Source organism: Methylophaga sp. F-2 (genome assembly GCF_056859315.1).
In genome coordinates this window covers 172,701-288,043 of record NZ_JBSXOF010000016.1, presented here as the reverse complement: position 1 = coordinate 288,043, position 115,343 = coordinate 172,701, and the positions used below count along the sequence as shown (strand labels likewise).

General features: G+C 43.4%; 123 protein-coding genes, 2 tRNA genes, 1 other RNA gene and 1 pseudogene (2 of these 127 cut by a window edge). 65 read left to right on the top strand and 62 right to left on the bottom strand.

Features of this window, described 5'->3' with window-relative positions:
- The 11 genes from AC13DA_RS05715 to rimP all read right to left on the bottom strand — a co-directional run.
- Positions 1-102, bottom strand: partial view of an energy transducer TonB gene (locus AC13DA_RS05715; protein ID WP_284451761.1) — the 5' portion only. It extends 711 nt beyond the left edge of the window; 102 of the gene's 813 nt are visible here — the first part of the coding sequence; its start codon is at positions 100-102; the stop codon falls past the left edge of the window.
- Positions 99-527, bottom strand: a complete 429-nt coding sequence (locus AC13DA_RS05710) for an ExbD/TolR family protein (RefSeq protein ID WP_273182281.1) — start codon at positions 525-527, stop codon at positions 99-101. Before AC13DA_RS05710 ends, AC13DA_RS05715 begins: the two co-directional genes overlap by 4 nt.
- Entirely contained in the window at positions 527-919 is a 393-nt protein-coding gene (locus tag AC13DA_RS05705) for an ExbD/TolR family protein (protein WP_007145763.1), read from the bottom strand. Before AC13DA_RS05705 ends, AC13DA_RS05710 begins: the two co-directional genes overlap by 1 nt.
- The gene (locus AC13DA_RS05700) at positions 909-1,745 is read right to left on the bottom strand and encodes a MotA/TolQ/ExbB proton channel family protein (protein WP_007145764.1); all 837 of its coding nucleotides are present in this window, start codon (positions 1,743-1,745) and stop codon (positions 909-911) included. Before AC13DA_RS05700 ends, AC13DA_RS05705 begins: the two co-directional genes overlap by 11 nt.
- 185 nt (positions 1,746-1,930) lie before the next feature.
- Positions 1,931-4,030 (bottom strand): polyribonucleotide nucleotidyltransferase, encoded by a 2,100-nt coding sequence (pnp, locus tag AC13DA_RS05695; protein ID WP_284451762.1) that lies wholly within the window; start codon positions 4,028-4,030, stop codon positions 1,931-1,933.
- A gap of 188 nt (positions 4,031-4,218) precedes the next feature.
- Positions 4,219-4,488, bottom strand: coding sequence for a 30S ribosomal protein S15 (gene rpsO / locus AC13DA_RS05690; RefSeq protein ID WP_007145766.1), 270 nt, complete (start codon positions 4,486-4,488; stop codon positions 4,219-4,221).
- A gap of 133 nt (positions 4,489-4,621) precedes the next feature.
- On the bottom strand, positions 4,622-5,548 hold the full coding sequence (truB, locus tag AC13DA_RS05685) for a tRNA pseudouridine(55) synthase TruB (protein WP_007145767.1): 927 nt from the start codon (positions 5,546-5,548) through the stop codon (positions 4,622-4,624).
- An 11-nt stretch (positions 5,549-5,559) separates the two neighbouring features.
- Entirely contained in the window at positions 5,560-5,940 is a 381-nt protein-coding gene (gene rbfA / locus AC13DA_RS05680) for a 30S ribosome-binding factor RbfA (RefSeq protein WP_273182289.1), read from the bottom strand.
- Positions 5,940-8,747: a translation initiation factor IF-2 gene (infB, locus tag AC13DA_RS05675; protein ID WP_284451763.1), complete on the bottom strand. Its 2,808-nt coding sequence runs from the start codon at positions 8,745-8,747 to the stop codon at positions 5,940-5,942. Before infB ends, rbfA begins: the two co-directional genes overlap by 1 nt.
- 3 nt (positions 8,748-8,750) lie before the next feature.
- Positions 8,751-10,259, bottom strand: a complete 1,509-nt coding sequence (gene nusA / locus AC13DA_RS05670) for a transcription termination factor NusA (RefSeq protein WP_007145770.1) — start codon at positions 10,257-10,259, stop codon at positions 8,751-8,753.
- A 75-nt stretch (positions 10,260-10,334) separates the two neighbouring features.
- Positions 10,335-10,781, bottom strand: coding sequence for a ribosome maturation factor RimP (rimP, locus tag AC13DA_RS05665; protein ID WP_284451764.1), 447 nt, complete (start codon positions 10,779-10,781; stop codon positions 10,335-10,337).
- A gap of 367 nt (positions 10,782-11,148) precedes the next feature.
- On the opposite strand from rimP, the gene AC13DA_RS05660 reads away from it, so the two are divergent.
- Complete coding sequence (locus AC13DA_RS05660; RefSeq protein WP_284451765.1) at positions 11,149-11,535, top strand: hypothetical protein; 387 nt, start codon at positions 11,149-11,151, stop codon at positions 11,533-11,535.
- Between the two features lie 55 nt (positions 11,536-11,590).
- Here AC13DA_RS05660 and AC13DA_RS05655 read toward each other — a convergent pair.
- From AC13DA_RS05655 to AC13DA_RS05540, 24 genes are all read right to left on the bottom strand, one after another.
- Positions 11,591-11,667 (bottom strand) — tRNA-Met (locus AC13DA_RS05655).
- Positions 11,668-11,720: 53 nt separating this feature from the next.
- On the bottom strand, positions 11,721-13,130 hold the full coding sequence (gene ntrC, locus AC13DA_RS05650; RefSeq protein WP_007145773.1) for a nitrogen regulation protein NR(I): 1,410 nt from the start codon (positions 13,128-13,130) through the stop codon (positions 11,721-11,723).
- A complete protein-coding gene (glnL, locus tag AC13DA_RS05645) occupies positions 13,120-14,193 on the bottom strand; it encodes a nitrogen regulation protein NR(II) (protein WP_139031856.1) in 1,074 nt (357 codons plus the stop codon). Before glnL ends, ntrC begins: the two co-directional genes overlap by 11 nt.
- 202 nt (positions 14,194-14,395) lie before the next feature.
- Positions 14,396-14,908: a DUF4124 domain-containing protein gene (locus AC13DA_RS05640; protein ID WP_273182297.1), complete on the bottom strand. Its 513-nt coding sequence runs from the start codon at positions 14,906-14,908 to the stop codon at positions 14,396-14,398.
- Positions 14,909-15,004: 96 nt separating this feature from the next.
- Positions 15,005-16,414, bottom strand: coding sequence for a glutamate--ammonia ligase (gene glnA, locus AC13DA_RS05635; RefSeq protein ID WP_007145776.1), 1,410 nt, complete (start codon positions 16,412-16,414; stop codon positions 15,005-15,007).
- A 178-nt stretch (positions 16,415-16,592) separates the two neighbouring features.
- A complete protein-coding gene (locus AC13DA_RS05630) occupies positions 16,593-16,820 on the bottom strand; it encodes a sulfurtransferase TusA family protein (RefSeq protein WP_007145777.1) in 228 nt (75 codons plus the stop codon).
- Entirely contained in the window at positions 16,817-17,869 is a 1,053-nt protein-coding gene (locus AC13DA_RS05625) for a tRNA (5-methylaminomethyl-2-thiouridylate)-methyltransferase (protein WP_040576499.1), read from the bottom strand. The genes AC13DA_RS05630 and AC13DA_RS05625 overlap by 4 nt, the downstream gene beginning before the upstream one ends.
- A 13-nt stretch (positions 17,870-17,882) precedes the next feature.
- Complete coding sequence (gene tldD, locus AC13DA_RS05620; RefSeq protein ID WP_284451766.1) at positions 17,883-19,325, bottom strand: metalloprotease TldD; 1,443 nt, start codon at positions 19,323-19,325, stop codon at positions 17,883-17,885.
- A gap of 47 nt (positions 19,326-19,372) precedes the next feature.
- Positions 19,373-23,185, bottom strand: a complete 3,813-nt coding sequence (locus AC13DA_RS05615; protein WP_284451767.1) for a YhdP family protein — start codon at positions 23,183-23,185, stop codon at positions 19,373-19,375.
- A 7-nt stretch (positions 23,186-23,192) separates the two neighbouring features.
- Positions 23,193-24,665: a ribonuclease G gene (rng, locus tag AC13DA_RS05610; protein WP_007145781.1), complete on the bottom strand. Its 1,473-nt coding sequence runs from the start codon at positions 24,663-24,665 to the stop codon at positions 23,193-23,195.
- Positions 24,662-25,240: a Maf family protein gene (locus AC13DA_RS05605; RefSeq protein ID WP_007145782.1), complete on the bottom strand. Its 579-nt coding sequence runs from the start codon at positions 25,238-25,240 to the stop codon at positions 24,662-24,664. The genes rng and AC13DA_RS05605 overlap by 4 nt, the downstream gene beginning before the upstream one ends.
- Positions 25,237-25,707 (bottom strand): 23S rRNA (pseudouridine(1915)-N(3))-methyltransferase RlmH, encoded by a 471-nt coding sequence (rlmH, locus tag AC13DA_RS05600; RefSeq protein WP_007145783.1) that lies wholly within the window; start codon positions 25,705-25,707, stop codon positions 25,237-25,239. Before rlmH ends, AC13DA_RS05605 begins: the two co-directional genes overlap by 4 nt.
- Entirely contained in the window at positions 25,704-26,060 is a 357-nt protein-coding gene (gene rsfS, locus AC13DA_RS05595; protein WP_007145784.1) for a ribosome silencing factor, read from the bottom strand. The genes rlmH and rsfS overlap by 4 nt, the downstream gene beginning before the upstream one ends.
- A gap of 75 nt (positions 26,061-26,135) precedes the next feature.
- Positions 26,136-26,960 (bottom strand): YdcF family protein, encoded by an 825-nt coding sequence (locus AC13DA_RS05590; protein ID WP_284451768.1) that lies wholly within the window; start codon positions 26,958-26,960, stop codon positions 26,136-26,138.
- A complete protein-coding gene (gene nadD, locus AC13DA_RS05585; RefSeq protein ID WP_284451769.1) occupies positions 26,953-27,627 on the bottom strand; it encodes a nicotinate-nucleotide adenylyltransferase in 675 nt (224 codons plus the stop codon). The genes AC13DA_RS05590 and nadD overlap by 8 nt, the downstream gene beginning before the upstream one ends.
- Positions 27,608-28,864, bottom strand: a complete 1,257-nt coding sequence (locus AC13DA_RS05580; protein WP_284451770.1) for a glutamate-5-semialdehyde dehydrogenase — start codon at positions 28,862-28,864, stop codon at positions 27,608-27,610. The genes nadD and AC13DA_RS05580 overlap by 20 nt, the downstream gene beginning before the upstream one ends.
- Entirely contained in the window at positions 28,865-29,908 is a 1,044-nt protein-coding gene (gene holA / locus AC13DA_RS05575) for a DNA polymerase III subunit delta (protein WP_007145788.1), read from the bottom strand.
- Between the two features lie 3 nt (positions 29,909-29,911).
- On the bottom strand, positions 29,912-30,409 hold the full coding sequence (locus tag AC13DA_RS05570) for an LPS-assembly lipoprotein LptE (protein WP_284451771.1): 498 nt from the start codon (positions 30,407-30,409) through the stop codon (positions 29,912-29,914).
- Between the two features lie 16 nt (positions 30,410-30,425).
- A complete protein-coding gene (gene leuS / locus AC13DA_RS05565; protein WP_284451772.1) occupies positions 30,426-32,882 on the bottom strand; it encodes a leucine--tRNA ligase in 2,457 nt (818 codons plus the stop codon).
- A gap of 149 nt (positions 32,883-33,031) precedes the next feature.
- On the bottom strand, positions 33,032-33,286 hold the full coding sequence (locus tag AC13DA_RS05560; RefSeq protein ID WP_007145791.1) for a YfhL family 4Fe-4S dicluster ferredoxin: 255 nt from the start codon (positions 33,284-33,286) through the stop codon (positions 33,032-33,034).
- 39 nt (positions 33,287-33,325) lie between these two features.
- On the bottom strand, positions 33,326-33,814 hold the full coding sequence (gene coaD / locus AC13DA_RS05555; RefSeq protein WP_007145792.1) for a pantetheine-phosphate adenylyltransferase: 489 nt from the start codon (positions 33,812-33,814) through the stop codon (positions 33,326-33,328).
- Positions 33,811-34,407, bottom strand: coding sequence for a 16S rRNA (guanine(966)-N(2))-methyltransferase RsmD (rsmD, locus tag AC13DA_RS05550; protein WP_284451773.1), 597 nt, complete (start codon positions 34,405-34,407; stop codon positions 33,811-33,813). Before rsmD ends, coaD begins: the two co-directional genes overlap by 4 nt.
- Positions 34,391-35,695, bottom strand: a complete 1,305-nt coding sequence (locus AC13DA_RS05545; protein WP_284451774.1) for a M16 family metallopeptidase — start codon at positions 35,693-35,695, stop codon at positions 34,391-34,393. The genes rsmD and AC13DA_RS05545 overlap by 17 nt, the downstream gene beginning before the upstream one ends.
- A complete protein-coding gene (locus AC13DA_RS05540; protein WP_284451775.1) occupies positions 35,685-37,052 on the bottom strand; it encodes a M16 family metallopeptidase in 1,368 nt (455 codons plus the stop codon). Before AC13DA_RS05540 ends, AC13DA_RS05545 begins: the two co-directional genes overlap by 11 nt.
- Before the next feature lie 65 nt (positions 37,053-37,117).
- On the opposite strand from AC13DA_RS05540, the gene ftsY reads away from it, so the two are divergent.
- The 4 genes from ftsY to rpoH all read left to right on the top strand — a co-directional run bounded on the left by ftsY (position 37,118) and on the right by rpoH (position 40,724).
- On the top strand, positions 37,118-38,188 hold the full coding sequence (gene ftsY / locus AC13DA_RS05535; protein ID WP_284451776.1) for a signal recognition particle-docking protein FtsY: 1,071 nt from the start codon (positions 37,118-37,120) through the stop codon (positions 38,186-38,188).
- A complete protein-coding gene (gene ftsE / locus AC13DA_RS05530) occupies positions 38,185-38,835 on the top strand; it encodes a cell division ATP-binding protein FtsE (RefSeq protein WP_007145797.1) in 651 nt (216 codons plus the stop codon). The genes ftsY and ftsE overlap by 4 nt, the downstream gene beginning before the upstream one ends.
- Before the next feature lies 1 nt (position 38,836).
- Positions 38,837-39,763, top strand: a complete 927-nt coding sequence (gene ftsX, locus AC13DA_RS05525) for a permease-like cell division protein FtsX (protein WP_284451777.1) — start codon at positions 38,837-38,839, stop codon at positions 39,761-39,763.
- A 100-nt stretch (positions 39,764-39,863) separates the two neighbouring features.
- On the top strand, positions 39,864-40,724 hold the full coding sequence (rpoH, locus tag AC13DA_RS05520) for an RNA polymerase sigma factor RpoH (protein ID WP_007145799.1): 861 nt from the start codon (positions 39,864-39,866) through the stop codon (positions 40,722-40,724).
- Between the two features lie 52 nt (positions 40,725-40,776).
- Here the strand turns inward: rpoH and fdxA are convergent, their stop codons facing one another.
- Positions 40,777-41,100 (bottom strand): ferredoxin FdxA, encoded by a 324-nt coding sequence (fdxA, locus tag AC13DA_RS05515; protein WP_007145800.1) that lies wholly within the window; start codon positions 41,098-41,100, stop codon positions 40,777-40,779.
- Positions 41,101-41,265: 165 nt separating this feature from the next.
- Between fdxA and AC13DA_RS05510 the strand changes: the two genes are divergently transcribed.
- The 9 genes from AC13DA_RS05510 (at position 41,266) to AC13DA_RS05470 (ending at position 46,349) form a co-directional block, all read left to right on the top strand.
- Positions 41,266-41,559 (top strand): LapA family protein, encoded by a 294-nt coding sequence (locus AC13DA_RS05510; RefSeq protein ID WP_007145801.1) that lies wholly within the window; start codon positions 41,266-41,268, stop codon positions 41,557-41,559.
- Between the two features lie 3 nt (positions 41,560-41,562).
- On the top strand, positions 41,563-42,744 hold the full coding sequence (gene lapB, locus AC13DA_RS05505; RefSeq protein ID WP_284451880.1) for a lipopolysaccharide assembly protein LapB: 1,182 nt from the start codon (positions 41,563-41,565) through the stop codon (positions 42,742-42,744).
- Positions 42,741-43,091, top strand: coding sequence for an arsenate reductase (glutaredoxin) (gene arsC, locus AC13DA_RS05500; protein WP_284451778.1), 351 nt, complete (start codon positions 42,741-42,743; stop codon positions 43,089-43,091). The genes lapB and arsC overlap by 4 nt, the downstream gene beginning before the upstream one ends.
- 6 nt (positions 43,092-43,097) lie before the next feature.
- Positions 43,098-43,694, top strand: a complete 597-nt coding sequence (gene wrbA / locus AC13DA_RS05495; protein ID WP_040576265.1) for an NAD(P)H:quinone oxidoreductase — start codon at positions 43,098-43,100, stop codon at positions 43,692-43,694.
- A complete protein-coding gene (locus AC13DA_RS05490; RefSeq protein WP_007145805.1) occupies positions 43,684-44,055 on the top strand; it encodes a DUF2069 domain-containing protein in 372 nt (123 codons plus the stop codon). Before wrbA ends, AC13DA_RS05490 begins: the two co-directional genes overlap by 11 nt.
- Before the next feature lie 44 nt (positions 44,056-44,099).
- Positions 44,100-44,327, top strand: a complete 228-nt coding sequence (locus AC13DA_RS05485) for a hypothetical protein (protein ID WP_007145806.1) — start codon at positions 44,100-44,102, stop codon at positions 44,325-44,327.
- A 90-nt stretch (positions 44,328-44,417) separates the two neighbouring features.
- The gene (locus tag AC13DA_RS05480) at positions 44,418-45,221 is read left to right on the top strand and encodes a biotin--[acetyl-CoA-carboxylase] ligase (protein WP_284451779.1); all 804 of its coding nucleotides are present in this window, start codon (positions 44,418-44,420) and stop codon (positions 45,219-45,221) included.
- Entirely contained in the window at positions 45,218-46,237 is a 1,020-nt protein-coding gene (locus AC13DA_RS05475) for a type III pantothenate kinase (RefSeq protein WP_284451780.1), read from the top strand. Before AC13DA_RS05480 ends, AC13DA_RS05475 begins: the two co-directional genes overlap by 4 nt.
- A gap of 21 nt (positions 46,238-46,258) precedes the next feature.
- A tRNA-Ser gene (locus tag AC13DA_RS05470) sits at positions 46,259-46,349 on the top strand.
- A gap of 23 nt (positions 46,350-46,372) precedes the next feature.
- On the opposite strand, the gene AC13DA_RS05465 is transcribed toward AC13DA_RS05470, so the two are convergent.
- Entirely contained in the window at positions 46,373-49,711 is a 3,339-nt protein-coding gene (locus AC13DA_RS05465; RefSeq protein WP_284451781.1) for an EAL domain-containing protein, read from the bottom strand.
- Between the two features lie 277 nt (positions 49,712-49,988).
- On the opposite strand from AC13DA_RS05465, the gene ffs reads away from it, so the two are divergent.
- The 8 genes from ffs to infA all read left to right on the top strand — a co-directional run bounded on the left by ffs (position 49,989) and on the right by infA (position 55,815).
- An RNA gene (gene ffs, locus AC13DA_RS05460) (signal recognition particle sRNA small type) lies at positions 49,989-50,085 on the top strand.
- Between the two features lie 45 nt (positions 50,086-50,130).
- Positions 50,131-51,960 (top strand): DNA polymerase III subunit gamma/tau, encoded by a 1,830-nt coding sequence (gene dnaX / locus AC13DA_RS05455; protein WP_284451782.1) that lies wholly within the window; start codon positions 50,131-50,133, stop codon positions 51,958-51,960.
- A gap of 16 nt (positions 51,961-51,976) precedes the next feature.
- A complete protein-coding gene (locus AC13DA_RS05450; RefSeq protein WP_007145811.1) occupies positions 51,977-52,285 on the top strand; it encodes a YbaB/EbfC family nucleoid-associated protein in 309 nt (102 codons plus the stop codon).
- 9 nt (positions 52,286-52,294) lie between these two features.
- A complete protein-coding gene (gene recR, locus AC13DA_RS05445) occupies positions 52,295-52,894 on the top strand; it encodes a recombination mediator RecR (RefSeq protein ID WP_284451783.1) in 600 nt (199 codons plus the stop codon).
- Positions 52,895-52,926: 32 nt separating this feature from the next.
- Positions 52,927-54,117 (top strand): EAL and HDOD domain-containing protein, encoded by a 1,191-nt coding sequence (locus AC13DA_RS05440; RefSeq protein WP_273182348.1) that lies wholly within the window; start codon positions 52,927-52,929, stop codon positions 54,115-54,117.
- 3 nt (positions 54,118-54,120) lie between these two features.
- A complete protein-coding gene (aat, locus tag AC13DA_RS05435; protein ID WP_284451784.1) occupies positions 54,121-54,843 on the top strand; it encodes a leucyl/phenylalanyl-tRNA--protein transferase in 723 nt (240 codons plus the stop codon).
- On the top strand, positions 54,840-55,541 hold the full coding sequence (locus AC13DA_RS05430; protein ID WP_007145815.1) for an arginyltransferase: 702 nt from the start codon (positions 54,840-54,842) through the stop codon (positions 55,539-55,541). Before aat ends, AC13DA_RS05430 begins: the two co-directional genes overlap by 4 nt.
- 55 nt (positions 55,542-55,596) lie before the next feature.
- Positions 55,597-55,815 (top strand): translation initiation factor IF-1, encoded by a 219-nt coding sequence (infA, locus tag AC13DA_RS05425; protein ID WP_007145816.1) that lies wholly within the window; start codon positions 55,597-55,599, stop codon positions 55,813-55,815.
- A gap of 88 nt (positions 55,816-55,903) precedes the next feature.
- Here the strand turns inward: infA and AC13DA_RS05420 are convergent, their stop codons facing one another.
- On the bottom strand, positions 55,904-56,407 hold the full coding sequence (locus AC13DA_RS05420; protein ID WP_007145817.1) for a disulfide bond formation protein B: 504 nt from the start codon (positions 56,405-56,407) through the stop codon (positions 55,904-55,906).
- A 71-nt stretch (positions 56,408-56,478) separates the two neighbouring features.
- On the opposite strand from AC13DA_RS05420, the gene AC13DA_RS05415 reads away from it, so the two are divergent.
- Positions 56,479-56,994, top strand: a complete 516-nt coding sequence (locus AC13DA_RS05415; protein WP_273182358.1) for a zinc ribbon-containing protein — start codon at positions 56,479-56,481, stop codon at positions 56,992-56,994.
- Here AC13DA_RS05415 and AC13DA_RS05410 read toward each other — a convergent pair.
- Genes AC13DA_RS05410 through AC13DA_RS05395 form a run of 4 tightly spaced genes read right to left on the bottom strand, consistent with a single transcriptional unit; the run spans position 56,991 to position 60,130 of the window.
- Positions 56,991-58,163 (bottom strand): cupin domain-containing protein, encoded by a 1,173-nt coding sequence (locus AC13DA_RS05410; protein ID WP_284451785.1) that lies wholly within the window; start codon positions 58,161-58,163, stop codon positions 56,991-56,993. The genes AC13DA_RS05415 and AC13DA_RS05410 overlap by 4 nt on opposite strands.
- A complete protein-coding gene (locus AC13DA_RS05405; protein WP_284451786.1) occupies positions 58,160-58,762 on the bottom strand; it encodes a histidine phosphatase family protein in 603 nt (200 codons plus the stop codon). The genes AC13DA_RS05410 and AC13DA_RS05405 overlap by 4 nt, the downstream gene beginning before the upstream one ends.
- A gap of 1 nt (position 58,763) precedes the next feature.
- Positions 58,764-59,204, bottom strand: coding sequence for an NfeD family protein (locus tag AC13DA_RS05400; protein ID WP_284451787.1), 441 nt, complete (start codon positions 59,202-59,204; stop codon positions 58,764-58,766).
- 2 nt (positions 59,205-59,206) lie between these two features.
- A complete protein-coding gene (locus tag AC13DA_RS05395) occupies positions 59,207-60,130 on the bottom strand; it encodes an SPFH domain-containing protein (RefSeq protein WP_007145822.1) in 924 nt (307 codons plus the stop codon).
- Between the two features lie 142 nt (positions 60,131-60,272).
- Between AC13DA_RS05395 and AC13DA_RS05390 the strand changes: the two genes are divergently transcribed.
- The gene (locus AC13DA_RS05390; RefSeq protein ID WP_284451788.1) at positions 60,273-60,908 is read left to right on the top strand and encodes a CsiV family protein; all 636 of its coding nucleotides are present in this window, start codon (positions 60,273-60,275) and stop codon (positions 60,906-60,908) included.
- On the opposite strand, the gene AC13DA_RS05385 is transcribed toward AC13DA_RS05390, so the two are convergent.
- Together AC13DA_RS05385 and AC13DA_RS05380 are read right to left on the bottom strand one after the other, a co-directional pair.
- A complete protein-coding gene (locus AC13DA_RS05385) occupies positions 60,905-61,651 on the bottom strand; it encodes an S-methyl-5'-thioinosine phosphorylase (protein ID WP_273182369.1) in 747 nt (248 codons plus the stop codon). The two genes, AC13DA_RS05390 and AC13DA_RS05385, sit on opposite strands and share 4 nt — an antisense overlap.
- Positions 61,652-62,191 carry a hypoxanthine-guanine phosphoribosyltransferase gene (locus AC13DA_RS05380; RefSeq protein WP_273182372.1) on the bottom strand — a complete coding sequence of 180 codons (540 nt, stop codon included), beginning with the start codon at positions 62,189-62,191 and terminating at the stop codon, positions 61,652-61,654.
- 59 nt (positions 62,192-62,250) lie between these two features.
- Here AC13DA_RS05380 and AC13DA_RS05375 point away from each other — a divergent pair, with 59 nt between their 5' ends.
- Genes AC13DA_RS05375 through mepK form a run of 4 tightly spaced genes read left to right on the top strand, consistent with a single transcriptional unit; the run spans position 62,251 to position 65,475 of the window.
- Complete coding sequence (locus AC13DA_RS05375) at positions 62,251-63,165, top strand: ABC transporter substrate-binding protein (RefSeq protein WP_284451789.1); 915 nt, start codon at positions 62,251-62,253, stop codon at positions 63,163-63,165.
- Positions 63,158-63,931 (top strand): ABC transporter ATP-binding protein, encoded by a 774-nt coding sequence (locus AC13DA_RS05370; RefSeq protein ID WP_284451790.1) that lies wholly within the window; start codon positions 63,158-63,160, stop codon positions 63,929-63,931. The genes AC13DA_RS05375 and AC13DA_RS05370 overlap by 8 nt, the downstream gene beginning before the upstream one ends.
- Positions 63,928-64,887 carry a FecCD family ABC transporter permease gene (locus AC13DA_RS05365; RefSeq protein WP_284451791.1) on the top strand — a complete coding sequence of 320 codons (960 nt, stop codon included), beginning with the start codon at positions 63,928-63,930 and terminating at the stop codon, positions 64,885-64,887. The genes AC13DA_RS05370 and AC13DA_RS05365 overlap by 4 nt, the downstream gene beginning before the upstream one ends.
- Before the next feature lie 45 nt (positions 64,888-64,932).
- Positions 64,933-65,475 (top strand): peptidoglycan L,D-endopeptidase MepK, encoded by a 543-nt coding sequence (mepK, locus tag AC13DA_RS05360; protein ID WP_284451792.1) that lies wholly within the window; start codon positions 64,933-64,935, stop codon positions 65,473-65,475.
- On the opposite strand, the gene AC13DA_RS05355 is transcribed toward mepK, so the two are convergent.
- Positions 65,472-65,879: a hypothetical protein gene (locus AC13DA_RS05355; protein WP_284451793.1), complete on the bottom strand. Its 408-nt coding sequence runs from the start codon at positions 65,877-65,879 to the stop codon at positions 65,472-65,474. The genes mepK and AC13DA_RS05355 overlap by 4 nt on opposite strands.
- Before the next feature lie 184 nt (positions 65,880-66,063).
- Here AC13DA_RS05355 and trhO point away from each other — a divergent pair, with 184 nt between their 5' ends.
- Both trhO and ggt read left to right on the top strand, forming a co-directional pair.
- Positions 66,064-67,056 (top strand): oxygen-dependent tRNA uridine(34) hydroxylase TrhO, encoded by a 993-nt coding sequence (gene trhO / locus AC13DA_RS05350; protein ID WP_273182387.1) that lies wholly within the window; start codon positions 66,064-66,066, stop codon positions 67,054-67,056.
- Between the two features lies 1 nt (position 67,057).
- Positions 67,058-68,722 (top strand): gamma-glutamyltransferase, encoded by a 1,665-nt coding sequence (gene ggt, locus AC13DA_RS05345; RefSeq protein ID WP_284451794.1) that lies wholly within the window; start codon positions 67,058-67,060, stop codon positions 68,720-68,722.
- On the opposite strand, the gene AC13DA_RS05340 is transcribed toward ggt, so the two are convergent.
- Positions 68,723-69,193 carry a hypothetical protein gene (locus AC13DA_RS05340; RefSeq protein WP_284451795.1) on the bottom strand — a complete coding sequence of 157 codons (471 nt, stop codon included), beginning with the start codon at positions 69,191-69,193 and terminating at the stop codon, positions 68,723-68,725.
- Positions 69,194-69,213: 20 nt separating this feature from the next.
- Positions 69,214-69,654: a hypothetical protein gene (locus AC13DA_RS05335; protein WP_284451796.1), complete on the bottom strand. Its 441-nt coding sequence runs from the start codon at positions 69,652-69,654 to the stop codon at positions 69,214-69,216.
- 34 nt (positions 69,655-69,688) lie between these two features.
- Between AC13DA_RS05335 and AC13DA_RS05330 the strand changes: the two genes are divergently transcribed.
- The gene (locus tag AC13DA_RS05330) at positions 69,689-70,456 is read left to right on the top strand and encodes a TatD family hydrolase (RefSeq protein WP_284451797.1); all 768 of its coding nucleotides are present in this window, start codon (positions 69,689-69,691) and stop codon (positions 70,454-70,456) included.
- Here the strand turns inward: AC13DA_RS05330 and AC13DA_RS05325 are convergent.
- On the bottom strand, positions 70,453-70,749 hold the full coding sequence (locus tag AC13DA_RS05325) for an encapsulin-associated ferritin-like protein (protein ID WP_284451798.1): 297 nt from the start codon (positions 70,747-70,749) through the stop codon (positions 70,453-70,455). The two genes, AC13DA_RS05330 and AC13DA_RS05325, sit on opposite strands and share 4 nt — an antisense overlap.
- A gap of 117 nt (positions 70,750-70,866) precedes the next feature.
- On the opposite strand from AC13DA_RS05325, the gene AC13DA_RS05320 reads away from it, so the two are divergent.
- The 8 genes and pseudogenes from AC13DA_RS05320 (at position 70,867) to AC13DA_RS05285 (ending at position 77,420) form a co-directional block, all read left to right on the top strand.
- Positions 70,867-71,778, top strand: coding sequence for an AAA family ATPase (locus AC13DA_RS05320; RefSeq protein ID WP_284451799.1), 912 nt, complete (start codon positions 70,867-70,869; stop codon positions 71,776-71,778).
- 14 nt (positions 71,779-71,792) lie between these two features.
- The gene (locus AC13DA_RS05315; RefSeq protein WP_284451800.1) at positions 71,793-72,749 is read left to right on the top strand and encodes a DUF58 domain-containing protein; all 957 of its coding nucleotides are present in this window, start codon (positions 71,793-71,795) and stop codon (positions 72,747-72,749) included.
- Positions 72,736-74,784: a transglutaminase TgpA family protein gene (locus AC13DA_RS05310; RefSeq protein ID WP_284451801.1), complete on the top strand. Its 2,049-nt coding sequence runs from the start codon at positions 72,736-72,738 to the stop codon at positions 74,782-74,784. The genes AC13DA_RS05315 and AC13DA_RS05310 overlap by 14 nt, the downstream gene beginning before the upstream one ends.
- A gap of 70 nt (positions 74,785-74,854) precedes the next feature.
- Positions 74,855-75,592: a tRNA threonylcarbamoyladenosine dehydratase gene (locus AC13DA_RS05305; protein ID WP_284451802.1), complete on the top strand. Its 738-nt coding sequence runs from the start codon at positions 74,855-74,857 to the stop codon at positions 75,590-75,592.
- Positions 75,585-76,088 (top strand): hypothetical protein, encoded by a 504-nt coding sequence (locus tag AC13DA_RS05300; protein WP_284451803.1) that lies wholly within the window; start codon positions 75,585-75,587, stop codon positions 76,086-76,088. The genes AC13DA_RS05305 and AC13DA_RS05300 overlap by 8 nt, the downstream gene beginning before the upstream one ends.
- A gap of 131 nt (positions 76,089-76,219) precedes the next feature.
- Positions 76,220-76,474, top strand: coding sequence for a type II toxin-antitoxin system Phd/YefM family antitoxin (locus AC13DA_RS05295; protein WP_284451804.1), 255 nt, complete (start codon positions 76,220-76,222; stop codon positions 76,472-76,474).
- A pseudogene (locus tag AC13DA_RS05290) lies at positions 76,467-76,730 on the top strand (Txe/YoeB family addiction module toxin). The gene AC13DA_RS05295 and the pseudogene AC13DA_RS05290 overlap by 8 nt, the downstream one beginning before the upstream one ends.
- A 195-nt stretch (positions 76,731-76,925) precedes the next feature.
- Positions 76,926-77,420, top strand: a complete 495-nt coding sequence (locus AC13DA_RS05285) for an aminoacyl-tRNA deacylase (protein WP_007145843.1) — start codon at positions 76,926-76,928, stop codon at positions 77,418-77,420.
- A 73-nt stretch (positions 77,421-77,493) separates the two neighbouring features.
- Here AC13DA_RS05285 and AC13DA_RS05280 read toward each other — a convergent pair whose 3' ends face one another.
- Positions 77,494-79,881: a mechanosensitive ion channel domain-containing protein gene (locus AC13DA_RS05280; protein WP_284451805.1), complete on the bottom strand. Its 2,388-nt coding sequence runs from the start codon at positions 79,879-79,881 to the stop codon at positions 77,494-77,496.
- A 207-nt stretch (positions 79,882-80,088) separates the two neighbouring features.
- Here AC13DA_RS05280 and AC13DA_RS05275 point away from each other — a divergent pair, with 207 nt between their 5' ends.
- Positions 80,089-81,306, top strand: coding sequence for an MFS transporter (locus AC13DA_RS05275; protein ID WP_284451806.1), 1,218 nt, complete (start codon positions 80,089-80,091; stop codon positions 81,304-81,306).
- Positions 81,307-81,360: 54 nt separating this feature from the next.
- Here the strand turns inward: AC13DA_RS05275 and AC13DA_RS05270 are convergent, their stop codons facing one another.
- Together AC13DA_RS05270 and AC13DA_RS05265 are read right to left on the bottom strand one after the other, a co-directional pair.
- Entirely contained in the window at positions 81,361-82,155 is a 795-nt protein-coding gene (locus tag AC13DA_RS05270) for an SDR family NAD(P)-dependent oxidoreductase (protein ID WP_284451807.1), read from the bottom strand.
- 195 nt (positions 82,156-82,350) lie between these two features.
- Complete coding sequence (locus tag AC13DA_RS05265; protein ID WP_007145848.1) at positions 82,351-83,151, bottom strand: response regulator; 801 nt, start codon at positions 83,149-83,151, stop codon at positions 82,351-82,353.
- A gap of 260 nt (positions 83,152-83,411) precedes the next feature.
- On the opposite strand from AC13DA_RS05265, the gene AC13DA_RS05260 reads away from it, so the two are divergent.
- The 6 genes from AC13DA_RS05260 (at position 83,412) to AC13DA_RS05235 (ending at position 89,869) form a co-directional block, all read left to right on the top strand.
- Positions 83,412-85,382 carry a methyl-accepting chemotaxis protein gene (locus AC13DA_RS05260; protein WP_284451808.1) on the top strand — a complete coding sequence of 657 codons (1,971 nt, stop codon included), beginning with the start codon at positions 83,412-83,414 and terminating at the stop codon, positions 85,380-85,382.
- A 149-nt stretch (positions 85,383-85,531) separates the two neighbouring features.
- Positions 85,532-87,064, top strand: a complete 1,533-nt coding sequence (locus tag AC13DA_RS05255) for a bifunctional GNAT family N-acetyltransferase/carbon-nitrogen hydrolase family protein (RefSeq protein WP_007145850.1) — start codon at positions 85,532-85,534, stop codon at positions 87,062-87,064.
- Positions 87,061-87,447: a YybH family protein gene (locus tag AC13DA_RS05250; RefSeq protein WP_284451809.1), complete on the top strand. Its 387-nt coding sequence runs from the start codon at positions 87,061-87,063 to the stop codon at positions 87,445-87,447. The genes AC13DA_RS05255 and AC13DA_RS05250 overlap by 4 nt, the downstream gene beginning before the upstream one ends.
- A 31-nt stretch (positions 87,448-87,478) precedes the next feature.
- Positions 87,479-88,066 carry a hypothetical protein gene (locus AC13DA_RS05245; protein ID WP_284451810.1) on the top strand — a complete coding sequence of 196 codons (588 nt, stop codon included), beginning with the start codon at positions 87,479-87,481 and terminating at the stop codon, positions 88,064-88,066.
- Positions 88,067-88,079: 13 nt separating this feature from the next.
- A complete protein-coding gene (locus AC13DA_RS05240; protein ID WP_284451811.1) occupies positions 88,080-88,502 on the top strand; it encodes an MAPEG family protein in 423 nt (140 codons plus the stop codon).
- Positions 88,503-88,630: 128 nt separating this feature from the next.
- Positions 88,631-89,869 (top strand): EAL domain-containing protein, encoded by a 1,239-nt coding sequence (locus tag AC13DA_RS05235; RefSeq protein ID WP_284451812.1) that lies wholly within the window; start codon positions 88,631-88,633, stop codon positions 89,867-89,869.
- Between the two features lie 64 nt (positions 89,870-89,933).
- On the opposite strand, the gene arsB is transcribed toward AC13DA_RS05235, so the two are convergent.
- From arsB to AC13DA_RS05220, 3 genes are read right to left on the bottom strand one after another with little or no spacing between them, the layout of a single operon-like run.
- Positions 89,934-90,983 carry an ACR3 family arsenite efflux transporter gene (gene arsB, locus AC13DA_RS05230; protein ID WP_284451813.1) on the bottom strand — a complete coding sequence of 350 codons (1,050 nt, stop codon included), beginning with the start codon at positions 90,981-90,983 and terminating at the stop codon, positions 89,934-89,936.
- Positions 90,980-91,390: an arsenate reductase ArsC gene (locus AC13DA_RS05225; RefSeq protein WP_284451814.1), complete on the bottom strand. Its 411-nt coding sequence runs from the start codon at positions 91,388-91,390 to the stop codon at positions 90,980-90,982. The genes arsB and AC13DA_RS05225 overlap by 4 nt, the downstream gene beginning before the upstream one ends.
- A gap of 1 nt (position 91,391) precedes the next feature.
- Positions 91,392-91,769 (bottom strand): ArsR/SmtB family transcription factor, encoded by a 378-nt coding sequence (locus tag AC13DA_RS05220; protein WP_284451815.1) that lies wholly within the window; start codon positions 91,767-91,769, stop codon positions 91,392-91,394.
- Between the two features lie 116 nt (positions 91,770-91,885).
- Here AC13DA_RS05220 and AC13DA_RS05215 point away from each other — a divergent pair, with 116 nt between their 5' ends.
- Positions 91,886-92,548, top strand: a complete 663-nt coding sequence (locus AC13DA_RS05215; RefSeq protein WP_284451816.1) for an SDR family oxidoreductase — start codon at positions 91,886-91,888, stop codon at positions 92,546-92,548.
- A 2-nt stretch (positions 92,549-92,550) separates the two neighbouring features.
- Here the strand turns inward: AC13DA_RS05215 and AC13DA_RS05210 are convergent, their stop codons facing one another.
- From AC13DA_RS05210 to AC13DA_RS05195, 4 genes are all read right to left on the bottom strand, one after another.
- Positions 92,551-93,606, bottom strand: a complete 1,056-nt coding sequence (locus AC13DA_RS05210; protein ID WP_284451817.1) for an acyltransferase family protein — start codon at positions 93,604-93,606, stop codon at positions 92,551-92,553.
- Positions 93,607-93,705: 99 nt separating this feature from the next.
- Positions 93,706-96,558 carry a bifunctional diguanylate cyclase/phosphodiesterase gene (locus tag AC13DA_RS05205; RefSeq protein ID WP_284451818.1) on the bottom strand — a complete coding sequence of 951 codons (2,853 nt, stop codon included), beginning with the start codon at positions 96,556-96,558 and terminating at the stop codon, positions 93,706-93,708.
- Between the two features lie 3 nt (positions 96,559-96,561).
- A complete protein-coding gene (locus AC13DA_RS05200; protein WP_482945855.1) occupies positions 96,562-97,128 on the bottom strand; it encodes a type IV pilin protein in 567 nt (188 codons plus the stop codon).
- A 121-nt stretch (positions 97,129-97,249) separates the two neighbouring features.
- Entirely contained in the window at positions 97,250-97,996 is a 747-nt protein-coding gene (locus AC13DA_RS05195; RefSeq protein WP_284451820.1) for a ferredoxin--NADP reductase, read from the bottom strand.
- Between the two features lie 120 nt (positions 97,997-98,116).
- Here AC13DA_RS05195 and AC13DA_RS05190 point away from each other — a divergent pair, with 120 nt between their 5' ends.
- From AC13DA_RS05190 to AC13DA_RS05180, 3 genes are read left to right on the top strand one after another with little or no spacing between them, the layout of a single operon-like run.
- Positions 98,117-98,575 (top strand): GNAT family N-acetyltransferase, encoded by a 459-nt coding sequence (locus AC13DA_RS05190; protein ID WP_007145862.1) that lies wholly within the window; start codon positions 98,117-98,119, stop codon positions 98,573-98,575.
- Positions 98,576-98,586: 11 nt separating this feature from the next.
- Entirely contained in the window at positions 98,587-98,991 is a 405-nt protein-coding gene (locus AC13DA_RS05185) for a hypothetical protein (protein ID WP_284451821.1), read from the top strand.
- 3 nt (positions 98,992-98,994) lie between these two features.
- On the top strand, positions 98,995-99,357 hold the full coding sequence (locus tag AC13DA_RS05180) for a lysozyme inhibitor LprI family protein (protein WP_284451822.1): 363 nt from the start codon (positions 98,995-98,997) through the stop codon (positions 99,355-99,357).
- A gap of 7 nt (positions 99,358-99,364) precedes the next feature.
- On the opposite strand, the gene ribF is transcribed toward AC13DA_RS05180, so the two are convergent.
- Positions 99,365-100,297, bottom strand: coding sequence for a bifunctional riboflavin kinase/FAD synthetase (ribF, locus tag AC13DA_RS05175; protein WP_284451823.1), 933 nt, complete (start codon positions 100,295-100,297; stop codon positions 99,365-99,367).
- Between the two features lie 127 nt (positions 100,298-100,424).
- Between ribF and AC13DA_RS05170 the strand changes: the two genes are divergently transcribed.
- From AC13DA_RS05170 to folE2, 5 genes are read left to right on the top strand one after another with little or no spacing between them, the layout of a single operon-like run.
- Positions 100,425-100,670: an exodeoxyribonuclease VII small subunit gene (locus tag AC13DA_RS05170; protein WP_284451824.1), complete on the top strand. Its 246-nt coding sequence runs from the start codon at positions 100,425-100,427 to the stop codon at positions 100,668-100,670.
- 26 nt (positions 100,671-100,696) lie between these two features.
- Entirely contained in the window at positions 100,697-101,563 is an 867-nt protein-coding gene (ispA, locus tag AC13DA_RS05165; RefSeq protein WP_284451881.1) for a (2E,6E)-farnesyl diphosphate synthase, read from the top strand.
- Positions 101,564-101,575: 12 nt separating this feature from the next.
- A complete protein-coding gene (gene dxs / locus AC13DA_RS05160) occupies positions 101,576-103,399 on the top strand; it encodes a 1-deoxy-D-xylulose-5-phosphate synthase (RefSeq protein ID WP_284451825.1) in 1,824 nt (607 codons plus the stop codon).
- A gap of 44 nt (positions 103,400-103,443) precedes the next feature.
- Entirely contained in the window at positions 103,444-103,827 is a 384-nt protein-coding gene (gene queD / locus AC13DA_RS05155) for a 6-carboxytetrahydropterin synthase QueD (RefSeq protein ID WP_040576268.1), read from the top strand.
- Positions 103,828-104,640 carry a GTP cyclohydrolase FolE2 gene (folE2, locus tag AC13DA_RS05150; RefSeq protein ID WP_007145870.1) on the top strand — a complete coding sequence of 271 codons (813 nt, stop codon included), beginning with the start codon at positions 103,828-103,830 and terminating at the stop codon, positions 104,638-104,640.
- Between the two features lie 53 nt (positions 104,641-104,693).
- Here the strand turns inward: folE2 and AC13DA_RS05145 are convergent, their stop codons facing one another.
- The gene (locus AC13DA_RS05145; RefSeq protein ID WP_007145871.1) at positions 104,694-105,338 is read right to left on the bottom strand and encodes a retropepsin-like aspartic protease family protein; all 645 of its coding nucleotides are present in this window, start codon (positions 105,336-105,338) and stop codon (positions 104,694-104,696) included.
- A 38-nt stretch (positions 105,339-105,376) separates the two neighbouring features.
- Here AC13DA_RS05145 and mobA point away from each other — a divergent pair, with 38 nt between their 5' ends.
- Genes mobA through ttcA form a run of 3 tightly spaced genes read left to right on the top strand, consistent with a single transcriptional unit; the run spans position 105,377 to position 108,629 of the window.
- On the top strand, positions 105,377-106,492 hold the full coding sequence (gene mobA / locus AC13DA_RS05140; RefSeq protein WP_284451826.1) for a molybdenum cofactor guanylyltransferase MobA: 1,116 nt from the start codon (positions 105,377-105,379) through the stop codon (positions 106,490-106,492).
- Between the two features lie 2 nt (positions 106,493-106,494).
- Positions 106,495-107,754, top strand: a complete 1,260-nt coding sequence (gene moeA / locus AC13DA_RS05135) for a molybdopterin molybdotransferase MoeA (RefSeq protein ID WP_284451827.1) — start codon at positions 106,495-106,497, stop codon at positions 107,752-107,754.
- Entirely contained in the window at positions 107,751-108,629 is an 879-nt protein-coding gene (gene ttcA, locus AC13DA_RS05130; protein WP_284451828.1) for a tRNA 2-thiocytidine(32) synthetase TtcA, read from the top strand. The genes moeA and ttcA overlap by 4 nt, the downstream gene beginning before the upstream one ends.
- Positions 108,630-108,879: 250 nt before the next feature.
- On the opposite strand, the gene AC13DA_RS05125 is transcribed toward ttcA, so the two are convergent.
- Complete coding sequence (locus AC13DA_RS05125) at positions 108,880-109,275, bottom strand: VOC family protein (RefSeq protein ID WP_284451829.1); 396 nt, start codon at positions 109,273-109,275, stop codon at positions 108,880-108,882.
- A 74-nt stretch (positions 109,276-109,349) separates the two neighbouring features.
- Positions 109,350-110,231: a DMT family transporter gene (locus AC13DA_RS05120; RefSeq protein WP_284451830.1), complete on the bottom strand. Its 882-nt coding sequence runs from the start codon at positions 110,229-110,231 to the stop codon at positions 109,350-109,352.
- 72 nt (positions 110,232-110,303) lie between these two features.
- On the opposite strand from AC13DA_RS05120, the gene dapC reads away from it, so the two are divergent.
- From dapC to AC13DA_RS05085, 7 genes are all read left to right on the top strand, one after another.
- Positions 110,304-111,497: a succinyldiaminopimelate transaminase gene (gene dapC / locus AC13DA_RS05115; RefSeq protein ID WP_284451831.1), complete on the top strand. Its 1,194-nt coding sequence runs from the start codon at positions 110,304-110,306 to the stop codon at positions 111,495-111,497.
- Between the two features lie 23 nt (positions 111,498-111,520).
- Positions 111,521-112,342, top strand: coding sequence for a 2,3,4,5-tetrahydropyridine-2,6-dicarboxylate N-succinyltransferase (gene dapD / locus AC13DA_RS05110; protein ID WP_007145878.1), 822 nt, complete (start codon positions 111,521-111,523; stop codon positions 112,340-112,342).
- Positions 112,343-112,427: 85 nt separating this feature from the next.
- The gene (locus AC13DA_RS05105; protein WP_348530014.1) at positions 112,428-112,769 is read left to right on the top strand and encodes an ArsC family reductase; all 342 of its coding nucleotides are present in this window, start codon (positions 112,428-112,430) and stop codon (positions 112,767-112,769) included.
- A gap of 49 nt (positions 112,770-112,818) precedes the next feature.
- On the top strand, positions 112,819-113,259 hold the full coding sequence (locus AC13DA_RS05100; RefSeq protein ID WP_284451832.1) for a hypothetical protein: 441 nt from the start codon (positions 112,819-112,821) through the stop codon (positions 113,257-113,259).
- Between the two features lie 20 nt (positions 113,260-113,279).
- A complete protein-coding gene (gene dapE, locus AC13DA_RS05095; RefSeq protein ID WP_007145881.1) occupies positions 113,280-114,410 on the top strand; it encodes a succinyl-diaminopimelate desuccinylase in 1,131 nt (376 codons plus the stop codon).
- Positions 114,411-114,420: 10 nt separating this feature from the next.
- A complete protein-coding gene (locus AC13DA_RS05090; protein WP_284451833.1) occupies positions 114,421-114,711 on the top strand; it encodes a hypothetical protein in 291 nt (96 codons plus the stop codon).
- Between the two features lie 91 nt (positions 114,712-114,802).
- A protein-coding gene (locus tag AC13DA_RS05085) for an outer membrane beta-barrel protein (protein WP_284451834.1) crosses the window boundary here: on the top strand, positions 114,803-115,343 show its 5' end (the start). The gene runs 827 nt beyond the window's last position; the window shows 541 of its 1,368 coding nt (coding positions 1-541); it begins with the start codon at positions 114,803-114,805; its stop codon lies beyond the right edge, outside the window.

The following is a 115,343-nucleotide window of genomic DNA, read 5'->3' as shown; positions in this document are numbered from 1 at the left end:
GCCATCATCTTCTTCAGCATGATAAGTAAAGAAAGCAAAGCCTGCGGCGTGAATAGCAACCGCTATAAACAGCGCAAATATCCAATAACGATGTCTTGTCATGACACTTCCGCTTGTTTTTGTGTGGCTAGTGAAACACGTTTAATACCTGACTGTTTGATAATCGATAATACGTGCTGTAAGCGTTCGACAGGCAAACTGCCATCCACTTTGACTAAAATACGAAACTTGTCTTTATCTGCTGCAGCCTCAAATTGCTTGTTGATAGCGGGTAATAATGCATTATCGTCCACAATGTCCTGCTCAATTGCTACTTGACCATTGTCAGATACCACAATAACCAGAGGCTGCTCTATCTGCTTTGTCTCACTAGACGATAAAGGCGGTTGGACTTTAATTGGATCGGATTGACTGATATGGCCTGCTACCATAAAAAAGATAAGCATTAAAAAAACAATATTTATCAGTGGTACCAGACTATCATCCTGATCTGGTTTTTTATGTTGAATGGTTTGCCCGACTTTCATCAGTTCACTCCAGCCAGACTGACTGATTTGGCACCAGCTTGTTTAAATGCATCCAGTAAATCAATCATTGTTTGCGTTTCAATACCTGATTTCACATCAATGACATACACGGCTTCAGGATCCTGTTTAACGACTGTCATAACAGAATCCATATCTTTAAGAGATAAGGTCATATTGCCGATTTTATATTTGCCGTCGTTAGATATCAGCGTTACCACACGCTGATCACGTGATTCAGACTGTGATTCACTCGGGGCCGATACGTCAATTTGGCGCCACTGAATAAAGGTGGACGAGAGCATAAAAAATAATAGCAGAATGAACACAACATCAATCAGTGGTGTCAGGCTAATCGCTCTTTTATGTCTTGGCTGTTCAGTATTAAGCAGCATGGCGCATGGTTTTATTATCTGCAGAAACAGGCTGAGCACGTTCAACAGTAAAGATTTGTGTGACGGTGTCGTTCATTAATGCAGCGACACGTTCAACCTTACGTTCCATCCAGTTATGTACAGTCACCACAGGAATAGCGACAGCAAGACCGACAGCAGTGGTCAACAATGCCTGCCAGATACCACCTGATAACACAGAAGGATCAACCTGATTTCCCGCTGCTTCCATTTGCTGAAAAGCTACGATCATTCCTAGTACAGTACCTAACAAACCTAATAATGGACTTAATGTGGCAATCACTTCCAATGGTCGTAAATACGCACGTAATTGATTGAGACGAAGCGTTGCAACACGATCCAGCTCTTCTTTTAACGTGGCCAAATCCATTTTATGTTGTGTTAAACCACGAATAGAGATTAAGACTAACTCATCTACCGGACGTTTTGGATTGAGTCTCACCATGGCTTCAGCCGCATCACCTTTTTGCCAGTCACGAATCACAGACTTGAGGTGTTTTGCAGACTCTGGACGCGTAGACATAAACTGCCAAAGTTTGATTAACACAATCGCTAAAGCGATAACCGAAAATCCCGTTAGAATCCAGACAACCGGACCGCCAACATGCATGAATTCAGCAAATTGAGACATAAGCGCATCAGGTTGCTGCTGAGTTAATGTACTGACATCCGTACCATTCAATGCATCAGTTATCCCTGTAGTAACTGCACTTGGATCAGCATTGGCAGCAGAATCTACATTCGTTGCTGTGTCTGCACTATTGCCAATATTCTCTGCTGCACTTACTGCGTCATTTTCTTGAGCCATAAATCCTCCTTATCAATTTATCAATGATAATCGTTATCATTTAGCTTATCAAGAGGAACTCTTTCCTATTTATATAAGGTCTGCTCAGGTCTGTGATTGTCTGAATGGTGATAAAAATTTATATTTATTTTGATAAAAAAAAGCCCCGCATTGCGGGGCTTTTTCAGAACACATTAAAGAAAAATTTATTCTTCTTCTTTTGTTTCTTCATTAACCGCTTTCATACTTAAACGAATACGGCCTTGGCGATCAACTTCCAGAACTTTCACCTGGATTAAATCCCCTTCAGAGAGTTTATCCGACACATTTTCAACTCGTTCTTCAGAAATTTGAGAAATGTGTACCAGACCATCTTTACCAGGCAGAATGGTGACAAACGCACCAAAGTCCATTAATTTAGCGACGCGACCTTCATAGATCTTGCCAACTTCAACTTCAGCGGTAATATCTTCTACTCGGCGTAATGCCTGTTGTCCGGCATTGTAATCAGAAGAGAAGATCATCACGGTACCGTCGTCCTGGATATCGATTGTAGCGCCTGTTTCTTCGGTAATTGCACGGATAGTAGCACCACCTTTACCAATAACATCGCGAATTTTATCTGCATTGATTTTAATGGTGATGATGCGAGGTGCAAACTCAGACATTTCAGTACGATGTGAAGAAATGACCGCATTCATTTTTGTCAGGATATGCATACGACCATCACGTGCCTGTGCTAATGCAGTGCGCATGATTTCTTCATTGATACCTTCGATCTTGATATCCATTTGCAGCGCTGTAACACCTTTTTCAGTACCAGCCACTTTAAAGTCCATATCGCCCAAGTGATCTTCATCACCCAAGATATCTGTCAGAACAGCATAACCATTTTCTTCTTTGATTAACCCCATCGCGATACCAGCAACAGGCGCTTTGATAGGTACACCAGCATCCATCAATGCCAAGCTAGTACCACAAACAGAGGCCATTGAGCTTGAACCGTTTGATTCAGTGATTTCAGAGACCACACGAACCACATAGGGGAACTCAGCTGCAGTTGGCATAACCGCTTGCACGCCACGTTTCGCCAATTTACCGTGACCAATTTCACGACGTTTTGGCGAACCCACCATACCGGTTTCACCTACACAGTAAGGAGGAAAGTTGTAATGCAACATAAAGCGATCACGGTATTCACCTTCAACCGCATCAATCGTTTGAGCATCACGCTCTGCACCTAATGTCGCGATGACAATAGCCTGCGTTTCACCACGAGTGAATAATGCAGAACCATGAACACGTGGAACCAGGCCTGTTTCGACAAAGATAGGACGAACGCTGGCAGTATCACGTCCATCAATACGTGGTTCACCAGCAATAATTCTGCCGCGAACTAATTCTTTTTCAAGCTTGGAGAAAACACCTTTCACCTCTTCATCATCATATTCAGACTCATCAGAGACCAGTGCTTCAACAGCCGCGTTTCTAACTTTGCTCAGTTCATCCAGACGAGCCAGTTTGTCGCTAATCGCATATGCCGCTTGAATACCAGCATAGGCTTGTTCTTTAACCATGTTGTACAAGGTTTCGTCTTTCTCTGGTGCCGTCCAGTCCCATGCAGGTTTGCCTGCTTCAGCTTGCAATGCTTTAATCAAGTCCATCGCTGTTTGCATTTGCTGATGACCGAACATAACCGAACCCAGCATCACTTCTTCAGGCAGTTCAGAGGCTTCAGATTCAACCATTAATACGGCTGACTCAGTACCCGCAACAACCAAATCCAACGCGCTGTTATCAAGTTGTGATTTATTTGGATTTAAAACATAAGCGCCATCAATATAACCTACGCGCGCAGCACCTAATGGACCGTTAAATGGGATACCAGAAATAGCTAAGGCAGCAGATGCACCAATCATTGCAGGAATATCAGGATCAATTTCTGGATCCAGACCAATCACTGTGGCTACGACCTGAACTTCATTGATAAAGCCATTTGGGAATAATGGGCGAAGAGGACGGTCAATCAGACGTGAAGTCAGTGTTTCTTTTTCTGTTGGACGTCCTTCACGTTTGAAAAAGCCACCAGGGATTTTACCAGCTGAATAAGCACGTTCTTGATAATTAACTGTTAATGGAAAAAAGTCCTGGCCTGGTTTAACCTCTTTTTTACCGACAACGGTGACTAAAACTGCTGTTTCACCAAGACTTGCGATAACTGCACCACCCGCTTGGCGTGCAATTTTCCCCGTTTCTAAACTTAATGTGTGCTGGCCGTATTGAACTGTCTTTTTTACTGAGTTCACTCTTTTTTCCTTCTCTTCTCTGTTGTCAGTTATGGACCCGTTCCACAACTGATATGAATTCATAAATCTAAAAATGAATATGCCCCTGAAACCGTTATAGCTTCAGGGGCATATTTTATATATCCTGCCTTGAGGTCGCCGAATTGACCGGCCACATTGGCTGCATATTCTGAGTCACCAAAATCAACTTAGCGACGTAAACCTAATTCAGCAATCAGTGCACGGTAACGTTCGATATCTGTCTTTTTCAGATAGTCCAACATTTTACGACGGCTGCTAACCATTTTTAACAGACCTTGACGTGAATGATGATCGTGAATGTTTGTTTTAAAATGTTCTGACAAGTTTGTAATACGTGCTGTTAATAAAGCAACTTGTACTTCAGCAGAACCAGTATCACCTTCTGAACGAGCAAATTTAGTGATAAGTTCTTTCTTTTGTTGTGCAGAAATAGACATTAAATACTCCAACTTTATATAGCTTTCGCTACTAGTTAAATTCTGAACTGCCCCAGCTACTTCACACCAGAACAGCCAACCTTTTTGAAGGTAGGAATTCTACCGACTTTCTTAATACGAAACAAGGCGTAAGTTAAGACACCGCATTCGCGAATAATCGCTTCGGTGCTACTACTCCCTCTGCTGACATCTCACCTAGGCCAAGAAATTGATTATTCATATTAAATAATCTGACATTTGCGCTTTTAAAGGGTGTTTGCACAGTGACCGATTGCCCAAAACCGATACTTTTTGTGCCCTCTTCATCAAGCACAATTGCAGGCCAGTCAGGTAAAGCATCTTCAGCCTGCTGCAAGCTGGCATCTAATGTTACAAAACCATCTTTGTCGGCCATTTCCTGCAAGGTTTCAACGGTTATCGCTTCTGATAAATCATAGCCTGCTACCGCTGTTCTTCTTAACATGATGACATGCCCACCGGTTCCTAAAGCATGGCTAATATCTTCAACTAAGGTACGAATATAAGTACCTTTGCTACAGCGTACGGATAAGGTGAAGCGATCAGACTGGCAATCGATTATATCGATAGCATAGATAAAAATGCGGCGCGCTTTTCGCTCAACATCAATACCTTGTCTTGCCAACTTGTATAACGGCTGGCCCTGATGTTTTAGAGCAGAAAACATGGGCGGAACCTGTTCGATTTCGCCTAGAAATTGCTGGGTGACCTGGCTTAATGTGTCTTCGTTAAATTCTGGCACAGGCATTTCATTGATGACATTGCCATCCGAATCACCACTGTCAGTGACAATGCCTAATTGGCAAGTCACCAGATACTGCTTATCAGCATCTAATAAATAACTGGATAATTTGGTAGCGTCGCCCAGGCAGACCGGCAAAACACCTGTTGCTAGCGGATCAAGACTCCCTGTATGACCTGCTTTTTTTGCATCAAACAGTCGTTTAACGCGTTGAAGAATATGGTTTGAACTGTGACCAGTAGGTTTATCAATGATCACAATACCGGTGATATCCCGGCCTTTTTTATGTCGTCTTGCCATTGCTGAATAAATTAGTCTTCGTCTTCCCGACGAATATCAGCATTTGCTTTGGCAATGAGATCATCCATATGAAAACCATGTTCTAAGGTTTTATCGTAGAAAAACTGAAGTTCAGGCATATTCCTGAGTTTAACGCGACCCGCCAGACCTCTGCGCAGATAACCAGATGCACTATTTAATCCTGCCAGACATTCTTTAATATCTTGCTCGTCTTCGAAACCATTAAAACGCGTTACATAGACTTTGGCATATTTCAGATCTGAAGTGACATCGACATGTGAGACGGTGACCATACCCACACGTGGATCAGAAATCTCGCGTTGAAGCATCAACGCGAGTTCTCTCATTATGACTTCGCTAAAGCGATTTGTACGACTAAATTCTCTTGCCATTACAGGGTCGGTTTCATCAATACACGTTCATAGACTTCAATCTGGTCGCCAGGTTTAACGTCTTTGTAGTTTTTCACACCAATACCACATTCGGTACCCGCATTCACTTCGTTAACATCATCCTTGAAACGACGTAATGATTCGAGTTCACCTTCGTAAACAACGACATTGTCACGTAGTACACGAATTGGGTTATTACGTTTAACCGTACCTTCAACAACCAAACAACCGGCAATGTCACCAAACTTAGGCGATCTGAATACATCATCAACTCGAGCCAGACCAATTATCTCATCTCTATATACAGGTTCAAGCATACCTGTCATTGCTTTAGTCACGACATCAAGCAAGTCGTAAATAATGCTGAAGTACTGAACGTCCAGACCTTTTTCAGCAATCACTTTTCGCGCTGCATTATCGGCACGAACGTTAAAGCCAATCAGAATCGCATCAGATGCGGCCGCAAGTTGAGCATCGGTTTCATTAATACCACCAACACCTGAGCCAACCACTCTGACTTTAACCATATCAGTAGACAGTTTTTGTAGTCCCTGACTAACCGCTTCAACAGAACCGTGCACGTCACCTTTAATAACCACATTGAGGGTTTTAACGTCACCTTCTTCCATCTTATTGAACATTTCGTCCAATTTAGCCGCCTGCTGTTGAGCCATTTTTTGCTCTCTGGCTTTGGTTTGACGGAAGTTAGCAATTTCACGTGCGGTACGATCATCTGGTGCAGCCTGAAGTTCGTCACCCGCAGCAGGCGTACCCGATAAACCAAGTAACTCTACTGGTGTTGATGGACCAGCATGATTCAGCTGTTCACCTGTTTCGTTAAACATAGCACGGACACGACCATACTCCTGACCTACGACAACGATATCGCCTTTATTCAACGTACCTTGCTGTACCAGAACAGTTACGACCGTACCACGACCTTTATCTAGACGAGCCTCAATAACCGTACCGTGTGCAGGACCTTCTTCAGGTGCTTTCAGTTCCATCACTTCAGCCTGAATAGAAATTGCTTCCAGTAGGTCTTCAATTCCCTGGCCTGTCAATGCAGAGACAGGAATAAATTGCACATCACCACCCCAGTCTTCAGGAATGACTTCATGATTAGCCAGCTCCTGTTTAACACGTTCTGGATTAGCGTCTTGCTTATCGATCTTATTCACAGCAACAATGATCATTGATTCAGCCGCTTTCGCATGCTGAATAGCTTCAATTGTTTGCGGCATAACACCATCGTCAGCGGCAACAACCAGGATAACGATATCCGTCACTTTAGCACCGCGAGAACGCATTTCAGTGAAAGCAGCATGGCCAGGCGTGTCAAGGAAAGCAATTTGTCCACGGCTGGTTTCGACTTTATAAGCACCGATATGTTGTGTAATACCACCAGCTTCGCCAGAAGTCACTTTAGTGCGACGAATATAGTCCAGCAATGACGTTTTACCATGGTCAACATGACCCATAACGGTAACAACCGGTGCTCTTGGAACAGCTTCGCCCTGATTCTCATCGGAAACTTGAAGCGCTTGTTCAACTTCATTTTCCAGAATCGGTTTCGCAATATGCCCCATTTCTTCAACAACGATAATCGCCGTATCCTGATCCAGGACCTGATTAATCGTCGCCATCGTACCAAGCCCCATAAGGGTTTTAATCACTTCAGCGGCTTTAACTGACATTCGTAGAGCCAAGTCAGAAACGCTAATTGTTTCAGGTACATTCACTTCACGAACGACAGGCGCCGTTGGTTTAGAAAAACCATGTTCCTGATCTTTACTGACAGAAACTTTAGATGCACCGCCGCCTTTTTTCTTCTTACGACGACCACCTTTACCTTCGGTCACATGGAGCTCTTTACGCTCGAAATCATCATCGTTACGACCACCTTTACGGCCAGACTTATCACGATTATGTTTCGCTTCGGCATCTTTAGTTTTACGCACACCGGCTTTCTGCTCTTTGGCTTGTGCTTCAGCGGCTGCGGCTCGGGCTTTTTCTTTTTCTTTTTCTAAAGCCTCTTCTTCTTCGCGCGCTTTTTTCTTGGCCTCAAGTGCCTTTTCAGCTTCTATTCGAGCTAGGTTAGCAGCACGGCGTTTCGCATCGGCTTCTTCAAGCTTTTTATGAGCAAGCTGTGAGGCGGATAACGTTTTTTCTGTTGTTTGCTTTGGTTTAGGATTCACTTTTTCTTCAATTGCTTTTTCAGCTTTCTTAGATTTAGCTTCTTCTTCCAGGGCTTTTCTCTCTTCTTCTGCTGCTAGTTTAGCTTCTTCTGAAGCTTTATTTTCTGCTTCAATAGCAGCAGCCACTGCAGCGGCTTCTTCCTCTGACTCTCGTAAACGCCGCGCTTCGTCTTCTTGCTGACGACGCTTAGCTTCTTCTAAGCGAAGAGCCTCAAGCCTCGCTACCTCTGCTGCTTGTTGTTCAGCCACACTCAATTGAGGTGTTTGTTCAGCGTTATTGGCTGTATCTTCAACTTCATCACGTTTTACGTAGGTTCGCTTTTTGCGAACTTCTACACTGACACTTTTACCGCCACGAGCAGCACCACCTAATTTAATTTCACTGACAGACTTACGCTTCAGTGTAATTTTCTTCGGTGTGGTAGTTTCACCATCGCCAGATTTACCATGACGCTGTTGCAAGAATTGTAATAACGTCTGTTTTTGATCTTCGGTGATGAAATCATCAGGCTTTGAGACGTTAATCCCTGCTTCGTTCAGCTGTTCGACCAAGCGTTCAGCTGTAATTCCGACTGTGCCAGCTAGGTCCTTAACCCTCATGTCACTCATTGGTTACTCCCCTGCATCTGTTTGTTCGTCAGCAAACCACGATTCTCTGGCTTTCATGATAAGTGCAGCAGCTTGCTTTTCATCCATATCACCTATTTCAACTAGCTCATCAACAGCAAGCTCAGCTAAATCATCAAGATCAGTGATACCTTTACTTCCTAAGGTTAACGCGAGATCTCGTGTCATACCTTCCATATCAATCAACTCTTGTGTGGGTTCGGCCGATTCAAGTTGTTCTTCACTAGCAATCGCTCGAGTTAATAGAACATCTCTAGCTCTTGAACGCAGTTCAGCGACGATATCTGCATCAAACTCTTCAATATCTAGCATTTCATGTTCAGGCACATAAGCCACTTCTTCAAGCGAAGAGAAACCTTCCTGAGCCAGGATTAACGCGACATCTTCATCGACATCCAAATCCGCCATAAATGTTTTGATCAGAGCACCGATTTCTGATTCTGCTTTTTTATCAGCATCAGATGCTGACATCACATTGAGTTCCCAACCGGTTAACTGACTAGCTAAACGTACATTTTGACCACCACGGCCAATTGCTTGTGATAATTGTGCATCTTCAACTGCAATATCCATGCTATGTGCATCTTCATCTACAACGATAGATAACACTTCTGCAGGAGCCATTGCATTAATCGCAAAACGAGCAACATCTTGGTCCCAGAGAATAATATCAACACGTTCGCCAGCCAACTCATTGGTCACAGCCTGTACACGTGAGCCACGCATACCAACACAGGCACCAACCGGGTCAATGCGAGACTCTTTCGCTAATACAGCTATTTTAGCTCTCAAACCGGCATCACGAGCAGCACCTTTGATTTCAATCATGCCATCGCTGATTTCAGGGACTTCCAAACGGAAAAGTTCAATTAACAACTCAGGTGCAACACGACTTACAATAAGTTGAGGGCCACGACCTTCTGGTCTGATTTCTTTTAAATAACCACGAATGCGGTCACCGGTCCGGAAACTTTCACGTGGAATCATTTCTTCACGAGGTAAGAATGCTTCAGCATTGCCACCTAGATCCAAGGTGACATTACCGCGTTCTACACGCTTAACTGTACCGTGGATCATCTGACCGACTTTTTCACGATACTGATCGACCACTTGTGCACGCTCAGCTTCACGTACTTTTTGAACAATAACTTGTTTTGCAGTTTGCGCCGCAATACGACCAAACTCTACAGACTCCATCGGCTCACGAATGTAATCGCCAACAACTGCATCTGCTTTTTTCTCTTGAGCATCTTCTATGGTAATTTCTGTTTCTGGTGATTGGTAGTCTTCATCTTCTACAATCAGCCATTGACGGAAAGTTTCGTAATTACCTGTGACACGATCAATTTGCACATGTGCATCCAATGCCATGTCATAGCGTTTACGCGTAGCCATTGCTAACGCCGCTTCAATTGCCTGAAAAATGACTTCCTTACCCACGCCTTTTTCATTAGACATGGCATCGACAACCAATAAAATTTCTTTGTTATTCATCACGCCCCCAGTGGATTACGTAGCAGACCAATCCAGCTCAGTATTCAATTATTAACCGCTAATAATACGCTTTTTTTAGGCAACAAGTCTTGCTTTTGCTAACTTTGCCAAAGGTAAGGCATACACCTCACCATCCACTTCTATTAAGATGTCACCATCACTAAAGCCTTCTAAAATACCTTTAAAATTGCGTCGGCCATCGACCGGTAATTTCATGGATATTTTCGCTTCAGCACCTTTAAATCTTTCAAAGTCCCGAGCCTTAAATAAAGGTCGATCAAATCCTGGCGAGGATATTTCCAGCAAATAGGCGCTACGGATAGGTTCTTCAACATCAAGAATACCGCTCACTTGATGGCTAACCCTTTCACAGTCCTCTATACCAATCCCCTGTTCAGCATCGATGTAGATACGCAAGATCGGATCAGGGCCGCCTTGAATATATTCAACGCCTACCAATTCGTATCCGAGCGTCTCTATCGACGACTCAACAAGTTGTTCAATCTGATCAGTAATGGCCATAAAGTTATGTATTAAGCCTCTCGGCCTAAATCAATTCTCCAGAAAAACAAAAACCCCATACAGGGGCCCGGAATCCAAAATATTGTCATGCGGCTGATGTTCACCGCTCTGCCATAAGTATCTGCGCCGGAATACACATGTCCCCAGTACTGATTACTCTCCAGAAAGCACAGAATATTAACAGATACCTACCCAGCACAGCAACTTAAACTGCTTTCTCTCACTTTTAGCTCAATAGCTTGTCATTTTTAGATCATGAAAAAAAGGATTCAATCAATATGAAATATACCTTTTATTTTCAATCACAAAACTATCCATAACCGAGTGAGTCAACTTCCAATTGAAAAAAACAGCAGGAAAACGCTTTATGAAATCATTAACATCAATTTTCATTTTATTTTTCTCATCTATCAATGTCGCCGGTCAAGTCGCTCTAGCCGATGACAACGCTGCTGCTGATTTTATTGTCTTTAAAACGCTTGAAGACAAAGATACCAGTAGTGATTGTACACAACGAGGAGGACTGCGAATTTATGTTGAAAACACCCACCCCGAAAAAACGATTGACCTGAGTTTAGACCGCTACTTCTCCACTGTCCGACAAGCTGGTCGGTCAATGTTTGCTTTGGAAAATGGCCACAGCCAAGCACTCGGCTGCAATATCGTTATGGATAGCGAACAACATTGGGAATTGATTAGTGCTGAATTCATCAGCAAAGAAGATGCTCTGCAACGCTATGGGACGTTGTATTAATGACCCAATAAAAAAGCTCAAAACAATAAATTGTTTTGAGCTTCCATATTCAGTTTGGTAGCGGGGGCTGGATTTGAACCAACGACCTTCGGGTTATGAGCCCGACGAGCTACCAGGCTGCTCCACCCCGCACCTGATTAAGCAATGCATTATACATACCACTTCATAGGCACGCAAGTCTTATTCTAATTTTCTTTTAATTTACGCGTTAAGGTATTTCTACCCCAACCTAATAATTTGGCTGCTTCCTGGCGTTTTCCAGCCGTCTTTTCCAGAGCCACTTCCATCAAAAGTTGCTCTATCAAAGGAACGACATCAGCTAAAGCCCCTTCCTGCCCGGTCAAGGCTTTATTAGCAGCCCATTGTCTGAATAATTGCTGCCAGTCTCCACCTTGTCTGCCACTATGAGCATCTATGGTTTCTGTAGAAAGCTCTACTGGCAGGTCGTCCATCTGAACAACTTGCCCGGGCGACATCACCGTTAACCAGCGGCAAGTATTTTCTAATTGGCGTACATTACCAGGCCAGGGTAATTGGGATAAATACATTTCGACATCCGAGGCTACAGACTTGGTCGACATATTTAATTCTTTGGCTGCTTTATTTAAAAAGTACGCAACCAGGGCAGGAATATCTTCTCGTCTTTCACGAAGTGAAGGAATATGAATACGAATCACATTGAGGCGATGAAATAAGTCCTCACGAAAATCGCCACGTTCAACCAATTTTTCTAAATTCTGGTGTGTTGCCGCAATGATACGTACATCGACTTTGACGGCACTATGCCCACCTACTCGGAAAAATTCACCATCCGATAACACACGTAACAGGCGCGTTTGTAACTCAATGGGCATGTCACCAATTTCATCTAAAAACAACGTACCGCCATTAGCCTGTTCAAAGCGCCCTTTTCGCTGTACATGTGCACCAGTAAAAGCTCCTTTTTCATGACCAAATAATTCTGACTCCAATAATTCTTTGGGAATAGCGGCCATATTTAAAGCGATGAAAGGGCCATGTTTGCGTGGACTATGGCGATGTAAAGCCTGTGCAACTAACTCTTTACCTGTGCCTGACTCGCCATTCACCATGACCGTTATATTCGAGCGGGCAAGACGACCTATGGCTCTGAAGACTTCTTGCATAGCTGGTGCTTCACCGACTATCTCTGTGCTGATATTTACATCTTCAACAGGCTTATTATTCTGTTCACGGCTATGACTTATTGCTCTTTGAACCAGTTCAACCGCTTCATCAACATCAAATGGTTTTGGCAGATACTCAAAAGCACCACCTTCATAGACAGAAACAGCACTATCGAGATCGGAATATGCCGTCATGATAATAACCGGTAGTTCAGGATAACGTTCTTTGATCTCGGATAATAATTCCAAGCCATCAATACCAGGCATTCTGATATCACTGATCAAGACATCTGGTCTTTGTTCACGTCCCTGTTTTAGCTCATTTAATGCAATATCACCGGTTTCAAAAGCACGAACAGTAATGTCAACAACTTCCAGGGCCTTTTGTAAGACCCATCGAATTGATCGGTCATCATCTACAATCCAAGCTATCGCTCTACTAGCGTTCACGTGCAAACTCCAAAGGAAATGTTACTGAAAAAATAGTTTGTCCAGGTTTACTGCAACAGCAAACTGTTCCTCCATTGCGTTGGACTAAGTTTTGAACTAGATACAGACCAAGTCCTGTTCCATCAGCCCTACCCGTGACCAGTGGATAAAACAAACTATCTTGTAATGATTCGGGAATACCTGGGCCGTTATCTTCAATCTCAACTAAAACGCCCAATTTGTAATACTGTTTTTCTATGGTGATATTTCGCTGAATTCTGGTGCGGAGAATAATCAAGCCTACCCCGTGCATGGCTTGAACAGCATTTCTTACAATATTAAGAAAAATCTGAATAAGCTGGTCAAAGTCAGCATACAGTTCAGGAATACTGGGATCATAATCAATTTTAAATCGAAGACGCTCGTCTACTTCAATATCAACTAATTGACGAACATGTTGCAAAATCTCATGAATATTTGTGTGGCGTTTTTCAGGTTGCTGATTTGGTCCCAGCATTCTATTCATCAAGTTCTGTAAGCGGTCTGCCTCGGTAATAATAATTCGTGTGTATTCTTTTAAATCTTCAGAGTCCAGTTGCCTTTCAAGTAATTGTGCGGCACCACGTAATCCCCCCAACGGGTTTTTTATTTCATGAGCCAAGCCCCGAACGACTTGCTGTTGAGTGTGGAGATTTTCATCCCGCGTTATTCTCTGTTGATAATCAAGAAGTGCAAGCTCAAGGATGACGTAAGAATCATCCACATCCAACATTTTCATAGAGCAGTCCACCAAGACTTCGCCACTTGCAGGCAAAAATAAATGTACTTCACGTTCAATCAGTGCTTGTCCGCTAGAGACGACACGCTCAAGCGATTTAAATAATTTTCTCTCACCAGGTAACAAGGTTTGTAGTGGAATGTTTTCAGCCTGACGCTGACTGATCTCAAATAAAATTTCTGTGGCTGTATTGATGTAACAAACGCGTAAAGCGGAGTCCAGAATCAGTATAGAAGTAGATAAACTTTCTAATACATCATTGCTGGCGAAAGCATTGTGGCTCATAGTGGTAACACTCATATTCATGCTCAGTTGGTAGCAAAAAACGCTCCACATTTGAGCACTGTCAAAGGGGTTATAGTTAAGCTATTGATTGATATAACAACACCATTAAATTCTTCTCAGATTTACTCAGTGGTGTAATGAAAAATAATACAGACTACCACTACCTATGCACCATAACTGTGCATTGGATATTCGTGCTTTTTCTCATTAATCGGTGCGTTAGCTAATTTAGCTTAGATGCTCGGTGTAAATGAAATACGATGTTATCAGAGGCTAATTCTTTATCATCGGCACTGATAATTTTTGCCGTGATTTCGTGTGAACCTCGACTAAGGTTAGTAAATTGATAAGAGGTTGATGCCTGGGGCTCACCGACAGCCTGCCCGTCAAGATACACCTGAATCGCATCCCCTCTGTCAGGATTCAGTGCTGGCTCTATACTCAATGTGACTTTCACATCACCATTATTTACCCAAATACTTTCATTTGCTGCTGGAGCGGTAATTGAAATCTGATAATCAGGTACTGGCGAGGAATCTGTTTCTGACTCTGTTTGGCTTATTTGTTGAACTTCTGGTGGAGAATACGTGGCTGAAGGTGGCAATTCAATCAGTTCAGCACCGGGCCTTTCTTCATCAGAAAAAACAACTGTACCGTCTGGTTCTACCCAGCGGTATATAGCTGCCAGAACCTGACTGCTGAATAATAACAAGAAAATCAGATATATAACTCTCATTGGCTAAGCATATTCCACCATGTCTCTCACCGCAACTCACAGCCATAAAAAAAGCGCCCCGAAAGGCGCTTTTTGTTAGCTTCATCACATAAGTGATTACACGCTGTAGTACAAGTCATACTCAACTGGGTGTGTTTCCATACGGATACGTGTGACTTCTTCCATTTTCAATGCAATGTATGCATCGATCATGTCATCAGTAAATACACCACCTTCAGTCAAGAAAGCGCGATCTTCATTCAAACAATCAAGTGCTTGATCTAGTGAATGACATACTGTTGGAATTTCTGCTGCTTCTTCAGCTGGTAAGTCATACAGATCCTTATCCATTGCATCACCAGGATGGATTTTGTTTTTAATACCATCTAAACCAGCCATTAACATCGCTGAGAATGCTAAGTATGGATTCGCGGTTGGATCAGGGAAACGTACTTCAATACGGCGACCTTTTGGATTACTAACAAAAGGAATACGGATTGAAGCTGAACGGTTACGTGCTGAGTAAGCCAACATAACGGGCGCTTCAAAACCAGGCACAAGACGCTTGTAGCTGTTTGTTGAAGAGTTAGTAAACGCATTCAGAGCACGCGCATGTTTGATGATACCACCGATGTAGTAAAGCGCAGTTTCAGATAAACCACCGTATTTATTACCAGTGAATTGGTTTTCGCCATCTTTAGAGAAAGATTGGTGAACGTGCATACCACTACCATTATCACCTACGATAGGTTTAGGCATGAATGTCGCTGTTTTGCCATAAGCATGAGCAACATTATGAACAACGTATTTCAGGATTTGTACTTCGTCAGCTTTTTTAACCAGTGTGTTGAATTTAACACCGATTTCGCACTGACCTGCAGTTGCTACTTCATGGTGATGAACTTCAACAGGTAAGCCCATTTCTTCCATGGTTAAGCACATTGCAGCACGGATATCGTTGAGTGAGTCAACAGGAGGAACAGGGAAATATCCTCCTTTCACTTTTGGACGGTGACCTTTATTACCATCAGCGAATACTTTTTCTGTATTCCATGCTGATTCATCAGAGTCGACTTTAAAGAATGAACCAGACATATCGCTGCCCCAGCGAACATCATCTAAGATGAAAAATTCTGGTTCAGGACCGAAGAAAGCAGTATCACCAAGGCCAGTAGATTGCAGGTAAGCTTCAGCACGCTTAGCAACACTACGTGGGTCACGTTCATAACCCTGCATGGTTGCAGGTTCGACGATATCGCAACGAATAATCAGTGTGTTGTCGTCCATAAATGGATCCATCACAGCTGTTTCAGGATCTGGCATTAAAATCATGTCTGATTCATTAATACCTTTCCATCCTGCAACAGAAGAGCCATCGAACATTGCGCCTTCTGTGAAGGTATCTTCATCAATTGTGTGTGCAGGGTAAGAAACATGCTGTTCTTTACCACGCGTATCGGTGAAACGGAAGTCAACAAATTTGACATCCTCATCTTTGATCATTTGAAGCACATTTTCGACTGACATTTAACTTCTCCAATTTTTATAAACTGCACTTTCTGTAGTGCAAACTAAACACGCGACACAATACAGCAGAAATCACGCCAACTTTTACTACATAAAAAAATCAACTATTTAGGTGCATTTGCACCAACACTAAGCACCAATAAAGTGCATAAAAACCCATAAACGCACTATATTAGTGCTACGCACCAACTCGAACCGTAATGACAAGTTCATCATCATTTTGTTGCGTGGCTATTACTTCATGGCCATTGATGCGAGCCCATGCAGGAATATCATGTAAAGCACCAGGATCCGTGCATATTACATCCAGCTCATCGCCCTTAGTCATCTGCTTAATTTGATTTTGAGCTTTTATTACTGGTAAAGGGCATAACATCTTTCGAGCATCTAAAGTTTGCTTACTCACACATACCACTCCTGTAAAACTTGCTCCGCAGAAAGTGGGGGAGTTTTTACCTGCAAACTACCTTGTTTTGGTAATGCAATATCCAACTCAACTTCATCCGCCATTCTACCCTGCCCAAAGCGAGCGACAATAGCTGCGGCGAGTTCATATTGTTCCTCATCAAGCTCACCGTCAACCAGCGCCATCGGACCACTGTGACTTAAGGCGTGAATACTAATAAACTCTTTTCGATAGCCTTCTAAAAACTTACTTTCACCGGCATCACGCGCGATAATCAACTTAAATTCTGCCTTTGGACGAATATGTCTGCCCACTTTCAGCAGCATGATATCGTCCATCTCATACTCTCTGCTATTACGCGCTTGCCATAAATCGACAAGCTTGTCAGAGTAACTTTTGTCGGTGAGAAAACAACAACCACCCGCTGGAGTCGCAAAATCAGTTAAGCCAAACTGTTTGGCCAAAGCAATTTGTGGTTTACGGTTACGACCATGAAAATCGTACAATTTACTACGATCTACCCAGCCTTCACGCTCTGGTAATGTTTCAGGAAGATTTTTAGCACACAACGGTCTGAGTAATAAATCCTCAGCACCAGACTCTTCAGAGATAATCGGCATGGTCGCTTTACGTTGCGACATTGGGCGTTGACCAATCACTTCGCCAGTAATAATAAAGTCAAAACCATCGTGATGATTTTCTTTTATCCACTCAACTGCTTTGCTGACCATGAAAATCTTACAATCCAGGCAGGGATTCATATTCGCCCCGTAACCATGTTTAGGATTCAGTAATACTTCTTTGTATTCTTCAATAACATCAACGATATGTAATTTAATGCCTAGTTGCTCCGCCACCCAGAGTGCATTATTTCGTTTTTGTTTATTCTTATCTTGATTACGAATGGCATGGGTGTGCCCTTCAACACAAAAACCGGTATAAAAATTAATCCCTTCTACTTCAATACCTTGTTCTTGCATGACCCGGACGGCCAGCATTGAATCCAGACCGCCTGAAATCAAGGCGACTGCTTTATGTTTTTTTTCCATCATTATTTTAAATCTAAGCTGTTCCACCAACAGTTAGTGCATCAATTTTCAGAGTAGGCTGTCCCACCCCTACAGGTACACTCTGTCCTTCTTTACCACAGTTACCCACACCGGTATCAAGTTCCAAATCGTCAGCAACCATTGATATACGTTGCATGACTTCTGGTCCGTTACCAATGAGTGTTGCCCCTTTTACAGGTGTGGTGACTTTACCGTTTTCAATGAGATAGGCTTCACTTGTCGAGAAAACAAATTTGCCAGAGGTAATATCGACTTGGCCACCGCCAAAATTAACGGCGTAAATGCCTTTCTCGACAGAAGCAATAATCTCTTCTGCTTTATGCTCACCAGGCAGCATGTAGGTATTCGTCATGCGAGGCATCGGCAAGTGCGCGTATGACTCTCTGCGTCCATTACCCGTACTCGTGCTGCCCATAAGCCGTGAATTATGCTTATCCTGCATGTAACCTGTTAGTTTGCCCTTTTCGATCAAGGTAGTGAATTGGGTTTCCACTCCTTCATCATCCACATTCAATGAACCTCTTCGTGACGGCATGGTGCCATCATCGACGACCGTACATAAAGGTGAGGCCACCTGCTCCCCCATTTTCCCTGAGAACGTGGATGTACCTCGTCGATTAAAGTCACCTTCTAAACCATGACCAACGGCTTCGTGTAATAAAACTCCTGGCCAACCATTACCGAGTACGACGGGCATTGTCCCCGCTGGAGCAGCAACGGCTTCTAAGTTAACTAAAGCCAATCTGACCGCTTCTTTTGCATAATTAACAGCCAGACTATTTTGTTGGAAGTAACGATAATCCATTCGACGTCCACCACCAGCACTGCCACGCTCACGGCGTCCATTTTGCTCAACAATCACACTGACATTCATACGAACAAGAGGTCTGATATCCGTGGCATATGTGCCATCACTTGCGGCGATCAACACTGTATCAATACCACCTGCCAGACTCACACTCACTTGTTTAACACGAGGATCAGCGGCTCTTGCTGCAGCATCTGCTTCTCGTAATAAGTTGAGCTTTTCAGTCACGGTCAACGCGAGGATAGGATCATCCGGGTTATACAGTACGGGAGATTGCTGTTTTGTCCAGACGGCGACAGATTGTTGAGAACCTTGTCTGGAAATTGCCTGAGCCGCCTTAGCTGCCTTTTGTAAAGCAGGCAAAACCAGGTCATCTGAATAAGCAAACCCCGTCTTCTCACCACTACAGGCTCGGACGCCAACACCTTGTTCAAGATGATAACCACCGTCTTTAATAATGCCGTCTTCTAACACCCAGTTTTCTTGTCTGGACTGTTGAAAATACAGATCGGCGTAATCGACACCAGCGGTCATTGTCGTTGCTAATGCATTTTCCAAATCAGTGTCTGTTAAACCAACAGGAACTAAGAGTTGCTGTTGAACTTTTTCGGGAATCGAGGCGCTCATCAATAAAGAATCATCGTTTGTTTAGGATGGGCACATGATATCAGATTCTACTGCTGAGCTGGATTCATAACGTTGAGTTTAGGGTCACTCCAAGGTCCAGTTAGCTTGTAACTATAGCTGATTAGGTTAATCACATCCCTATCCAATACACTGCCTGCGATTTTATCAAACAGCAAGATGGCGGTACCTACGCCAAGCCCCACTGGACCACCGGCGACAGCCCCAGCGATAGGCAAGGTCGACGACACTTTAGGTGTGACTTTCACGACTTGATTATAGGTCTGATTAACCATATCAATAGGGCCTTTCATTTCAATCACAGCCGAATCCCCTTGCATGGTCAGATCATCGGTTGAAGCGATACCATTGTCAAACTGAAAATGGCCTTTGATACTGCTGAAATCAAAGCCGCCACCGAACAGGTCACTAAAATCCAGAGATAATCGCCGTGGGATAGCGGCAATGCTAAGTAATCCAAAAATTCTGCCCGCAGCACCAGGTTCGACTTCTAGCAAACTTCCCCGACCTACAGACAAATCCAATTTGCCATTTAGACTCTGACGAGAAAATGACAAAGGATCATGGCTCCAACTCAGGTCAGCATTCACTTTGACCTGCTTAGCTGCAATCACTTTCTGATAATTAAAATGGTCGAGTAATGCTTTTAAGTCATCACTTTCAATACCCAGCACAAAATGACTTTGATCACCAGACTCCGTTTTTTGCCATTCTCCAGTCGCAGATGCCTTCATGGCCGCTGATGATAATGATGCAGTTTTTATTATCCATTGATTTGGTGTTGTCTGTGCTTCCAGGTCTAACTGCCCCAAATCAAGATTGTTAATGGTCAATGAGTTAATTGCCAACTTAATAGGCGGCCATAAATCAGCCGGCTGCTTATTCTTCTCTTGCTCGTTCTCATCCTCGTCATTTACGTTTAGCTTAAGATACTCAAGACTCACATCAAGTGGTGCCGAATTATTGATATCCTCCGGCACACTCACAACGCCTTTTACTTGAGGTGAGCTTAAATCTAGTAACCATTTAGAATCGGTTTGTTTACCTTTAATAAGTAAATTATCAAGCGACTGATCTTTCAGTTGAAGTTTAGCCAGCCGGATGTCAAGACTATCAATTTTATCGAGCAATGATGGTCCAGTTGTTTCAGGTAAGCTGTCTTGCCAGTCTAACCATGGCTGAATATCCAGATTATTAATTACTCCGGCGACTTGTAAACCGCTAAGCGATTCGTTAGCGGCCTGACCGCCCAGCATAATTTGCCCAGAAATTTCACTATTTTTATCAGCATAGATGGCAGCCTTTAACCAGTCTGCATAATGGATGTTATACATCAGGCCATCACTTTTCTCATGCATCACAGCCTGAAGTCGGACAGGCTCTGAGACCGTTTTTCCCAATGGCTTGGGTGCATCAATCTGAATACCTTGTAAATCACTGGTGACTGTGACATTGAGTTCAAAATTACCCGGTTTTGGTTCACTAATGGCAATTCCTGTTGAATAATCACTTTCTCCACGGACAAATGCAGGCACGGCACCTGGCCATGTGTTATTGAGTGCTGCAACAGCTACTCTGCCATTGATATCAACATAGGTTTTTGCTTGTTCAGTTTTCGCATTAATGACTATGGGCTCATTAAAGGCTGTCGCCGTGATTTTTTCTGCTAATACACCGTCATTACTGAACAGAAGACGACCGTTAATATTACCTATTTCCAGCCCTGCTATGGCTTTGGTCATTAAAGCACTTTGATTAAAACTGACATAACCTTTGGCCTGGGTATTATCAGGGTCCACTAATGGCACGGTTAAATCTAATTGAATATTGCTTTGTCCCTTGGCCTGGAGCCAGTCATCAACACTGCCAAAGCGTGACTTTAATGGACTCTTTTTCAAAAAAGCTAAGGCATTACTGGTCGAACCATTTAGTATGCCACTGACTTTCAGAATCGGATTGCTCCTAACGAGATTACTGATAGTGGTGGTAACTTTATTAAAGTTAAAACCCGCTATCTGTCCGGACTCACTCTGAATGAGCAAATTATTACCCTGACCTTCCACTGTGCCATTAACATGCATTAAATCAGGCCAACCAGGGCCATAATGCAACTGAACATCTTCGACGTTCAGTTGCATATCAAACTTACCTTGATCAGGTTCAGTATCAAAAGGAAAGGCTGCCGGGTCACCTTTAATCACAATCGTGCCAGAACGAATAATACCCTGCTGAAAAGCATCAGCTGACCACTTTTCAAAGTCGTCGGGCAAAATTCTTTTAGGCACATACTGTCGCCACTTATTTGCGGCAATATCCTGCAATGTCAAGGTTAAGTCGGTATCGGTGACACCCTTTATCTGTTCAACTTCGCCACTAAGCAGAATATTTAAATCATCGTTCCAGATTTGTAATGCATCTGTATTCACCGCCCACTCATTGTCTTGTTTATGCCAACGTATTTTGCCTTTGATCGAATCAAACAACACAGAATCTGGCAGCCAGGTATCAGCGTAAATGGCGCTTGCTCGGCTATCCAGCTCAAGTGTGCCTTTATTTTTATCCTTATCAATGGAAAAACTTAGATCATTAGCACCTGGGTAGTCCTGCCAAGGTAAGAAAGAAACACCACTGGCTTTCATGGCAAGCTTATCCAATCCTGACTGCTCAGAATAAGCAAAAGAGACATTTTGCAAATCACCTGCGGGTTTTGTATTCACCAAAACAGCCGGCATGTCATTCATCAATAACGCTAGGGAAGTAATGTCACTCAAACGAATAAATGAGGCCTTTCCTGACAATTCACCATTTGTTTCTTGTTTTATATCAAAAAAAGTCGTGGGCCATTCTTCACCCGCCATTTTAATTTGAACTTGTTTACCCTGTAATTGCCACTGCTTATGAGCATAATCAAGTTGAAAATGCCCCATCAGCTGTTCAAGGCTCACCTCTGTGAACTCATCATCAGGTTTGGACGAAGACAAGGTAGCATCAGTCAGCTCCAACTCAAGTCCCGCCAGCAAAGCTTGTTGGCTTGCTTTCTGTACGTTTAATGTGGCGGTTAATAGTCCGTCATCTAATTTAGCCCCTCTGTATGCGCGTTTTTTCAGTAATTTGCCCAGAGAAACCTCATCAAGACGTAACAGCCCCTGCCAGGAAGTAATATTTAGTGCATCATTAATTTGGGCGGTTGCTGATAACTCAAGACTATTCCCCAAAGTCTCAGGGAGTGCTAACGTGGCTTCAGAAATGAATTGTTGGTTATTAAATCGTAGTGATGCCTGTTCGATAATGTACTGACCAGACAGTGCAGGTTCATTATCATCTTTGTACTGGACCTGCACATTCGCTAAACGTGAATGCTTGAGTCTGGTTAACCAGTTAAAAACCGTTTGGATATTATCGTCAGAAAGCGGTTGCTGTGATTGATGCTGATAGCCTTTTACCCGGAATTGACCATCCGCTGTATGTTCTACCTTTAGTTGGGCATTACGGATACTGGCATCCGCTATCATCAACTCGCCACTGCGAACAGATGAAAAGACGTCTACCGCCAGATAAACTTGGCCAGCCTGGAAAATGGGCGTCCCCCCTTGTTTCGTCAATACCTTTAGCTGACGAATTTCAAGTTTGGGGATGAGGTCCAGCCAATACAGGCCAGCTTCTTCAATTTCTACAGGGTAACCACTTTGCTGAGACGCCCAGCTGGCAATTTCATCTTTTCGCTCGGCAACCTGATCTGACAGCCAGATAGCGGTTATCAGTAATAAAAGCCCCAACGTGATCGAAATCGCGGTGAGATAAAATAATTGCCGTCCGGCAATATGCAGGCTGCGCTTTAGCATCAAATACCTACATCAGAACCACGTTGAACTGCTCACGGCCATATTGCGGTTCACACTGGAATAATATGGGCTTACCTATATGGTGTTCTAAGTCAGCTACTTTCGTAGAGTCCTCATCATTCAGACGGTCAATCACGTCCTGTGAAGCCAGAATAAGAAACTGTTTGGTCTCATACTGTTTAGACTCACGCACAATCTCACGGAATATTTCATAACATACCGTTTCAACATTTTTGGTGTAGCCTTTACCTTCACAGCAAGGACAGGCTTCGCACAGAATATGACCTAAACTTTCACGAGTTCTTTTTCGTGTCATCTCCACCAGACCAAGCTCTGATACCGCACTGATGTTATGACGTGCCCGATCTAACTGCATGGCTTTTTCTAAGGCACGTAAGACTTGCTCACGGTGGCCAATTTCATCCATATCAATAAAGTCGATAATGATGATTCCGCCCAGATTGCGTACCCGTAACTGGCGGGCAATGGCATGCGCAGCTTCGAGATTTGTTTTGAAAATGGTTTCTTCCAGATTTTTATGCCCAACAAAACCGCCGGTATTTACATCCACCGTTGTCATAGCTTCCGTTTGATCAAAAATAAGATAGCCGCCAGATTTCAACGGTACCTTACGCTGCAATGCTTTCTGGATTTCATCTTCCACGCTGAACAAATCAAATAGCGGTAAATCGCCTTTGTAATGCTCAAGCCGAGCGGCACACTCAGGCATAAACCCCTCAGCAAAATGCACGGCTTTATGAAATGTTTCTTCAGAATCAATACGAATTCGGTCAATATCTGCAGAAAATAAATCACGTAATGCGCGCATTGCAAGCGATAGATCTTCATGTAGAGGCTCGCCGCACTTGACGAGTTGTTTGCGTTCTTGCAGTTTCGCCCATAATCGGTAAAGAAATTTGAGATCAGCCTTTAATTCAGCTTCTGATACACCTTCTGCTGCAGTCCGCAGAATATATCCACCGGCACCTTCTTCTAGCAGGTCAATCAAACAGGTTTTTAGTCGTTCACGTTCCTGCTCTGTTTCAATTTTTAATGAAACGCCAATGCCTTCCGTTTCCGGCATATACACTAAATAACGTGATGAAACAGAGAGTTGCGTGGTAAGACGCGCCCCTTTTGTGCCCATTGGGTCTTTAATGACCTGAACCAGGATCTCCTGACCTTCACGTAACAAACTACTGATAGTCGGCTCAACACTGGGGGCTTCTTTCAGATCACCGGTCTGGCCTTTAGGTATTGAAATGTCTGATACATGTAAAAACGCCGCTCTTGAAAGGCCAATTTCAACAAAAGCCGCTTGCATGCCAGGTAAAACGCGACACACCTTTCCTTTGTAAATATTCCCTACTAAACCACGATATTCATTACGCTCAATAAATACTTCTTGAAGTAGTCCATTCTCAACTACAGCTGCACGGGTTTCACTCGGCGTCACGTTGATCAATATTTCACTACTCATTGGTCATCCATTGTTAATAAAAGTTGTCCCGTTTCCCTGATGGGTAATCCCATAATGCCAGAATAACTGCCTTCTATATGCTCGATAAACAAAGCAGCCAGGCCTTGTACCGCATAACCACCGGCTTTATCGACACCTTCTTTAGTGTTGACGTACCAGAGAATATCCTTTTCTTTCATCTCAGTGAAGCGAACATCATTTACAGAAACTAAGCTTGATATCGAATTTTCTTTTGCTAATGCAATCGCCGTCATTACCTGATGCGTTTTACCCGATAACATTTTTAACATGCTTATCGCCTGCTCATCATTCTCGGGTTTACCCAAAATAGTGTTATCAACGACAACGGCAGTATCAGCAGCCAGCACAGGCTTTTTATCAGCGGCTAATAACAAACCTCGTCCCGTTTGTGCCTTTAACTTAGCAATACGACTCACATAATCAAGCGGGAGTTCGTTGTCAAAGACAGATTCATCGACATCTGGATTGATGACAGAAAAGTCCACGCCCATCTGTAATAACAGCTCACGTCGTCGTGGTGAACGTGAAGCAAGATAAATTGACGGAAAATTCATGATCGATGATAGGGATGATTCTGCAGGATAGTCCAGGCTCGATAGAGTTGTTCAGCTAATACAATACGCACCAGTGGATGAGGCAAAGTCATTGCAGATAAAGACCATTTCTGATTAGCGCGCTGTAAACAACTCTGATCCAGTCCATCTGGCCCACCAATCATTAAAGCAACATCACGTCCATCTGTCAGCCATTGCTGCATTTGTGATGATAAGACTTCGGTACTCCAACTTTGACCGGTCACTTCCAATGCCACCACGTGCTGATTATCTGGAATCGCAGCCAGAATTCGCTGGCCTTCTTCTTTCTTCCACTGTTCTGGCTGCGCATTTTTCGTTCGGCGTGCAGGCGTGATTTCTGTCAGTTGTAACCCACATTCCCGAGGCATTCGTTTGCTGTATTCTTCATAGCCCTCAGTCACCCAGCCTGGCATTTTATTGCCAACAGCGACGAGATTTATTTTCATTCCCGCTCAGCCGATGCCTGTTCACTCTGTGCTGGTACAGTCCATAGTTTTTCGAGGTTGTAGGTCAGACGCGTTTGCGGAGTCATGATATGTGTAATCACATCCCCTAAATCTACCAGCGCCCATTCGCCTACTGTTTCCCCTTCAACCCCTAGAGGTTGTACACCTGCTGCTTTTGCTTGCATGACGACTTCATTTGCTAAGGCTTTCACCTGACGACTTGATTTACCTGTGGCAATAATCATGATGTCTGTCACATCAGTCATTTCTTTTACGTCCAGTACCTGGATATCTTCTGCTTTAATGTCTTCAAGAGCATCGATGACCAGTAATTTTAGTTGTTCTGCCTGCATTGGGCACTCCATTTAATCTATCTGTTTCATAGTGTAACGTAAGGGCTTATTAATATCCCGATTATTACGTATCAATTAGTCTTTTTTATCAACGCTTACAGTTGCTTGCGGAAACCAGCTTTGTGTTTTTCCGGTGGCGTAATAAACCACCAGGCCAAGCCATTCATGGCAGGCTGTTTCCAACACCGCCAGATGTGCTGATAAATCAAAATCCCAATAGCGATTATTGGGTTTGTCACTCCGGTAATCCACTGGGTATGGAATCACATTGATATGCTGTTGCTTAGCGACACCTACCGCTCTGGGCATATGAAAAGCTGATGTGACCAGTATGTATCTGCCAGCGGGTTTCGGAAGTAATGGTTTTATTTTTTGGAAATTCTCATAGGTATTACGCGCCTGCGTTTCAATAATTAGTCGTGCTGGCTCCACCCCCGCCTGCGAAAGCAGCTTCTTAGCAACTTGTCCTTCGCTATCCAGATGTTGCATCTGTACCAAATTACTACCACCAGTCACAATTATCGGCAATGTTGGATACTGTTGTGCTAACTCAGCTGTTTGTAAAATTCGTTCCGCACCATCGCCAACCTGTGGCGCTTGCCAACTGTCCGATAATTTTAATTGTTCTGCACCACCCAGCATAATAATGCCTGCTAAGGGTTCAGGCATTTGTTCTGGTACCGAAAAACGGGTTTCCAAAGGGTGTATTAAATAATCACCGACCGGATAGCCCATCACGATAAACGACACAATACTCATCAAGAGTAGTAATTTTTTAGCCTGTCGAACGTAATTGAGCCAGAGCAGCAACGTGACAAAAACAAGCAGCCAGACCATTAAGCTTGTCGGGCTGAGTAATCCCCACACCAGTTTCGATAAAACAAAAAACAGATTATCCATCTGTTACTGAAGCTGATGATATTTGAGAGTAAAGACCTAATTGCTCAATCAGGCTGATCACGGCATCCGGTAAAAGATAACGTACATCCCGACCTTGTTCTAATGCCTCACGAATCGCGGTAGCGGAAATCGACATTTGTGTCACAGGCACCGACCAAATTTTGCCCGCGTTTAATTCAATATCCGCCGGTTCAGCCTGATGTTTATCATAAAAAGCCTGAAGTTCATCGCTTAATAAGAACGCCTCATCGGCCCGCTGCATCACGACAATATGTGCTAAATCAATGATTTCCTGCCACCGTGACCAACTGGGTAAGCTACAAAACGCATCGGTTCCCATTAATAAAAATAGTGGCGTGTCAGGGAAATCTTCTCGCAGACTTAACAAGGTATCAACCGTATAGGAAGGCCCTTCCCTGCTCAGTTCACGATCATCAACAAGCAGTTTGGGATGATTCTTGATCGCCAGTTCCAACATCATACGGCGCTGTTTTGCATTGGCAACGGGTTCGATACGATGCGGCGGTATGGCACACGGGATTAGGCGTAGCTGATCCAGGCTTAACTGCTCAACGACATCTAACCCAGTACGTAAATGACCAAAGTGAACAGGATCAAAAGTGCCGCCTAAAATCCCAATTGCTGGTTTATTTTCTGATCTGACCACTGCCCAATACTATCCATTTTTGTGACGTCAAACCTTCAAGCCCTACTGGACCGCGAGCATGAATTTTATCTGTGGAAATACCGATTTCAGCACCAAGTCCATACTCAAATCCATCAGCAAATCGTGTCGATGCATTCACCATCACCGAGCTGGAATCCACCTCTGCCAGGAATTGTCTTGAACGCTGATAGTCCTGAGTGATAATGGACTCAGTATGACCCGAACTATGCCTGTTGATATGCGCTATTGCTTCATCAATATCATCGACAATTTTAATTGATAAGATAGGGGCCAAGTACTCAGTATCCCAATCTTCGGCTGTTGCTTTATTGATATCAGTCAAAATCTGTAAAGTGCGCTCACAGCCTCTTAACTCAACACCTTCTTCAGCGTATTTCACGGCTAAACGAGGCAAAATGGCATTCGCTTCATCAGCCGCTACAAGCAATGTTTCCATCGCATTACACACGCCATAACGATGGCATTTTGCGTTGATCGCTATGGTTTCAGCCATATCCAGATCAGCACCTTTGTCGATATAGACATGACAAATACCATCCAGATGTTTAATAACAGGCACCCTGGCATCTTGGCTGATACGTTCGATCAAGCCTTTACCACCTCTTGGTACGATAACGTCCACATACTCTGACATGGTAATCAAGGCGCCTACAGCGTCACGGTCAGTGGTTTCAACGACTTGAATAACGGTCTCAGGTAAACCAACCAGGTTCAAACCTCGTTTAATGCATGCAGCAATCGCTTGATTAGAATGAATCGCTTCACTACCACCACGTAAAATAGTGGCATTACCTGATTTCAGACATAATGCAGCGGCATCAGCGGTTACATTCGGACGTGACTCATAAATAATGCCAACGACTCCGAGAGGCACGCGCATTTTGCCTAATTGAATGCCTGAAGGGCGATAAGTCATGTCGCTCACCTCACCGACAGGGTCGGCTAAAGCAGCAATTTGCTCCAAGCCTTCAGCCATGGATTCGATGCGAGCATCCGTTAATGTCAGGCGGTCTAATAAAGCAGCGTCCAGTCCTTTCTCTTGCCCTGACTTCAAGTCACGGGCATTTTCCTGCTTTAATAGTTCGGCATGAGCACGAATATCTGTCGCTATCGCCAGCAGTGCTCGGTTTTTAATATCTGTACCCGTGCTCGCGAGCTTGCGACTGGCTAGCCGAGCCTGCTGACCTAATGTGTGCATGTACTCAACAACGTTCAATTAAGCACTCCTTTCCAATATATTGGTTTTTATGTCTATGCCAGAAGCACTCAAACAAAGTGTTTCCAAAAGACGCCAAGGACAGTTTTTTGTTATCCCTTTCGCAGCCTGGTCGATATCAGACATTTGCTGTAAGAAGAACTGCCAGCGACTGTGGTTATAGCGTTCGATAGCTTGTCGCATTACCGCTTTGTTTTTATCCCAAACAGGAGGCTTTTGAGAAGCAAAGACACGTTCAATCTGTTCGCCTGCAGCCACTTGAGCAGCCATATCAACCACACGCTGTAATGACCAATTTACCGCAGAAAAAACAGCCAGAATATCAACACCTTCGGCGCGTAAACGGGCTATTATACGTGGGATTCTTGCATACTGTCCTGCAAATACAGCATCCATAAGTCCAAAAGCCTCAAACTTGGCATTGTCAGCGACTGATGCCAACACCAAAGCTTCATCAATTTGACCATCAAGACTCAGCAAGGAAAGCTTTTCAATTTCTTGTGCTGCAGCAAACAAGTTACCTTCCACTCGTTCTGCAATAAGTGTAGCAATTTTAAGATCAGCCTTCAGTCCCTTTGCCTGCATTCGTTGTGCGACCCACTGTGGAAGTTGAGCCAGAGCAACAGGCCATATCGGCAGTGTCACTCCAAGATTATCCAGCTCAGTAAACCATTTTGCTTTTTGTGATCGGGCATCAATTTTGCCACTGATAATTAACAGTGTTGTATCTTGTGGTGGGTTGGCTGCAAATTTCCGTAAAGCCTCTCCCCCTTCTTTGCCAGGGCTTCCGGAAGGCAGACGGATTTCGATCAAACGCTGACTAGCAAATAAAGATAAGCTTTGTTCCTGCCATTTAATTTGTGCCCAATCAAAGCGACCTTCAACGCTCCATACTTCACGTTCATTGGCCCCAGCCTGACGAATATGTTGACGGATAATATCCGCCGACTCTTCGATCAGAAGCGCTTCTTCCCCAAATAATAAATAAACAGGTTTTAATGAAGCCGATAAATGATTGCTTAACTGTTCCAGTCTTATCCGCATGGTTTACTTCAGTGCTGATAAGCGTCTCAGTACATTCTGAACCATCTGTTTATTCAAATCATCGCGAATAACTTGCTGTTGTTCACTCATGGCTAATAACTGATTACGATCAAACTGATAGTCACGTCTGGCCTGAACTGTAATCACATCACTCATCGGTTCACCGCTAGGTGAAGAGACTTTGAAAGAAAAACGGGTTTCCAATTCATACTCTGTGACTTTGGCATCTGAACCAACAGACAGTACATTCTGATCAAACACATTTTCAACAACGGTCATCACAGCAGCACCTTCTTTATAAGTATCCAGTACCTGGATACCATTGCGCGTCAAGGCACGTTTTAGCTGCAAGCCAAATGAATCTTGTCGTATGTTCAGACCTTGTATATAGATGGTTTTTAACGATTCGGGCACATTAGCTTCACCTCGTAGATGAAAACCACAGGCTGTCAGTGTCAGCATCAAAATACCGGTCATCAAACTCATCAATACACGATTCATTTTCATATCCTTAAATTTAGCCGGCAACCACAATATTTAATAAACGGCCTGGCACCAGAATCACTTTACGTACTTCTTTGCCATCCGTGAACCGCTGTACATTTTCATCAGCAAAAGCCAGCGCCTCGACATCTTTTTGTTCAGCATCAGCCGCCACAGATATTTTGGCCCGCAATTTACCATTCACCTGAACCATTAGCTCAATTTTGTCTTGCTTTAAAGCTGTCTCATCTATCGTCGGCCACGGGACGTTCACAATGGCTTCGTTATGCCCCAAAGTTTGCCATAAATGATGACAAATGTGCGGGGTAATCGGCGATAACATCAGTACCACCAGCTCAAGTGCTTCCTGCATTACGGCACGCGCTTTTTCACTATCATCATTTAATTTAGTGAGACTATTCATCAACTCCATCACGGCCGCAATTGCCGTGTTGAAAGTATGGCGACGGCCAATATCATCACTCACCTTTGCCAATGTCTGATGTGCCTGACGGCGTAAAGCCTGTAATGATTCAGATAAATCGCTCAAATCACCTGCTTTAACCACGCCCTGTTTAGCATGTTCAATCACCGCTCGCCACAGACGTCTTAGGAAACGATTAGCACCATCTACCCCTTGGTCTGACCATTCCAGCGACATTTCAGGTGGTGCGGCAAACATCATAAATAAACGCGATGTATCAGCACCATACTGATCGATTAAGGCTTGTGGATCGACGGTATTGCCTTTCGATTTCGACATTTTGGCACCATCTTTCAGTACCATGCCCTGTGTTAACAGGTTCTTAAATGGCTCATCTCCAGAAATCAGCCCTTCATCTCTCATCAGTTTGTGGAAAAAGCGCGCATACAATAAATGTAAAACCGCATGCTCAATACCGCCGATATATTGATCCACAGGTAACCAATAATCTGCCCTTTCATCCAGCATCGCTTCGCTATTGTCAGGACAAGCGAAACGGGCGAAATACCAGGAGGATTCAAAGAAGGTATCAAAGGTGTCGGTTTCACGCTGAGCAGGCTTGCCACATTTAGGACAGCTGCACTCATAAAACTCAGGCATGGATTTAATTGGTGAACCTGAACCATCCACGATCACATCTTCAGGTAAAACGACCGGTAAATCCTGTTCAGGTACGGCAACAGCCCCACAATCATCACAATTGATAATCGGAATCGGCGTTCCCCAATAACGCTGACGAGACACACCCCAGTCACGAAGTCTGTAATTAACTTGACGCTCACCTTTATTCTGACTCACTAGGAAATCAGCAATCGCATCAAAGGCTTCTTGCTCTTTTAAGCCATCAAATTGTTTAGAGTTGATCAACTCACCTTTGTCAGTGAATGCGGCTTTTGTTAAGTCAATTTCTTGCTGGTTTACTGGCTTAATGACTTGTTTTATCGGCAACTGATATTTTTGTGCGAACTCAAAGTCACGCTGATCATGAGCGGGTACAGACATTACTGCGCCAGTACCATAGCCCATCAATACAAAATTAGCCGCCCAAACAGGTACTTGTTCTCCCGTTACGGGATGAATAGCCAGTAATCCCGTATCCACGCCTTTTTTCTCAGCGGTTTCCATCGCCGCTTCAGAAGTTTCCATTTTTCGGCATTCATCAATAAATGTTTGCAGAATAGGATTATCATTGGCGGCTCTGAGCGCCAACGGGTGTTCAGCTGCCACCGCAAGATAGCTCACTCCCATCAGGGTATCCGGGCGTGTTGTATAGACCTCAAGCGTTTCCTTGCTGCCGACCATGTCAAATTGAATCTGCACACCTTCTGAACGTCCAATCCAATTCGCCTGCATGGTTTTCACCTGCTCTGGCCAACCATCAAGTTGGTCTAAATCAGCAAGTAACTGATCGGCATAGTCGGTAATTTTCATAAACCATTGTGGAATTTCACGACGTTCCACTTTGGTGTCACAGCGCCAGCAGCAGCCATCAATCACTTGCTCATTGGCTAATACCGTCTGATCATGCGGGCACCAATTCACTGCTGCCGTTTTTTTGTAAACCAGGCCTTTTTCGAACAAGCGGGTAAACAACCACTGTTCCCAACGGTAGTATTGTGGTGTGCAAGTAGCTAACTCACGTTGCCAGTCATAACCAAGTCCTAAACGCTGCAACTGACCACGCATATAGTCAATGTTCTGATATGTCCATGCAGCAGGCGCGACTTTATTTTTTATCGCTGCATTTTCTGCAGGTAGACCAAAAGCATCCCAGCCCATAGGTTGTAATACATTTTTCCCCTGCATACGCTGATAACGTGCAATCACATCACCAATGGTGTAGTTACGCACATGCCCCATGTGTAACTGCCCACTAGGGTATGGAAACATCGACAAACAATAGAATTTTTCTTTGGAAGTATCTTCCACAACATGGAAGCTATTATTTTCCTGCCAGTATTGCTGTGCAGCCGATTCTACTTGGTCGGGACGGTATTCGTTTTGCATGGATTCTCTTTAAATCAGGGACTTGAAAAGCGCTAAGCATAACTCAGAGCATCAGTAAGGCTCAAAATAATCTATCGTTTTGTTTAGCTAAAAAATAAAGCAGCTCTTCAGCTGCTCTATTTGATGATGACATTGGGTATCAGCTTCAGCTATTTTCCTGCCGCCATCAATGTTTCATATTTTGCGTAGAGCTGATCATGTGTTTCTTCATTATCCGGGTCTTTTGGTATGCAATCGACCGGACAAACTTCAACACATTGTGGTGTATCGAAGTGGCCTACGCATTCAGTACATAAGTCAGGATCTATCTCATAGATTTCAGCACCTTGAGAAATAGCTCCATTAGGACATTCTGGTTCACAGACATCACAGTTGATACATTCATCAGTGATAAACAGCGACATGGTTTACTCCAGTAAAATTCAATAATGATCTTAGCGCGGTTAGTTATGGGCAGGCAATTTGCGTTTCAAGGCTTCTTGTACACATGGGGCAACAAATTCAGAGACATCCCCACCTAATACAGCAATTTCTTTAACCAAAGTAGAAGAAACAAAACTTAAATTTTCCGCAGGCGTTAAGAACAAGGTTTCCACTTTTGACTGCATTCGGCGATTCATGGTGGCCAATTGTAATTCATACTCAAAATCTGAGACGGCTCGTAAGCCACGAATAATGACATTGGCCCCCATACTGAGTGCTTCATTGACTAACAGACCTTTAAAACCGCAGACCTCCACGTTCTCGATGCCTTTGGTCGTTTCTCTGACTAATTCGACCCGCTCATCAAGACTAAACATCGGTTTCTTGCCAGGGTTAATCGCCACAGCGACAATGATGCGCTCAAATAAGGGTGAAGCACGCTTGATAAGATCAATATGCCCATAAGTGATAGGGTCAAAGGTACCCGGATATATGGCAACAGTGCTCAAGCGTCTTCTCCAGCATGAAATTCAAATAAGCAGTATTTTACATCACCTGCTTTCTTTTCTTTCAATAAATACCAAGCGGATGGTAAATCAGGTAGGTCATGCTTTGCCGGATACTCGAGATAAATCATGGCTCCGTCATTCAAGAGCTTATGTGACAACAATGCATATGCTGTTGTTGCCCATAAATCGGCCTGATATGGTGGGTCAATAAACACGATATCAAACGATTTATCGAGCACACCAATAGCCTGCTCAGCAGATGTATTTTCAATATGACAATTGGCTGCCTGGAGGGCTTCAGCATTCTGTTTAAGTTGTAAAAAAGCCTGACGGTCATTTTCTACCAGCACCACCTCAGCAGCCCCTCTTGATGCCGCTTCAAATCCTAATGCGCCACTGCCAGCAAACAAATCAAGACAGCGACTGGCGCCAATATGAGGCTGCAACCAGTTAAATACCGTTTCTCTGGTACGGTCACTGGTTGGCCTCAAGCCTTCGACTTCAGGAAAGCCTAATTTTCTACCGCGCCAAATGCCGCCAATAATTCTAAGAGTGCCAGCGCCAGTTCTGGCTTTATTATTTTGTTTCGCCACCTACTAATACCGTTAACATTTTGTCTGCGTGAACACGCCTTTTAAAGGCGTCTTTTATACCAGCCACAGTCACGGCATTCACTTTATCGTTAAAGCTATCCAGATAATCCAGCGGCAATCCGTAAAAGCCTATCATAGAAAGGTAATCAGCGATCTTGCTATTACTATCTACTCTGAGGGCAAACCCACCTGTGATGTTTTGTTTTGCTGCTTTCAACTGTGCTTCAGTCGGTCCGTTTTTAATATAAGCATTTAGCGTATCTTTTAGTAGATGAAGTGCTTCTTCAGCTTGATCATTTCGTGTTTGCAAACCAAACACATACGGTCCTGCTTTTTGCATGGGACTGAAGTAACTATAAACACCGTAAGTCAGTCCACGTTTTTCACGTATTTCATCACTCAGCATCGAGACTAGACCGCTGCCGCCCAAGATGTGATTACCGACATATAAAGGGAAATAATCAGGGTCATCCCGACTCATACCGATTTGTCCCATCATAATCGTGGTTTGAGATGACGGGAACGGTAACACGACTTGTTGCTGTTTAGTCAGAGGTGTGACTGCAGGTAGCTCTGGTGCTGTATTTCCACTTTTCAGGTTCTTAGTTAACATTGTTGCCATTTCATTGGCTTGCTGTTTACTGACATCTCCAACAATAACCACTACCGCATTTTTCGCCACATAAAATTGCTGATAAAACGCTTTTAAATCATCCAGACTAATTTTTTCTACACTGACAGTATCTCCCGCAGGCATTCGACTATAGGGATGCTGACCATAGAGTTTCTGAAAGAAAGTGCGTGTAGCGATGCTTTGTGGAGACTGTTTTTCAGCCTGTAAAGCGGTTAATAACTGCTGTTTTATGCGAAGAAATGATGTTTCAGGGAAACTCGGTTTTGCTATTACTTCTGCAAACATATTCAGTGCAGTATCAAACGCTTTTTTCTCCGTTAGCGTTCGCAGACTCAACACGGCCATATCTCGCTCAGAACTAGCACTGTAGTTTGCGCCAGCCGATGAGAAAGTATCAGCAATTGCATCCGCATCCAAGTCAGCAGCCCCCTCATCAAGCATAGCGTTAGTTAGCTTTGCCAATCCCGGATATTCACCATCACGCGCAGCACCGGCATTAAAGACAATATTCACATCAACCATGGGTAACTCGGGCGCATTCACAAAATATACTCTGGCGCCGTTATTCGTTATCCAGTGCTCAATATCAGGACTGGCAAAAAGGCTAGAACTGAACAATAAGCTGATAACGAAAATCCATTTTTTAATGGACATACTGACCTCCAGCAGATGAAACAGGATGACGACCATCAAGAGGTAATGGCACTAACTCACCAACCGTTAATTGTTCGTTTGTAAGATATTTATTTGCTACGGCCTGCACTTGCTCGGCAGTAACCGTTTTAATGTTATCGACGTATTGTTCACCTACACGCCAGTCGACACCGATAGTTTCCAGCATGCCAATCTGCATTGCCTGATAGAACACGCTATCTTTTTCATACACTGCATCAGCAACAACTTGTGCTTTCACACGCTCTAACTCCTCTTGACTGACAGGCTGATTTTTAAGTTGAGTAATTTGTTCGATAATGGCTTTTTTCAGTTCTTCTACTGATTTACCGTTGGCGGGTGTTCCAGCAATCGTAAATAAATCGGATAATCGCGAGAATAAACTGTTACCCGCGCCAACACTCGAAGCGACTTGCTGCTCACGCACCAACTGTTTAGCAAACCTTGCACTGTTACCACCATCAAGAATATTAGCCAAGACTTCTAGCGCATAAGGTTCCCAGGCATTTTCTTTAGAAACTGTAGTGACCGAAGGTACCTTCCAGCCCATCATTAGATAGGGCAATTCAGCAGGAGCTTTTACTTCAATTTCACGGATGCCTTTTTGATTCACTTCAACCTGCGGTTTTAATGTCGCGACTTTTTCTGGCTTTAATGGCCCAAAATATTTCTTTGCCATGGCCAGCACCGCTTTTGGTGAAACATCACCAACCACAACAACAGTGGCATTATTCGGTGCATACCACTTTTGATACCACACTCTTAAATCATCGGCTTGATAGTGATTGATATCGCTCATCCAACCAATCACGGGGCGATGATAAGGACTACTCACAAATGCAGCGGCATCGAATCGTTCTCTTAGTAAAGCCTGCGGATTATCATCTGTCCGCATCCGACGCTCTTCCGCAACAACTTTCTGTTCTTTTTTCAACTCATCAGGATCAATAACAAGATTGCGCATTCTATCGGCTTCATTCTTAAAACTGACTTCTAATCTATCTTTGTGAAGTTTCTGAAAATAAGCTGTGTAGTCTTGTCCGGTAAAAGCGTTTTGCTCTCCCCCATTTTCAGCAATAATATGAGAGAACTCATTCGGTGCCAGGTGCTTTGTTCCTTTAAACATCATGTGTTCCAGCATATGAGAAATCCCTGTTATCCCTTCATGCTCATAGCTCGCCCCTACCTTGTACCAGACTTGAGAGACGACGACAGGTGCCCGATGGTCTTCTTTCACTATAAGCTTCAGGCCGTTGTCTAATTCAAACTCACTCACATTGGCTAAAGCTAGTGTGGGTAAGAAGAAAATAAGCCCGGCTATTTTTTTTATATTCAGCATCTGCATCTCTTTTTTTGTAACGCATGATAAGATTTACCGTCGAAGTTTAACGACAAGCAGAGAATATGTTTAGTTTCCTTAAAAGAAAGTCAAAAACACCCGCGTCAGACGCCTCTATTGCTGAAGATAACACTGTTGATAATTCGCAAGAATTATCCCCTGCTGATGAACCCGCAGAGGAAAAGACAGATAACGCACCGCAACCCGGTTTTTTTAGTCGTCTGAAACAAGGCTTGAGCCGAACCAGTAGTAAACTTACTGAAGGTTTCGCCAGCTTAATTTTAGGTCGTAAAAACATTGATGATGACCTGTTGGAAGAGCTTGAAACTCAACTTCTTACAGCCGATCTTGGTGTTGAAGCAACGACACGAATTATTACTGATCTGACTCAGCGGGTGGCCCGCAAACAATTAAACGACGTAGAAGCCTTATTTGCTGCTATGCGTGAAGATATGATTTCTATCCTTGAACCGAGTAGTCAACCACTGGAAATACCAGAAAAAACTGACGGACCCTATGTGATTCTGATGGTAGGAATAAACGGTGTGGGCAAAACCACTACCATCGGCAAACTCGCTAAGCAATTCCAACAGCAAGGTAAAAAAGTCATGCTGGCAGCTGGTGATACCTTCCGTGCAGCAGCGGTAGAACAGTTACAAGTATGGGGTGAGCGTAACAATATCCCGGTTATCGCACAAAAGACCGGCGCTGACTCGGCTTCTGTCATTTTTGATGGATTACAAGCCGCTAAAGCCAGAAATATGGATATTCTGATTGCTGACACCGCTGGCCGCCTGCATACACAGTCCAACTTAATGGAAGAGTTAAAAAAAGTGAAACGTGTCATGGCTAAAGTAGATGACACAGCACCTCATGAAGTCATGCTCGTGCTGGATGCAGGTACTGGACAAAATGCACTTCAGCAAGCACAGCAATTTCAACAATCTGTTGGTGTTTCAGGCATTACATTGACCAAATTAGATGGCACAGCCAAAGGCGGTATTATTTTCGCTATTGCCAATAAAACAAAATTGCCTATCCGTTATATCGGTGTGGGTGAAAAAATCGATGATCTACGTCGATTTAATGCCACTGAATTTGTTGATGCTTTGTTGGGAAAAGAAGAGATTAAATGATCCGTTTTACTGACGTTTATAAACGTTATACTAATCAATACGAAGCTTTATCTGGCCTGAGTTTTGAACTCGAAAAAGGTGAAATGGCTTTTCTCACTGGTCATTCTGGCGCCGGTAAAAGTACCTTATTAAAACTTATTGCATTGATTGAACGCAGCACGCATGGTCAAGTCTGGGTAAATAACCAAAATCTCACCCGTCTGCCTAAATGGAAAGTCCCTTATTACCGACGCAAAATTGGCTTAGTCTTTCAGGATCACAATCTGCTTCATGACCGAACTGTTTTTGATAATGTCGCACTGCCATTGATTATAGCAGGTGAAAATCATCGGGAGATTGGACGTCGAGTTAGAGCGGCTCTGGATAAAGTCAACTTACTAGGAAAAGAACGTAATCTGCCTATTGCTTTATCTGGTGGTGAACAACAACGTGTCGGTATCGCCCGTGCGGTTGTGAACAGACCTCCAGTGCTACTTGCTGATGAGCCAACTGGTAATTTGGATCCTGAATTATCAAGAGAAATCATGCATCTCTTCGAACAGTTCAATCAGGTTGGCGTCACAGTATTCATTGCTAGCCATGATCACGAACTGATCAGCACGATGCCCTATCGCCAACTCACGCTACACCAAGGACGTCTTGCCTGACATGTTGTCATTCAATTTACCTAATTATTTTCTAAGACACTTACAGGTCATGCTCTACAGTTTAGGGCAACTCTCCAGAACGCCTGTCGCCAGTGTGATGACGGTTTTAGTTATAGGCATAGCGCTAGCACTTCCAGCCGGCTTATATGTGTTACTGAAAAATGTGGAGCAAGTGGCTGGACAATGGGATGATGCCAGTCAAATTTCACTCTTTCTGAAACCAAACACAAACGATGCGCGTGGTAAACAACTTGCTGAACAATTACTTGCTTGGCCAGACATCAGTGCTGTTGACTATCATTCTGCCAAACAATCTTTGCAGGAGTTCCGGCAATTATCAGGGCTAGATGAGATTCTAGATAGTCTACCTACGAATCCCTTACCGCCGGTCATTATCATTAAACCCGTTGAAACAGAGCACCAAGAAGCTATTCAAGGTTTACTCGAACGTTTACAAAACATGCAGGAAGTTGACTTAGCCCAGCTTGATATGGCTTGGCTGAAACGTCTAAAAACGATTAATCAAACAGGTGAACGAGGCATTACTATTCTTGCAACTCTATTATCTTTGAGTGTGCTGTTAGTTATTGGCAATACGATTCGTCTAGCCATTCTTAGCAGGCAAACTGAAATACGCGTGATAAAACTGGTTGGTGGTACTAACGCTTTTGTCAGAAGGCCTTTTCTATACACGGGATTTTGGTACGGCCTGTTAGGTGGAGGTATTGCCTGGTTCACTTTACTAATAGCCTTACTCGCTATTAATGGACCTATCACTAGGTTAACAGCCCTCTATGATAGCCAGTTTTCACTCCAGTGGATGCTTGGACAAATGTTTCTGTCTCTACCACTTTTTGGGCTTCTATTGGGGGTGTCGGGCGCATGGCTAGCCGTTGGCCGGCACTTGAATGATATCGAACCCACATAGTGGCAAATACAGGAACTTTTTCTAAAAATAAGCTTCTTATAGTTGATATTAATCCTTTAGTGTTATGATTAAAGGAATGACTCTCAGGAGACAAGAACAGATGACAATGAATGTAGCTCAATATGATATGGCTTTAGCACCTATTGGTAATTTAGATGCTTACACCAGTCTTGTGCATACCATTCCTGTATTAACTGAGGAAGAAGAATACGATCTTGCGAATCGCCTGCAAACTGAAGGTGATCTTAAAGCCGCCCAACGGTTGGTCTTATCTCACTTACGTTTCGTAGTTCGTATTGCCAAAGGATACAGTGGTTACGGATTACCCGTTGCCGACTTAATTCAAGAAGGCAACATCGGCCTGATGAAAGCGGTGAAACGATTTAACCCAGAAAAAGGGGTTCGTCTGGTTTCATTTGCTGTTCACTGGATTCGCGCTGAAATACACGAATATGTGATCCGTAACTGGCGCATTGTAAAAATCGCAACAACCAAAGCACAACGTAAATTATTTTTTAATCTTCGTAGCGCCAAGCAACGTCTTGGTTGGTTAAATAAAGAAGAAGTTGAAGCCGTTGCAGAAGACCTAGGTGTGACAGCAGATAATGTGATGGAAATGGAGCGTAGATTAGCTCAACCAGACACATCTTTTGATTTACCCAACGATGTTGATGATGATGAAAATAATTACTCGCCTGTCGCCTACTTAGCGGCTAATGATAATTCAGATCCTTCTAATCAATTAGAAGATGATAATTACACAGATTATCAGCAACAAAAATTATCAAACGCATTAGCAACACTAGACGAACGTAGCCGAGATATCATTATGCAGCGTTGGTTAAATGAAGATAATAAAGCGACATTGCACACGCTGGCAGATCAGTATCAAGTTTCGGCTGAACGTATTCGCCAGATTGAAAATAATGCCATGAAAAAACTCAAACATCTTATGGTATAAAAACAAAAAAGCCCGCGAAAGCGGGCTTTTTTTATGTCATTCGATAATGCTTTTATCTTTCCAGTAAAGGTGTTTTATTAGATTTACCATCCCACTCTTCTGCATCTGGAAGTGCATCTTTCTTTTCAGAAATCACAGGCCATACCCGAGATAATTCTTCGTTGATTTGCAAAAACTCCATTTGCTCATCAGGTAAATCATCTTCAGAGAAAATAGCTTCTGCCGGACACTCTGGTTCACAAAGTGTGCAATCGATGCACTCATCAGGATCGATAACCAAGAAATTAGGACCTTCGTGAAAACAATCTACTGGGCAGACATCAACACAATCAGTATATTTACATTTAATACAGTTTTCTGTGACAACAAAGGTCATGGTGAATTCTCCAAAATCACGAGTTGATACAGGACCGACCTGTCAAAATAAAAATGTAATTCTACATGATTTCGCCTTATTCTGGGCAAGGTTCGATTTTAGGGTATGATCCCTGTTGAATGAAATTAACGAGAAAACATCAGTAATTTTAAGGAACACCGCACAATGCGAAAAATAATATTACTCCTGATATTCGGACTTATTTTCTTATTGAGTGCCGCTTTTGCCGCATTTAACATGAGTAGTGTTACGGTGAATTATTATTTCGGTGAATTAACAATTCCTCTATCAGTTCTGGTCGCGCTATCCATGCTCACTGGTGTCATCATAGGTGCTGTTATCTTGTTATTCAGTACCATGAAACTTCGTTACGAAAATCGCAGACTACAATCTAAACTTTCTGTTTCCGAACAGGAAATTAACAGTTTACGAATATTACCGATTAAAGACGCACATTAATTGATGCTTGGCTGGTTATTTTTCTTATTACCTGTTGCCGCCCTTTCTGGCTGGATAATCGCTCGTCGTCATTACAAACGTCGATATCGTCCGCAAGAATCTTCTTTTAGTCCTGACTATTTCAAAGGCCTGAATTATTTATTAAACGAACAGCCTGATAAAGCGATTGATGTCTTTATCGGTCTATTGGAAGTCAATAGTGAAACCGTTGAAACTCACCTGGCATTAGCGAACCTATTCCGAAGACGCGGGGAAAGTGATCGCGCCATCAGGATTCACCAGAACTTAATCGCCAGACCATCACTTAGCGCGCAACAACGGCGCCAGGCTCTGGTTGAGTTGGGCTTGGATTATATGAGTGCCGGTGTATTGGACAGGGCCGAAGTATTATTTCTGGAATTACTACAACAACCAGGTACTCCACCTGAAGCCCCTAAGCAATTATTACGTATTTATCAGCAAGAAAAAAAATGGCAGCAAGCCATCGATATGGCAAAACAAATTCCGGCGAATAATAAAACCAATACACGGGCACTCATTGCTCAATTTTATTGTGAACTGGCAGAATCACTGTTAGAAAAAGATCAACATCAGGCTTTAAATTTATTACGCAGCGCGCATCATTATGATGCTGACTGTGTCAGAGCAAGCCTGTTGGAAGGCCGCATACTAATCAAGATCGGACAATATCGAAAAGCGATTCGCGTCCTCCAGCATGTCGAAAAACAAAATCATTATTTTCTTCCCGAAGCCTTACCACTGCTCTATACCTGCTTTGACAACACAAATAACCTGGATGATTTCAAAGACTGGTTAGAATCACTACTAACAAGACATCATCACCTGACTTCCGCAAGGTTAATGCTGACAAGACTCGTTGAACAAAAACAAGGTACAGAAGCTGCTCAACGCTTTTTATATCGACAACTACATCAGCACCCATCCGTTGAAGGCTTACATCAACTTATCATGTTGGGTGAGGACAATCATCAGGCCTTAATACCTCTGATAAAAGAGGTCACCACAACGTTAATACATAAAGGTGATCGTTATACCTGTAAAAACTGTGGTTTTTCAGGTCGAACTATGCACTGGTTATGTCCAGGCTGTTCACAATGGGCCACAATTCGGCCAATCGAAATTCATTTATCCGCATTAGAAAAACTACTGGAACCCTCCCGATGAGCACTATCACAATTTTGCATAACCCGCGTTGCAGCAAATCCAGACAAACACTGAGCTTACTTGAAGAAAACGGCATTAACCCTGACGTTGTAAAATATCTGGATACACCGCCAACGTTTGATGAGTTAAAAGCGATTATTACTAAACTTGGAATCAGTCCGAGAGACTTATTAAGAAAAGGGGAAGAAGAATATAAAACGCTTAATTTGAAAAATGATTCCTTAAGTGATGATGAAGTCATAAAAACTATGGTCAGTCACCCTAAACTTATAGAAAGACCGATCGTTATCCACGGCAATCAAGCAAAAATTGGTCGTCCACCAGAGTCTGTTTTAGACATCCTCTAAATTATCATGACAAAAATTCTAATTCTTTATTACAGCCGAACAGGACATGTAAAAGCGATGGCCGAGCAGATAGCACGTGGCGTTGAGTCCGTCACTGGCTGTGAAGCCGTTTTTAGAACGGTTCCTCCTGTATCGACTGTCTGTGAAGCCACTCAAGATACCATTCCAAATGAAGGCCATCTTTATGTCAGCCATGAAGATTTGAAACAATGTGCAGGACTGGTATTAGGCAGTCCAACACGGTTTGGCAATATGGCCGCGCCTCTTAAGTACTTTATCGACTCAACTAGCGATAGCTGGCTTTCAGGCGTTTTATCAGGAAAACCTGCAGCGGTTTTTACTTCAACAGGCAGCTTGCATGGTGGTCAGGAATCCACTTTATTGTCGATGATGTTACCGTTATTTCATCATGGTATGTTGTTAATGGGGCTTCCCTATAGTGAACCTGAGTTAATGACAACAAAAGGCGGAGGCACGCCTTATGGAGCAAGTCATTTAGCCGAACCTGATAATAAACGAAACCTAGATGACGACGAGATAAAATTGTGTAAAGCAATAGGTCGACGGATCGCAAATACAGCAAAGAAACTACATGAATCTTGAAAAATTATTCAGAGCACTGACGTTAATCAGCTTTTTTGGGTTAATGCTCACGTTACTGGCTTGGATATTCATTGCACCACATGCAGAAAATTATCCTGTCGCAGCAATGCTAATCATCGGTCTGGTCCCACTGTTATTTCCCATGCGTGGGTTGCTTTATGGTCGTCCATATACACATGCCTGGACAAGCTTTCTGATGTTATTCTATTTCAGTCATGCGGTAGGAGAACTCTACAGTGCGCCAGCGGTTTCAATTTATCCATTGCTAGCTTTAATTTGCAGTAGTATTTGTTTTTGTTCTACTATCATTTATGTCAAAGCTAACGCAAAAAACAAAAAAGCGACTTCAGTCACAAACTAGTTAGTTGGAAAATGGTATAAAGTCAACATAACTGGGGAGATTTTATGAGTAGCATTTCTGCTTTTCAATCAGGTGTAGCGGGTATTCAGAGTGGCATGTACGGTGCGGCACAAAGTAGCGCCAAAATTGCTTCTGCGGATCCCGGTTCTAACGAACAGTTAACCAAAGCGATGCTTGAACTGGATGCCAACGCAAGACAAGTTGAAGCTTCTGCAAAAGTAGTCAAAGCAAGCAATGAAATGGTTGGTAGCATCTTAGATATCAAAGTGTAACCATCACCCAATATAAAATTTATGAGGAGACTCCCGTAACTCCTCTTAGCCTGTTAAACTGCTCTCTCGTTTCACAAATCGAACACTCTTTTGAACAATCCAACTTTTTCACCGCTATCACATGCTGCCATTGTCAGCGCTATGGAACCTCGGACTTTTAATACACTTTCTGAGATTCTTATTCTGCCTGAAGTAACATCCACCAATGACATTCTCTGGCAACGGTTTAGTCAAGGAGAATTAGGACCAGCAGCTTGTATTGCTGAAACTCAAACCGCGGGACGAGGCCGTCGTGGTGATGCCTGGCAATCACCAGCAGTGGGGAATTTATATCTTTCTCTATTTTGGCCTCACTGCGCAGAAGAAGCCCGACATGGACTTAGCATTGCTGTCGGTATCAGTTTAATAAATACCCTCAAGCAGTCTGGAATCAATCAGTTAGCGCTAAAATGGCCTAACGATGTATTACATAAAAGACAAAAGCTTGCTGGAATTCTTGTAGAATCAAGATTCAATACCAGACAATATACCGTTGTGGGCATCGGCCTTAATTTCAAGCTTCCAGAAGCCACAAAAACATTAATTCAACAACCATCTACCAGCCTCGAACAGCTTTGTGACCCGGTCCCCTGTCGTAACTGGCTGGCAGGAAAAATACTTCAGAACATGATAGAAACCATAGAACTGTTTGAACATCGAGGTCTTACTGACTTTGTCCCACTTTGGCCTCAGTATGATGCCTTACATGAGCAAGCGATTACTTTGATCGATGGCGCTCAAAAATCGACAGCAATAGCCTGTGGTATTAATGATCAGGGCGAATTACGTTATTTACAAAACAATGAAATAAAACTGCTGTCTAATAGCCACATCAGCATTAGGTTTGCCTCATGAAATTACTGGTAGATATTGGCAATAGTCGAGTTAAATGGGCCATTATGGATGATAATGGTCTTACTGAAAGCCAAAGTTTTGACCGAAACAAATCCGGTATTAAAGCCTCGCTAAATAAGGCATGGAAAACATTAGCAGATATCAAGGCCATCTATGTAGCCAATGTTGCTGGAGAAAAAATAGCTGAACAACTCAGCGACTGGACACAAAAACAATGGAATCTGACACCAAAATTTATTCAAGCTGAGAAAAAACATTTTGGTGTTATCAACGCTTATGATGAGCCGGAAAAGCTCGGTGTAGACCGCTGGTTATCGCTTATTTCCGCCAGACAACATGCCCGTCTTGCTCAATGCATTATCGACTGCGGGACCGCAATCACTGTTGATATTGTGACCAAAGCTGGTCAGCACCAAGGTGGAATGATTATTCCTGGTATCAGCATTATGAAAAGCAGCTTGGTCAACAATACCGATGCACTCACTGCAGATACAGACAACCAAGAGTTCAAAACTTTAGCAACGAATACCTACAGTGCCATTCATACAGGCACACTTTATGCAGTAACCGCTACGATAGAACGTATCATCAGCGACCTAAAAGAAAGCTTTAACAATCGAATTCGTTTTATAATCACAGGTGGTGATGCAGAAGCTTTATTGCCTTTACTATCCGACGATGTGCACCACTATCCAGATATTGTGCTTAGAGGTCTCGCCTTTTACGCCAGACAGGATAAAACAAAAACATCAGTAAGAAAGAAAACAAAACCTGAACAAGATGAAGATACGGCGGCTGTCAAAGAGTCTGATACTGATGCCAAGCTAAAGAGTGAATCTGCGCCACCAGCAAAAGAAAATACACAAAATGACGCTCAACAGGTGACTGACAGTTCAACGAAAGACAAGCCGAAACCCGCACGTAAACCACGTAAAACAAGAGCAACAAAACCAAAAGCGGCCGCAAAAACAGAAACCCAAGCTTCTGATACATCATTGCCAGAAGAAGCAATCTAGGGTAATCTTTCGCTCCCTTAAGGAGAACTGGCCGAGTGGTTGAAGGCGCACGCCTGGAAAGTGTGTATAGGTTAATAGCCTATCGAGGGTTCGAATCCCTCGTTCTCCGCCATTTAAGTGATACCGCCTTACCCGTCACTTATCAATTCCAAACATATAAACTTCAAATTCAGTCACAGGTAAGGGTTTAGAATAGTAAAAACCTTGCAGACTATGGCAGCCTATATTTTTCAAAATATCAGCTTGAGTGGCTGTTTCTACGCCTTCTGCAATGACTTTTATATCTAATCGTTTAGCCATCTCCGTAATCGCTTCAACAATGGCTCTGTCATCTTCACTCTCTTCAATATCATGAATAAACGAGCGATCAATTTTTAAAAAATCAACATCCATTTCTTTCAGATACGATAGCGATGAATACCCCGTCCCAAAATCATCCACAGCGATTTTTATATCAGCATCACGTAAACGATGTAGCAACATTCGACTTTCAGATTGTTTTTGCATTAGCGTACTTTCGGTAATTTCCAGTGTAATAAGTTCACTTGAGAGCGATAGCTCCGCTAAATAAGCAAGCCAATCTAATCGTCCACGCTGTCCACCAAAATTATGTGCTGAACGATTAATAGAAATATGAGGTGTTTTAGTAGCTTTGCTCTGCCATCGTTTGAGATCTCGACAAACTCGCTTGAACACGTAATCGTCAATCTTATCAATCATCCCCATTCGTTCGGCTTGGGGTAGAAAATCTGAGGGCGGGATCATACCTCTTTCCGGATGATTCCACCGCACTAGTGCTTCAGCGTATAAATGCTCATGTTCACTCATTGAAATAATGGGCTGATAATGAACATCAAGTTCCCCATTAAGTAATGCAGACTCTAACTCATTAATGATAAATGTCCTGGCCAACCAGCTTGACTCGAGCTCTGCATTGTAGAACTTGAATGCGCTGCCCCCCATTTCTTTTGCGGCATACATCGCTCTGTCGGCATTTTGAATTAACAAACCAGGTTCTTCAGCATCATCTGGAAAAAACGTCATCCCAATACTAGTTGATACCCGGATAGATTGGCCCTTTATAATTACAGGCTTTTCTATTTCAGTAATCAGGCTTTTTGCTACAGTAATCGCATGCGCTTTGTTATTAAACTCAGATAAAATAATGGTGAATTCGTCACCGCCGAGTCGGGCCACCGTATCCATCTCCCGGATACAGCTTGAAATTCTGGTGGCCATTTCTCGAAGCAGTTCATCGCCAAAGTCGTGCCCCAACGTATCGTTGACATCTTTAAAGCGGTCTAAATCAAGAAACATCAAACAGATTCTTTCTTTTTGTCTTTCACAACGCTTAATCTCCTGATGCAAACGATCAGTAAATAAACGTCGATTCGGCAAATTGGTCAGTGTGTCAAAGTTAGCATGCCTTTCGATCTTGGCATGAGCTTCTTTGACATCAGTCATATCCGTAAAAACAGCCACCATATTAGTTAGTGATTGTTCTGCATCATAAATTGCTGATATGGCTAAATATGAAGGCAGAGAGTCACCCGATTTTGTTATCGTCCTGACCTCTCCTCTCCATGTGCCTTTCTGCTGCATGATATCCCACAGCTCATGTGTCAGTCTGATTGGTTCAGATAGTGAAACTCCCGTCACTAAAAAATCAGGATACTGATACATCACTTCTTCCTGACTGTATCCAGTAATATCAATAAATGCCTGATTGACTGCAATGATGTACTTATTAGCATCGGTGATCATCATAGCTTCACTGGTGGAATTAAACGCCACATCAGAAAGATGTAACTGCTGTTCCGTCAGCTGCATTTTCTTCAGTACATCTCTGATACGCCTTTCTGATTCCTGAGCTCGTGAGGTAGCTTTTGACAACTCACGAGTTCGTAATATAACTTCTGTTGATATCCGATATGTTCTGCCAGTAATACTGAGAAATAACAAAGTAAATAATGTCGTTATCAAAAAGCCACAAACCAATGCCAGAGATGCCAGACTGGTTGAATAGGTATTGATAAAATTTATGGTGGGATAAAATTGTAATTGCATTTTACGACCCGCCAATTCGAAATCAACGTAGTGCTTGATATCTGAGTTGCTTTCAGCGTTTTGTTGATAAAAATACTCACCGCTTTGAAAATCAAGCCAATTTATTTCGAACTCAGGCTTTCTTGCTTGCTTCAAAATATCTTCTACAAACTCTTCGACCCGAATAATCATATTCACTAGACCAATAACTTGGTTTCCCTCTTTCTCAACACTCATCTTCCCTGAGGGGGTCTGATAAATAGGGCGATAAATCACTAAAGAATTGATTTGATCTTGCCTGCGTATCATTTTCAACGGACTTCTGGCAATTGCCTGACCGGTTTCAATAGCTTGATCAATCACTTTCCTTGAAACAACGGATGAGTATGGATCAAATCCTCGTGATAGCGAATTATCAAGTTCAGGTTCAAGATAGGTAATCGGATAATAAACATCGCGTTGCTTTGCTGCTCCGAGTGTTTTTGGTGAAACAATTTCGGTAATAACAAAGTCATCACCAAAATATTTTTTTTGTTCTTCTTCATAGGCTATACGTTGTGAATGCTCTATACGAGGCAACCACTCAACGACCTGGATATGCTGATCATGATAAGTAGTCCAGTTCACAAAATTCTTAAACTCTTCTCGTGTGACTTTTTCGGAAGAGGCAAATAAACGTGATACGCCATCTTGTATCAACTCTTCCGTTTTTAAGGCGACTTTAAACAGCTCAGATGCTTCCTGAGTTCTTATTTTGAATTGATCAGCAAGGCGATTAACTTCAAACTGACGAATACTCCATACAACAGAACTGATAATAATCACAGAAAGCACAAAAAGCGTGCCTATAAACCAACGCCTTGTTTTCCATACAGATCGAGGTCGTCCTATAAAGCTAAGAGCCAAAGGCAGCATCACGTAGATGCCAATAATGTTGCCTCCCAACCAGGTCAACCAGACTCGGAAAAAATCTATTTCTGCTAAATTGAAAAGATAAATGATCCCGAAGCCGATGCTGGCTGTCGCTATACAAATAAAAGGAACCAGTAGCAGGAATAGAAAAATATCGCGATCACGACTAAGTGTAATTGGATATTTAATAAATCGACGGAAAATGTATTTTCCAATAACGACTTGTAAACAGACTGATAGCGAAATAGTGGATGCAATAACAATGACTTTAGAGAAGGCTAAATTTAGTTCTGGCGATACTGCCACTGCCAATAAAAATGTCCCAAAAAACAGACCGGGTAAGACATAAACAGGGCGAAATGTCAGATATGATGCCAATGCAATTCCAGCAGGAAAAAAAACCAATGCTGAAAAATGCTCAAATGTCGCTAACTGAATACTAAGCCAGCCTGTAACTACATAAGCCAGCGTAATAATAAAGTTAATAAAAGCAGCGGTAAAAAATGTCTTTTTCATTTATTTTTCATGTTCAGTCACAGTGAAAAATGATCCACGCTGATACCTATAATCACCATTTCAATATCATTATTTATCGACCATTAACCTTGTTTCATAAACTTAAATTTGTAACCACCTCCGGTTAGTATGCGCATATCAACAAGCTTATCAATATGACATTCATGCTTTTTAATACCCTAACTGCTTGTTTGTGGTGATGATGCGGTTGTAAAACTAAAAGGGGATGGAAAAAACGGTAACAAACACATAGAATGTGTCGTTCTATGGTGGCCTGCATTGGTCTCCTCGCGACGATATGTTGGTCACCCCGTCAGGCCCGGAAGGGAGCAGCGGAGCCTTCGGACTCGGGCGCCGAGATTCGGCTGGTGTGGGTCGCCACCCTAAACATATTAAGTTAACCGGGTGTCTAATAACCGATGAGTTATCTGGTTTTAGCCCGTAAGTGGCGACCTAAAACATTTGAACAAGTGGTTGGGCAACAGCATGTATTACGTGCGTTAATCAACGGTCTTGATCAAAACCGACTGCATCATGCCTTTCTTTTCTCAGGCACACGCGGCGTAGGTAAAACCACTCTGGCAAGAATCTTTGCCAAATCTCTCAATTGTGAACAAGGTGTCAGCTCACAGCCCTGTGGTGAATGCCAAAGTTGTGTAGAAGTCGACAGTGGCCGCTTCGTCGATTTAATCGAAGTCGACGCTGCTTCCAGAACCAAAGTCGATGATACCCGGGAACTCCTGGATAATGTGCAATATGCACCCAGCCGTGGTCGTTATAAGGTTTACCTTATCGACGAAGTGCACATGCTTTCCACTAGCAGTTTTAATGCTTTATTAAAAACGCTGGAAGAGCCACCTCCTCACGTTAAATTTTTATTTGCTACAACTGATCCGCAAAAGTTACCGGTAACGATATTATCGCGTTGCCTGCAATTTAATCTCCGACGTTTAGATGTCACTCAGATCAGTGAACACCTGTCGTTTATTTTGGGTGAAGAACAACTTTCTTTTGAACATGCCGCCCTGATGCAGCTTGCTCGCGCTGCTGATGGAAGCATGCGTGATGCACTTAGCCTGTTAGATCAGGCTATTGCCTTTGGTGCCGGCAATGTGACTGGCGATGTTGTTTTTCAAATGCTGGGAAGTATCGATCAGGATCAAATCGATCAACTGCTCAGCGCCTTGTACCAACAAGATGCAAAGGGGCTGCTGCAACAATCCGCAGAGCTAGCCGCACTTGGTCGTGACTTTGAAGTGATTTTGAATGCCATTCTGGATGGTTTACAAAAAATTGCTACGCATCAATTAATCCCAGATTTAGCTTCGGAAGAACATGAGTCACCCAGGCTGAAAGAGTTAGCTAACGCATTTGATGCTGAAACGGTACAACTGCTCTATCAAATTGCGCTGCATGGTAAGCGTGACCTGCCCTGGGCAGCTGATCCGAAAAGTGGCTTTGAAATGACATTACTGCGAATGCTAAGTTTTCAGCCGCGTAGTGACGCGCATACTACGGAGAGTCTTCCAAGAAAAAAGTCTGACACACTCCATAAACCGGCCGTCAATGTACCGCCGGTGACTGCAGGCAATGCTAGCACCAGCGCCCACAAAGATGTTGAAACACCAACAATCACTCCTGCCGCTACTTCAGAACAAACATCATTTAACACACATGATACGCTGGCTGAAATTCAGACAGCCTCAGCTGCATTGTCGACTGACTCAGCCAAAAAAGCTGCTGCTGACATCACTCCGGAAACGACTACACCAACGCCACACGTAGAAAAATTCGTGACCACGGAAGTGAACGAAGCCATGCCAGAGGTCAATAAGGATACGTTAATCAGTGTTGATCTTTCACCTGCCAACTGGACGCAAATTATTTCAGAATTGCAGTTATCTGCATTAACACGACAATTAGCTGAAAACAGTGCTTTTATTCGCTGTGAAGAAAGAACGCTACAACTCGCTTTATCATCGGAACTTGCCCACTTAGCAACAAGCAAATCCAAAGAACGACTTGAACAAGCCTTACAAAAGAAACTCGATCAGGATGTCAGTGTCGTATTTAATCATAATGCAGATAGTGCGCAGTCAGGCCCTACCGTAGCTGTAGAAAGAGCCGAGCAATTAGCTTTAAAACAGCAACAGGCCATTGAATCGATTCAAAATGACCCCACTATTGAAGTGATAAAAAATACATTTAATGCTCGTATAATAGAAAGCACAATAAAACCTATCGATTAATCAAAGAGGACATTCCATGAAAGGTGGATTAGGCAATCTGATGAAACAGGCCCAGCAAATGCAGGCCAATATGGAAAAAGCACAAAAAGAATTAGCATCGGTTGAAGTCATCGGACAAGCTGGCGGTGGCATGGTTAAAATCACCATGACCGGTAAACATGATGTCAAGCGTGTTCAGATTGAAGATGCGTTATTTGAAGACGACAAAGAAATGCTGGAAGACTTACTTGCTGCTGCCGTTAATGATGCAAACCGTCAGGTAGAACAAACAACACAAGAACGTATGTCAGGCATGTTGCCAGCTGGCATGAAAATGCCATTTTAGTGCGATAATATGGCAAAGCTTGGTCCCAGTATTGATGAGCTTATCAGCGCTTTACGTTGTTTACCTGGTGTTGGTCCCAAATCAGCGCAGCGCATGACCTTTCATCTGCTTGAACGCAATCGCGATGGTGCCCAGCGTCTGGTTCAAGCCCTTTCTCATGCATTAGACAATGTTAAACATTGCCAACGCTGTAGAATTCTGTCCGAAACAGAACTCTGCTCACGTTGTGATGATGACAGACGACAACAAGATATCTTGTGCATTGTCGAAATGCCAAGTGATGTATTGGCCATTGAACAAGCGACTCAATACCAGGGACAATACTTTGTGTTATCGGGACATTTATCACCGCTGGATGGCATCGGTCCCGATGCTTTAGGTATTCCAAAACTCATTGAATGGCTGGACAAAAATACAATAGAAGAAGTTATTTTAGCCACCAATCCCACTATTGAAGGTGAAGCAACAGCTCACTTCATTGGTGAACTCGCCAGAACCCGCAATATCAAAGTCAGTCGACTCGCTCATGGAATTCCATTGGGGGGGGAGCTTGAATTTATTGACAGCAGCACCCTTTCTCACGCATTCTCAGGTAGGGAGTCGCTTTGAGGTGATGGCTAGCTTAGAGAGAGCATTTGCTTATGGCGCAGGATGTAGTCGCATTAGAACAATTAAAAACCTTCTCAGGTTTAATTCATCGTCAGCCCTTATTCATCAATGATGAACTGGATGTTGCCGGCTATCACATTAGCTTTTTCGATCAAAATGGCGAAAAGTTAGATGACGATAGTGCAGTTCCTGACTTTGTCCAACATCTGCCTGAAATCATTTTAGATATCAATCACAATCCAAACGCGCTTCTCTCCATTCCGCACTCATGGCAGCAGGCATTGCTTGCGCTTCCTAAAATAAGCGCATCGTTAACGCTTGATATTAATAGTAATTCACTACCCTCTTCACAACATAACGGTGCCATTAGATATGCTAAACGATTAAATACATCGGCAAATGGTCATGACCATCAGACCTTATTGATCGATCTCGCGTTAGATAATCTTCAACAACTCAGCGAGAGTGATATTCGAGCATGGCGACAGCACCATGACATTCTCTGCGCTATCAATGTTAATGATATTGAACAGTATCATTACTGCAAGTCTCACCGGCTGGATCTGTTAGAAGGTATTTTTTATACCAAACCAGACAAACATGCTGGACAGCCATTGCATCCCTCTACTCAGACATTAATGTCCTTATTAGTCAGGCTGCAGGAAGAGGATGTAGAAACTGAAGATTTAACCGACATTATCAATCAGGATATTAGTCTGAGTTATAAACTCCTGCGTTTGATCAATTCAGCTTTTTTTGGTTTGCCGAAAAAAGTGGAAAGTACCAAGCAAGCCATTCTCATGCTGGGCTTAAATAAAATCAAAACCTGGGCAAGCTTATTATGCCTGTCAGGTATGGATGATAAACCCAATGAACTACGTAATGTAGCCATGTTTCGTGGCAGAATGTGTGAACTGCTTGCCAAATATTATAAAGGCCATTCCGATATGTTTTTCACCGTTGGTCTTTTGTCAGTACTTGATGCAATGTTGGATAGCTCACTTGCCGATATTATTGAACCCTTACCGCTGACTGCAGAACTCAAAACTGCCCTGATTGATAAACAAGGCCCTGCAGGTAGAGCATTAGCTGATACACTTAGTTACGAACAAGCTGACTGGGAAACAGTATCATCATCTCCCATTCCCAAAGAAATATTAGTCAGAACCTATTTAGAATCTATTCAGTGGGCAAAACAACTCACCATACAATTACAAGATTAAGTTATGTCTATCACATGGTTGGCCGCCAGCCCTGAAAGTATTTTCCCACCTGTAGAAAAAGCAACAGAACATGGCCTATTGGCTGCGGGGGGGGATCTATCAGCAACACGATTATTAAAGGCTTATCAACACGGTATTTTTCCCTGGTTTAATAAAAATGATCCGATTTTATGGTGGTGTCCGGATCCTCGAATGGTGCTGTTTACCGATAAAGTACATATCAGCAAGAGCTTGAATAAAGTCATACGCAAAGGTGTTTTCAAGGTGACTATCGACCAGGCTTTTGAGCAAGTCATGAAAGCCTGTTCAGCGCCTCGCCAGAATCAGCCAACCGATCCAGATAATCGAACCTGGATACACAGCAATATGATCGACGCTTATACAGATTTACATCACCAGGGTTATGCCCATAGTATTGAGTGTTGGCAAGATGATAGGCTAGTGGGTGGGTTGTATGGTGTATCCATAGGCAAAGCGTTTTTTGGTGAATCTATGTTTAGTTTTGTGCCTGACAGCTCAAAAGTAGCGCTCATCGCATTATGTCAACAATTACAACGTTGGGATATGCCGATGATTGATTGCCAGATTTATTCCGATCATCTATCCCGTATGGGGGCAGAAGAAATTTCCCGAACTCAGTTTATAAAAAAACTTAGCCCCCTATGCGCTAATGAAACACCACCTAAACAATGGCAGTTAGACACTGATTTACCTTACTCACTATGAGCCTGAATTTTTATCAAGATCAACCACATGCCTGTTCATATTTAAGCGGCAGACAAGCAAGAAACCTGTATCCGGATCCCAATAAACCGGCTAGCAAACATCTATACAGTCACCTTATTCAACATGGATTCAGAAGAAGTGGCGATCACATCTATCGTCCTTTCTGCGCGGAATGTGATTCCTGTGTCCCTGTGCGCATCAATATAAAAGAATTTAAACCTAACAGAAGCCAAAAACGCTGTTTGAAGCGAAATCAAGACGTACAGACTAGAATTCATCCCGCTGAATATAGCTCGGTGCATTTTGAATTATATGAGCGTTATATCGCAGGTCGTCATCTTGGCGGTGGCATGGATAACCCCACCCCATCTAGCTATACGAACTTTCTTACCAGTAGCTGGTGTGACACGGCTTTTCTTGAATTTTGGCTGGAAAATAAACTGATCGGCGTTGCCGTAACTGATTTCGTTGCTGATGGAGCTTCTGCTTTTTATACTTTTTTTGATCCTGAACTTGCCAAACGAAGTCTAGGTACATTTGCCATTCTTAAACAAATTGAATTAGCAAAAAACTATGATCTTTCATGGCTTTATCTTGGTTACTGGATAGCTGAAAGTCCTAAAATGTCATATAAAACAAACTTTTCAGGATTGGAAGGTTATTACACAGATTGGAAGAAGTTAGATAAAAAACTTTGAATAATCAGTGATTTTACGGCAAAATGGTCTTTTTAATTTAAGAACATTAGAGTTTATGGCAAAAGAAGAACATATTGAGTTTGAAGGCACAGTAATTGATACCATGCCTAACACCACTTTCCGTGTCGAACTGGAAAACGGTCATGTGGTAACAGCGCATATTTCAGGAAAAATGCGTAAAAACTATATTCGTATTCTCACTGGTGACAAAGTCACTGTCCAGCTAACACCTTACGACTTAACCAAAGGTCGCATCGTCTACCGCGCTCGCTAAAACTTCTTCCTTATGCCACCTCATGTGGCACAGCGAAAAAACAATAAACTCTGAACCCTCCATGATTTTCATCTGAATTAAAATTAGTTCAGATGAAGTCAGGATGTTTATGATGTCCAAACAGCTGTTTTAAGCCCACCAGACACATCACAATAAAAGCAATGAAGGTCCAGGCTGGAATGCTTAGATTGAGGAATGTCCACAATACGTCAGCACACTCTCCAGACCCTTTCAGCACCATATCAACAGCTTGGCTCAATGGAAAATTTTCCAAGATAAAATTCAATCCAGGACCACAACTAGGCACCTGATCTTCTGGGAGATTCTGTATCCATACATGACGTGCAGATATTGCCGCACCGATTCCAGCAGCTAATAAGACTAAAAAGCCGTATACCCGTCGTCCCGTCGTAACTGGATTATGAATGGCGCCAATTAAAAAGAACACACCAGCGACAAAAACCATGACTCGTTGCAATATACATAAAGGGCAGGGTTCTAAATGCTCGATAAACTGAAAATAACCAGCAATAAGCAACATACTCAAACAGGCCAGAAACCCAACGAGAAAGACGCCACGAAATGAATTCAAAACAGACTCCTTAAGTCAATTAATCTGTGTTAAGTTAACCTAAAAAACGCAAGGATAAAAGGATTACGGAGATGAATGACGAAAATTTCGAAAAAAAACTGACCGCTGCCTACGACAAAATGATGGAACGTCTGGACGACTTGCTGGATGATGCGGAACAACAGGCGCTACCGACGCTTCAACGTAATCTTGATAAAGCCAAACAACAAGCCATCGAATTAAAAGAGTTAACACATGATGAAGCAGAAAAAGTAGCGGCTTATCTGCGCCGTGACTTACATGATGCGGCTGAGTATCTTGAATCATCAGGCAAAACATTTTCAAACTGGCTGACCTTTGACTTACAGCTTGTCGAAGAACGTATGCTCGAATTATTTGCTAGCGTGGCTGATAAAACTCGCTTGGAATTAGAACAGCTCGCCCAACAAGCCGAAAAATCACAGCAATATCACACGGGGGAAATTACCGGCATCGGCACGCTCTATTGTGAATCGTGTGGTTGTGAAATGCACTTTAAGAAAACAAGCCGTATCCCACCCTGTCCGAAATGTCATAAAACTACCTTTAACAGGAAAAAACTGGTCTAACGGCTTAGCCAGTACCATGCACCGTGTTCAACAAGAGAACTCAGTACCCGCTCGGCTCCTTCATGCTGCTGAAGTAATCGCCATTGTTCACCTTTAATTGCAGAGCTGCCGGTGAGTATATCGACAACCGCCTTATACGATGGATCAACAACTAACTTTTCTCCTGCAACAAACAGGAAAATATTTTGCTCAGCAGCTGTCCAGGCTAATCGAATATATGGGTTACGCTGTAACTCTACTCCCGCTTCAAACTGGGCAGATATTGACAGGGTATTATCATCAGTATGATATTCATCAGCCAACCATTCCAGCGAGGGTTTAGTCTGGGTGACCAAACGGCCTAATGCAGACTGTAAAAGCGCGTCAGAATGATTAATAGTATCAATCAGACTTTGTTTAAAACGTGCGATCGCCGCCCCATCAATTTGCGTCTCACTGACATTAAGACGCAAATCAGGATCACTGTAATGCCTTTCCCCAAAAACTGACTCTGCTAGTTCCTGTAGATAGGCATCTAACACTTCTGTTTGTGTTGGCGCCCTGAAACCAATAGAAAACGTCATACAGTCATTCATGGCGACACCATGATGTGCAAAGTGTGGTGGTAAATAAAGCATATCGCCGGGTTCGAGATCCCAACTTTCATCTGCATTGAACTCAGCCAAAATTTTCAGATCTAAACCATCGATTAAATCAGTATCTAATATGGGCTCAGCACCTATTTGCCAGCGCCTTGTACCTTTGGCTTGCAATAAAAATACATCATAACCATCTGTATGCGGCCCTACGCTTCCGCCTACAGGCGCATAACTGATCATCAAGTCATCACGCCTCCATTCGGGAATAAAGCTGAACTGACGTGTTATATCAGCCAAAACAGGTTCATGTTTATCCATATCCTGAACCAGAAGTGTCCAATGTGACTCCGGTAATTCGGAGAAATCATCTTCGCTAAAAGGGCCATGTCGACACTTCCAGGGACCAGAGTTGGTATGTTCTTCAATAAGCCGGGACTCGATATCATCCTGACAGGCAAAACCAGCCAGTTCCTCAGGTGTAATCGGAGATTCAAAGTCAGGGAAAGCTTGTCTGATCAGTAATGGCTTTTTTTGCCAGTATTGATCTAAAAAAGCCTGTTGAGACAATCCGGTATTAAAAAACTCACTCATAGCTGTCCTGCATGAAATAATAATCTTGCAAATTCATTTTTGCCATCAAGATAGACTTCGATTCGACTTAGACAGGCATAGGGCACATCAAGGTGAAATACGGCTTCAAGCGGCATTGATAAAATATGTGCCAGCAATAAACGAATAACCCCTGCATGTGTCACAAGCAAGATATGACGTTGCTGATATTGTTGCAGCATGTCCTGCCAGGCAGTTATACACCGCTGTTGAAACACCATTAACGACTCGGCTTGTGGTGGTGTATTACGTATAGGATCCTCATAGAAAGCAAAGAACCGTTGCTGATCTGTTTTCTGTATTTCCTCAGCAGTTTTACCTTCCCATTCACCAAACCCCATTTCGATAAACCCGGGAACATACGTCAGAGAAAGTCCGGTATCACGACTCAGCTCTTCAGCAAAGCTGGCACAACGATTTAAAGGTGAAGTAATAATCTGCTGCCAGGGCAAGTCATTTTTCAGATGCGCTCGCATCTGTTCAAGCCCCATGCGAGTCAGCGAATAATCCAGCTGACCACGATAAACACCCTCACCTTCCGTCTGACCATGTCGTAATAAATCAATCGTGGTCACAGACATTTCAGTCGATAGACTCCACGGTAAATACCACATTGTTTAAAGCCACAATCCTGACTTTTTTACCTACGGGACTATCAACGCCTTGTATCTTCCATGTGGAATCATCCAATTTTATTTTACCGACGCCATCAACAATAGGGGTTTGTAAAGTAATGATACGACCAATATATTGCTCGCCACGCTTGTTTAAATTAGGTTGATCACTTAACAGAGGATGATCGCGATAATACTGTCGCCAGACAAGAGTGCTCACTATCGATAAGAGTGCAAATATTAATAACTGATATTGCCACGATAAGTCTGGAAAAAGTAAGAGGAATAGCCCCGTTATAAACGCAGCAATTCCCATCCATAAAGCAAAAAATGTTGGCAATAGTATTTCGATAATAATCAGGCCAACACCTAATATCCACCAATGCCAGAAATCAACAATAAAGGGCATGATTACGCTCCTTTTTTATTGAACGCTTCTTTTGCCAGTTCCGCGATACCGGCAACGGATCCAATCACATTGCTGGCTTCAAGTGGCATCATAATGATTTTATGATTATCGGCTGAAGCCATATCTTTTAAGGCTTCCACGTATTTTTGTGCGACGAAGTAGTTGATGGCTTGAACATCACCTTTCGCAATGGCTTCTGACACCATCATGGTGGCTTTTGCTTCCGCTTCGGCAAGACGTTCACGCGCTTCAGCGTCACGCATAGCGGCTTCAAGACGACCTTCCGCTTCTAATACTGCGGCCTGTTTTTCACCTTCTGCACGTAAAATTTCAGATTGACGATGCCCTTCTGCTTCCAGAATAGATGCACGTTTTGTTCTATCTGCTTTTAACTGACGGCTCATCGCCTCAACCAGTCCCTGATCCGGTTCCAGATCTTTAATTTCAATCCGCGTGACTTTGACCCCCCAAGGTGTGGTGGCGTCATCCACAACGTTGAGTAACCGCGCATTGATATCATCACGTTTTGATAACAATTCATCCAGATCCATAGAGCCCATCACGGTACGAATATTGGTCATGGTGAGATTTAAGATAGCGTTATCCAGTCCGCTGACTTCGTATGCTGCCTTAGCCGCTTCAATCACCTGAAAGAAGACCACACCATCTACGCGCACGGTGGCATTATCTTTAGTGATAATTTCCTGAGAAGGCACATCCAGCACCTGCTCCATCATATTTATCTTGGCACCGATTCGATCAATGACAGGTACAATCAAATGCAAGCCAGGCGATAATGTTCTAGTGTAACGGCCAAAACGTTCAACGGTATATTCGCGTCCCTGTTGAACTGCCTTGACGCCCATCATGATGACGACCACCATCAACACAACAATAATTAACACAAAACTAGAAAATCCATCCATTATTACACCCTCTCGTTCATCGACATTGATCAAACATATTGTTCAAATAATAGCAGCATTGCTACTTCAGATTGTTTATCACTTGAATAATAGGTTTTATTCAGTGGACAATACATAGAAATACTTCCCGAATAGAGTCATTATGAAAACACAAGCACAGTTTTTTTCACTGTTTATCTTATTCCTGCTTTCAATGGTAAGCACCTCTGCAGCAGCTCAACAGTGGTATAAAGCAGAATTAGTGGTTTTCGAAAGATATAGTGGTGCAAATGCTGAACACTGGCCTGAAATGCGCGCCATTAACAATGGCAGCTTAAGTCCGAGTGCTAACAACAATCTCATCAAACCGGCTGGTACCGGTTTATTATATGGCGTTGTATCACGACTCAATAATGCGTCCAATTATCGCGTGCTCTACCACCAAGCCTGGCAACAACCGATTATGAGTAAAGGCAGTGCAAGAAGTATTCAAATCAATTCAAGTAATGGTCTGGTCGAAGGCCAAATCAAACTGTATCGGGTTAATTATCTGCATGCTGATATTGATGTCTGGTTTAAAGAAAACGGTAATCTGCCTGTCAGCAGTACTGGCACAGCGACTGAATCACAAACCTACCCCAATAACCCACATCTGAGCCAAATTCGTCGTATCCGTAGTAAAAACTTAATTTACTTTGATCACCCACGTGTGGCAGCCATTCTGGAGATTGTTCCGGTAGCGACACCGGCTTCAGCGGTATCAAAAACACCGGAAACTTATTCTTTACCTGAAAACTAGCCTGATAGCTGTTTCATCACATTGGCGATGATGGTTTTCACATCATCAATGCCACCGGCAAGGGTTTGTTGAATTTCATCCATTGTCAGCACATTATTTGTAATGCCCGCTGCCCAATTAGCCACGACAGCCAATGTCGCATAAGAAAGCTCAGCTTCTCTGGCCAGGCAGGCTTCCGGCATTCCTGTCATCCCGACCAAATCACAACCATCTCTTGCTAAACGACGAATTTCCGCAGCAGTTTCCAGTCTCGGGCCCTGAACCGCGGCATATGTTGCACCATCTAAAGCTGTCAGGCCCGCATCAGCCGCAGCTTTTAATAATATTTCACGCAGTTCTCGATCATAAGGCCAGGTAAAATCAATATGATTATCAGCGCGGAATTGTTCACTAAAAAAGCTTTGTTCCCGACCATGGGTGTAATCAATAATTTGATCCGGCACAGCCAATACACCCGGTGCAAACTTATCTGTAATACCGCCCACCGCGGCAACAGCCAAAATATCGGTGACACCGATGGTTTTCAATGCATGAATGTTCGCCCGGTAATTAATGCGATGCGGCGGAATATTATGCCGATCGCCATGACGTGGTAAAAAAGCCACTTGTTTACCGTTCAACGTGCCTATTTTTATCGCTGCTGAGGGATCACCATAAGGTGTTTCGACGTGTTTTTGTTCCGTTATTTCCAAACCTGGGTACTGCGTCAGACCACTTCCGCCAATGATGCCTAATAAACGCATTTACGACTCCTTCAGAGCATATACAGCGGGCAGATTACGCCAAAAACCACCCATATCCATACCAAATCCAAATACATAGCGGTTGGGTACCGTTAGACCAATATATTCAGGACGAATGCCAACTTTATTATTGTGGTCTTTATCAAATAAACACACACATTTCACTGAAGCAGCCCCTTCACCGACACAATATTCTCTCAGTGCAGCCAAGGTCACACCTTCATCAAAAATATCTTCAATCAGTACCACATGCCGTCCTTGTAATTGGGTGACGGGTTTCGCCTGCCAACGAATATCACCACCCACGGTTTTATCACCATAACGCGTAGCATGAATATAATCCTGTTCCAGCTTAAAGTTCAGGCGAGGTAATAAATGACCCGCAGTGATAACCGAACCATTCATCACACACAGCATGACCGGTAGCTTATCGGCGTAATCCTGCTGTAACTGCTTTGCCAGACTATCCAGTGCGGCGCTTATTTGGTCCATATCAAAAAGCAAATCCGACTTGGATAGCAGTTCGTCATACTCTGTCATTGCATACTCTCTATTGTAATTCAGGCCTTATAATGACCGATTTGTGCTTAGGATAATTTATGCGCCGTTTCTGGCCTTTAGTCGTGTTTATAATGATTTTTTGCATCGTCTGGCTACTGGCAGATAATGCACAGAAGCCTTTATCTACAGTAAAAAACTATCAGCGGATCATTACCTTATCCCCTAGCCTGACAGAAACCGTGTTTGCATTAGGCCTGGGAGATCATGTTGTCGCGGTCACCGATTATTGCGATTATCCAGCACAAGCTCAAGCTTTACCAAGCGTCGGAAGTTACACCAATACCAGCCTTGAAGCCATTACCCGTCTGCAACCCGACTTGGTCATTATGTTAAACGGTCAGCAGCAGCGACAACAACAGTTGGAACAATTAGGAATAAAAACCTTAGTACTTGATAACTCGACGATTGCTGATATTAAAGAAACCATTCAAAAAATAGCGGATCTGACTGACAGGCAAAACGAAGCAGATAAATTACTTACCAGCATTCAGGCTCAGATTGACTACGTACACAACAAAGTCCGTGGCCTTGTCCCGGTCAGAACCTTGGTGGGTATCGCTCACTATGTAAATAGCGATCAACTTGATACAGTTTATATTGCTGGACAACATGACTTTTATAATGAATTACTTGAACTTGCCGGCGGTGTTAACGTATACACCGATACCACAGTTAAAGTCCCTTCCGTATCAGCAGAAGGGATTATTCGGATGAATCCGGATGCCATTATTGACGTTTTTCCGGAACAAAAAGATCATCAATCCGATATGAAACAGGTCATCAAGCAATGGCAATCCCTGCGCAATGTCAATGCAGTAAAACAGCAGCGGATTTATATTATTGAACATGATTATGCGAGCATTCCCGGCCCTCGGATCTTTAAATTATTACCTGAGATGGCGCAGTTATTACATCCAGAACTAGACTGGCAGGATCATCAGCTCAATGATTAAGGTCAAAAACCTCTCAGTACACATCCAGGACAAAATATTGCTGGAGAATATTCAACTTGATGTCTCTGATGGCGATTACTGGGTCATTGTCGGTCCCAATGGCTCAGGCAAAAGTACCTTACTGAAAACCCTAATGGGTATTCAAGCTCCTCACTCCGGTCAAATTACCCTGAATCAACGTCATATCAAGCAATACAAACAACGTGAGCGGGCACAATTGATGAGTTATGTGCCGCAAAACAGTGGTCGGGAATTACCTTTCACCGTTGAAGAGTTTGTGAAGATGTCACGTTATAGCTATCACTCCCCGTTATCAGAATGGTCCAAGCAAGATCAACTGGCTATTGAAGAAGCCTTGGTGATTACTGACACCCAGTCATTTCGCACACGTCTGATGAAAACCCTTAGCGGCGGTGAATGTCAGCGCGTGATGATTGCGGCCGCCTTAAGCCAACAAACACCGCTCATATTGTTGGATGAACCCACCAGCTATCTTGATCCTCACCATCAGGTAGAAATCCATCAGCTGATTAATCAGCTCAACAAAACACATCAGATGACCGTTATTGAAGTGAGTCATGATATTAATCATGCCGCACATCCTGATAAACAGGTATTAGCGTTACGCGAAGGAAAAGTCTTGTGGCAAGGCAGCGGCCCGGAGTTACTCGATAAACAGCGACTGAAGCAACTCTACCAGCAAGATTTTACCTTTGTTGTACATCCGACTAATCAGCGCTTATTTGCACTGGCTGAAACATCATGACGTCATTGCATAAACTGATATTTATTACCCTGAGCAGTTTTGTCGTTGCTTTTGCTGCACCCTGGATAGGCCTAGGTGATATTAAAAATGAGATTGTTCAACAACAAATTCTGCTGGATATTCGCCTGCCACGGGTGTTGTTTGCCTTTGTTGCCGGTGCAGGCTTATCCCTCTGTGGCATGGTGTTTCAGGCCATGTTTCATAATCCTTTAGCCACGCCTTTTACACTCGGTGTCGCCAGTGGCGCTTCTTTTGGCGCAGCTTGTACAGTATTTTTGGGATTAAATGTCACATTACTTGGATTTGACGTTATTACCATAGGTGCTTTTATTGGCGCGCTGGTCGCCATTACCTTTGTCTTTTTTATCAGCCAGTTACAACGTGGTTTTTCCAGTGAAACCTTGCTACTCACCGGTGTCGCTACCAGTTTCTTTTTTTCCAGTCTGATTTTGTTTATTCAATATCTTAGTGATATGACCGATTCTTTTATGATCATGCGGTGGCTGATGGGAGGATTGAGTTCAGCCAGTTATCACTCGCTATTACAGCTTATTCCGATAGTGACAATCAGTACGGCTACCATTTTATGGCTGAGCCGTGAATTAAACCTGTTAATGGCCGGTGACGATATCGCTTTAAGTCGTGGTGTTTCAGTAAAACAGGTACGTTACCTGTTATTTTTCTCCACCTCTTTATGTGTGGGTGGCATTGTCGCCTTGTGTGGCCCGATTGGTTTTATAGGCATGATGGTGCCGCATATCTGTCGATTGTTAATCGGTACCGATCATCGCTGGTTGACACCTGCAACCCTTATGTTTGGCGGTGGCTTTTTAATTCTGTGCGATGCTGTTGCCAGACTGCTTATTGCTCCCGCAGAAATCCCTGTCGGCGTTATTACTACCCTGCTCGGTGGCCCTTTTTTTCTGTGGCTGTTAATTAAACGTCGACAACGCTAATTCAGGATCTGCTACTCTCTGCCAAGATCTCAGAGGACAACGCTGATGCAGACATCAAGACGACAGTTTCTACAATGGGGGCTAACCTCAACATTGCTTTTACAAGCGCCTTTATCACTGGCGGAAAACCTAAAACAGCCGCCCAGACATATTGCTTTTGATAATCTGCATACCGGTGAAAAACTTGAGCTGACTTACTGGGAAAATGGTTTTTATCAGACTGATGCATTAAAGAAGCTTAATTATATTCTGCGTGATCATCGAACTGGTGAACAAATGCCCATCGACCGACATCTGATTGATTTACTTAACGTATTACATAAAAAAGTCGAGAGTAAAAAACCGTTTCAAATCATCTCGGGTTATCGCTCCAGTCAAACGAATTCCATGCTCAGAAAAACCAGCGATGGTGTAGCCAAAAAGAGTCTGCATATGGTCGGTAAAGCGATTGATGTGCGCCTAGCTGATGTGGAGCTTACTCAACTTCGTCAGGCAGCACTGGAGTTGAATATGGGCGGTGTGGGTTATTATCCAAAATCCAATTTTATCCATCTGGATACTGGTCGTCCGCGGCACTGGCAAGGTTAATCTAACTCTTTCAGCAATCGCTCTGCCAGCTCTCTGACACGCTGCATTTGTTTCTGATAATTTCGGGAAAAGCGCTCATGCTCTTTTTTCATTTCCTCGTGCCTTAACTGCATTTTTTGATGCATTTTCTGATGTTTTTCCAGATTGATATGACTCGGGCAAGTCGTTAAACAATGTTCATCAAGGCCACACTCATAATGGACAAGTTCCGCATTATGTTCATCAATGCGTTTTTTATGTTTCTCAATACTCGATGAATGCTCTGGTAAGGATTTTTCCAGAAGGTAAATTAGCGCCACCATACGTTGTGTTGAGTGCTGCCAGTGTTCAATTTCCTGCTGCCAGCGCTGATCATCCTCCTGCCATTGCAGGTTATATTGTTTTAGCTGTTCCCTGTCCGTCATTGTGTTCACTCCAAACACCCTTTTCATTGCCTGATTTGCTTTTTGAGTGTGACAAAAATACTACCCCTAATACTGACAAACCGACACAGTAAATTCGCCCGGCTTTTTAGGAATGATTCATAGCAGGACAGCAACGTTAAATAAACGTAAAATAACGAGATTTATTTCAGTTTCAGGAAACACCATGTCCCATATTGTCGTTTGTGCGTTATATAAGTTTGTCACGCTAGACAATTACACCGAGTTAAAAGCGCCGTTACTTGATTTCATGCTCGAACACGAGGTTCGTGGCACATTATTGCTGGCACAAGAAGGTATTAACGGCACCGTTGCAGGCTCAAGAGAAGCCATCGATGCCTTGCTGGCTTATCTGCAACAGGATCCGCGACTGGACCCGATAAGTTACAAAGAATCCTTCACGGATACCGCGCCCTTCATGCGTACCCGGGTCAAACTCAAAAAAGAAATCGTCACCATGGGTGTAGAAGGTATTGATCCAAAACAAGTCGTCGGCACGTATGTAAAACCCAAACAGTGGAACGAACTGATCTCTGCCTCAGATGTGTTATTAATCGATACCCGTAATGATTATGAAGTTCAGGTGGGTACTTTCAAAAACGCAGTTAACCCACAAACAGAGAGCTTTAGAGAGTTTCCTGATTATGTGAAATCGCATCTGGATCCTGAAAAACACAAGCGTGTCGCCATGTTCTGCACCGGCGGTATTCGCTGTGAAAAATCTACCGCATTCCTCAAAGAACAAGGGTTTGAAGAGGTATACCATCTGGAAGGCGGCATTCTGAAATACCTGGAAGAAGTCCCCGCAGAAGAATCCATGTGGGAAGGTGAATGTTTTGTGTTTGATGATCGCGTCACGGTGAATCACAACTTGGAAAAGGGCGATTATGACCAATGTCACGCCTGCCGCCTGCCCATCACTGAAGAAGAAAAACAAAGCCCGCTTTATCAAAAAGGCGTGAGCTGTCCGCATTGTTACGACAAAACCACACCGGAACAAAAAGCCCGTTATGCTGAGCGCGAAAAGCAAATTCAACTAGCCAGACAACGTGGTGAAGCTCATATCGGTGTAGAAACTCAGGAAGCAGTTGAAAAACATCGTGCAGAGAAAAAACGTCGTCGCGAATTAGATCGTCAGGCAGCCAATAAAAAGGCTTGATATGTATCTACTCCGCCTTCTCTGTCTGAGCTTTTGTTTAGGGTTTAATCCAGTCTGGGCTAGCGAACATGATGTTGCTGTCGCCACTGCTCACCCATTAGCCACACAAGCAGGTATTGAAATTCTACAACAAGGCGGCAACGCTTTTGATGCCGCTGTAGCCGTTACTGCCGCCTTAGCCGTAGTCGAACCAGCAGGTTCAGGTCTGGGTGGTGGCGGTTTCTGGTTGCTGCATCAGGCAGAAACCAATAAAGATATCATGCTAGATGGACGTGAAATGGCACCGGGTAAAGCCAGTGCAGATATGTATCTCAATAAACAAGGCGAGTTTGAACAATCACGTTCACTCAATGGCCCACTTGCTGCCGGCATTCCCGGTGTGCCTGCCGGTATCGTTTATCTAAGCAAACACTATGGCAAACTGCCCCTTAAACAAAGCCTGGCACCGGCTATTCGTTATGCCTTGGAAGGCTTCGCAGCGGGTCAGCACTACACAGATATGGCGCGCTTTCGGTTGCCGGTATTAAAGCAATATGCTGCCAGCCGTCAGCAGTTTCTTAAGGATGGGCAAGTCCCCAGTGCGGGCACTATCATTAAACAGCCTGATTTAGCGCATACTCTTAATAGCATTGCCGAACAAGGCAAAGCAGGTTTTTACCAGGGCGAGATAGCCCAGCGTTTAGTGCAAGCTGTTCAGCAACATGGTGGCATCTGGACTTTAGATGATTTACAGCGTTATGAAGTCAAACTCAGACAGCCTATAAAAGGTCACTATCAAGGTTATACCATCACCTCTGCAACACTTCCTTCTTCCGGCGGTATAGTGATGGTTAATGCATTAAATCAGCTCTCTGCTTTTGACTTAAGCGATACAGATATCACACAAAAACGTCATCTGGTGATCGAAGCTATGCGTCGGGCTTATCGAGATCGTAGTCGTTTTCTGGGTGATGCTGATTTTGTAGCTATTCCTGACTACTTAACCTCAGTCGACTATGGCAAACAACTCAGTGACACGATTGATCCTGTCCATGCTACGCCTAGTTCAGATGTCGCAGACAAAGCCATCGAAGGTGAAGACACCACTCACTTTTCCATACTGGACAGTCAGGGCAACCGGGTGGCCGCGACCTTAAGTGTGAATTACCCCTTTGGTTCAGGCTTTGTTGCACAAGGTACCGGGGTCTTATTGAATGATGAAATGGATGATTTCTCTGCCCCTTCCGGTGCTTCCAATATCTATGGCCTGGTAGGAAATGAAGCCAATGCCATCGCACCCTATAAGCGACCATTGTCGAGTATGACACCGACCTTTGTCGAAAATGACGATGAGTTATTAATTACTGGCACACCTGGTGGCAGTCGCATTATCAGTATGGTTTTACTCAGCGTGCTTGATTTTGTCGAAGGCAAAAATGCACAAGCTATCGTTGCCGCACCGCGTTACCATCATCAATATTTGCCAGATGAAGTGCAGGTAGAAAATGTCGGATTCAGTGAGCAGGAACTGAATGCACTGAAACAACGTGGTCATCACATCAGCCCGCTGTCACGCCAGTACGGTGATATGCACATTATCATCCAAGACAAACATAAGGGCACACTAAGTGCGGCAAGCGATCCTCGTGGTGAAGGTCAGGCGACGGTCACCACGCTGAAAAAATAATCACAGCCGCATTTTTTGCGGCATGATGCCTTTTCTGGCTTGCGCTAATGCGCTGGTTTCTAAAATAATCAACCCCACCACGGTGAGTGAAATCGGGATCAGACAAAACCAGCCAATAACAGCAAGCTGAATCATTCGCATATTGGGGTCTTCCTGTCCTTGTAACACCGCCCAAGCGATAATAAATAAGACGAGTGAGACGACATAGGACACGATAAGAAAACGACTACGTCGCCATGCACACTGCCAGTGAGCCAATACCAGCTCTGTTTTATTGGCTGGTCTATGCGCTTGAATCCAGATCGATAAAATCATCATCAGTGAACAAGCGATCGGCACAGCAAAGATCAGCCACAGATTTTCAGTGGCAAAAAGAACGGCAGGTAATAAAAAGTGAAAGATAGCGATATTAAACATCATCCGCTCATGCGGCTGACTGGCGAGATGTGCAGTGTTATCAGTTTCAGACATAAAGACTCCCCTATTGATTATTACGCACCTTTGCGTGCATCAGATAAAGCGGTCATTTCCAACATAAATAAAACTAAAACCATCAATAAAATAGGCACAGCAGCAATTCGGCTAAACACCACAAGCATAATGGTCGCCATATTGTGATCCGGCTGAACAGACGAAAGCAGCCAAGCCACCAGCATAATCAGAGCAGACACACCGTAGCTGATGAGCAACCACTGAGCATGTCGCCAAGCCAAGTGCCAATGTTGCTGAATCAACACCGTATCATATTGAGCAAACTTGGCTTTCCAGGCAATCCAGCCTATGCTGACTAAAGCGCCAATCAGTGCAACACTCAAAATCCAGGCAATATGCCCGGAGCTGAATGCAGCCACAGGAAGTAATAAATGAAACAAGGCAAGATTGATCATCATTCGTTCGTGCGGCAGACTGGCTTGTTTTATATCATTGTTCATCATGTCATCCATTAACATTTGCTAATATAGCTTTATGATGCACCTGATAGACAGTCATTGCCACCTTGATTTTGATGCTTTTGATGAAGACAGAGAAAAAATTCTTTCTGAATGTGCTTCTTCCGGCATCCAACAGATCATCGTGCCTGGCGTTACGGTTTCGCAGTGGCCAAAACTCATTAAAACGTGTGCCCAGTATCCGGCGCTTAGGCTGGCTCTGGGCTTACATCCGATGTTTATGGCAGAACATAAACCTGATCATATTGATCAGTTACGTACAGCATTAACACAGAACAAAGCGATTGCGGTTGGTGAAATCGGTCTCGACTTTTTCATCGCTGATGCCGACAAAGAAGCACAAACCGAGCTGTTTAAAGCACAACTAAAACTGGCTGCAGAATTTGAGTTACCCGTTATTCTGCATGTTCGCAAAGCGCATGATGAAGTGTTAAAACTGCTGAGAGAAATTAAGGTGTCCGGCGGCATTGTGCATGCTTTTAATGGCAGCCTGCAGCAGGCAGAGCATTATCAAAAACTGGGATTCTTATTTGGGGCTGGTGGCGCAATTACTTATCCTCGGGCCAACAAATTGAAAACGCTGTTTACTCAATTGCCAGAAAAACATATCGTGCTGGAAACGGATGCGCCGGATATGCCTCTGGCAGGTTATCAAGGGCAGAGAAATACGCCAGAACGACTTCCCATGATTTTAAGCATGTTGGCAGAGCTTCGTCAGGTATCAGAACAATCGCTGGCAGCGGCTACCACAGCCAACTGCCAGAGAGTGTTTCATCTTTCTTAATCGTGATGACCAATTTCACCTTCCGTGAATAAATAGTCTTTCAACTCATCATTAAACTTAGGATCACGACGACGAATCCATTCCAAAGTCATCGCTGCATGTTCTTTTTCTTCGTCACGATTATGTTCCAGAATCTTTTTCAATTCAGGATCATGACAGGCATCTACCCGTTGGTTGTACCAGTCAACAGCTTCAAGTTCTTCCATCAATGAAACAATGGCACGATGCATATCGCGAGTTTCATTGGATAATTCTTCAATAGGTTCGTGATAGCCTTCACTTGAACCGGCCATAAAAAGCTCCTCTCTCTTAAAAGTTGATTGTGTGAACGATGCTAAAACTAGCATGTACGACGATAAGTTGGCACTATCAAAGGTTAAAAAACACCATAAATAATTCTCGGGACATCCATGGCAAATAAAGACATTTCGCTGATTCTAGATACTGTTAACGACATTATTATTGGAAAACAACAACCTATAAAACTGGCACTGGCGTGTCTGTTAGCCAGAGGCCATTTGCTGATTGAAGATCTGCCCGGTGTAGGCAAAACCACGCTCGCTCACACGCTTGCGGCCACCATGGGACTGACTTTTCAGCGCATTCAATTTACCAGCGATATGTTGCCAGCCGATATTATTGGTATCAGTGTCTATGATCGTGAATCGTCCAGATTCCATTTTCATCCCGGACCAATTTTTACTCAGTTTATTCTTGCTGATGAAGTGAACCGCGCCTCACCGCGCACCCAAAGTGCGCTGCTTGAAGCCATGGAAGAACAGCAAGTCACCGTAGATAACGAAACCTTAAATCTGCCTGAGCCATTTTTTGTGATTGCCACGCAAAACCCCAGCCATCAGATTGGCACCTTTCCCTTACCTGAGTCCCAGCTGGATCGTTTCCTGATGAGGATTGAGCTGGGCTATCCCGATGCTAAAGCGGAACGACAATTACTGATGGGCTCAGATCGTCGTCAGCTGTTAAAACAGCTTCAGGCGGTCACTTCAGCGGAATCATTACTGGCACTGCAACAGCAAGCCAGCCAAGTTATTGTGTCTGATGCGCTGGTTGATTATCTGCAAAAAATTCTGCAGCACACGCGTGAGTCCGGTCATTATCACCATGGTCTGTCTCCCAGAGCCGGCTTAGGTTTACTCAGTGCAGCAAAAGCCTGGGCGTTTATTGCAGGTCGCGATCATGTTTTGCCCGAAGATGTACAAGCCGTTTTACCTAGTGTGGTCAATCATCGTTTGCAATTAATTGATGAAACACAAAAGCCAGACTGGATAGACCGCTTAATTCAACACGTCCCTATTCCTTAACGATGGTTAACAGCATGACTCAGCTCTGGCAGAAATGGCAGCAGCGTCAAAGGCAACGGATTTTTATCATGCCGTCAGCGTATGGCTATGCGTATGTCGTATTGCTGCTAATCATGTTGCTGGGAGCGATTAACTACAATAACAGCCTGGGGTATTTACTGTGTTTTTTACTGGTCGGCCTGGGTCAGGTTGCCATGCACCACAGTCACCGCAATATCAAAGGGCTGAGCGTCAATGTACAGGGGCTCGATCCTGTTTTTAGCGGCCAGCCAGCACAGTTTCGATTGACTACCACCAACCACAAACCTTATCCCAGTTATCAGCTTGAGGTGCGGCATAAAAGCAGTGCCAAGAAGTCACGTTGGCCATTTATCAAACGTTATCAATCACTGCAGTTATTAGATATCGTTGATGGCAATAATAACCAGTCATCAACCCTGAGCATTCCAACGCAAAAGCGTGGTTGGCAGTCATTAAATACCCTCAGCCTTGTCAGTTTTTACCCTTTGGGCCTGTTTCAGTGCTGGACATTATATGAAACCACGGCTCAGGTGCTGGTTTACCCTAGCCCTGAAGGTCAAAAGCCACTTCCGATAACAAATCAGACTGGCCAGGAGTCACATCACAAAGAACAGCATGGCGAAGATGATTTTGCTGGTTTAAGACCTTATCGTGAAGGTGAAGCCCTGCATCGAGTCGCCTGGAAAGCGATGGCACGTGATGATCAGATGCGCAGTAAACAATTCTCCTCTCCACAAGGCCGAGAGCTGTTATTTCGCTGGGAGGATGTGATGGATCTGAAAGACACTGAACAAAAATTATCTCAGCTCTGCCAGTGGATTTGTCAGGCAGAACAACAAGGCGATCGTTATGGCTTGATCTTACCTCAAACCAAAGTATCGCCTTCACATGGCCCATCACATCAGCAGCATTGTTTAAAACAGTTGGCATTGTTTGATGAAAAAAGCTGATTTGTCGCCACCACAATCCACGATAAACGCATTAATCATCGCCTTATCTATCGGCGCGATTCCACACATCATCTACCAACCGGCGTGGGTGGGCATGATGTTTGTCATCATGATCAGTTGGCGCTTATTACATCACTGGAAAAGTTGGCCACTGCCGACAGCCAGCCGCTGGTTAAAAGTGTTACACAATAGTATCGCCTTACTCACCATTGCCATACTTATCGCTCAATTTGGACTCACGATTGGCCGTGATGCAGGCGCTGCTTTGCTGACTATGATGCTGGCGTTTAAGGTCGTCGAAATACGCTCTCTACTTGACTTTTACCTCAGCTGTTTCCTGGGTTTCTTTTTAGTTATCACCAACTTTTTTTATAGCCAAAGTGTATTTATGGTGATGTTAATGCTGATTGTTGTCATCGCTCTGGGGTATTGCTTACTCAGTGTGAACAGTCAGGCAAGCGCACTCAATATCAAGCAGCGCTTATGGTTATCCAGCAAACTGGTGTTGCAAGCCACACCAATGATGCTGTTTTTGTTTGTGTTATTCCCGCGAATCTCTGGCCCAATCTGGGGTTTACCACAAGATGCTAATGCCAGTCAGTCTGCTCAAATGACAGAGCAACTGACCTTAGGTGATTTACCGCCATCACAGGGAATGTCAGGCATTAATGATCAGATCCAAATGGGTAAAATCAGTCAGCTTATTCAGTCTGACGCCATCGCGTTTCGGGTGAAGTTTACTGACAATGAGCTTCCGCCAAGTGCAAAACTGTATTGGCGTGGTCCCGTTTTGTGGAAAACAGATGGCACCGTCTGGTCGCCAATGACAGAAAAACAATCACAGTTACAACAACCCCATATTCAGATTTCAGGATCGTCATACCGCTATCAGATGACCTTGGAACCACACAATAAAACCTGGTTATTCGCCCTCGACTTTCCAACAGAACAGCCACAAATCCTGGCAAGCCATCTCACCAGCGATGGACAATTAAACAGTGCTAAGCCGATAAAACAACGCACGCAATATTCGCTGACATCTAGCCCGTCTTATACCTTTAATGCAGCGGCAGAACCGAACCTTCATGCGGCATTACAATTACCTGAAGGCAAACATCCCCAGACACTTGCTCTGGCAAAACAATGGCAACAACAGACCGACACACCTCAGCAGTACATCAACACTGCTTTAGCATTTTTTAAAAACGACGGTTTTGTTTATTCATTAAGCCCGCCAAGATTAAATGGCGATACCGTCGATCAGTTTTTATTCAACACCAAAGAGGGTTTCTGCGAACACTACGCTGCCAGCTTTACCGTGTTGATGCGGGCAGCAGGTATTCCAGCTCGGATTGTCACAGGCTATTTAGGCGGCGATGTTAACCCTGTAGATGATGTGCTGACTGTCAGACAGCGTGATGCTCACGCCTGGACAGAAGTCTGGTTGCCTCAGCAAGGTTGGCTACGTATCGACCCCACGTCCGCAGTATCTCAACAACGAATTGAACAAGGCATTGGTCGGCTGTTACCACCAGGCAGACAATCCCCAGCGATGCTGGGTGAAAATAACCAACTCGTCGCCGCTTGGAATAGTCTGAAAAACAACTGGAATGCGTTTAATACCGCCTGGGATATGTGGGTCGTGTCATTCGGGCCAGAACGTCAGCTTGAGCTGTTATCAAAACTCGGTATGTCCAATCCCAACTGGCAAAAAATGACTGTTGTGTTGACGCTTTTATTTGTTCTGACCGGATTGGTCATGCTGCTCAGCGTCTGGTTTAAACGACCGCATCACGATCCAGGGGTAGCCTTGTATCAGCGATTCTGTAAAAAGCTTGCCAGACTAGCTATAGAAAAAGCAGACTATGAGGGACCACAAGATTTCGCCCGACGCGCGCAAGCGACTTTGCCCGAATATCACCATCAAATCGATAAAATTACCTCACTGTTTACAGCATGGCGTTACCGCCAGCAGGATGAACAGACGCTCTCTTCCTTACGTAAACAAATAAAAGCTTTTATTCCCAAGCGCTAAGTCACTTTGCCAAGCCGCGTGATTTTGCGGAAAATAGGCAGCCCTGATTCGTTGGTTTTAAGGAACACGCATGGCACATTCCAATCCCCTGTTCGAACGTACTCACATTTTGATTGGTGATGAAGGTATCGAAAAGCTGCAAAACAGCCATATTTTTCTTGCCGGTATTGGTGGTGTCGGTTCATACACAGCGGAAGCGTTAGCCAGAATGGGTGTGGGTAAAATGACACTCGTTGATCATGATGTGGTGTCAGGTTCCAATATGAATCGCCAGCTTGTTGCGCTCCGTTCTACGGTGGATGTATTAAAAGCAGACGTCATCGCGGATCGTATTAAAGATATTAACCCGGACTGCCAGGTCACCTTAATCACCGACTTTTTAACACCCGAATCTATTCCGACTGTTTTATCTCAAGGTTATGACGTCGTCATTGACGCCATCGACAGCTTAAGCAGTAAAGCCGCATTACTGGAAACCGCCTGGCGTAATGAAATGACCGTATTTGCTAGCATGGGTGCAGGCGGAAAACTCGATCCCACCCAAGTCAAAACCGGTGATTTAATGGATACCTCCATTTGTAAACTTGCCAAACACCTGCGTGGTCAACTACGCAAACGTGGTGTTGGTAGAGGTATTCAAACGGTGTACTCACTGGAAGCGCCTCTTCCTCCGCTACCACCGGAACCTGTCAGCCGTGGTCGGGCGCGTGCAGTGAATGGCACGGTGAGTTATATGCCATCCATCTTTGGGTTAACGCTGGCAGGCCTTGTTATCAATCACATCATCGGTGACTCACGACGTGTCTGATCCGACGGATGTGATTAACTGCAACGAGTTTATGTTGCAGCAACTACAGAATTTACTCAGCCAATACGGCTTGGAAATAGAAAAAATCTCAGCCGACGAAGCGATTCCCGGCAGCTTTTTTGGTGAACGTGAAGCGGGTTTAATTGGCAATAAACTTATCGTCCGTGCAGATACACCGGTTCATTCTGTCTTGCATGAAGCGGGACACTATATCTGTATGGACCCAGAGCGTCGAGCCAACTTACATACCGATGCTGAAGGTGACTACGACGAAGAAAACGGCGTCTGTTATCTGCAAATTCTGTTAGCCGGTCATCTCCAGCAAATGGGCCGGGCTCGTATGCTCAGAGATATGGATCGCTGGGGTTACAGCTTTCGTCTAGGCAGTGCCAAAGCCTGGTTTGAACAAGATGCTGATGATGCACGGCAATGGTTACAACACTTCAATATTATTGATTCAGAGCAACAACTCACCGGGCTCGTTCGTAACAGATAATCATTGAACCTCTCCCTGTTTTCTTTTTATATATCAGTCCTTTTCGCCAAGACATAGAGTTGAACAACTTTCTGTACATGTATTACATTACCACCCATACTTTTCCAATAAGTTGTACATGTTAAGGTGTTATGGAAATTGTTTCTTTTACCGAAGCGCGTAATAGTTTGAAGGCTGTTTTAGATCGGGTTATCAATGACGCTGACACCACGGTTATTACACGTCGAGACTCTCAGGATGCGGTGGTGATGTCATTAGATTATTACAATAGCCTAATGGAAACCGTTCATTTACTTCGTTCACCCGCAAACGTTGAGCATCTGAATAAATCCATTGCCCAGTATAGACAGGGAAAAGCGATACAACGGGAACTACTGGATGAGTAAACGACTGCTGACATGGACAGATGAAGCATCGAGTAGCTATTTATATTGGCAGACACAAGACAAAAAAACACTGAAACGAATCAATAATTTGATTGCTAATATTAAACGCTTTCCATTTGAAGGTATCGGTAAACCTGAGGCGTTAAAAGAAAATTTATCTGGCTTTTGATCACGGCGAATTGATGACATAAATAGATTAGTCTATGCCGTGGATGACGACGCAATCACCATTATTTCCTGCCGTTATCATTATTAAGGTCATATCGAAAAGAAAATCATGCATCGTTGGGTTTCGCTAGCGCTCTACCCAACCTACACAATAAAAAAATTCTCTTTCGTAGGTTGGGTTGAAGCATGAAACCCAACAAATACAACTACTTCAAAAATCTCATTTTCACTGTACACTGACCACTAAAATCAAAACTTAATTAAGGCTTTTACAGGAGGCACAATGAGTACGCCGATTTCTTCTCCCGTCACTGATTTACTTGAAGCTCAAGGTATTACGTTTGAAGTGATTGAAATCCCCTTAACCGAAGATAAAAAACCAGTGCGTAATTTGGAAGAGCTGTTAAGCAGTCAGGGACACGATCCGAAATCTGTGGTACGAAGTCTGCTGTTTAAAACGGGTTCGGACAATTATGTGCTGCTGGCCGTGGCCGGTGGTGGTCGTGCAGATTGGGGCATATTAAGAAAACATCTCGAAGAACGAAAACTGCGTATGGCCGAGTTTGATGAAGTGCCAGAAGCGACTGGCTACGTGGTAGGTGCTGTGCCACCGATTGCTTTACCTGATAGCGTGACAGTGTTACTCGATGAGAGCGTCACTCAGTTTGATAATGTGGTGATTGGCAGTGGCGTATTAGGTTACGCTTTAGGCTTAACTTCAGCCGACTTACAAAAAGTCATGGCCGATGTCGATCGCGGCACCTTTGTTAAAGAATAAATACGTGTATCGATAAAGAAAAAGGGCTGGCATCTTTCAATGTCAGCCCTTTTTTATGGCTTAAACCTTAAACTCAATCTATGTCGTCAAAGTCCCCTTTCCGGGTGGGATTGGGTTTAGCCGACGTTGAACGTTTCTCAGCTTTTTCATGATGTGAGTCTGAATGCTGTTGATGATCAGTATCATCATTAAACAGCTCTTTCACTTCCACCTCATTCACCATACGCAGTGGCGCCGCAGGTGCTTTACCCTGTTTGTCCTCACCAAAGTATAGAGTAAGATGTGGGAATGGAATTTCGATACCCGCCGCATCCAGATGACGTTTAACCAAACGGTTATAGGCACGACCGATACTCCACTGACTGCCCGGTAAGGTTTTGATTCTGACACGCACATTGACTGAACTATCTGCCAGAGCAGTGACCCCATGTACTTCCAGTTCTTCTGTCAGGATTTGTGAACGATTAGCATCATCCGACATCAACTCAGCAAAGGCTTCACGTAATTTAACGATCACTTCATCCGTATCTTCACGATAGGCCACACCATACTCACCCACATGGTATGCAAACTCACGCATATAGTTAGATACCGTGCCGACAGATGAGAACGGAATAATATGGAAAGTGCCCGACAAATCACGTAAGCCTAAAGAACGAATGGTCAGTTTTTCTGCTACACCGGTAATACCATCAGCAGTGACCACATCTCCGGTATTTATCGCATTTTCTAACTGGATAAATATTCCGGTAATCACATCCTGCACCAGCTTCTGGGCACCAAAGCCAATCGCTAAGCCCATTACACCTGCACCAGCAATCAAAGGACCGATATTGATACCAATTTCAGACAGCACAATCATCGTCGTCATCACAATAATAGTGATCGCAATCGCGTTTCTGAAAATCGTTAATAGGGTTTTCTCTCTGGCGCTGGGCATGCGACCGCTTTGTTCCGGATTCAAGCGGTGTTCTATCCAGCTTGCCAACACGATCCAGGTCAACATGGCCACCGCAATAATGAAGAAAATCGAAATGGCTGAGGTAATCACGTGCATACCCACTGGTGAGGCAAGCCATGCAGCTAAATTAACGATGCCCCACGCATCCAGAATTGTGCTGATAATGAGCATTACAACAATCAGTTTGAACACTTTGAATACCCGAGGCAGTTGCTCGTTTATTCGTGCCTCTGCATTGGCTAAGTGCTGGTTGAGGATATAAGGCAGTCTGATGCTATAGCTCGCTGCCATATCCAGTAAAGCGATAATCCCCATACCTACTAATGCAGCGATCACCGTTTTCAGTGTGGCTAATAATATGATGGGTAAGGCTTCTTCAGAATTAACGAGTAAACCTGCACCCAGCACTAAAAAGTAGGCAATGGCAAACCAATGCCAAGTTTTCGCCAGTACGCGGAGGGTGACATCATTCACGCCAAAATGACTATGTTTCGCTGTAGCAATCAACTGCTCTCTCACTCTGTTTTTATTACGCAAAACCACACTTAATGCAAAAATCACCGTAAACAGAACAATAAACAAATTCGCTAATTGACTCAGGCTTTCTGAAATTGACATGGCAAGGAATGGCACGATAAACAACGTGCCATAACCCACCAATGAGACGATTGTTGAGAAGAAGCTAGACCAGTAACGCGCTGTTTCCGAGGACAAACTTAATAAACGTAACCCTTCGTTTCTGGACGCAAAGATCGCTCTGATAACCACTTTGGTTAATTCCACTGCCAGGAAAATATTCAAGAATAAGGTTTCAGAAACCGCGATTTCACCCATTTTTCCGACACCCAACAGAGCCACGCCGTATCCGGCAAGCCACGCAAATGCAACTACGGCGACATCCACTACGGTAGCGATGATGACCGCGGTGACTTTGATAACCAGCGCATGGGTATTGTGTTCACGTAAGGCAAATTGATTGGTACTACGGAAGATGATTCGGGCCAGTAAGCGAAACAAAATAAAACTGGCAATGGTGGCAGCCGCGACAATCGCCACTGAGATTAAATCCGAGAACCAGCCTTTAGTGGTTTTATCTGTGCCATCCCAGATTGAAGTCAGTGCCTGCCAACTTCCTGTTAACGTCGACATCATGGTTTGCACAACGGTCTGACTTTTTTCAGCGATGGCTGCAGCAAACGAATCATCTACTTTCTTTTCAGATGCTTTTGCTTTCTCAGCAGATGAAGTTTCAGTGCCCGTTTTATCCGCATTTTCGGATAAATCTTTTAGCTCTTTGATCAACTTATCGCGAGAATCAGGATTTTCGATAATATTCGCTAAACTTCGATATACATCTGATTGAGATTCACTGCCAGATGAAGCTTGTGCTTCCTGTGCTGCGGTATTTGCCATTGTGATGGAAGGTAATGAAACCGCTATCGTGAAAATAAAAAGAAATAAGAATTTTGTTAGAGAATTCGTTATTAAAACGTTTGGCACAAAGCACTCCCAAATTAGGCCAGATTAAATATTGTGAAAAAGATAATGGTATACAACCTTACCAATTCAGCAAAGCACACACAAATTACTACATATGAATGACAGTGAATAAATCGTGATGATTCCATCGCCTGTCACACTGGTAGAATAACCCTACTCTTTGTCAAAGACCATGACTAACCAGACGCATTTCAAATAGGAATTATTATGGACTCTGATATCCGACTGAGCTACGCCGGATTGTTAAAAAATCATTTTGGATTGATTGCAGCAGCCTACCTGGCGGTTTTTACCGGTAATCTGGGACAAAGCTTTTTTATTGGCCTGTTCAGGACCGATATCAGTGAATATCTCAATATTTCTGCCGGTGAATTTGGATCACTCTATGCTGTCATTACCATGATAAGTGGTTTTCTGGTGATGCATTTTGGTCCCAAGATTGACTGGATAGCTCCCCGGCGTTACGTGCTGAGCGTACTTACTGCACTGACCATAGGCGTATTAATGCTCACCCTTTCTCCCTGGTGGGGCTTATGTATTTTCGGGCTGGGTCTACAACGTTTATGTGGTCAGGGCTTAATGACTCACTTTGGCAGCACCCTTGCCGGACGCGAATTTAAAACCAATCGTGGTAAAGCCCTAGGACTTGTCACTTTAGGCATGCCTACCGGTGAAATCATCTTACCGCCCATTATTGCTTTGATGGCCGTCAGCTACAGCTGGCAACAAGTCTGGTGGAGTATTCTTGCTGTGCTTATTGTGCTGTGGGTGTTACTGATTCTATTTGTTGACTGGCCGCCAGCTCCGCGTCAAAAGCATGAAAACAAACAACATAAAGACGCGGGCCCCAGCCCGACTCGCGATCTGCGTTTCTGGTTATTGCTACCGATGCTGATGGTATTGCCTATTACCCTGACCGGTATTTTTATCTATCAGGCTCAGATGACTCTCGACTTATTAGCCAGCCCAACCACTTATGCACTGGCGTTAACTGGTCTCGGTATTGCTCGATTCCCAGGTGCATTATTAGGTGGTCGCTGGATTGATGAATACGGGGCCACCACACTCGCCAAACTTTATTTAGTGCCATTTGCTTTGGCCTTATTATTTGCAGCGACCATCGGAGGTGATATCGGGATCTGGGTATTAATGCTCGGTGCGGGCACCGCTCTGGGTATGTCCTCCCCTATCGGTGATACCTTATTAGTTCGGCTGTGGGGACGTGATCACCTGGGTCAGGTACGATCATTAAAATCCGCTTTTTTAGTGTTTTCTACCGGTATCGCACCGGCATTTTTGGGCTTTATGATCGATGCCGGCGTGACCTTTCAGAGCATCCTATTGGGCATGCTGACTTTCTTAGTCATCGCCTGGGTATTAGCACAAGGGCCCATTAGAGAAGCGCATAATAGCCCGAGCGATTAATGATGGAATCATTGCTCAGGCTATTTAAGACGCTTCATAGAATATTTAAGAAAACTATGGGCAGGTATAACCACCATCAATCACTAAGTCTGTGCCGGTCATAAATGATGATTCATCAGAGGCCAGAAAAATTGTGCCGTAAGCGATTTCGTGAGGTTTACCAAAGCGTTTCATCGGCACCATTGAGATAAGCGGTTCCCATTCCTCTTTTGGCACACTGCTTTCAAATAAGTTGGTATCAAACATCCCCGGACAAATCGCATTGACGCGGATATTGTCGCCGACAAACTCCATTGCCGCTGATTTGGTCATTAAACGCACAGCGCCTTTTGTGCTCTGGTAGGCGGTTGAAACACCAGCCCCGGCAATACCGTAAATGGAAGCAAAGTTGACTATCGAACCACCACCAGCACGTTTCATCGCCGGTACTGCTGCTTTCATGCCTAATAAAACACCTAGCTGGTTGATATTCACTATCTGATAAAACTTTTCTATGGTGTGCTCTAATAAGCCAGCGTGGTAATAAATCCCGGCATTATTGACTAACACATCCAGTCGACCAAACCGCTTTTCGGTTTCCGCTACTGCATCAGTCCAGTCTTGCTCCTGAGTAACATCAAGTGCGACAGCAATCGCTTCACCGCCATTCTGGTTTATTTCTTTAACCAGATTAAGCGTCTTTTTCCAGAGGGCATCAGCAGGTTGTTCTTCAGCAATGATCGGATCTTGCTTTAAGTTAGCAGCAACAATTTTTGCCCCTTCTTTTGCCATCATCCGGACCTGCTCACTACCCAGCCCACCACCAGCACCTGTGATTAAAATGACTTTATTGTCTAATCTACCCGCCATTATCGTTTCCTCTAATCTTTTTAAATAATGAAAAACAATGGAATTACATTGCTTGTTGGAAACATCGTAAGAGCGAAAAAAAAGTGCCGCAAGACGGCACTTTTCAGAGACTTAGTTACTTAAAAGTAACCTATGGCATCGATTCAGAACGAGTTTTTTATCTAAGCCAAGAAAAAGACTTACGTGGCAGATAAATTAATCCGCATCAAACACCCTGACTAATAATTGGCGTATTGCTTCCGGTTCAAAGGGTTTATCACAAATGGCGGTGACACCTGCGGCTTTCACTTCACCCAAACGGGCAGCATCGTCATCACTGGTGACCATGATAATGGGAATAAACGCATTATTAAGTTCGTTACGCACATATTCCACTAATTGTTTGCCATCCATATTGGGCATATTCAAGTCGGTAAAAATAAGATCAAACTCATTATTTTTAACGGCTTCTGCCCCCTGCTTGCCATCATTTGCTTTGGAAATATCACTCATCCCCAGATTTTTTAACACACGAGTAATGTGGTTTCGGGCAGTCAGGCTATCGTCAACGACCAGCACTTTAAGTGCTGTAATATCGTAGTTATCTAACTCAAGCCTGGCAGGTTCCATGAAATCAATGGTGGTTGCCAGGGCTTTTTCTAAATCATGACTATCGAAGGGTTTTGGCAGCAGTGCCACAATTCCAGCTTGGCGAACATCGTCTAATTCCTCAAAACGGGTTTCACTAGAGACCAGCATAAAGTGAATATTGGTTTCACTTTTGATCTTACGAGCTAATGCAATCAGTTTTGCTGCATCCATATCCGGTAAATGCAAAGCACTAATCACCAGATCTGGTGGGTATTGCATCATGATTTTTAATGCTTCCATACCGGAAGCCACACCCTCAATGTTATATACACCGGCCTGTTGCAGGTGGGTGACAATAATTTTCCGCTGGGTTGAAGATGGCTCTACTAGAACAATCGACAAATCCGACAAACTCACTGAAGCCATAGTCCAACTCCGTTGTTATAAAACAGGCTAAGCCTAATATAGCAAGAAGAAACAAAGCTTCATAATCTAAAGTCGCGATTGTGCTTGTAGATTAATTGCAGTCAACTTTAATACTTTTCCCCTAACTATTAGCTAGTTAGCTTTGGATTAACAAAACTCATCATTAAATTACTAAATTTTCATTTTTTAAGGTCGTTAAGGATTAAAGGTAGTTATCAACCATGTCTTGCCAACTACAGCCGTTTTCTCGAGGAGTAAATATGAGCATAGGAAACATTTATCACAATGCATCAGTGATGAAAAAATCGATGATTCCACCTGCTGTCATGACTGTGATGCTCACTATCCTACTCATCGTCATCACAACAAACCTCAAAACTGTCTCTAATAACATTGATGATGTTGTTTACAACTTAGCACCGGATACGGATTTAGCTGCCCAAATCATGAACAAAGTGAATGAGAAAAGGCTGCAGGTGAAAAACTATATCAAGACTTCCGATAACAGTAATGTAGAAAAATTTAAGTCGATAGCTGACGAATTACAACAGCTTATTACTACGGCTCAGACAGACATTAAAGCATCAGATCGCGTCAAGCTGATTAATGAAATTGATGAATTAAACAGTCGTTATGATGAAGCTTTTCATAATGATGTTGTCGCTAACATGTCCATCAGAAATAACATCGTTTATGACAACTTAAATAAAAATGGGAAGTTAGCTGAAAAAAGTTTAGATGGCATACTGAATTCTGCCCACGATAACTATGATATCGAAGCCACTTTTTATGCAGGGGAAACACTTAAGTCTTTTTTATTATCACGACTCTATGTCTTCAAATATTTAGATACCAATAGTATTGATGATAACAACCTAGCTCAAAAAGAACTTAAATCCACCCAACAATGGTTAGAAGAATTACTCGCCAACACAATAGACAACCAAAGCTTGCAGTCTGCCCGTGAAGCAGCCATACAAATCGAAGCGTATAAAAACGGTTTTATCGAGTTAGTCGCAGCTATTACAAAAAGAAACAATGCTATCAATAATGTGTTGGACACAAATGGCCCTATCATTTCCAGTAAAACGCAGGCTCTGAAAGACAGTGTGTTTAAGTCAATGATTGAGCAGGGAGAACAGGCAAAAACCAATATCATCAAAACAGAGCGCTTTAGCTACCTTGTCTATGCCATTGCGGCTATCGCTGGCATATTTATTTCTTTCAAACTCGCGCAGGGCATCGTTAACCCCATTGAAAAAATGAAAGGCGTTATGGACAAAGTGGCTGATGGTAACCTGACCCTACGTATCGATATTGATAACAAGGATGAGCTGGGTCAGTTTGCGGATAATTTCAATCAATTTGTCGCCCAATTAGAACAACTGATAAGAGAAATTGCACTGGCAACTGAACATCTATCTACTGCTGCTGAAGAAACCTCCAGTGTGACAAGAGACTCCACACAGAACATTCTCAAACAGCAAAATGAAACCAGCCTGGTAGCTACTGCCATCAATGAAATGACAGCCACTGTTCGTGAAGTCGCCACCAATACTGAACAAGCTTCGCTGGCGGCATCCAATGGAGATCGTGAAGTACGTTCTGGGCAGCTGGTGATCAACCAGATGGTTGAATCCATCGAGCGTTTAGTGAATGAAATCGAGCACTCTTCAGGCGTTATTCAAACGCTCAAAACAGGTAGTGTCAACATTGAAACAGTGTTAGACGTGATTAAAAGCATCGCCGAACAAACGAATTTACTGGCATTGAATGCCGCTATAGAAGCTGCTCGTGCTGGAGAACAAGGCAGAGGCTTTGCTGTTGTTGCAGATGAGGTTCGCTCACTGGCGCAAAAGACACAAGAATCAACATTGGAAATTGAACAGCTTATCGCCACATTACAGTCCAATGCTGACGACGCAGTTAACTCAATGAATTCCAATAAGCTCAGCGTCAGTGCTTTGGCTGAGAAAACCAGCCAGGCAACCGAATCATTGAATAGCATCACTTCTGTCGTTTCATCCATCACTGAAATGAATGCTCAAATCGCCACAGCAGCTGAAGAGCAAAGCTACGTTGTCGAGGAAGTGAACAACAACGTCCACAATATTCAGATTATTTCAGAGAGTAATGCCACGGCTTCTCAACAAATATCATCAGCCAATAATGAAATTGCAGACTTAAGTGCCAAACTCAAAATTCAGGTAATGCGATTCCAGGTTTCCTAACTTATAAAGATGATCCAGCCAGTCTCTTTAAAGAGGCTGGCTATTTTTTTACTTCCCAACCCCTCATTTTCCTGTCAAATTTTTCACACTGACTTTTATATTATTAGTGACTCACCTATGCTGTATGTGTCAACTGATAAAGGAACCTTATGCCTGAAGATCTGCACATCAAGATTCGTAACTTGGAAAAATCCGATTATCCCCAACTCAAATTATTGATGGATAAAATTTACGATGATATTGGTGGCGCCTGGCCAGAACATACTATTTTCAAACTGATTGATGACTTACCTGAAGGCCAGATTTGTATTATCGATCACGACACCATTATCGGTGTGGCCTTGTCGGTACAAGTGAACTATCAACGTTTCAGTAATCCGCATACCTACGATGATTTAATCAGTAAAAAAGAAACCATTCTGAATAATAAAAATGGTGACGCTCTATATGGGCTGGATGTACTAATTCATCCAGATTATCGGGGTTACCGCCTAGGCCGTCGTTTATACGAAGCAAGAAAAGAGCTGTGTCGCCAACATAATCTTAGAGCCATTCTCGCCGGTGGCCGTATTCCAAATTATCACCAGTATGCTGACGAAATGACGCCTGCCGAGTATTTTGAGGCCGTCAAAAACAAACGTATTTACGATCCCATTCTCACCTTTCAGTTATCGAATGACTTTCAGGTGACGCGTTTATTAAAGCAATACCTGCCTGAAGACGAAAAATCTCAGGGTTACGCGACGTTGCTGGAGTGGCGCAACATTTTTTATGAACCGGAAAGTACCGTTATTGAGACCCGGAAAACTCAGGTTCGTATCGGCGCGATTCAGTGGCAGATGCGTGAAGTCGAGTCTGTTGAAGAATTGTTAAGTCAGGTCGAATATTTCATTGATGCCTTATCCAGCTATAAAAGCGACTTTGCCCTGTTTCCTGAGTTTTTCAACTCTCCATTAATGGGACTTAGCCCCGATCAACGCAATCAAACCGAAGCGATTCGTTTTTTAGCCAGCTTTACTGAACGTTTTAAAACAGAAATGTCGCAAATGGCAGTGAGCTATAACATCAATATCATCACCGGCTCCATGCCATTATTGGAGGACGATGTTCTCTATAATGTTAGCTATCTGTGCCGTCGCGATGGCACGATTGAACGACAAACCAAAGTTCATATCACCCCACATGAACGTCGTGACTGGGTGATAGAAGGCGGTGATCAATTACAAGTCTTTGACACCGATGCAGGTCGTGTAGGCATATTGATTTGTTATGACGTTGAATTCCCTGAGCTGGCTCGTTTATTGGCACAACAGGATATGGATATTCTTTTTGTACCGTACTGGACTGATACCAAAAATGGTTATCTACGGGTACGTCACTGTGCTCAGGCTCGCGCCATTGAAAATGAATGTTATGTCGTTATCTGTGGCAGTTGCGGTAATCTGCCTCAGGTAGAAAATCTGGATGTGCAATATTCTCAGGCGGCTGTATTCTCCCCTTCTGACTTTTCCTACCCCCACGATGCCGTGATGGCTGAAACAACCCCAAATACCGAGATGATTATGTTCTCGGATCTGGACTTGGATAAACTCAAACTGACTCGCAGTGAGGGCTCGGTAAATAACCTAAAAGACCGACGAACTGAACTCTACACACTGAAGTGGAACGGCAAAACTAAATGACAGAGCATCCAATCATCAGTCAGATCAAAGCAGCAGACGAAGCCATCATCGCAGAAGACTTCGATACATTATTAGATATTTACACTGACGATGCGCTGCTAGTGGTACAACCCGGCATGAATGCGATCGGCAAAGCTCAGATCCGTCAGGCATTTGAGAAGATTGCTGTTTATTTTCAACATGGTTTACAGATAAAACAGGCGGCATTAGAAATTTTAGAAACCGGTGATAGCGCTCTGGTACTAGCCAATACCATTATCTCTGCACCATGTATCGAACCGACCACAAGACAAGCGACGTATGTCTTTGTTAAAAACAGCGATGATATCTGGCGATGTGCTATTGATAACTCTTATGGACATGCCATTCTTCAGAACAAATAAAAACAGTGTTACTCATGAATACGAGGCTAAAATGGAATTAGAAACTCAAACAGCTCATATCGCTATGGAAACGGATATTGACCCTGCCGCTGGAGATCAAGCCTATTTTTCTGTATCCACCACCAAGCTGAAATGGCTTTATCTCGCCACATTTGGTTTATATGGTATCTATTGGTTTTATAAAAACTGGAAACTTCAGCAGCCTTTTATCGATGGCAAAATTATGCCGGTGATGCGTGGCATATTTTCTATTTTTTTCACTCATGCATTAACTAAACGCATCAAACAGAGTATGTTGCGCCAAGACATTCCGGAGAATAAACATTTAGGGTTTCTCGCAACCATGTTTGTCTTACTGGTCATTCTTGGCAACCTCGCAAGCACCTTAGCTGATAATCATGTGGTACCTGAATATTTCAATATTATCTGGCTGGTATTGTTTTACCTGAGTGCTTACCCATTGATTGAGCTACAAGACAAAATCAATATGCTTAAGGACGACCCGATTGGTGCTATTAACTCACGCTATGACTGGCGAGGTTATGCCGCCTTATTCATAGGGGGTGTACTTTGGCTGCTGGCTATCCTTGGTGCAGTTGCCTTAATCGCACAAAACTAAAAGGAGACATATCGTGACATTAGAAAACGTATACCACGCAGCATTTACCGGTTTATTTATCATCTTATTAACACTGTTAGTGCAATGGTTTATTGCAAGTAAAACCAAGGCCTCACAACCAGGTGCCATTCCAGGAAAAATTGATGAAAACTTGAGTCATTCCTCATTTGTGTTCCGTGCCCACCGCACCTTTATGAACTCGCTGGAAAACCTACCTTTGATGCTTGGAACATCTTTTATGGCGATTCTTATTGGCGCCAATGCTCTATGGACGGGGATTTTTATCTGGGTATTTGCCATCGCACGAATTATCCATATGGCCCTGTATTACAAAATTGCCACTGAAAAAAACCCCAGCCCAAGAACAGTGTTTTTCATGATTGGTTTACTGGCAAATATCGCATTATTAGTCCTGTGCGCCATCACACTTTTATAATGTTGTGTTAATTTAAAAAATCAAAAATTAACCAACGTTAAAAACACCACTCTCGACAAAATATAAAATATTGGTAATCATTCAACGACAATACCAAGGTAGGCCAATAGTAGATGGATAACATGGTAATGCGAGAGACCATCCTCAAAGGATTAGAGAACGAATTATCCTTAACAGAAGCAACAGAAATAACTGATAACTTAAGCTATATTTTGTCTGTTATCCGTAAACATCTGGAGATGGATGTTGCTTTTATCTCCGAGTTCACCGATCAAATACGAAAAATTGAAGTGGTCGATTCAGCAGAACGAGACATTTCTCTAAAACCCGGACACGCTGACCCTACTGAACTGACTTACTGTCGGAAGATTGTTGATGGTGAGCTGGATGAAATCATTGCTGATACTTCAGAAAATCCATTGACTAAATCGATGTCGATTACACAAGAGCTGGATATTGGTAGCTACTTAGGTGTGCCCATCGTACTTAATGATGGTGAAGTCTATGGTACTTTCTGTTGTTTCAGTCATACGCCTGACACAACGCTAAGCGAACGAGACTTAGCATTAATGAAAATTTTTGCTGACATAGCCGCCCGTCAAATTGATAAGCAACTGATCAAGAGTCAGGAAGAAAATCAAATCAAAAGACGAATCAGCAAAGTCTTATCAAATAAACACATCAAAACTGTTTTCCAACCGATATATCACGTCGACGAAAAAAGAGTGATTGGTTATGAGTGTTTATCCCGTTTTCTCAACACACCATATCGCACGCCAGATATCTGGTTTGAAGAAGCCCAATTTGCCGGCTTGGGAGAGGAGCTTGAAATAATGGCTATTACAGCGGCCCTTGATAAGATGAATCTTTTCCCAGCCGACATCAATTTTTCTCTAAACATATCACCTGAGTACGTGATAAATGGTGCCGTTGAAAGAGCTTTAGACCAGCATATATTTAATAAAAAAATTATTCTTGAAGTCACTGAACATGCTCAAATAACAGACTATCATGCCTTTCGTAAAGCTATACAATCACTGCGAAAACAAGGTGTGCGTCTTGCCATTGACGATGTTGGTGCTGGTTATTCCAGCCTTCATCATATCTTGGAACTGGGTGCAGATATAATCAAATTGGACATCAGCCTAATCAGAAATATTGATACTGATACATCCAGAAAAGCACTAACCGCTGCGTTACTTGCTTATGCCAAAGAAACCTCATGCGAAGTTTTAGCCGAAGGCGTAGAAACAGAGCAAGAATTCCAAGAGCTGGTTCGACTCGGCATCAAAAAAATACAAGGCTACTTCATCAGCCAGCCGCTGGAGTTAGAAGACGCAGTGAATTTTTCTTACTCAGCTTTCTGAACGAAGACATAGCAGCCGTTTATAGGTGCTATGCCTTCATTAACAAAATGAATTTATCTAAATCTCACTCATTAACTTTAAAGAAAGGCTTTGTTTTGATAGCCAGAGCCACCAATGACAACATCACTGGCACTTCAACCAAAACACCGACCACCGTGGCTAATGCAGCGCCCGAATTCAATCCAAACAGGCTAATGGCAACAGCTACCGCCAGTTCAAAGAAATTAGACGTGCCAATAAGTGCAGCAGGTGCAGCAACATTAAACGGCACTTTCCACAAATAAGCCCAACCATAAGCAATGGCAAAAATACCATAGCTTTGAATCAGTAATGGAATCGCAATCAAAACAATAACTAACGGTTTAGCCAGAATGGTTTCTGCCTGGAAACCAAACAATAGAACCACCATCGCTAACAAACCAAGAATTGAATAAGGCTTAACTTTTTGCGTAAAACGAGCAATTTCATGGTGATCCTGACTATTATCAAGACGTTTCCGTGTGATATAGCCGGCCAGTAATGGAATCACCACATACAGTACAACTGATAGAAATAAGGTTTCCCATGGCACGATAATATTGGTCATACCCAGTAGAAAGGCCGTAATCGGAGCAAAAGCAAACACCATGATTAAGTCGTTTATTGATACTTGCACCAGTGTGTAGTTTGCATCACCTTTAACCAACTGACTCCAGACAAATACCATGGCTGTGCATGGCGCAACCCCCAATAAAATCATCCCGGCAATGTATTCTTTTGCTGATTGAGGGTCGACCCAGTCGGCAAACAGAATCTCAAAAAATAGAATACCCAGCCCGGCCATAGTGAAAGGTTTGATTAGCCAGTTCACCACCAACGTGAGGCACAATCCTTTTGGTTTTTTACCAACATCTTTGATCGAGGCAAAATCCACATTGACCATCATCGGGTAAATCATCAACCAGATAAATACGGCGACAGCCAGATTCACATTGGCATATTGCCAAGCGGCCACCATTTGAAACACTGATGGAAACAAGGCCCCCAAAGCCACACCAGCAACAATACAAAGGCCAACCCAAACCGACAAATAACGTTCAAAAAAGCCTATTGCTGAACTAGAAGACGAGTTCATACCAATTCCTCTTCGATACGTGTTTTTAGTAACTGAAACGCTTCATCAAAAGCAGCTTCAATTTCCGCCTCCGTTCCCTCCGCTTTAGCAGGATCAGGAGTGCTCCAATGCAGTTTTTTATACTCACCATAAAAAATCGGACAAACTTCATTGGCGGCTTGGTCACAGACGGTAATCACATAATCAAAAGGTTGACCCGCAAACTCATCCCATGACTTGCTGACCGGATGACCAGGATCGATGCCATGGCGTTTTAATGTTTCTATTGATTTAGGATGAACATAACCCGCAGGCTGACTGCCAGCACTCACAGCCTGATATTCAGCTCCTTTAAGCTGATTAATCAAAGCCTCTGCCATCACTGAACGGCAAGAGTTACCCGTGCATAAAACCAGTATTCTTTTCATTTCAACTCTCTGTATTAACGGATTGAGGTTTACAACAATCAACAAATTCCACAACAGCACAATCGGCGTTCTCAGCCTGATGCAATCGCGCTAAATCACTACTGCAGCAATCCTGAACCATAAAGGCAATTAAATCTCTCATCTGTTCAAAATTAGCCATGTAGATAATGGAGCGACCTTCTTTACGCGATGTCACCAACTTGGCCTGACTCAAATGGGTCAGATGAAATGACAAGGTATTATGCGGAATACCCAGCGCATCACTGATGGCACCGGCTGCCAACCCTTGCGGACCGGCTTCCACCAGTAATCTAAAGGCCTGAAGACGTGTTTCCTGAGACAAGGCATCAAAGGCGGTGAGTGCATTTTGTAGTTTCATATGTCGATAATAGTCGACATATATTTTATATGTCAATAATTATGGACATATAAGCAGAAAGCTTAGCCATGTTAAAGTGTTCGACAAGTATGAAAATAATCGTAGGGGAATAAACGATGAGTAAAACATTAGTCATTGGAGCCAACGGCCAGATTGGAAAACAACTGATAAAGTTACTCTGTGCTGATGACAATCAGGTGAAAGCGATGATCCGCGACTCCCAGCAAGCTGCCTACTTTCAGGAATTAGGTGCTGAAACCATTATTGCCGATTTGGAATCCCCACTTCCGGAAACAGCATTTGAGGATTGTGACAAAGTCGTCTTTACTGCAGGCTCAGGTGGAAAAACCGGCGCTGACAAAACCATCCTGATTGATCTATGGGGTGCGGTGAAAGCTATCGATATGGTCAAGAAACATAATATCAAACAATTTGTTATGGTTAGCGCCAGAGATGCTGGCAATCCTGAAACAGGCACTGAGGCCATCAAACACTACAATATTTGTAAACATTTTGCAGACAACTATTTATTAGCCAGTGGCGTGCCTTACACCATCCTACGTCCTGGCAAACTGATTGATGACAAAGCCACAGGCTATATTTCCACACAACGAACAGGCGAGGCTGATAAGGATGTGATTACCCGTGCTGATGTCGCTGCCTGTATTCACTATTGCCTGAACCATACCGAATCCATTAACCAGATAGATGAGCTCTACAATGGTAATGAAACTATTCAGCAGGCATTTATCAACAGTGTGTCGGGACGACTAGGCTAGATTTACCAACCTGTCAGAGAGCGACTGTAGCGGCCAGCAACACGTTTTATCAGATATGCTAATGTCAGGCTGATAACGATAGTGAGCGGAAAGGTGACAACAAACTGTACCAATCCGCTCATTTCTTCAACATAAGGCAACCACTTATATCCCACCAACGCTATCAACACCCAGGGATGAATAAAATAAATCGCAAAACTCGCGTCGGCTAATAACATCAGTGCAGAAATGTCAGGATAACGTTCACTCAGCTTTTGCAGTAGTGACAAAAAGAAAAAACATAAAACGATTTTCTGCAAAATCAAGATATCCAGACCATCAAAGGTGAATGGATGTAATTTATGTAGATTACCGAATCCGGGATAAATCAGTGCCTGTAATATCGCCAGAAAGATAACGCCTGCGGCCAGTACAATGGTTTTTTTCGCAATGTAAGACTGAACAAAATCTCGGTGCATGGACACCAGAATCCCTAATAAATACATAGGCAAAAAATATAAAACGGCATGCCAGGGCGACAGATTACCGGCTGGGCGGTGGACAATCATCGCCACAACTAAGGCGATAACAAAAACAGTTACACGTGCTTTTACACTCAAGCGGATATAGCTGATAAACAATGGCGACATTAGAAATATCAGCATAATAAACGAGATATACCAATAGGCAAACGAGGTTCGGCCAGTCCATAAATACAGCCCAAACATGGTTAAATAATCTTGCCAGTGGCTGAGCGACGTGACTCCCAACTCTTTGGCATCGGGTAAGGAAATACCTGAACTTAAATAATAAATCAGTGCTAACGACGATAAAAACAGATAAGGCAGCAAGACATTTTTAACTTTCTTCAGCATAAACTGGCTGTATGCAAATTGCCTGTAAAAAATATGATGGAAGAAAAAACCGGAAATAAAGACGAATAAAGGTGAGCCACCCTGAATTAAGTTAGCAATCACTCTTTCATCAAAACTGGTGATGGATTTATAGCTAATACAATGTCCGGCAACGATGCTTAATATGGCAATGGCTCTGAAATAATCAAAGGCAATCAACCTCATTTAAGCAACTACCACAGATTTCAACCACCACATCGGCTTATCACTCTTCTCTAGACAAAACAGGCGAACAATACACCAAATAATCATAAGCAACATGATTTATTGGTGTCGGGACTCAGAGTGTTCAGAAATATACTTTTCAGCCTCTAATTTTGCCATAAAATCGACTTTGGGTATGGGTTTGCTCAGCAGGTAGCCCTGATAAAAATCGCATCCATGTTCAGCCAGAAAATTAAATTGTTCTCTCGTCTCCACCCCTTCTGCAACGACTGACATAGAAAGGCCTTTGGCTAATGCCATTACGGCTTTTACGATTGCCTGGCTGCTTTCACCCAGCTCAATATTTTTTACAAATTGTTGATCAATTTTTAACGTATTGAGTGGCAACTCCTGAAGGTATGATAAAGAGGAAAATCCTGTACCAAAATCATCCATCGCTAGACTCATTCCTGATGCTCGTAAGGCATTCATCCGTTGAATACAGAGCTCTTTGTTGGCTAGAGCCACACTTTCGGTAAGTTCTAACTCAATAGAATTTGGGTTTGTCTGAGTTTTATCTAATATTCCAAGCAGATGAGGAATAAGATCATCCCTATTAAATTCAACGGCAGATAAATTTACCGCAATGGGGACAATTGACAGATTTTTATCACGTAACTCGTTAATAAGACTACAACATTGCTCAAAGACCCAACGACCGATATCAATGATCAATAAAGATTGTTCAGCAATAGGAATAAACTTAGCTGGAGACACCATACCAAGTTCAGGATGCATCCATCTAATGAGTGCTTCAGCACCAACTATCTCCTGCTGGCTATCAAATTTGGGTTGGTAATAAATGACTAATTCATCTTTCTCAATCGCCTGGCGTAAATCATGTTCCAGTCGCATATTCTCTACAGCTTTAGAAGTCATGGCTGGCTGGTAGAAATGAAAGTTAGCACGCCCAGCCGCTTTCGCGTGGTACATCGCCGCGTCAGCGTGCTCAATTATGGCCTCAGGGGTATGCCCATCTTCAGGATAAATAGCGATACCGATACTAGCTGATATATGTAAGGTTTGATTATTAATTTGGTATGGGGTAGAAAGTGCGGCGAGTATTTTTTCAGCAATCATACTTGATAATGGTATAGAGGCGTCATTATCGTCAAAGTCCGTCAGCAGAATAACAAACTCATCCCCGCTCATTCTGACAGCAAGGTCAGTATCTCGGCAGTGATTTTTTAGACGGCTCGCAACCTCTACCAATAATCGATCACCTGTCGCATGACCCATTGAATCATTAATATTTTTAAATCGATCTAAATCAATAAACAACAGACAAAAAGACGTGCCATCTCGTTTAGCTCTTGCTAATGCTTGTGTTAGGTATTCATTCAGTACACGTCGGTTAGCTAATCCCGTTAAGCCATCATAATGAGCCTGGTTATACAGTTTTTCTTCCCAGGCAGCATTCGATAAAGCCACGGCAATTCGGTCACCAAAGTTTCTGGCGATATTTTTTACCTCTGGAGTAATGTGAGATAGCCGTTTGTAGGCAAAACCAACGATAGCAATAAGCTGTTCATTAGCAACTACCGGTACCACGAGATAATAAAACTGATTGTCACCCAGCATTTTCTTGATATAAGAATAAGCTGGGAGCTCATCATTAGATAAAATAAAAGAAGACTGTTCTTGAGATCTAAGCTGATGATAATCCTCATCACTCAATATGCTTGGCGTGCTAATGATCTGCATACTCTCATCGGCAATACGAAAATAAAGTTTTTCAATTTCGGATGAGTTTGGTTTGATGGTCGCAATAGCCATCATATCTAATCCCAAAGCGGCAGGTAGACGCTCCATAGCTGTTTCGACCACTTCCTCAGCTTCCCTTACAGATAGGATTTGTCGGTCGATTTCGCCCATCGTTGCTTGTATGTCGAATTGTGTCTGAATATGAAGCGTCATTTCATTAAATGATTCTGCTAGAGACTGAAATTCATCTTGGCTATCGATTTTTAATTGATAAGTGAAATCCCCCTCGCTTAACTTGGTTGTCGCTTCATGCAGAGAAGATAATGGTGCGAGATATCGTGAAATTAATTTAGTTACAAAGAAAAGAACCACCAGCACGGCAAGCATGATGATCGGTGGATAAAATGATTTAAAATGTGCATTGGCCGCTAAAGCAATTTTGTCAGGTTGTAGCTGGACAATTATGGCATCAGGTGATTCAAACATATTGTGTAACGGGGTATGCCAAAAGCCACCCAGCAATACCTGATGCTCATCAAGACGCCACTTAAATGTGCCACTATTTTGGGTAAACAGATCCTGCTTTAAATCAGGCGGTAACACATTGTGTTGTATGGTACTAAACCACAGAGCATCGTTCTCACCATAAATCATGAGTTCGTTGGCCCCTAACAACTCCTTTTCCCAGATAGAGTCATCTTTGAGCCGCCCCATCAACACAGTGTGTTGTTGAGATAGAAGAGGAACAATAACCCATAGTGAAGTGGTATCCGCTCCATCAACCGCTTTAATGACCGTTTGCCCTGATTCCGTCACGAATTTTTCGTGTGTATTCAGTTCAGGTACAGCAAGAGGTTCACCAACTAAAAACTGATTATCATTAGAGGTCTTACTCACAACAACATGACTAAAAAGAGAAGAAATCCTCTCTTTTAGTTGCATTGACTGGTTTGTGAACGTCAACTGTGAAGTTTTGTTTTCGAATAGTCTGAGGGCACTCTCAGCCACCACTACACGGTCAATCAGACGGAGTCCATAATCTTTACTACTTTTACGCAGTCCTGAAAACGCTTGTTGTTCGAGCTCACCGCTTACCTGATAAAAGGACACGACACCAAGAAGAGTAACAGGAATGATGGTGGCTAAGATAAAGGCAAAATAAAGACGTTTAGCAACCGTATTTTTACTAAAAAGTGAACGTGTCAGCATGAATCAGAAATCTTCAGCTACACCGATGAATAAACCATCTCTCGCCAAAATGATATCGTCCAGACTATCTCTATTAGAGATTTGCTTTTTAGTTACGCCATCCTTGCCGACACTATATAAATCATATTGTGTGTTGATAGGATTCAGCCTCTTATCTTGCCTGACATGTGCTCTTACACCCGGACCAGCATTAGCTATGTTGAGATATATATATGCATTTCCCCATGGGTCATTGCCATTATTTGGTAGACTACCAAGCTCAGCTAAATTGGCAGGGAAACGATTAGTTTCGGCATAAAACCGTTCGATAGAGAACCGAATTTTTGTTAAATCAGCAATGGCCAACTGCCGATCAGCTTCTTCTCGATATTGTTGATAACTGGGGACAGCAATCATCGCCAGAATACCAATAATTGCCACCACTATCATGAGTTCTATCAACGTCAGACCTTGCTCAAGATATTGTTTCCAAAGGTGAGAACAAAGAGACCTTTGAACAACTAGGTCATTGTTGGCGATGTTTTTATATCTGAGCGTCATAGTAATTGCAATTTGTCTTAAATTTAGCACTCCATCTTCAATGTAAGCGACCAAAACTGTGTTTAGTTTATCTTGTATACAAGATATCGGCTAAACCTGAATTTTATTAATAGTGAGCTAACTCACAAATTCAATTAGACTAGATACCTAATTACCAATATTTCTCAATACTGATCTGCCCTGGATCACGTCGGGAGTGTTTTTTCAGGCCATGGGTATCGATTAACACCTCCATGGTTTCATGCACCATTTCCGGGTTACCACACAACATCACCTGACTGTCTTCTGCATTGATTTTCAGACCAGTGCGTTGCTCCAGACGACCATCTTCAACAGCCTGAGGAATACGTCCTGTTAAGGCATCAGGTGCTTGTTCACGACTGACAAAAGGCACATAAATAAACTGCTCTGCTCGTGTTTGTTTTATCGCATCAATGTTGTCCTGATAGGTCAGTTCATTTTGATGCCTGACCGCATGTACCAAAACCACTTTTTCAAACTGCTGCCACACTTCCTGCGTATTTAAAATAGACAGAAAAGGACCAATACCCGTGCCGGTGGATAGCAAATACAGATGCTTGCCCTCAGGTAATTGATCCAAGGTCATTAAGCCGGCTGCTTTAGGCGCGACCAAAATAGCATCACCGGCTTTAAGTTTGGCTAGTCGGGTAGAAAGCAAACCATCAAGCACCTCAATAAAATAAAAATCGAGCGGTCTTGTGTCTGGACTGTTCACCAAGGAAAAAGGTCGGCTGACAAGTTCACCCTCAATTTCCAAAGCTAAACGCGTAAACTGCCCAGCTTTGAACGTTGGATAATCGACATCCAGCCTTAATGAATGCAAACGATCATTCCATTGTTTATTTTCAACTACTGTAGCCGTCAGCCAATCAGCCATTGTGCTGTCTCCTTTTTGTCGGGTTGATATCACTTTCTGGTTTATGGTCATGCTACTATCATTCCACTTTTAATACGACGTACTAAGCCAACATCACCTGAGCTCAAGGATTAACGCTAAATGACCAATCACATCATTGCCGAAGCGACATTAACCGATCTTAATGCCATTACCCAGTTGCTGACCGTGCTGTTTACTCAGGAAGCTGACTTTGAACCACAACCAGAAAAACAAATGCACGCGGTCAGTGATATTCTCAGGCATCCCGACAAGGGCCACTTTTTACTTATCAAACACCAGTCAAAAGTGGTCGGTGTAGTCAGTTTGTTATATCTCACCTCAACCGCCATGGGTGGTAAAGTCGCTTTATTAGAAGATATGGTGATTGCTGAACAACATCGCGGCAAAGGCTTCGGCTCGGCTTTGTTAAGTGCCGCGGTCAACTTTGCCAGACAACAAGGTTGTCTGCGCATTACCTTATTAACCGATGCCGATAATGCCATTGCCCAGAAAATGTATCAGGACGAGGGGTTTACTCACTCTGCCATGATTCCGATGCGATTAATTTTAGACACATAAACAAACACGCCATGGACGCCATTAACCCCAAATTATTATGGGAAATTTTTAAACATATACAACGTTGGTTAGCGAATCTTAATCGCGCAGGCGAACAGCGTCAGCAACAATCCAGAACAGCGCTGAGAAATGTCATTATCGCTGCCCGGGAAACCAGTGTGTATGTCAGACAGATACAAGATACCCAACAAGCCGATCATGCGACTGAGCGACATCTGGCGAAATGCTGGACCCAACTGGGATTTGATTTAGACGATTTGGGACTGAGTAAACTGGCGAAACGCTGCCACATAACGGGTAAACATTGGGCTGACCCTAAGTTTTACACCGATGATTTTCTGCAAAAAGCCGATATCAGCCTGGATAGAATGGAAAGATTAGCAAAACAGATTTTATTGGATATTGATAAACTCTAAATCATGAAAAAAATCATCTCATTTAGTCTATTCGTTTTATTCAGTCCATTGGCTCAGGCTCAGTCACTGTGTCCAATGACAAATGCTGATGCCATGCAAGCTTGTCTCGATAGGAAACTGCAATCAGCGATTGATGAAATGGTCAGTGACTTAACGATAATCAAACAACGCCATGCTGAAAACGATGCATTGCTAAAGTCGCTTGAGTTATCGCAGCAAACATGGGATGCCTACCGGAAAACGCAATGCCTGAATGTCTATCAGACCTGGCAAAACAATGCGCAGCAACAAGCTGTAACCGCCAGTTGCGCCATTGAGCTGACCAGGCAACGTAATCAGTTTTTACAAGACTATTATCTGAAATAAACCTCATTCAGACTTGTGAAAAATAATGGCGCGCCCGATCGGCATCCTTGTGAATCTGGCTGATCAGCTGATCCAGACTGTCAAAACGCTGCTCATCACGAATCTTATGTAAGAAAAACACCTGAACATGCTCGCCATAGATCTCTCTCTTAAAATCAAACAGATGCACTTCAAGCAAGGCCTTGTTACCACCAATAGTCGGTCGGATACCAATATTTGCCACACCATTAACCGGTTCTTCATCAATACCAAATAGCTGCACAGCAAACACCCCTGTCAGTGGAATTTTATGCCGATGAAGATGAATATTTGCCGTGGGGAATCCCATCTTACGACCACGCTTATCGCCATGCGCTACCCGACCACTCATCCGATATGGACGTCCTAATAACTTCTCAGCTAAGAGTAAGTCACCACTGCTTAGTGCATTTCTGATACGGGTGCTGCTTACCCGGTCTTGATCGATAGCAAAGGTGTGCATGTTCACCACCTGAAAGCCATATTGCCGTCCGGCTTGCTGTAATAACGCAAAATCGCCTTTTCGTTCACAGCCAAAGCGGAAGTCATCCCCCACCACCAGATATTTAACGTTTAATCCTTCCACTAATAATTTTTGGATAAAGAGTTCAGCCGACATCTCTGCCAACTGTTGATTAAACCGTAAAACACATAATTGCTGGATGGAATAACAGCGCAAAGCCTCCACTTTTTCACGAAACCGCGTCAATCTGGCTGGCGCTTTTTCCGGAACAAAATATTCAAATGGCTGCGGTTCAAACGTAATCACTACGGCGGGTAATTTTAGCGTATCGCCTTTCATGGCTAATTGTGTCAATACCGCTTGATGGCCTAAGTGGACACCGTCAAAATTACCGATGGTGGCAACACACCCTTGAGGTGAAGCAGGTAAATTATGAAAACCGCGAATGATTTTCGGCATAAGACGTTGTCTACCAAAAAAATAACTAAACACAACAGAGTAACGGCAAATAAAAAAACAATCCAGCAGGCAAGCCCACGCCTATTACCTTATAATAGGCGCAAAATTATTTCGGTCAGAGGCAAGAATGGCAGCGAAACAAAAAAAACTGGATTATGAAGCTGCAGTTAAAGAGCTGGAAGCATTAGTTGAACGCCTGGAACAAGGCGATATCAGTCTGGAAGAATCACTCAAACTTTATGAACGTGGCGTATTACTCACACGTGATTGCCAGGAATCATTACAAGCGGCAGAACAAAAAGTGCAAATGCTGTTACAACAATCTGGCCAAAGCAATATGGTAGATTTTGATCCGGAAACTGGTGACGCGTGAACGTAAAGTTTCCTCTGCAAGACTGGATGTTAAAACACCAGTCTCAAATCGAATTTGTTCTGGAAAAACGTCTTCAACAGGCACAAAAGCCAGGTTCAGCGCGTTTATTTGAAGCGATGCGCTATGCCACATTAGGTGGCGGCAAACGCTTACGCGCCCTGCTCGTCTATGCCACTGGTCAGGCATTAGGTGCAAAACAATCTGCTATGGATGTCGCGGCGGCGGCAGTAGAAATGATTCACGCCTACTCACTTGTGCATGATGATATGCCAATCATGGATGATGATGATCTGCGCAGAGGTCGTCCGACCTGCCACAAAGCCTATGATGATGCGACTGCACTTTTAGTTGGTGATGCCTTACAAACGCTGGCTTTCGAAACCTTGTGCGATGATATTCTGACCGAGAAACAACAAAGTCGCATGGTCAAAACACTGACTCAGGCTTCTGGTGCAGCAGGTATGGCAGGCGGTCAGGCCATTGATCTGGAATCTGTTGGCAAAAAACTGGATATCGATGCCCTACAGGCAATGCATAAATTAAAAACTGGCGCTCTCATCCGTGCCAGTGTTGTGCTCGGTGCACTCGCTGCCGAACACTATGATGAAGTGACACTGGAACATCTTGATCGTTATGCAGACTGCATTGGACTAGCGTTTCAGGTTCAGGATGATGTGCTGGATGTCATCACTGACACTGAAACACTTGGAAAGACCCAAGGTGCCGATATTGCATTGAATAAACCCACATATCCTGCTTTACTAGGTCTTGAAAAAGCACAACAAAAAGCGGTTGCTCTGATTGAAAAAGCACTGACTCACCTTGATGAGTGCCCATTTAATACAGAAGTGCTGGCCGAATTAGCTCAGTTTGTTGTGAAACGCTCACATTAAGAAATCGACAGAATGGATACTATACTCACTCATATCAACAGCCCAGAAGATCTGCGTCAACTGGACAAAAAACAGTTGCCTCAGCTGGCAGAAGAGTTGAGAACACTCATTATCGATAGTGTGCAACAAACCGGTGGGCATATTTCATCCAACCTAGGTGTCATCGAACTCACTATCGCTTTGCATTATGTGTTTGATACCCCCACTGATCGCTTAGTCTGGGATGTGGGTCACCAAAGCTATGTTCATAAAATCCTCACCGGTCGCCGGGATCAGATGAATACTATGCGTCAGCCCGGTGGTTTATCAGGTTTTCCTAAACGCAGTGAGAGTGAATATGACACTTTTGGTGTGGGTCATTCGAGTACCTCCATCAGTGCCGCCCTTGGTATGGCACTCGCTGCACAAGCCAACAATGATCCACGACATGCTGTCGCCATTATTGGTGATGGCGCCCTCACCGCTGGACAGGCATTTGAGGCGCTGGCACATGCCGGTGACTTGAGCGCGAATTTATTAGTCATTCTCAATGATAATGAAATGTCGATTTCAAAAAATGTCGGCGGCATGGCGAATTATCTCGCTAAATTATTATCGGGTAGCTTCTATGCCAGTGCTCGTGAAGGCAGCAAGCGTGTACTGGAAAAAATTCCACCCGCCTGGGAAATTGCTAAACGCGCTGAAGAGCATGTTAAAGGCATGATGATCCCAGGTACCCTATTCGAAGAAATGGGCTTTAATTATATTGGCCCGATTGATGGTCACGATATCGATACGCTCATTGCGACTATGACCAATTTGAAAAAACGTAAGGGTCCGCAATTTCTTCATATCGTCACCAAAAAAGGCAAAGGCTATGAGCCTGCCGAATTACACCCCTGCAAATATCATGGTGTCAGTCCGGCCAATAGTAAATCTTCTGGCCCGACGTATACCCAAGTGTTTGGTCGTTGGTTATGCGATATGGCTCGTCTGGATCCGGACTTATTCGGCATCACACCTGCCATGTGTGAAGGCTCGGGGTTGAACCGCTTTGCTGAAGACTTTCCTGAGCGTTATTTTGATGTCGGCATCGCTGAACAACATTCTGTGACCTTAGCAGCAGGCTTGGCCTGTGATGGCAAAAAACCGGTTGTCGCAATTTACTCGACCTTCTTACAAAGAGCCTATGACCAACTGATTCATGATGTCGCTATTCAGAATCTGAATGTGCTGTTTGCGATTGATCGTGCCGGCTTGGTTGGCGCTGATGGTCCGACACATGCGGGTAGCTTTGATTTAAGCTTCCTGCGCTGCATTCCTAATATGATCATCATGGCACCGGCTGATGAAAATGAATGTCGGCAAATGTTAACCACCGGTTTCCGTTATAACGGACCGGCAGCAGTGCGTTATCCGCGGGGCAGTGGCAATGGCACCCCTGTTGAGCCAGCTTTAACTTCATTAGAAATAGGAAAAGCCCAATTAAAACGTCAAGGTAAAAAGGTCGCGATTCTGGCCTTTGGCAGCATGGTCACTGCAGCTGAACAAGCCGCAGAACAAATCAATGCCACGGTGGTGAATATGCGCTTTGTCAAACCCCTAGATACGGACATCATCAATCACATTGCTAACTCGCACGATTTAATCATCACCATTGAAGAAAATGCTGTGATGGGTGGCGCAGGTAGCGCAGTAAATGAATATTTAAGAGAAATAAATCATCCTGTCGCCATAAAATTAATGGGATTGCCCGATACATTTATCGAGCATGGCGTTCATAGCAGCATGTTAAGTGGATGTGGTCTGGATGCTGCAGGTATTTTGCATACCATTAATCAGCACTTTACGGCATAATACGCTGTCTTCGTGAACGATTCCTGAGTATAATAGTCAACATTATGAGCGCAACGTATACCCTGAAAATTCTGGCCGATTTTGCCTCGGCACACACCTTAAGAGATTATCCAGGTGATTGCCGTCGTATGCATGGTCACAACTGGAAGCTGGAAGTCGAAGTCACTGCTATTGATCTAAATGAACATGGCATGGGTATGGACTTCAAAACCATTAAAACAGCTACTCGCGAGTTGGCTAAAACGCTGGACCACCGTTATCTGAATGACATCCCACCATTCGATACCATTAATCCAACGGCTGAAAATATTGCCAGATTTTTTTACCAAAAGCTCAGTGATACGTTAAATAATGATATCGCTAAAGTTTCCGGTGTCACCTTGTGGGAAACAGATCGCGCTTGCGTTAAATACAGCGAGGACAATTGAATGAGCACAACCCCAGCTAGCACTGAGATCAAAGACGAAATCGAAGACGTACAGAATATTGCCGACCAGCGTAAAATCGCTATTGATAAAGTCGGTATTAAAGATATTAAACACCCGGTCAAAGTCAGTGACCGTACCACCGGTGAACAGCACACCATTGCTAACTTTAATATGTATGTGAACCTGCCTCATCAGTTTAAAGGCACACATATGTCTCGTTTTGTTGAGATTTTGAATCAGCATGAACGTGAGATCACTGTTAAATCTTTCCGTGAAATGCTGGGTCAAATGACTGAGCGTCTTGACGCGGAATCAGGCTATATTGAAATGAACTTCCCTTATTTTGTGAATAAGGAAGCACCTGTTTCAAAAGTGAAAAGTCTAATGGATTATGACGTCACCTTTATCGGTGAAATCACTGGTACTAAAACCATGATGACGGTTAAGGTCGTCGTTCCTGTGACGAGCTTGTGCCCATGTTCAAAGAATATCTCTGACTATGGCGCGCATAACCAACGTTCACACGTCACTTTGACTGTTCGTGTTGATAGCTTTGTCTGGATTGAAGATTTAATCGATCTGGTAGAAAAAGAAGCCTCTTGCGAAATCTTTGGTTTATTAAAACGTCCGGATGAAAAATTCGTCACCGAACGTGCGTACGATAATCCAAAATTTGTTGAAGATATGGTGCGTGACATTGCAGCCAGATTAAATGATGATTCTCGTATCACCGCTTACACAGTCGAATCAGAAAACTTCGAATCTATTCATAACCATTCTGCATACGCATTGATTACCAAAGGTTTTGATTGATACATCATCAATCACAAATAAAAAAAGCCCGGTTAAACCGGGCTTTTTTATGCTCAATATTTTTGTCTTAAATCGAGACGCTCACCATTATGTTGAATATCCAGTTGGCCAAGAAAAGACATGCCCAGTAGCGTCACTGAAGGTTCTTCACCATCCAAAACCACAGCATCGACATTGTGTAGCTTTATCTGTTCAAGTTGCACATAATCCAGCTTCACCTTATATCCGACACTACTGCCTGATGCCGTTCTTATGCCAACTTGCTGACCGCGAAGATAATCAATACCAAGGCGGGATGCCGTCGCGGCATTCATAGCGATGGTGCTGGCGCCGGTATCGACTAAGAAACTTATCGTATAACCATTGATATTACCGGTAGCAGTATACATACCATTGGTCGGCCACAACGTCACTGCTGTTTTTTTCTCGGCTTCTATGTAATTGCTATTAATCCGATCGCCCAATGGAAAGATCTGTTTTTCGCCATTGATTTCAAACGTTGCGCTATTACTGTTAGCAGCAATTAACTTCAGGCCCTCTGGGCTGGTTTCTCCGACATTTAAAAAATGCTGCTGACCATCTACTTCAACCACAGCTTTGTCTTTAAACAGGCCAACCACCATAATGTTAACAACGACAGCCTCTGCTCGACTGCTAATTAACAGTATAATAAGCCACATTAATATGACTTTAGCCATAACGTTTCTTTTTAATCAGGTTTACCACTAACACCATCATGAGTGCATTCTCCCCTATTACAGTATCTGGTGTACTGCTGGCTGGCGGCCAATCCCGCCGGATGGGTGGTCAGGACAAAGGTTTGCTCCCCTATCAGGGTCGCTCGATGGCTAGCCACGTCATTAGTGCCATATTACCGCAAGTTGATGATTTTTATATCAGTGCAAATCAACATATTGAAGAATATCGATCATTTTCTTACCCCGTCATCAGGGATGGACTTGATAATTTTCAGGGTCCTCTCGCCGGTATCCTGGCTGTGATGGAGCAAATCGATTCTGACTATCTGCTGACAGTGCCTTGTGATAATCCTGTTATCAGCCCTCAACTGCGACAGCGTTTACTGGAAGCTTTGTTAACGACTGGAAGTGATATTGCGGTAGCTCATGATGGCACTCGATTACAACCCGTATTTTCATTAATTCCTCGACGCTTACAATCATCATTAACTGACTTTTTAGCCTCTGGTCAGCGCAAAACCCGTGACTGGTTATTCCAGCATAAGGTTGTTGAAGTGGACTTTTCTGATCAGGCTGACTGTTTTATCAATATCAATACGGCTGATGACTTACAAATAAAACCAAAGATACGTTCAGCTATACCGGTCCTTGGCTTTGCTGCATTTAGTGGAACAGGTAAAACAACATTACTCACAAAACTCATTCCTGCGCTGAAAAATAAAGATATACATGTCGCCGTGATAAAACATGCACATCACAATTTTGATATCGATAAACCGGGCAAGGACAGCTATCAAATCCGTGAGGCAGGTGCCGAGGAAATCATTATTGCCTCAGCAAAAATGATGGCGCTAATGAGAAAACATCACGATGAGCTCATTGAACCTCAATTACAGCCATTAATCCAACGCCTCGATACCAGTAATATCGATCTCATTCTTGTCGAGGGATTCAAACACGAAAATTTCCCCAAAATAGAATTAAACCGTGCGGAACTGGGTCCACCGACTTTGTTCAAGGAGGATCCGCATATCATTGCAATCGCCTCTGATAAAACCGATAGTCATGCTGACATGCCTTTGGTATTAGATATCAATAATATCCCCGCCATGGTCGAGTTTATTGAACAGTTTATTTTTTCATGGAACAGCTAAATATGGCCGAATTTACCCCGCAGCCCAGTTGTGCTGATGATGTTGATCACAATAATCTGACTGTTAAACAGGCTAGTCAGCGAATTCATGATTTATTATCACCGATATCGAGCTGGCAGAAAGTATCCTTAAGACAGGCTTTGGGCCAGATCCTACACCAAAGTGTTGTGTCTCCCCGTCAGGTGCCTCCCTATAATAATTCAGCCATGGACGGTTATGCCTTACGCAGTGCTGACATTAAAAATGCCCCCTTTTCACTCACTAATATCGGTGTGGCTTTTGCAGGGAAACCTTACCAAGGTCGGGTCGAAACCGGGCAATGTATTCGTATTATGACTGGCGCAAAAATTCCTGATGACTGTGACACGGTGGTGATGCAGGAACAGGTGCAACCAAATGAAGATATGGTCACCGTCCACACTGACCTAAAAGCGGGACAAAATGTCAGACTTGCCGGAGAAGATATTGACAGCGGTGATACGGTTCTACCTGCTGGACGAAGATTAACAGCGGCCGATTTAGGTCTACTGGCATCGCTTGGCATCGCAGAAGTCGTCACTTACCGGCCTCTTCGTGTCGCTTTTTTTTCTACTGGCGATGAATTATGTGGCCTTGGTGAACACCTGGCTGATGGACAAATCTACGACAGCAATCGTTACACCCTCTATGGCATGCTCAGTCAGCTCAATATTGATGTCATTGATATGGGGGTCATTCCAGATAACAGATCCGCATTAAGAATTGCTTTACAGCAAGCGGCGACAGATGCGGATGTCATCATTTCCTCTGGCGGTGTGTCCGTAGGTGATGCTGATTATGTCAAAGATATGTTGGCAGAATTAGGTGAAGTCAATTTCTGGAAAATTGCGATGCGTCCAGGACGCCCTCTAGCCTTTGGCCAAATAGGCGAAGCGATGTTTTTTGGTTTGCCCGGTAATCCGGTGTCAGTAATGGTCACTTTCTACCAATTTGTACAACCTGCGTTAAAACGTCTGGCAGGTGAAACTGACTCCGATCCCATCATATTCAAAGTACCATGCGATAATGTAATTAAAAAACGTGCTGGTCGCTTTGAATTTCAGCGCGGCATTTTATTCAGAAACAATGAAGGCCAACTCAGAGTCAGCACAACCGGGGCACAAGGATCGGGTATCCTTCGCTCAATGAGTATGGCGAATTGTTTTATTTTACTTGAAGAAAACTGTGACGGACTTAGTGCCGGCAGTCTTGTTAACGTTCAACCCTTTGCAGGTCTGGTATGACAGAATCCACAACCGAACACACTTTGGTCAAACAACAACGCGAGTTTAATAAACTGCGTAAACGCTTACGTCGCAACGTCGGTCAGGCAATTGCCGATTACAATATGATTCAGGACGGCGATAAAGTGATGGTCTGTTTATCTGGTGGTAAAGACAGTTATACCATGCTCGATATTTTGATTAATCTGAGAGACCATGCGCCGATTAAGTTTGATCTTATCGCTGTTAATCTCGATCAAAAGCAGCCGGGCTTCCCTGAGCATGTATTACCCGAATATTTGTCATCAATTGGTGTGCCATTCCATATCATTGAAAAAGACACATACAGCATCGTTAAAGAAGTGGTGCCAGAGGGTAAAACCACCTGCAGCATCTGCTCACGTCTGCGCCGTGGCTCTTTATATGGTTACGCACGACAAAATGGCATCACCAAAATAGCATTAGGCCATCACCGTGATGACATTATTGAAACGCTGTTTCTGAATATGTTTTATGGCAGCAAAATAAAAGCGATGCCGCCGAAATTATTAAGTGATGATAAAACCAATATTGTGATAAGACCCTTAGCCTATGCGCAAGAGTCTGATATTGCCCGTTATGCAGAAGCCATGAAGTTTCCCATTATTCCCTGCAATTTATGTGGCTCGCAGGAAAATCTGCAACGTCAGGCTATCAAAGCCATGTTGCAAGGCTGGGAAAAACAGTTTCCGGGCAGATTGGAAAATATTTTCCGCAGTATTCAGAATATTTCGCCATCACAAATGGGCGATCTTGATTTATTTAACTTCACCGATCTTGAGCAGTTTAGACAGGAACCAACCGGAGAAGAAGATCGCTTCCAGGATGATATTCAACAGCCTGCACTGGCAAGATAGCCACAGACTTATCACCAGTTATGAGAAGTATTACAAAACCAATACAAGTATCATCGCTAAGTCATTGAATCTGATTCATTCTATCGTAAAGCATTGATATATATAGCTTTAATAAAATGGTCATTTTTTAACCAAAACCGTCAGCCTTGTTACGTAAGAATGACTTAGCGATTTTCACAGAAGTTAATCACAGAGTTATCCACAGAAAATGTGAGTAACTCTGTAAGTCATTGATCGCTTCTCTAAGTCCTTATTTTGTGATTGGCTTGGGCGTAAAATCTTCAGCAAATTCCAGAGCATTACCATCCGGATCACGACAGAAAAACGCAGCTCTGCCCGACTTGCTTCGAGAAAATTCATACCCCGCATTCTCCAGGCGTTCACCTAAGGCTTCTAAATCGTCTACGACAAGTGCCAGATGGCGATCACGTCCACCATGAGCTGGACGGCCTTCTGTTGAGTCCGGATTTGGTAATACCATCAGATGTATCATTTGTCCGGTATCGGCAATATCCAGCCAGGCACCATCGTATGCAAACTCAGGTCTGTTGGGATTAAGTGGTAACTGCAATACATCGCAGTAAAAACGTAAAGAAACATCTAAGTCTTTCACCAGAAAACTGGCATGTGCTATCGATTTGATCATATTTCACCTGGATAAATAACATCTAAGCCCTGCTAACATTCTAACGTGAAGCAATCCATGCTCCCAAGTATTGTTCAGGCTTTACCTTGCTTAGCCATACCATAAGCGGCGATAAAAATAAGCGCACCACCTAACCATTCAGTCTGGCTCATTTGTTCATTGGTCAACCACCAGGCAGAGATGGCAGCGACGACAAGTTCAGATAACATCAAAATAGCTGAACGAAACACGGGCATCCTTGCTAGGCCATACAATACTGCTACTGTCATAGCAGTAAAACATAAGCCACCAAAAACCATCACCGCAACCCATAGATTAAGACTGATATCAGGAACACTTGATTGCTGCAGAACCAATACAAGCCCTGCCACCATAACGACACCCCAGTACACTATCGTCGTTTTGACTTCCATAGCCACATCAGCAAGCTTACGACTTAACACGTTATTTACTGAAAACATAAACCCTGCAAACAGCGCTAACCAATCTGCCATATCGTTGGGCCAGGGCATGCCAATTTCTGGGTGCCATAACATAATCATCGTGCCCGACATCGCCACAATGATCATCAACATAGACAGTCGGGAAATTTTTTCGCCTAACCACCAGCGACTCAACAGTACTGACCATAAAGGTGATAAATAGAACAGCAACATGACCCGCATCACCTCGCCCTGAGTAAGAGCCACTAAAAAGGCAATATTGGTGACGCCCGCTGCAATAGCTAAGGCCCACAAACTAAGCGGCCAATGTCCGGCAAAATTTTTTATCTGTTTAAACAACATCACACTGGCTACGATTGCCGCCGCTAAATACATCAGCAATGTTGACCAAACGACGGGGAGCCCTTGTTGTTCGAGTATTCGCATCGGATACCAAATCAATCCCCACATGGTTGAGGAAAATAAGATGCCGAGCACAGCCAGATTAAATTGTTTGTTATTGCTATTTGTCATGGCTCACCTTATAACACGAGATTGCTTCAACCCGTTATAATGGTCTGATTTTTTCACTCATCGTTTGGAATTATGAATCCAGAACTGGCAAAACTTCACCCTTACCCTTTCGAGAAGCTGGCACAACTTAAACAAGGCTGCGTGCCACCGGAAGATAAAGCACATATTGCTCTATCGATTGGTGAACCAAAACATCCAACGCCAGGTTTTATTACTGAAGCCGTGATCGCACATCTGCATGGATTGTCGACCTACCCCACCACCGCGGGTAGTAATGAACTGCGTCATGCTATTTCCACTTGGCTTGATACTCGATTCAAGTTAGACGGTCATATCAATGCCATGACACAAGTGCTGCCGGTCAATGGCACGCGTGAAGCCTTATTTGCCTTTGCTCAGGCGGTTATTGATCGTGATAAAGACCCATTGGTATTAATGCCTAACCCGTTTTATCAGATCTACGAAGGTGCAGCGATTTTGGCTGGCGCAGAGCCTTATTATATGAATTGCTCTGCCCAAAATGACTTTATTCCCGATTTTGATGCCATTAGTGAAGATGTCTGGCAGCGCTGTCAGTTGATCTATATTTGCAGTCCTGGTAACCCAACGGGTGCTGTTATTGATCAGGCAACGTTAACGCGTTTAATTGAGCTGGCGCATCAATATGATTTTGTGATTGCGGCTGATGAATGTTATTCCGAAATCTATCCGGATGAAACCAATCCCCCTGTCGGTTTATTGGAAGCGGCCTACGCAGCAGGCTATACCGATATGAGTCGTTGTGTGGTTTTTCATAGCTTATCGAAGCGTTCCAATGCGCCAGGACTGCGAAGTGGTTTTGTCGCTGGTGATGCGGATATTCTGAAACAGTTTCTGCGTTACCGTACCTACCATGGCTGTTCAATGCCACCAGCTACTCAGGCTGCATCCATTACCGCCTGGAATGACGAAGATCATGTTGTCCACAATCGTGAGCTTTATCTGGAAAAATTCAATGCGGTATTAGAAATATTATCACCAGTGATGTCAGTATCGATGCCACAAGCGGGCTTCTACCTCTGGGCTGAAACGCCGATTGCTGATACCGCATTTGCCAGACAGTTATTCGAACAACAAAATGTCACCGTTTTACCAGGCACCTATCTGGGCCGTGATACCACTGCAGGCAACCCTGGTTCCAACCATATTCGTATGGCTTTGGTTGCCCCACTGGAAGAATGTATTGAAGCTGCACATCGTATTCGCAGCCTTATTGAAAGTTTATAATTAAATCAATGGAGTAGACACCAATGAGTGATATTCAACAAATTATTGAAGAGGCGTTTGAACGTCGCGCTGATATTAATCCTGCCAATGCTGACAGTGATGTCAGAAATGCGGTCAATGAAGCATTAGCGATGCTGGATAACGGCACTGCTCGTGTTGCTGAAAAACAAAATGGTGACTGGGTCGTCAACCAATGGCTTAAAAAAGCGGTTTTATTATCATTCCGTCTGAATGACAACAAAATCATGCCTGGTGCAGAAACCAACTATTTCGATAAAGTGGATCCTAAATTTGCCAGCTTTAATGAAGATGATTTCAATAAAGCCGGTGTCCGTGTTGTGCCACCAGCAGCCGTTCGTCGTGGCTCTTATATCGCCCCAGGCGTTGTATTGATGCCTTCTTATGTCAATATCGGTGCATACGTCGATTCTGGCACCATGGTCGATACCTGGGCAACCGTAGGTAGCTGTGCTCAAATCGGTAAAAATGTTCACCTTTCTGGTGGTGTTGGTATCGGTGGTGTATTAGAACCTTTACAAGCTGGTCCAACCATTATTGAAGACAACTGTTTCATCGGTGCACGTTCTGAAGTAGTTGAAGGCGTAATAGTCGAAGAAGGCTCAGTCATTTCAATGGGTGTTTACATTGGCCAGAGCACAAAAATCTTCAACCGTCTGACAGGTGAAATCACCTACGGTCGCATCCCTGCAGGTTCAGTCGTGGTTTCAGGTAATCTACCGTCTAAAGATGGCTCATACAGCTTGTACTGTGCGGTTATCGTCAAACAAGTTGATGAAAAAACACGTGGCAAAGTTGGTATCAACGAATTATTACGTGATATCTAATATCCGCGTAGATAAGTAAAATGAAGGGGATGAGACGCATGAGTGACTCATCCCCTTTTGTTTATGGCCTGATAACAGGTAAGCAATGATGATTCTCTACGGTATAAAAAACTGCGATACAGTCAAAAAAGCCAAGCGTTGGCTTGATTCACACTCTATTGATTATCAGTTTCACGATTTTCGCCAGCAAGGTCTGGATGAAAACACCATCAGACAATGGCTTCAATCCGTTGATTGGGAGACCTTATTGAATAAACGAGGAACAACCTGGCGCAAGCTTGATGATCCTCGTAAAGAGAGTCTGGATGAAAACACCGCTGTAGAACTAATGCTGGAAAACCCGACTCTGATTAAGCGACCAGTTGCAGTGAGCAATTCAACAACCATAGTGGGGTTTAATGATGATGTGTATCAACAATTTATTTAAATTAAGTGTTCGCAATAACATTTTTGCCCTGTTATTGCTGTGTGCCCCAATGGCAGGTTTTGCAGATGATGCAAAACATCAAGATGATTTTTTTGATCATTATTATCTGCAGGGTGGCACTTATATGCATTACACCGATAGTGATGACTATACCGGCTCAAAAATATTTACTTCAATTGAAGGCGTTAAATCTAATGACTGGCTATACGGTCTTGCCTTGTTTGATAACTCCTTTGGTCAGTTTTCTCAATATATCTACACTGGTACCAGTTGGAACTACCATGGCAAATTTGAAGGTTTCCATACCAAACTGACAGCAGGTTTTATCCACGGCTACCGTGGCGACTATAAAGATAAAATCCCCCTGAATAACTTAGGTATCGGGCCAGCGATCATCCCTGGTATCGGTTATGATAATGGCAAATATGGCGCAGATATCATTATGCTAGGTGGTGCAGGATTGTTATTCACCGTCGGTACCCATTTATAACTTCACAACAAGAACTTTTCATGTCCGAAACCATACAACTGACCCAAGAATTAATTCGTCGCGACAGCGTCACACCTGAAGATAAAGGCTGTCAGATCATGATAGCTGATCGTCTGGCACCTTCTGGTTTTCATGCAGAACATATGTGTTTTGATGATGTCGATAACCTGTGGTTAAGACGCGGTAATAAAGGCCCGGTCATTGCCTTTGCTGGTCATACTGATGTGGTGCCAACTGGCCCACTTGAAAATTGGAGCCATCCACCTTTTTCAGCGAATATCATTGATGGCATGATGTATGGCCGTGGTACAGCCGACATGAAAGGCAGTATTGCTGCATTCATCACTGCGTGTGAGCGTTTTGTAGAAAAACATCCGGACCATGAGGGTAGCATTGCGTTTTTGATTACCAGTGATGAGGAAGGTCCGGCCATCAACGGGACTGTTAAAGTCGTCGAAACATTACAAAGCCGTGGCGAACATATCGACTGGTGCTTGGTTGGCGAACCATCCAGTACAGAAAAAGTCGGTGATATCGTCAAAAATGGTCGTCGTGGATCGCTTAATGGTCGTCTCAGCGTAAAAGGTAAACAAGGCCATATTGCCTATCCGCACCTGGCGAAAAACCCGATTCACTTGTTAAGCCCTGCCCTCACTGAATTATGTGAAATTGAGTGGGATCAAGGTAACGAAGACTTTCCACCTACCAGCTTTCAGGTATCTAATCTGAACTCTGGCACAGGTGCCACCAATGTCATCCCTGGCACGGCTGAAGTGGTCTTTAATTTCCGTTATTCAACAGAAGTCACTCACGACGAATTAAAACAGCGCGTGCACGCCATTTTAGATAAACACGAACTCAATTATGAATTGAACTGGGAGCTATCTGGCCAGCCATTTCGGACAGCTAGCGGACAGTTATTAGAAGCCGTTCAGCGTGCTATTTTTGATGTGACAGGCTACCAGACAACACTTTCCACCTCGGGTGGTACTTCTGATGGGCGCTTTATTGCACCGACAGGCACTCAAGTCATCGAACTCGGGCCATTAAATGCCACCATCCACCAAATTGATGAGTGTGTTTCTACAGCAGATCTTGACACCTTGTCTGAAATTTATGAGACTCTGCTGACTTATTTGCTGGTTAGCTAGGCGATTTCCCTTGTATCAAAGACATTACAAACGACACTACATCTATGTGTTAGCAGCGATTGTGCTGCTATTGCAGTCGTTTGCTGTCTGGCATGATGCTGAACATCCTTTCCATAAAGCGGAAGCGCAATGTGAGCGCCTCAATGCGATTGGTCATTTCCCACTTGCCGATGTAGCTGCCGATGTCAGCATTTATCTGCAACAAGCCGTTATTAGTCTCGAAGTAGACTCTGCTGTAACCACTCTGCCATTCGCGCAGCGTCAATCCTATCTTATCCGCGCCCCACCCATTTTTTCATAATCTCTCCAACTTAATCTATTTTTAATCACACTACAGATCCGTCGTTTACAGATTGAACTGTAGCTATAGCTTATGGCTATGAGGAAAGTTTATGAAAAGCAAAAAACTGCTTGTGCTGCTGATGACAGCTGCACTGAGCCCGATATCACCTGCGTTCGCCGGCGATATTGATGATTTGAAACAAGAAATCGCAAAAATGCGTGCCGATTATGAGCAACGTATTCAACAACTTGAGCAACGTTTATCTGAAGCAGAAGCCACTACCCAGGCTGTTGCTGATGAAGTAGCAACAGCGCCAGAATCTCCGGCTCCCGTTGCATCAGCCAACAGTAGTAATACCTTTAACCCAGCGATCAGCATGGTGTTAAATGGCTCATTTAATCAATATCAAAACCACGCGGATGATTACGCATTAGACGGCTTTAATGTTCAAGGTGAAGGTGGGCTGGATTCAGAAGGTTTCTCTCTCGGTGAGAGTGAGCTAACAGTCAGCTCAAATATCGATCAACTGTTTTATGGTCAGGCCACCTTAGCCGTTCACGATCATGATGATGAAACTGAGCTGGAAGTCGAAGAAGCCTTCATCGAAACCTTAGGTTTAGGCAATGGCTTAACTGTCCGAGCGGGTCGTT

Bases quoted from the DNA above. Each gene is read 5' to 3' on its own strand.
- AC13DA_RS05170 (WP_284451824.1), top strand. From the start codon at position 100,425: ATGGCAGCGAAACAAAAAAAACTGGATTATGAAGCTGCAGTTAAAGAG.
- AC13DA_RS05215 (WP_284451816.1), top strand. From the start codon at position 91,886: ATGAGTAAAACATTAGTCATTGGAGCCAACGGCCAGATTGGAAAACAA.
- AC13DA_RS05190 (WP_007145862.1), top strand. From the start codon at position 98,117: ATGACCAATCACATCATTGCCGAAGCGACATTAACCGATCTTAATGCC.
- AC13DA_RS05490 (WP_007145805.1), top strand. From the start codon at position 43,684: ATGAATCTTGAAAAATTATTCAGAGCACTGACGTTAATCAGCTTTTTT.
- arsB (WP_284451813.1), bottom strand. From the start codon at position 90,983: ATGAACTCGTCTTCTAGTTCAGCAATAGGCTTTTTTGAACGTTATTTG.
- AC13DA_RS05660 (WP_284451765.1), top strand. From the start codon at position 11,149: ATGAAATCATTAACATCAATTTTCATTTTATTTTTCTCATCTATCAAT.
- AC13DA_RS05235 (WP_284451812.1), top strand. From the start codon at position 88,631: ATGCGAGAGACCATCCTCAAAGGATTAGAGAACGAATTATCCTTAACA.
- rng (WP_007145781.1), bottom strand. From the start codon at position 24,665: ATGAGTAGTGAAATATTGATCAACGTGACGCCGAGTGAAACCCGTGCA.
- AC13DA_RS05315 (WP_284451800.1), top strand. From the start codon at position 71,793: ATGACTCAGCTCTGGCAGAAATGGCAGCAGCGTCAAAGGCAACGGATT.
- AC13DA_RS05510 (WP_007145801.1), top strand. From the start codon at position 41,266: ATGCGAAAAATAATATTACTCCTGATATTCGGACTTATTTTCTTATTG.
- moeA (WP_284451827.1), top strand. From the start codon at position 106,495: ATGGCCGAATTTACCCCGCAGCCCAGTTGTGCTGATGATGTTGATCAC.
- rsfS (WP_007145784.1), bottom strand. From the start codon at position 26,060: ATGCAGGCAGAACAACTAAAATTACTGGTCATCGATGCTCTTGAAGAC.
- trhO (WP_273182387.1), top strand. From the start codon at position 66,064: ATGTCCCATATTGTCGTTTGTGCGTTATATAAGTTTGTCACGCTAGAC.
- AC13DA_RS05305 (WP_284451802.1), top strand. From the start codon at position 74,855: ATGGCACATTCCAATCCCCTGTTCGAACGTACTCACATTTTGATTGGT.
- mobA (WP_284451826.1), top strand. From the start codon at position 105,377: ATGAGTGCATTCTCCCCTATTACAGTATCTGGTGTACTGCTGGCTGGC.
- leuS (WP_284451772.1), bottom strand. From the start codon at position 32,882: ATGCAAAACGAATACCGTCCCGACCAAGTAGAATCGGCTGCACAGCAA.
- AC13DA_RS05105 (WP_348530014.1), top strand. From the start codon at position 112,428: ATGATGATTCTCTACGGTATAAAAAACTGCGATACAGTCAAAAAAGCC.
- AC13DA_RS05270 (WP_284451807.1), bottom strand. From the start codon at position 82,155: ATGGCGGGTAGATTAGACAATAAAGTCATTTTAATCACAGGTGCTGGT.
- AC13DA_RS05390 (WP_284451788.1), top strand. From the start codon at position 60,273: ATGAAAACACAAGCACAGTTTTTTTCACTGTTTATCTTATTCCTGCTT.
- AC13DA_RS05355 (WP_284451793.1), bottom strand. From the start codon at position 65,879: ATGACGGACAGGGAACAGCTAAAACAATATAACCTGCAATGGCAGGAG.
- AC13DA_RS05545 (WP_284451774.1), bottom strand. From the start codon at position 35,695: ATGTCCATTAAAAAATGGATTTTCGTTATCAGCTTATTGTTCAGTTCT.
- dapC (WP_284451831.1), top strand. From the start codon at position 110,304: ATGAATCCAGAACTGGCAAAACTTCACCCTTACCCTTTCGAGAAGCTG.
- AC13DA_RS05250 (WP_284451809.1), top strand. From the start codon at position 87,061: ATGACAGAGCATCCAATCATCAGTCAGATCAAAGCAGCAGACGAAGCC.
- AC13DA_RS05615 (WP_284451767.1), bottom strand. From the start codon at position 23,185: ATGCTAAAGCGCAGCCTGCATATTGCCGGACGGCAATTATTTTATCTC.
- AC13DA_RS05430 (WP_007145815.1), top strand. From the start codon at position 54,840: ATGAGCCTGAATTTTTATCAAGATCAACCACATGCCTGTTCATATTTA.
- AC13DA_RS05335 (WP_284451796.1), bottom strand. From the start codon at position 69,654: ATGAACAATGATATAAAACAAGCCAGTCTGCCGCACGAACGAATGATG.
- ribF (WP_284451823.1), bottom strand. From the start codon at position 100,297: ATGCCGAAAATCATTCGCGGTTTTCATAATTTACCTGCTTCACCTCAA.
- AC13DA_RS05145 (WP_007145871.1), bottom strand. From the start codon at position 105,338: ATGGCTAAAGTCATATTAATGTGGCTTATTATACTGTTAATTAGCAGT.
- folE2 (WP_007145870.1), top strand. From the start codon at position 103,828: ATGAGCACAACCCCAGCTAGCACTGAGATCAAAGACGAAATCGAAGAC.
- fdxA (WP_007145800.1), bottom strand. From the start codon at position 41,100: ATGACCTTTGTTGTCACAGAAAACTGTATTAAATGTAAATATACTGAT.
- glnL (WP_139031856.1), bottom strand. From the start codon at position 14,193: ATGAATATGAGTGTTACCACTATGAGCCACAATGCTTTCGCCAGCAAT.
- AC13DA_RS05590 (WP_284451768.1), bottom strand. From the start codon at position 26,960: ATGGATAATCTGTTTTTTGTTTTATCGAAACTGGTGTGGGGATTACTC.
- AC13DA_RS05410 (WP_284451785.1), bottom strand. From the start codon at position 58,163: ATGAGTGAGTTTTTTAATACCGGATTGTCTCAACAGGCTTTTTTAGAT.
- AC13DA_RS05265 (WP_007145848.1), bottom strand. From the start codon at position 83,151: ATGGCTTCAGTGAGTTTGTCGGATTTGTCGATTGTTCTAGTAGAGCCA.
- AC13DA_RS05710 (WP_273182281.1), bottom strand. From the start codon at position 527: ATGAAAGTCGGGCAAACCATTCAACATAAAAAACCAGATCAGGATGAT.
- AC13DA_RS05365 (WP_284451791.1), top strand. From the start codon at position 63,928: ATGACGTCATTGCATAAACTGATATTTATTACCCTGAGCAGTTTTGTC.
- AC13DA_RS05560 (WP_007145791.1), bottom strand. From the start codon at position 33,286: ATGTCGCTGTTTATCACTGATGAATGTATCAACTGTGATGTCTGTGAA.
- aat (WP_284451784.1), top strand. From the start codon at position 54,121: ATGTCTATCACATGGTTGGCCGCCAGCCCTGAAAGTATTTTCCCACCT.
- AC13DA_RS05285 (WP_007145843.1), top strand. From the start codon at position 76,926: ATGAGTACGCCGATTTCTTCTCCCGTCACTGATTTACTTGAAGCTCAA.
- AC13DA_RS05295 (WP_284451804.1), top strand. From the start codon at position 76,220: ATGGAAATTGTTTCTTTTACCGAAGCGCGTAATAGTTTGAAGGCTGTT.
- lapB (WP_284451880.1), top strand. From the start codon at position 41,563: ATGCTTGGCTGGTTATTTTTCTTATTACCTGTTGCCGCCCTTTCTGGC.
- AC13DA_RS05465 (WP_284451781.1), bottom strand. From the start codon at position 49,711: ATGAAAAAGACATTTTTTACCGCTGCTTTTATTAACTTTATTATTACG.
- AC13DA_RS05450 (WP_007145811.1), top strand. From the start codon at position 51,977: ATGAAAGGTGGATTAGGCAATCTGATGAAACAGGCCCAGCAAATGCAG.
- AC13DA_RS05475 (WP_284451780.1), top strand. From the start codon at position 45,218: ATGAAATTACTGGTAGATATTGGCAATAGTCGAGTTAAATGGGCCATT.
- AC13DA_RS05375 (WP_284451789.1), top strand. From the start codon at position 62,251: ATGCGCCGTTTCTGGCCTTTAGTCGTGTTTATAATGATTTTTTGCATC.
- rbfA (WP_273182289.1), bottom strand. From the start codon at position 5,940: ATGGCAAGAGAATTTAGTCGTACAAATCGCTTTAGCGAAGTCATAATG.
- AC13DA_RS05415 (WP_273182358.1), top strand. From the start codon at position 56,479: ATGAATGACGAAAATTTCGAAAAAAAACTGACCGCTGCCTACGACAAA.
- AC13DA_RS05210 (WP_284451817.1), bottom strand. From the start codon at position 93,606: ATGAGGTTGATTGCCTTTGATTATTTCAGAGCCATTGCCATATTAAGC.
- AC13DA_RS05485 (WP_007145806.1), top strand. From the start codon at position 44,100: ATGAGTAGCATTTCTGCTTTTCAATCAGGTGTAGCGGGTATTCAGAGT.
- AC13DA_RS05120 (WP_284451830.1), bottom strand. From the start codon at position 110,231: ATGACAAATAGCAATAACAAACAATTTAATCTGGCTGTGCTCGGCATC.
- AC13DA_RS05405 (WP_284451786.1), bottom strand. From the start codon at position 58,762: ATGTCTGTGACCACGATTGATTTATTACGACATGGTCAGACGGAAGGT.
- AC13DA_RS05370 (WP_284451790.1), top strand. From the start codon at position 63,158: ATGATTAAGGTCAAAAACCTCTCAGTACACATCCAGGACAAAATATTG.
- mepK (WP_284451792.1), top strand. From the start codon at position 64,933: ATGCAGACATCAAGACGACAGTTTCTACAATGGGGGCTAACCTCAACA.
- AC13DA_RS05625 (WP_040576499.1), bottom strand. From the start codon at position 17,869: ATGGAAAAAAAACATAAAGCAGTCGCCTTGATTTCAGGCGGTCTGGAT.
- AC13DA_RS05100 (WP_284451832.1), top strand. From the start codon at position 112,819: ATGGCAGGTTTTGCAGATGATGCAAAACATCAAGATGATTTTTTTGAT.
- AC13DA_RS05700 (WP_007145764.1), bottom strand. From the start codon at position 1,745: ATGGCTCAAGAAAATGACGCAGTAAGTGCAGCAGAGAATATTGGCAAT.
- glnA (WP_007145776.1), bottom strand. From the start codon at position 16,414: ATGTCAGTCGAAAATGTGCTTCAAATGATCAAAGATGAGGATGTCAAA.
- AC13DA_RS05180 (WP_284451822.1), top strand. From the start codon at position 98,995: ATGAAAAAAATCATCTCATTTAGTCTATTCGTTTTATTCAGTCCATTG.
- dapE (WP_007145881.1), top strand. From the start codon at position 113,280: ATGTCCGAAACCATACAACTGACCCAAGAATTAATTCGTCGCGACAGC.
- nusA (WP_007145770.1), bottom strand. From the start codon at position 10,259: ATGAATAACAAAGAAATTTTATTGGTTGTCGATGCCATGTCTAATGAA.
- rlmH (WP_007145783.1), bottom strand. From the start codon at position 25,707: ATGAAAATAAATCTCGTCGCTGTTGGCAATAAAATGCCAGGCTGGGTG.
- AC13DA_RS05400 (WP_284451787.1), bottom strand. From the start codon at position 59,204: ATGCCCTTTATTGTTGATTTCTGGCATTGGTGGATATTAGGTGTTGGC.
- AC13DA_RS05310 (WP_284451801.1), top strand. From the start codon at position 72,736: ATGAAAAAAGCTGATTTGTCGCCACCACAATCCACGATAAACGCATTA.
- AC13DA_RS05205 (WP_284451818.1), bottom strand. From the start codon at position 96,558: ATGCTGACACGTTCACTTTTTAGTAAAAATACGGTTGCTAAACGTCTT.
- rpsO (WP_007145766.1), bottom strand. From the start codon at position 4,488: ATGTCTATTTCTGCACAACAAAAGAAAGAACTTATCACTAAATTTGCT.
- AC13DA_RS05220 (WP_284451815.1), bottom strand. From the start codon at position 91,769: ATGAAACTACAAAATGCACTCACCGCCTTTGATGCCTTGTCTCAGGAA.
- AC13DA_RS05255 (WP_007145850.1), top strand. From the start codon at position 85,532: ATGCCTGAAGATCTGCACATCAAGATTCGTAACTTGGAAAAATCCGAT.
- ggt (WP_284451794.1), top strand. From the start codon at position 67,058: ATGTATCTACTCCGCCTTCTCTGTCTGAGCTTTTGTTTAGGGTTTAAT.
- AC13DA_RS05385 (WP_273182369.1), bottom strand. From the start codon at position 61,651: ATGCGTTTATTAGGCATCATTGGCGGAAGTGGTCTGACGCAGTACCCA.
- ftsE (WP_007145797.1), top strand. From the start codon at position 38,185: ATGATCCGTTTTACTGACGTTTATAAACGTTATACTAATCAATACGAA.
- AC13DA_RS05340 (WP_284451795.1), bottom strand. From the start codon at position 69,193: ATGTCTGAAACTGATAACACTGCACATCTCGCCAGTCAGCCGCATGAG.
- rimP (WP_284451764.1), bottom strand. From the start codon at position 10,781: ATGGCCATTACTGATCAGATTGAACAACTTGTTGAGTCGTCGATAGAG.
- rpoH (WP_007145799.1), top strand. From the start codon at position 39,864: ATGACAATGAATGTAGCTCAATATGATATGGCTTTAGCACCTATTGGT.
- AC13DA_RS05260 (WP_284451808.1), top strand. From the start codon at position 83,412: ATGAGCATAGGAAACATTTATCACAATGCATCAGTGATGAAAAAATCG.
- wrbA (WP_040576265.1), top strand. From the start codon at position 43,098: ATGACAAAAATTCTAATTCTTTATTACAGCCGAACAGGACATGTAAAA.
- dxs (WP_284451825.1), top strand. From the start codon at position 101,576: ATGGATACTATACTCACTCATATCAACAGCCCAGAAGATCTGCGTCAA.
- AC13DA_RS05440 (WP_273182348.1), top strand. From the start codon at position 52,927: ATGGCGCAGGATGTAGTCGCATTAGAACAATTAAAAACCTTCTCAGGT.
- tldD (WP_284451766.1), bottom strand. From the start codon at position 19,325: ATGAGCGCCTCGATTCCCGAAAAAGTTCAACAGCAACTCTTAGTTCCT.
- AC13DA_RS05275 (WP_284451806.1), top strand. From the start codon at position 80,089: ATGGACTCTGATATCCGACTGAGCTACGCCGGATTGTTAAAAAATCAT.
- truB (WP_007145767.1), bottom strand. From the start codon at position 5,548: ATGGCAAGACGACATAAAAAAGGCCGGGATATCACCGGTATTGTGATC.
- AC13DA_RS05640 (WP_273182297.1), bottom strand. From the start codon at position 14,908: ATGAGAGTTATATATCTGATTTTCTTGTTATTATTCAGCAGTCAGGTT.
- dnaX (WP_284451782.1), top strand. From the start codon at position 50,131: ATGAGTTATCTGGTTTTAGCCCGTAAGTGGCGACCTAAAACATTTGAA.
- AC13DA_RS05195 (WP_284451820.1), bottom strand. From the start codon at position 97,996: ATGGCTGATTGGCTGACGGCTACAGTAGTTGAAAATAAACAATGGAAT.
- queD (WP_040576268.1), top strand. From the start codon at position 103,444: ATGAGCGCAACGTATACCCTGAAAATTCTGGCCGATTTTGCCTCGGCA.
- infB (WP_284451763.1), bottom strand. From the start codon at position 8,747: ATGAGTGACATGAGGGTTAAGGACCTAGCTGGCACAGTCGGAATTACA.
- arsC (WP_284451778.1), top strand. From the start codon at position 42,741: ATGAGCACTATCACAATTTTGCATAACCCGCGTTGCAGCAAATCCAGA.
- AC13DA_RS05320 (WP_284451799.1), top strand. From the start codon at position 70,867: ATGGCAAATAAAGACATTTCGCTGATTCTAGATACTGTTAACGACATT.
- AC13DA_RS05705 (WP_007145763.1), bottom strand. From the start codon at position 919: ATGCTGCTTAATACTGAACAGCCAAGACATAAAAGAGCGATTAGCCTG.
- AC13DA_RS05125 (WP_284451829.1), bottom strand. From the start codon at position 109,275: ATGATCAAATCGATAGCACATGCCAGTTTTCTGGTGAAAGACTTAGAT.
- AC13DA_RS05540 (WP_284451775.1), bottom strand. From the start codon at position 37,052: ATGCTGAATATAAAAAAAATAGCCGGGCTTATTTTCTTCTTACCCACA.
- AC13DA_RS05225 (WP_284451814.1), bottom strand. From the start codon at position 91,390: ATGAAAAGAATACTGGTTTTATGCACGGGTAACTCTTGCCGTTCAGTG.
- infA (WP_007145816.1), top strand. From the start codon at position 55,597: ATGGCAAAAGAAGAACATATTGAGTTTGAAGGCACAGTAATTGATACC.
- ttcA (WP_284451828.1), top strand. From the start codon at position 107,751: ATGACAGAATCCACAACCGAACACACTTTGGTCAAACAACAACGCGAG.
- AC13DA_RS05395 (WP_007145822.1), bottom strand. From the start codon at position 60,130: ATGGATGGATTTTCTAGTTTTGTGTTAATTATTGTTGTGTTGATGGTG.
- AC13DA_RS05605 (WP_007145782.1), bottom strand. From the start codon at position 25,240: ATGAATTTTCCGTCAATTTATCTTGCTTCACGTTCACCACGACGACGT.
- ispA (WP_284451881.1), top strand. From the start codon at position 100,697: ATGTTAAAACACCAGTCTCAAATCGAATTTGTTCTGGAAAAACGTCTT.
- AC13DA_RS05185 (WP_284451821.1), top strand. From the start codon at position 98,587: ATGGACGCCATTAACCCCAAATTATTATGGGAAATTTTTAAACATATA.
- AC13DA_RS05330 (WP_284451797.1), top strand. From the start codon at position 69,689: ATGATGCACCTGATAGACAGTCATTGCCACCTTGATTTTGATGCTTTT.
- holA (WP_007145788.1), bottom strand. From the start codon at position 29,908: ATGCGGATAAGACTGGAACAGTTAAGCAATCATTTATCGGCTTCATTA.
- ftsY (WP_284451776.1), top strand. From the start codon at position 37,118: ATGTTTAGTTTCCTTAAAAGAAAGTCAAAAACACCCGCGTCAGACGCC.
- AC13DA_RS05570 (WP_284451771.1), bottom strand. From the start codon at position 30,409: ATGAATCGTGTATTGATGAGTTTGATGACCGGTATTTTGATGCTGACA.
- AC13DA_RS05380 (WP_273182372.1), bottom strand. From the start codon at position 62,191: ATGACAGAGTATGACGAACTGCTATCCAAGTCGGATTTGCTTTTTGAT.
- dapD (WP_007145878.1), top strand. From the start codon at position 111,521: ATGAGTGATATTCAACAAATTATTGAAGAGGCGTTTGAACGTCGCGCT.
- AC13DA_RS05245 (WP_284451810.1), top strand. From the start codon at position 87,479: ATGGAATTAGAAACTCAAACAGCTCATATCGCTATGGAAACGGATATT.
- recR (WP_284451783.1), top strand. From the start codon at position 52,295: ATGGCAAAGCTTGGTCCCAGTATTGATGAGCTTATCAGCGCTTTACGT.
- AC13DA_RS05325 (WP_284451798.1), bottom strand. From the start codon at position 70,749: ATGGCCGGTTCAAGTGAAGGCTATCACGAACCTATTGAAGAATTATCC.
- ftsX (WP_284451777.1), top strand. From the start codon at position 38,837: ATGTTGTCATTCAATTTACCTAATTATTTTCTAAGACACTTACAGGTC.